The following is a 115343-nucleotide window of genomic DNA, read 5'->3' on the forward strand; positions in this document are numbered from 1 at the left end:
CCTGCTGGGGGCACTCGCGCCGGCCGAGTCGGCGACGCTGCGGGCCCTGCTCCAGCGCGTCGCCTGCTCGGCTCAGGCGGTCGACCCGCTGCGCGACCTGTGCGAGGCGGTCGAGCAGGTGCGACCCGACGCCGTCACCTCTCCCCCGAGCCGGTCCGGGGCAGCGCGCGAGCCGGGCCGGCGGGGATCCGCCACCCGGGCCCGCCGCCGCGGCACCGACTGATCCGTCGGCGACCTGCCGGCCACCGCCGAACGCGGCGCGGGTCCGCCGGCACCGCCCGACCGTCGTGCGTCGAGACGTGCCGGCGGACCCGCCGTGCCGCTGTCGTGCCGCGTCAGCGCACGTGCACGAACACCGGGTTCGAGTAGAACCACAGGTCGTCCCACGGGCTCTCCAGCCCGTCGGCGAGCGGCTCGGCCTCGTCGGTGCTGGTGCCGCGCACCCGCGCGTAGGTGTCGGCCTCGACGTTGCGCAGGGTGTGCCGGATGACGTAGTCCGCACCCTGCCGGCGCCAGTCGCGTGGGCCGAAACGGGCCACCACCTTGGTGGTGGGGTTGGTGTCGGCGTCCGGGTTGGTGCTCGGCCCGGTGATCTGGCCGACGATCAGGTCGACCCGACGGACCTCGGGGCGGTCACCGTTGGCGTTCTCGCCGTTCAGCGGACGGAACGTGATCTCGATCTCGACATCGGAGCGGTTGCGGCGGCTGAGCGTGATGGTCTCGCCCACCTCGGCGGTCCGGCCCTGGGAGCTGGCGGTGACGTCGAGGCTGCGGATCAGGTCGCCGGTGGTGACCCAGATCCGGCCGTTGCGCAGACCGTCCATGATGTCGCCGTAGTCCTGGCGGGCGTGCACGTAGGTCTTGCTGTACTCGCCCGGCCAGAAGTCCGAGCCGCCCCGCGTCCAGTGCACGTGCGAGTCCGACGTCGCGGTGATCCACCAGCGCCGGCCCTCGCCGAGCAGCGAGTCCCACAGCCCGCCGACCCGGGCGGTCATCTGGTCGAAACCGCCGTAGGTGGGGTGGTTGCCGTACCCGCCGCGCTTGCCGCCGTTGAGCGGACCCGCCTGGTGGCCGGGCGCGCCCTCGAAGCCGACGTAGACGTCCGGCGCGGCGTTGTTGCCGTTGCGGAACTCCCGCGGGGTGTCCTGGCCGTAGACGCCGAGGCCGGGGGCCGAGCGGGACGTGTGGTGGGCGATCACCAGCGGCTTGTGCGGCATCCCCCGGGCGACCTTGAGGAACTCCACCATCCTGGCCTCGGTGTCGCGGGCCGGGTCGGTGGGGAACGCGTCGTACTTGGCGAACCGGCTCTCCAGCTCGAAGAGCTGCTTCGCCTCGTCGTCGTGACGAGGGATCATCAGCGTGTGGTGGTCCAGCGCCGGCGTGTCGAACTCCATGCCCCAGAACTGGAGCACCTCAGGGACCAGCTTGCGCGAGCGCAGCAGGTCGGGGTACGCCTGCTCGATGTTCACCTTCGAGTGGGTCGGTCCACCGTGGTCGGTGCACATCGCCCAGCTCAGGCCGAAGTTCTTTGCCATGATGGCGTTGGTGACGATCGGGTAGACCGCGTCCGCGCCCTTGTGGAAGACCGGCGGGTTCTTCGTGGTGTCGAACTCGCCGCTGTACTCGGAGTGGACGTGGTGGTCACCGGCGCGCCACGACCGGGCCTTCGAGTCACCCCGGTCGCTCCGGTCGTCGCCGGGCCGTCGCTCCTCGTCAGCCCAGGCCGCGCCGCCGCCCACCAGCGGGCTGGCCGCGGCCAGTGTCGCGCCGACGCCCGCGTACTTGACCAGCTTGCGCCGCGACAGCTGCGCGTGCTCGACCTCTTCGGGTTGCTTGTCCCTCACGTGAGAGCCTCTCCTCGATCAAGCCAATGCTCTTTCGATCAAGAAGCCTTGAAGAGGGTCGTGAACGGCGGCTGTACGCGACGCGGGTCCACGATGAACACCCTGCCCGGACCCGCGCCGAACGCTCGGACGTCACCCGCTGGACGCCCGGCCGGTCACCCCCGGACAGCGCGGCGTGCCCGCCCGGTCACGGCACCTGCCTGGCGTCCCGCGTGCTCCGGCCGGCCGACGGGTCGGCCGGCGCGGTGACCACCCGTGGCGCGACGTCGACCGCGGGCAGCCCGGCCCGGCCGACGAGCGGGAGGACCAGCTCGCTACGACCCAGGTCGACCCGGACGCTGGCGTCCCGGTCGTCGGTCTCGGTGAACTCCGGGTCGCTCTGGCCGAGCACCAACCCGAGCACGTGGCCGGCCGGCAGCACCGCGTCGTACGCGTTCAGCGGCACGGTCACCGTGTACCAGCGGTCCGGCCGCAGTGGGGTGCTGAAGCGCAGCGAGCGGTGGTGGGCGGCGTCGAGCCAGCCCCGGGTCAGCACCGCGTGGTCGGAGACCTCGGTGATCTCCTCGGTGTCCCGGTAGCAGGCGTCGTCGGCGGCCGTGGAGGCTCCCCAGCAGGACTCGGTGCCCAGCGTCCGCACCCCCTCCGAGCTGTCGTACCGGATCCGCTCGGCTGTGCCGTAGTCGACCAGCCTCGCGGTCAGCTCGGTGGTCGGCCGATCCACCCGGACCCGTAGCCGCACGGTGGGGCTGCCGGAGATCCGCACCGGCGCGGCGAGCGCGCCGGAGAGGAAGACCAACCGGCCGGCGGTCGCGGTACCCGGCTCGGCGACCAGCTCCGCCTCGGTCAGCGACTCGTCGACGTACGCCTGCTCGCGGCCGGGCCGCGCGCCGCGCCCGCCAAGGGTGCCGGTCACGCCGTCCCCCGCGCCCAGGGCGACCCGGACCGACCGGGTGCCCGGCGCCGGCCAGTCCCGCTGCGTCGTCCACGTTCCGGGGGCGGTCTCCAGGTCGACCCGCGGCTCCTCCATGACCCCGTTGCGCAGCCCCTGCAACCAGTAGTCGAACCAGCGGTGCAGCGAGTCCACCCACTCGGCCCGCCGGACGTCGAACGGGTCCTCGTGGCCGGCCTGGTAGAGCCAGAGCTTGCGGGGCACGCCCTGCTCGGCCAACTCCTGCCACCAGCGGGCGAACTGGCTGGTCGTGACGTTCAGGTCGTTGACGCCGTGGGCCACGAACACGCTGGCCCGGACCCGGCCGGCGTCCGGCCGGTAGTCACGTTGCGCCCAGAAGCCGTTGTAGTCGCCGGTCTCCTCGGCGCTGTCGGCGCGCAGCCGGGCCAGCACCTCGGCGCAGGCCCCGTCGGTGCGACCGTTGACGTACGAGTGCAGGTACCCGGGGTAGTCGGCGGATCGCAGCACCCCCTGGTAGCGCATGTAGTCGTACCAGCTGGAGATCGCGGAGATCGGCACGATGGTCGCCAGCCCCGGCACGCCGGTCGCCGCGACGCCGTTGGCGACCGAGCCGTCCCACGACTTGCCGATCATGCCGACCCGCCCGCTGCTCCAGGCCGCGCTCACCGGTCGGCCGTCGGCGGTGTAGGCGCGGGCCCGCCCGTTGAGCCAGTCCACCACCGCCTTGGCGCTGCCCACCTCGGCCGGGCCGCCGACGTCCTCGCAGCCCGTCGAGCGGGCGGTGCCGGCCAGGTCCACGGCGGCGAACGCGTAGCCGCGCGGGACGAAATAGTTGTCGTAGAACAGCGGCGCCTTGGCGATCACGCCGGCCGCGTCGTACGTCTTGCGCTCGCTCTCGTTGCCCCGGCCGCAGCAGAGGTAGTAGGGCGAGGCGTCCATGATGACCGGCACCCGGACTCCCGCGGCGGCGGCCTCTCGGGGCCGCACCAGGTCCACCGCCACCCGGTCCCGTACGCCGTCGCCGTCGCTGTCCGCCCGGGTCTCCACCCAGACGCTCTCCCGGATCGCGTCGGCGTAGGAGTACGCGGGCACCGTCTGGTCGCCGACGACGTGCGGCGGAGTCGGGCGGTGCCACGCGGGCGCGGCGGGAGTGCCGGGCACCGGCGCGGCGGCCAGCGGGGTGGTGGGCAGTGCCGCGACCAGTAGCCCGGTCAGAACGGCGGCGACCCGGGCACGGGTGCGGGCGGGCGACAGTGCGGGCGACATCGGTGTCCTCCCCGGGGTGCGACGCGTGGATGACATTCCATCGCATCGATGTCCCTCTTGCCTAGTGTTCGCGCCGATCCGGTCGCACCGACCTCGCGGACGGGGTTGCCGATCGATACCCGTCTTCGTAATGTTCCCTTCGACCGGCCGTCCTCCCTCCATCGTCGAAGGGACCGCCATGACGCGACGACGCACGCTCTGCCTGGCCCTCGTCACGGCGCTGCTCACCGGCGTCGCCCAGGTGCCCACCGCCGTCGGGGCGGTCCCACCCCGCCCCGACGACGAGTACCGCCCGGTCCGTGGCCCGTCGGCCCCCGCCGAGTTCCGCTACCTGCAGAAGACCGTGCCCGGCGTGGCGCTGCCCCGGCACGCCTACGACACCGCCGCCCGGGCCGCCGCCCGGCTGCCGGCCGTCGGCGGGACGTGGAAGGCGGTCGGCCCGACGAACATCGGTGGACGCATCACCTCGCTGGCGCTGGACCCACTGCGTGCCGACACGGTCTACGCCGCGGCGGCCAGCGGCGGGGTGTGGGTCAGCCGGGACGCCGGCCAGCGCTTCGAGCCGGCCTGGCCGGACGGCTGGACGCAGGCGATGGGCGCGGTGGCCACCGGCCCGGACGGCACGCTCTACGCCGGCACGGGCGAGGTCAACCCGGGCGGCGGCAGCATCACCTACGAGGGCACCGGCCTGTACGCCTCCCGCGACGGCGGACGCAGCTGGCGCTTCCTGGGCCTACGCGACTCGGGCGCGATCGGCGGCATCACCGTCGACCCGCGCGACCCGAAGCGCATCTTCGTGGCCGCGGCCGGTTCGCTCTACAACGGCGGCGGCGACCGGGGCGTCTACCGCTCCACCGACGGCGGCGTGACCTGGGCTCGGACGTTGGCGGGGGCCAACGAGTTCACCGGGGCGACCGAGGTGCTGCTCGACCCCCGTGATCCCGACCGGCTCCACGCCGTGCTCTGGGACCACCGCCGAGTGCCGGATCTGCGCACCTACGGCGGTGTGGGCTCCGGGGTGTACCGCTCCACCGACGGCGGCGCGAGCTGGCAGCGGTTGGCTGGCGGGCTGCCGGCGGCCGGGCCGGACGTCGGCCGGATCGGCCTCGGCCAGTCCGCCTCCGACCCGGACCGGCTCTACGCGATCGTCAACTCGACCGCGGGGCCGTTCGCCGGCTTCTACGCCAGCACCGACGGCGGCGACGCCTGGACCCGTCTGCCGGACACCCCGGACCTGACCGCCTCCCAGTCCACCTTCGGCTGGTGGTTCGGCAAGGTCTGGGTGGACCCGGACGAGCCGTCGCACGTGCACGTCGCCGGGGTGCCGCTGCTGACCACCAGGGACGGCGGGCAGAGCTGGACGGCGGACTCCACCTCCACGCACGTCGACCACCACGCGATGATCTGGGACCGGCGGTATCCGCAGCGGGTCTACCTCGGCAACGACGGGGGCACGTACCGCTCCGACTCCGACGGCGACGGCGGCTGGGTGAAGGCCACCCACGAGCCGTACACCCAGTTCTACAGCGTGGCGACCACTCCCCAGGATCCCGACCGGATCTCCGGCGGCACCCAGGACAACGGCTCGCTGCGGTCGTGGGGCGGGTCGGCGTTCAACGAGTACCTGGGCGGGGACGGTGAGGAGAACCAGATCAACCCACGGGACAGGGAGAACGTCTACGCCTGCTACCAGTACGGCAACTGCTTCTGGTCGGTCGACGGTGGCGACACGATGACCTACTTCGGCAATCGGGTCACCGGTGCCCGCCGCAACTGGTTCACGCCGGTGGTCTTCGACCCGCGCGACCCCTCGGTGATGTACTACGGCGCCAACGTGCTCAACCGCTCCACCGACGGCGGCCGGACCTGGACAGCCATCAGCGGCGACCTGACCGGTGGCCCGGGCCGCGACCCGATCTACACCAACTACGGCACGATCACCACGGTCGCCCCGGCCGGCGACGGTCGGACGATCTACGTGGGCACCGACGACGGCCGGGTCTGGGTGACCCGGGACCTGGGCGCCTCGTGGACCCTGCTGCTCTCCGGGCAGCCGTGGGTCACCCGGGTCGTGGTCGATCCGGCACGCGCCGGCCGGGTGTACGTGACGCTGTCCGCGTACCGGTCGGGCTCGGACCGGCCGTACGTGCTGGGCTCTCTGGACGGCGGGCGGCACTTCGCCGACCTGAGTGGCACGCTGCCCCGGGCGCCGGTCAACGATCTGGTGATCGGCCGGGGGCTCACCCTCTACGTCGCCACCGACCAGGGCGTCTTCGTGAGTCCGACCGGCGGGGCGATCTGGCTGCGGCAGGGCCGGGGACTACCGATGGTCCCGGTCGACGACATCGAGTACGACGCGACACACCAGCGCCTGGTGGCCGGCACCTTCGGCCGCGGCATCTACCAGGTCCGGGTCGGCTGACCGCGCACCGTCTCCGCCGGAGCGAACGGCGACCGGCGGGGCGGGGGGTCGTCAGATCCGGGCGCGGGGCAGCCAGCCGAGGAAGCGGAGCCGGGCACCGGGCAGCGGCAGCGTGGGCAGGTCCTGGGCGGCGGCGACGAGACAGGAGCCGAGGTACACCGCGAGGGCGGCGCGCGCCCCGCCGAACTCGGCGAGGAGTTGACTCTGCTTGGTCGCGCAGGGCCAGTCTCGGCCGCATCCGGTGCAGGTCCAGCTCGGCGGGTTGGGCAGGTGCTCCGGCAGCCTCGGGCGGTACCGGCCCACGACGCTGTTGTCCGCGCGTACGTCGCGCCGTCGGGGCACCGGGCGGTCGTTGCGGCGCCCGGGCTGGCGGGCTGCGGGCAGGTAGCGCCGGACGGTGCCGAGGAGCGCGCCGACGCGGATCAGGGCGTCCGGCCCCACCTGATGGGTCAGCAGTGCCGTCAGCAGGTGGTGCCCCAGCAGGTCCAGGGAGTCGCGGTTCAGGCCCAGGTCACGGCAGAGGTCGACGAAGCGGGGTGTCGTGAGCGGCACCCGGTCGTCGAGCGCCCGGCGCAGCACCTCGCGCAGCGTGTCGCCGAGGTTCCGCACCGCGTCCGCCTCGCCGAGCGCCAGACCGCCCTCACCCGCCACCCGCGCCAACGTCTCGGCGACGGCCAGCCGAACGACACGATCGGATTCGGTACTGTCCAACGGTCTCCCCCTACGTGGCCAGTCGCCGACGGGCGTGCGGCGTCCCGGAAACCGTGACCAGGATTCCGCCCGTGCAACGTGCACGGCTAGGCCAGCAGGCGCAGGATCGCCGGGTGCGTTATCCGGAAAGCGAATTCCACCAACTGACACATTGGAGGATTGGCGAGCGATCCGCAGACGGATTATCGTGTGGTCAAATTCCCATCAATGTCTATTGCCTTGGTGGATTCGCTAACCAGCTCGGGTCCACATTGTCTCCACCGGTCGCCGGACGGCGCGGGTGGACACCGGCACCGCCGCACCCCGGCAGGCAGCATGCCGGGACACCGCCGTCGCGCACAGGCACGTCCCGACCTCGCCGCCGGCCCCGGTCCACCTCCCGGCGGCACCATCCCCGGACGGAGACACAGCGGATGACGTCACCAGTGCAGACCCGAGGGTTCGACAGCTGCGATCCGTCAGCCATCCACGCCTTCCTGGCCGAGACGTACGGCACGGACCTGCGCATCCGCGCTGGGGACGACGGATACCGGCTCGTCCACCGGAGCGTCGACGCGGGGCCGTTCGCCCTCGCGACCATCGGTCAGACGGCTTCCCTCGACATCGGGGTGGGCGAGATCGACGGGCTGGTCATCTGCCGTGCCCGCACCGCCCGCGTCGACCGCACCTGTGACGGCGCGACCCATCAGCTCGCTCCCGGCGAGGTCTTCCTCGCCACCAGGCCCGGGCTGCCGTTCGCCGTGGGCTGGCATCCGGGCGAGGTGGAGGTCTGCGTGCTGGATCTCGCGGTGCTGGCGCAGGTCGCCACCGCCGCGCCCGCCCGACGACCCGGTCGGATCCGGTTCACCGACATCGCGCCCGCCACCGCGGCCCTCGCCCGGCAGTGGCGCACCACGACCACCTATGTCCGCGACGTCGTCCTGACCAACCCGATCGCCAGCACACAACCGCTGGTGATCGGCAACGCCGCGCGGATGCTGGCCGCGTCGGCGCTCACCGTCTTTCCGAACACCGCCGTCACCGATCCGACCATCGAGGACCGACGCGACGCGACCACCGCCACGCTGCGCCGGGCGATCGCCTTCATGGACGAGCACGCGGACCTGGACATCACCGCGGCCGACATCGCCGACGCGGCCGCCGTCTCGCTGCGGGCGGTGCAACTCGCCTTCCGCCGCCACCTCAACACCACCCCGATGGCGTACCTGCGTCGGGTCCGGCTCGATCGGGCCCACCACGACCTGCTGCTGGCCGACCCTCGCCGGGACACCGTCTCGGCGATCGCCAGCCGGTGGGGATTCGCCAGCCACAGCAGATTCACCGCCTGGTACCACGCCAGCTACGGGGTGCCGCCGCGCGAGACGCTCAGCGCCTGACCGGGTCAACGCCCGCGCGTCCAGGCCGGCGTTCAAGGTGAGCCCAAGGTCCGCTCACGGTCGACCCGGCACGGTGTTCCCAACGCCGAAGCTGCCGGCGCCGGCCCCGGAGGCCGGCCCGCGACGACGGCACCGTCACCGTCGCCACACCGGCGACACGGACCTGGGAGGCTCCATGAAGGTACGAACCGTCCTGCTGCCCGCCGCGGCCGTCGCGGCCACATTCGTCATGGCGACCCCGGCGAGCGCCGCTCCGGCGTACGAGACGAACTACGCCGTGCGCGGCACGCCCCCGTCCTCGGGCCTGTCGTGCAGGCCGGTCAGCGGTGTGCTGCAGGCCTGCTTCGAGGCCTACGGCGACAAGTGGTGGCTGCGGCGGGACAGCAGCGCCTACAGCGGGGTGGGCATCGAGTGGGAGAACTACCGCAACGGCTCGCTGTACCGCAACGGCGAGTGCGTCAGCTACCTGCCGGTCGGCACGTGGGGGGTCTGCAACAAGGACTACTACGAGGACAGCACCCTCTCCTGGGCGCCGTTCGCGGTCTAGCGGGCGGCCCTCGGCCGGACGTCACCGCGCGAGTCGGCTGACGCGCTGCCGGTGCCCGGACGGACATGCCGTCCGGGCACCGGCGCTACGGTGACCCGCCGAGCCGGTCGAGGTCGGCCCGCACCTGCTCGGCATCGGGGTGGCCGAGCTGCTTCAGCAGGGTCAGGGCCGCCTCCAGGCAGCCCCGGGCCGCATCGGGATCACCGGTCGCCTGCCGCGTCTCAGCCAGGTGGCGCAGGATGTCCGCCTCGTTGAACCCGTCGTGGAACCCGCGGACCAGCTCCAGCGCCCGTTCGTAGCATCGGACCGCCTGCGCGTACTCCCCGAGGTGGTGGTGCGCGAAGCCGAGACTGTCCCAGGCGCCGGCCTCCGCGTGCGCGTCACCGATCTTCTGGTGGACCGCCACGGCCTCGGCGCAGAAGGCCAACGCCTGCCGGTGCTCGCCGAGCAGCACGTGCAGCCAGCCGAGGTTGTTCAGCGCCAGCGCCTGCCCCGGCCGATGGTCGAGATGCTGGTAGAGCTTCAGGGCCTGCTGGTTGAAGTCGAGTGCCTCGGCCCAGTTGCCCCGCTGATGGCAGATCCACCCCAGCCCACGCGCGATGTCCGCCTGCCGACCCTCGTCACCCAGCTCACCGAAGAGCGCGAGCGCCCGCCGCTGGTTGTCGTACGCCTCGTCGAGCAGTCCCAACTGGGTGTCGGCCAGGCCCAGGCTGCGGTAGGCGTGTGCCTGCCGCAGAGGGTCCTGGAGCCGCCGCGCGGCGTCCAGGGCGAGGCGCTGGGTCTGCGCCCAGTCCCGCCAGTGACCCTGGTAGTCGAGGAACGTCTCCAGGGTCCACGCGAGGTGCCAGGTGTGCCGGTCGAGCCCCTGCGCGGTGGTGTGCTCCAGGGCGGCGAGCAGCATCGGGTGTTCGCGTGCGAACCAGGCCAGCGCCTCGGGCTGGCCGGAGAACTCCGCCACCGACTCGTCGGTCGGCGCCGGCCACTCGGCCACCGGCTCCCGCTGGGGGTCGAGCACGCGCGCCGCCCGCTGCGCGGTGTGCAGGTAGTGCTCGACCAGCCGGAGCAGGGCGGCGGCCAGCAGCTCGGGCGGCTGGTCGCGGTGCGCCCGGTCGGCTGCGTACAGGCGCACCAGGTCGTGGAGCCGGTAGCGCTCCGGCCGGTGCTGCTGGACCAGATGGTGGTCCTGCAACGTCTGCATCAGCAGCCGGGTCCGGGTCGGCGGGAGGCCCGCCAGCCGTGCCGCGGCCGCGAGCCCGATCTCCGGCCCGGGCGCGAGCCCCAGCAGCAGGAACAGGCGGCTCGGCGCGGCGGCGAGGCGGTGGTGGGAGGTGGCGAAGACCGCACGGAGGTCGGCGGTCAGGTCGCCCGCGTTGAGCGCGTCCAGCCGGGTGGCCTCCTCGCGCAGCTCCTCGGTCACCGCGTCGAGCGGCAGGCCCGGCTGCATCACCGCCCGCGCGGCGACGATGCTCAACGCCAGCGGCAGCCCGCCGCAGCGCCGCACGATCTCCCGGAGGCTGGCCGCCTCGGCGTCCGCCCGCTGCCGGCTGAGCAGCCGGGCCAGCAGGTCGTGGGCCTCGTCGCCGTCGAGGACGTCCAACGCGACCCACCGCGCGCCGTAGGTGGTGATCAGCCCGCCGAGCCGCACCCGGCTGGTGATCAGCACGACGCAGCCGGGGCCACCCGGCAGCAGCGGCACCACCTGCTCCAGGCCGTGCGCGTTGTCGAGCAGGATCAGCATCCTCCGGCCGGCGACCAGGCTGCGGTAGAGCGCGGCGCGGGCGTCCAGGTCCGCCGGTACGGACGCCGCCGGCACCCGCAACCCGTCGAGGAAGCCCCGCAGGGCGACCTCGGGGGTCATCGGGCCGGCCGGATCGAAGCCGCGCAGGTTCACGTACAGCTGGCCGTCCGGGAAGCTGGCGAGGTTGTCGTGGGCCCAGCGCAGCGCGAGGGAGGTCTTGCCGACGCCGCCGGGCCCGCCCACCGCGCACATCGCCACCGCCTGCTCGCCGTCGTCGCGGACGGACAGCAGCCGGGTCAGCTCCGCCAGCTCGCGGGCGCGGCCGGCGAAGTGGGGCGGCGGCGCGGGCAGTTGACGCGGCACGGTCGCCTCGCCGACCACGACCGGCCCGGCCGGGTCCCGCAGCTCGGTGTCGCCCTTGAGGACGTCCGTGTGCAACCGTTGCAGCTCCGGCGTGGGGTCGACTCCGAGCGAGTCGGCGAGACGACGCCGTAACCGGTCGTACTGGTCGAGCGCCTCCGCCTGCAGGCCGGAGCGGCTCAGCGCGAGCATCAGCTGACCGACGAGTCGCTCGTCGAGGGGGTGCTCCTCGACGCACGCCATCAGGTACGGCGCCAGCGTGGCGTGCTGACCGTGGCGCAGGGCCAGGTCGGTGCGGTCCCGGTCGACGGCGATCCGGTCGCGCTGCAACGCGTCCCGCAGGCCGTTCGCCCAGGGCGTGTCCAACGGCGTGAGCGGCTCGCCGCGCCAGAGGTTCAGTGACTCCTCGAAGATCCGTAGCGCCTGCGCGGCGTCCGGTGTCGTCCGGGCCAGCCCCGCCAGTCGGTGGAACCGGTGCAGGTCCACCGAGTCGGGGTCGGCGGCGAGCAGATATCCACCGGACTGGCGGACGATCTGGGTGTCGTCGGCGGTCGTGAGGCAGGTGCGCAGCCGGGAGAGGTAGCTGTAGAGCGTGGCATGGGCGCCCGACGGCGCATGCTCGCCCCACACCCGGTCGATGAGCTGCCCGACCTGCACGACCTGGTTGACGTCGACGAGCAGCGCGGCCAGGACGCAGCGCTGACGGACGTGACCGAGGTTGAGCGGTTGGCCGTCCACCTGCGCCTGGAGATCACCGAGTAGGCCGAATTCCGTGGGCATCCACACCGTTCCTTCACCCGGGCATCACGCCGGGAAGCCGCGCCAGCACAAGCATTCAAGCCTGTCCAAGGATTGTCCAAGATTGGCGGGCTACGCGGCCGCCCATTCCACGGCTCGGGAAGCGAAGCGGGGGCGTGGTGTGGTCCGGGCGCCGCCTCGGAGGTCAGGAGGCGCGCGGCAGCGCGAGCCATTCCTGCCAGGTGATGTCGCGGCCCAGAAAGCGGGGCTGCTGAAATGGCCAGTCGGCGGCGATCCACTGTGGCACCAGCGCGTCGAGTGCGCGCTCCGCCTCGCCGCCGACCAGGTCGTCCACCACCCACCAGGAGATCTCGCCGTCGGACCCGATGCGCTCGGGCGGGTCGATGTAGACGCAGCCGAGGATCGCCGTCTCGTCCTCGTCGAGCAGCGCGTAGTTGAACGACTGGTGCGCGGCGATCTCCTTCTCGTGCCGCAGCAGGTCGATGCGGTCTTCTTCGAAGGTCATCGCCTCCCGGGGCCACGCCCAGGCCGGCCCGAAGATCTCCCACAGGCGCTCCCGGGAGCCCATCACGGCGGGGTGGTCGAGCGCGGTGTCCGCCTCCCGGATCGGCCGCAGGTGAAGCGCGGTGGTGGGCACGGGCACGTGGACAGGGTGGACGAATCCGTCAGGCAGCCAGCTCATGGGGGCTGAGGCTACAACCGGTCGGCGCGCGATGATCTTCGCGCGCTGGTGCCGCGGCGGAGGATCCCCATGCCGGTGGCGCTAGCCCCGGTCACGCTCGTGGGCGTCGCGCGCGGTCTGCAGCTCGGGCACCGAGGCCTCCAGCAGGTCGGCGAGGCCGCGAAGCTGCTCGGCGACCCGGGCGCCGAGGGGGGTGAGTGAGTATTCGACGCGCGGCGGGATCGCCGTGAGGACCTCGCGGGTGAGCATGCCGTCACGCTCGAGGGTCTGCAGGGTCTGGGAGAGCATCCGCTCGCTGACCCCGTCGATGCGGCGGCGCAGCGCGTTGAACCGGTACCGACCCTCGCCGAGCGCCAGCAGTGCCAGCGAGGCCCACTTCGAGGTGACGTCCTCGAAGGCCGCGCGGGAGGTGCAGCCCCGCGCGAAGACATCGCTGACGAGTTCCTGGGTAGGCCCTGCCGGGTCCCGGGCCGCCATGTCGCTCACCTCACCAGCCTACCTCACAGTTACGTACTAGCATGTGCTGTAGATTAGTAAGTGCTTACCAATTCGCGTCACCCCATCGGAGGTCGCCATGCCCACCTATGCCGTCACCGGCGCCACCGGCCGCCTCGGCCGCCTGGTGATCGAGCAGTTGCTCGACACCGGCGTACCCGCCGCCGAGATCGTCGCCATCGTCCGCACCCCCGAGAAGGCCGCCGACCTCGCCGCGCGCGGCGCCGAGATCCGCCAGGCAAACTACGACGACCCGTCCACGCTGCCCGGCGCCGTGGCCGGCGTACGCCGCCTGCTGCTCATCTCCGGTGACACCCCCGGCCAGCGGGTGGCCCAGCACACCGCGGTCATCGACGCGGCCAAGCTGGCCGGGGTCGAGCGCCTGATCTACACCAGCATCCTGAAGGCCGACGCCACCACCAACCCGCTGGCGCCGGAGCACAAGGCCACCGAGGAGGTCCTCGCCAGCTCGGGCCTGCCGTACACCGTGCTGCGGAACAGCTGGTACACCGAGAACTACACCGACCAGCTCCCGCAGTACCTGCAGACCGGCACGATCCTCGGCGCCACCGGCGGCAGCAAGGTCTCCGCCGCGACCCGGGCCGACTACGCGGCGGCCGCCGCCGCGGCGCTGACCCGCGAGGAGGACGGCAACACCGTCTACGAGCTGGGCGGCACCGCCTTCACCTTCGACGAGCTGGCGGCGGCCGTCACCGAGGTCACCGGCACCACCGTCGTCCACCAGGACCTGTCGGCCGCCGACCTGGCATCGGCCCTGGAGAACATCGGCCTCGACGCCGGCACCGCCGGGTTCGTCGCCGCGCTCGACCACTCGATCGCCATCGGGGAGCTGACGACCGACAGCGACGACCTCAGCCGGCTGATCGGCCGGGCGAGCACCCCGCTGCACGACGCGATCCGGGCCGCACGGGCCTGACCGCCGGCTGAGCCGCCCGGCAGTCGGGGCGGGCGACGGGTGTCCGTACCCGCCGCCCGCCCGGCGCGTTCCGCCCACAACCGCCGAAAGGCCCGGACGAACCCCACGGCGGGCTCCCCGACCTCGCGGCCGCCACCCGACCCTGGACCACCCGACACCGAGCCGGTGGTCAGCCGGCATCCGAGGGCTCGGCGAGGAGCAGACCGGTCAGCAGGCCACGCAGGGTCCGCTCGAACAGGTCCGTCCGGGGCGCGGGTGCCGAGGGCTGACTGAACGCCGCGACCAGGTGCGGGTACGGCGCGAGGTCGACGCCGGCGAAGGTGACCGACCCCGCCGCGGCCTCGCTGCGCGCGAAGAGGCTCACCACTCCGGTCACCATCGCGATCGCCTCGAACTTCGCGGTGACGGCGCAGCCGACGGGTTCCAGGATCCGAAGGCAGTTGTCGAACCAGGCCAGGCTCTCCGGGCCGATGCCGGACGGCCGGTGGATCACGTCGATCAGCCACGGATGGCGCCGGTGCAGGGCCAACTGCCGGCGCGCCAGCACCAGCATCGTGTCCAGCCAGCCGCCCTCCGCCTCCGGGTACGGCCGCAACTCCCCCACCACGCGGTCGGTCATCAGGTCCAGGAGGTCGTCGCGGGACGACAGGTACCGGTAGAGGGACCCGGCGCCGGTGCCCAGCGCGGTGGCGACGCCCCGCATCGACACCGCCGCGAGTCCTTCCGCGTCCGCCAGGGCGATGGCGGTCGCGACGATGGCGTCGCGGCTGTGCGCCGGGGCGGGACCGCGGCTGCCGCGCTCCGGCCTGGTCCAGATCGGCTGCCGGTCGGAGCCGTCGTCGCCGGATCTCGTGGGTGCGTCGGTCACCGATCTACTGTAAACTGCAAACGACGTTCGCAGTTTATGACGAGAGGTGGGCCGACGGATGGAGCGGATCACGGCACCAGACGGCGCGAGCATCGTGCTGCACTCCACGGGCACCGGCCCGGGCGTCGTCGTGGTGCACGGCGGCGGGGTCACCATCGACGTCTACCGACGGCTGGCCGCGGCGCTCGCCGACCGGTTCACCGTGCACCTGTACAACCGGCGGGGGCGGGCGGACGCCCCGCCCAGGTCGCTTCCCTACACCTTCGAGCAGGACATCGACGACCTCGCCGTGGTGCTGGAGCACACCGGGTCCGGCAACGTCATCGGCCACAGCGCCGGTGGCTTCATCGCGCTCCGGGCCGCGCTCCGGCTGCCGATCCACCGCCTCGCCCTCTACGACGCCGCGATCAGCGTCGACGGCGGCTTCCCCGCCGCGTGGCTCGACCCCGCGCAGGAGGCGGTACGGTCCGGCGACATCGCCCGGGGCCTCGCCATCACGGCCGCCGGCATCAACCCGCAGATGGCAGCGGCGAAACTCCCGTTCGGCGTACGGCTGGCCATCGTCCGCGCGTTCATGCGGACGCCGATCGGGCGGGTGATGGCCGACCTGCTGCCGATGACCCTCGACGAGTCCGCCCTGATCCGGGCGCACGACGGCCCCGCCAGCCAGTGGGCGGGGGTCACGGCCGAGGTGCTGCTGGCCTGCGGCGCCGACGGTCCGCCCTACTACGTCGACCTCGACGAGGCACTGGCCGGCGCGATGCCCCGAGCCCGGACGCTGGTGATTCCCCGCAGCGGTCACGACGCCATCAACCGCGCCCACCCGAGGCTCGTCGACCCGCTCGCCTCGTTCTTCACGGCCCCGGTCAGGCCGGAACGGACCAGCCACCCCTGACGCGCCAGGCGGTCGCCCCGCCCGCGGCCCGGCGACGATCCGCCGCGGGTCGGGCGCTTGGTTAGGGTGATGGGCATGCCCGCACGCCGCCCGCACCGCCGCGACGACGGCCCGAGGTGGGTCCGCGTGGCGGCCTCGGCGCCCACCACCGAGCCGGGCGACTGGTGAGTCGCGTACGGGTGCCCGCCCAGCGAGGCGAGCCCGCCGCGCCCACGCACGACCGGTCCAGGCTGGTCCACGCCTGCGGCCGGCTCGCCCGGTCGCGCCCCTTCGAGGTCGGCATCGTCGTCGTCATCCTCGCCAACGGGGTGGTCCTCGGCCTGGAGACGTACCAGGGCTTGAACGCGGCAGCCGCGCTGCACGGGCTGGAGCTGTTCTTCCGCGCCGTCTTCGTCGTCGAGATCGGCATCCGTCTGGCCGCCTACGGCCGCCGCCCACAGGACTTCTTCCGGCACGGCTGGAACGTCTTCGACTTCGCCGTCATCGCGGCGATCTTCATTCCGGGCCTGCACGGCGATCCCGCGCTCCTGCGCGTGGTGCGGGTCGCGCGGATGATCAGGTTGGTCCGCTTCTCGCCGGGCCTTCGCACCATCGTCTCCGCCCTGTGGCGCAGCCTGCCGGGCGTGGGTGGCTTCCTCGCCCTGGCCGTGGTGACCCTCTACGTGTACGGCATGGCCGGCTGGCTGATCTTCGGCAGCAGGTATCCGGAGGAGTACGGCGACATCGGCCGGTCCCTGCTGACGTTGTTCGTGCTGCTGTCCCTGGAGACGCTGCCGGACCTCATCCAGCAGGGCATGACGATCTCGCCATGGACGCTGCTCTACTACGTCAGCTACGTGGTCATCGCCGTCAACCTGCTGCTCAACATCCTCATCGCGGTGATCGTCAACTCGATGGAGGAGGCACGGCGGTTGGAGATGACCGAACGCCTGGCCCCCGGGTACGACGAGGACGGCGACGGCGTACCGGACGAGGTGGATCGCATCGCGATCAGCCAACGGCTCGACGACCTGCGCGCGGTGATCGCCGAGCTGGAGCGGGAGCTGCGGATCGACCGGGACGACGGGCACGGCCGGCCGCACCGCGAGGACGCTCGCGCCGGACGGTGAGCGAGCCTCCCCGGTGCCGGATCCGCATGTCGGTCACCCGACGCTCTCGCCTCGCGACGGTCAGCTGAGCTAGCCTCGACCCGCAGGTGCGGCCGTTGCTCGATCTCGAAGGGCTGACGTCCTGGGAGGACGGCCGCACGGTGGGCTACGACGCGCTCGCCAGGGCGGTCGACGCGAGCGGGTTCTACGCCGCCGACGGGCGGGTGACGGCCTCGGACTATCGGCCGTGAGCACGGCACCGGCCGCCGACGCCGAGATCCACCTCGGCGGTCTGGGCTTCGGTCGGGGCGCACACCTGCTGCTGCAACGCGCGCTGGCCGGGTTGCCGCCCGGCGGCCGACTGGCGGTCTCGGGCCGGGACCCGACCCTGCCCGTGCACCTGCCGGCCTGGTGCCGCCGTCGTGGCCACCGGGTCGAATGGCCGGACGCGGTCGACCGGAGCGAGCTGGTCGCGGTGGTCGTCCGCGGCGCGGCGGACGACGACCGGTGGTTCGGCGCGGAGCGGGCCGGCCTCGCCCTGCCCTCGGCGCTCAGCAGGCGCCCGCCGCCACGGTGGGGCCTCGGCGCCCGGGGCGCGCTGCTGGAAGCCGGCGGCCCCGAGGCGCGGTTCGACCTGGACGACCGCGATCTGGTGTGGGCCGACGTCGCACCCAAGCTGTACGCGCAGGCGGCGGCGCGGCAGTGGGACCCGGAGACCGCGGTGCCGTGGGACGACCCGTTCGCGCTGCCGGCCGACGTCGAGGCGGCGGTGGTACAGGTGATGACCTACCTTGTCGAGAACGAGCAGGCCGCACTCGTCGTGCCGGCACGATTCGCCGGGCGGATACACCCGCATTTCCGCGAGGTGATGCAGCTCCTCGCGGTGCAGATGGCCGACGAGGCCCGGCACATGGAGGTGTTCAGCCGGCGGGCGCTGCTCCGGGGCGCCGAGCTGGGCACGTCGTCGGCCGGGGGTCGGCAGTCGCTCTTCACGCTCATCGCCGAGTCGGACTTCGCGTTGGCCTCGTTCCTGCTCTCCGTACTCGGTGAGGGCAGTTTCGTCGACCTGCTCGCGTTCCTGGAGCAGAACGCCCCGGACCCGGTGACCCGTCGGATCTGCTGGTTGGCGATGCAGGACGAGCGCCGGCACGTGGTGTTCGGCATGGCACACCTCGAGCACCAGGCGACCGTGGACCCGCTGCTGCGGGACCGGCTCCGCTCGGCCATCCACCGCCGGCACGACGCGCTCGTCGACACCGCGGGCCTCAACGCGGACGTCTTCGACGCGCTGGTGGTGCTCGCGGCCGGTGGCTGGCACCCCGATGACGTGTCGGCCGGTTTCGAGCGGGTGCGGGACCTGGAGCACGCGATGGATCAGGGCCGGCAGCGCCGGCTGGTACGGCTCGGCTTCCCGCCCGACGAGGCGGCCGCGCTCTCCGCTCTGCACACCCGCAACTTCATGTAGACCCGTTCGTCGGGACCAGGTCGCTGGTGACGGTCGTCCGCAGTACGGTCGAACGGTCATGACCGAAGACTTCAGCTCGACCCGTGCGGAGTTGCTCCGCCTGCGCGACCAGGCCCGGGCCCAGGTCGCAGCACTGGACAGCGATCTGCGGAGCGTCTTCGAGGCGTCCCGGTCGTCCAACGCCGATGACGAACACGACCCCGAGGGCAGCACGATCGCGTTCGAACGGGCACAGCTCGCCGCGGTCCTCGACGCGACGCGCCGACGCCTCGCCGACCTCGACGTCGCGTTGCAACGGGTCGAGGCCGGCACCTACGGGGTGTGCGAACGGTGCTCGCGGCCGATCCCCGCCGAGCGACTGGCCGCCCGCCCCTCCGCACGCACGTGTGTCGGCTGCGCCCGCGGTTGAACGACGCGCACGCAAGAAGGTGTGGACCGCCGGCCCTCCCCCTGCGACGATACTTGCGCTGCTGGTGCAAATAGTTCGTCTACCGAGGTGGAGGATCGATGCACACGTCCCGACGGAGGCTGCTCTCCCTGCTGACCGGTGCGGCGCTCGCCGCCGGCCTGTCCGTCGCCGCCGTTCCGGGCGCCGCCGAGGCCACCACCGCCCCACCGTCGTACCGTCCGGTGGTCTTCGTGCACGGCAGCGCCGGGTCGGCGTCGCAGTTCCAGACCCAGGCCAAGCGCCTCGCCAGCAACGGCTACCCGCTCGACACCATCGAGGCGCACGAGTACGACTCGCCGAACATCGCCACGATCCTGCCGCAGGTGTACGCCGGGCTGGACGCCCGGATCTCCCGGCTGCTGGCGGCGACCGGCGCGGACCGGGTCGACCTGCTCGCGCACTCGCTAGGCACCTTCGTCGTCCAGGGCTACCTCACCAGTTCGCCCGCGCGTGCCGCCCGGGTCGCGCATTACGTCAACCTGGACGGCCGCACCGCGGCGTCGCCGCCGGGCGGCGTGCCCACCCTCGCGATCTGGGGCGAGGGCGACCCGGCCCGGGCCATCACGGGCGCGCGCAACGTCCACCTCCCGAACCAGTCCCACACGCAGACCGTGTCGTCGCCGGAGTCGTTCGGCGAGATCTTCCGGTTCCTCCAGGGTCGGGCGCCTCGCACGACGGGCATCGTGCCCCAACTCTTCGGCACCGCCCGGGTCTCCGGCCGCGCGGTGCTCTTCCCGAGCAACGCCGGGGTCACCGACGCGACGCTGGAGGTCTACCCGGTCAATTCCCTGACCGGCCACCGGCTGTCGACCCGGCCGGCGCATCGGGTGCCGCTCGGCGGCGACGGCTCGTTCGGGCCGTTCCCGGTGCTCGCCACCGCCCGGTACGAGTTCGCGATCGTGCGCTCCGCAGCGGCGACGCACCACTTCTACTTCCAGCCGTTCCTGCGTTCCGACTCGTTCGTACGCCTGGCGACGAGCAGGCCCGGCGAGGGCCTCGGCGCGCTGGTCGACACCAGTGACCGGCACACGGCGCTGACCATCCAGCGCCAGAAGGAGTGGTGGGGTGACCAGGGCGACGCCGGCGACCGCCTCCGGGTCAACGGGCGCGACATCCTCAACCCGGCTAACACGCCGCGCGTCAAGCGGACCATCGCCGTGTTCGCGTTCGACGACGGCAGTGACGGCGTCACCGACCTGACCGCTCCGCTGCCGGAGTTCTTCAGCCAGACCTTCATCACCGGCATGGACGTGTTCATCCCGGCCGCGCCGGCACACCTCGGCCTCGTGCGGATCACCGTGGATCAGCGCGGCGGCGGGTACGACGTGGTCAACGTGCCCAACTGGAGGTCCAGCGCCCATCGCGTGACGGTGAACGTCGACGACTTCTGAGCGCGGCCGGCGAACGCGGCGTCACTGCCTCGCCGCCTCCCTTGACCAGCCACGGCGTCAGGGTCGGGGCGACGATGGTGTCGATGCCGACCACCAGCATGGCCAGACCGGTCTGCAGCGCCGTGGGCATCGATGTCCGGAGGCGATCGACGCCGTCGAGCGGGGAGGCGACGGCCGGTGCCGCCGTCGCCTCCCTGACTGTCCTAGAAGTCGTCGTCGAAGGCGACGGTGCCGGCGACCCCGACCTGGTACGCCGACACCCGCCGCTCGAAGAAGTTGGACAGCTCCTGCACGTCCTGCAACTCCATGAACGCGAACGGGTTGGCCGACCCGTAGTGCGGTGCGATCCCGAGCTGGGCGAGACGCCGGTCGGCGACGTGCTGGAGGTACTCCCGCATGTCCGCGAGGGTCAGGCCGGGCACGCCGTGGCCGAGCAGGTCCTCGGCGAACTGCACCTCACACTCGACGGCCTCGGTGAGCATCTGGCGAACCTGCCCGGCGAGGTCGTCGTCGAACAGGTCGGGTTCCTCGCCGCGCACCGTGTCGACGACGTCGAACGCGAAGGCCATGTGCATCGACTCGTCGCGGAACACCCAGTTGGTGCCGGAGGCGAGGCCGTGCAGCAGGCCGCGGGAGCGCAGGAAGTAGACGTACGCGAACGCGCCGTAGAAGAACAACCCTTCGATGCAGGCGGCGAAGCAGATCAGGTTGAGCAGGAACATCCGCCGGTCCTCGCGGGACCGCAGCTCGCGGAGGTTGTTCAGGGAGTCGATCCAGCGGAAGCAGAAGTCGGCCTTGCGGCGGATCGAGGGGATGTTCTCGATGGCCGCGAAGGCGGCGAACCGCTCGGTCTCGTCGGGCACGTACGTGTCGAGCAGGTTGAGATAGAACTGGACGTGCACCGCCTCCTCGAACAGCTGCCGGGACAGGTAGAGGCGGCCCTCGGGGCTGTTGACGTGCTGGTAGAGGTTGAGCACGAGGTTGTTGGCGACGATGGTGTCGCCGGTGGCGAAGAACGCCACCAGGCGGCTCACCAGGTGCCGCTCGGCGGGCGAGAGCTTGTCGAGGTCGGCCAGGTCGGCGTGCAGGTCGACCTCCTCGACGGTCCACGTGTTGCGGATGGCGTCGCGGAACCGGTCGAAGAAGTGCGGGTAGCGCATCGGGCGGAGGGTGAGGTCCATCCCGGGGTCGAGCAGCATGTGCGTGGTCCTCGTGTCGGTGGTGGTGTCGGCGGCGGTCACTGGCAGGCCTCGCACGACTCGGGGTTCTCCAGCGAGCAGGCCAGCGCCTCGGCACCGGTCGCCACGGGCGCGGCGAGGGCGACGGGCGCGACGGTGGCCTGCTGGATTCGGGTGGCGGGACGGGACCGCAGGTAGTAGGTGGTCTTCAGCCCGGCCTTCCAGGCGTACAGGTACATCGAGGAGAGCTTGCCGATGGTCGGCGAGGCCAGGAACAGGTTCAGCGACTGCGACTGGTCGATGAACGGCGCGCGGGCGGCGGCCAGGTCGATGAGCGCCCGCTGCGGCAGCTCCCACGCGGTGCGGAACAGCTCGCGGACGGCGGCCGGCAGCTCCGCGATGTCCTGCACCGACCCCTCGGCCCGCTTGATCGACGACCGGACCCGGTCGGTCCACAGGCCGCGGGCCTTCAGCTCGCGTACCAGAGCGGTGTTGACCTGGAGGAACTCCCCGGACAGCGTCTCGCGCTTGAACAGGTTGGACACCTGCGGCTCGACGCACTCGTAACACCCGGCGATGGAGGCGATGGTGGCGGTCGGGGCGACCGCCACCAGCAGCGAGTTGCGCAGCCCGTGGGCCCGCACCCGCTCCCGCAGGGCCGCCCACCGCTCGGTCTGCGTGCCCTCCACGCCCCACAGGTCGGGCTGGAGCTGCCCCCGCGCCGCCCGGGTCTCGCCGTACGCCGGATGCGCGCCGACGTGCCGCGCCAGGTCGGCGGAGGTCTCCAGGGCGGTCAGGTACAACTCCTCGCTGACCCGGGTGGACAGCTCCCGCGCGGCCGGCGAGTCGAACGGCAGCCGCAGCGCGAAGAACACGTCCTGCAGGCCCATCAGCCCGAGCCCGACCGGCCGCCAGCGCGGGTTGCTCGCCGCCGCCTGCGCGGTCGGGTAGTAGTTGATGTCGATGACCCGGTCGAGGAACGTGACGGCGGTCCGCACGGTGGCGCGCAGCCGCTGCCAGTCGATGCCGCCGTCGGTGAGGTGGGCGGCGAGGTTCACCGAGCCGAGGTTGCACACCGCCGTCTCGGCGTCGCCGGACACCTCGATGATCTCGGTGCAGAGGTTGGACAGGTGCACCACGTTGCCCGGTTCGGCGGTCTGGTTGCACAGCCGGTTGGCGGCATCCTTGAAGGTCATCCAGCCGTTGCCGGTCTGGGCCAGGGTGCGCATCATCTTCCCGTACAGCTCCCGCGCCGGCACCTGCCGCACGTAGCGGCCCTGCGCCTCGGCCGCCCGGTACGCGGCGTCGAACTCGTCGCCCCACAGGTCGGGCAGCTCCGGCACCTCGTTCGGGTCGAACAGCGACCACACGTCGTCGGCCTCGACCCGGCGCATGAACTCGTCCGGGATCCAGTTGGCCAGGTTCAGGTTGTGGGTGCGCCGGGCGTCCTCGCCGGTGTTGTCCCGCAGTTGCAGGAACTCCTCGACGTCCGGGTGCCACGGCTCCAGGTAGACGCAGGCCGCGCCCTTGCGCCGGCCACCCTGGTTGACCGCGGCGACGCTCGCGTCGAGCGTGCGCAGCCACGGCACGATGCCGTTGGACTGCCCGTTGGTGCCGCGGATGAGCGCGCCCCGCGACCGGACCCGGGAGTACGCGATGCCGATGCCGCCGGCGAACTTGGACAGGTTGGCGACCTGGGCGTAGCGCTGGTAGATCGAGTCCAGCTCGTCGCGCGGGGAGTCGACCAGGTAGCAGGAGGACATCTGGGTGTGCCGGGTGCCGGAGTTGAACAGCGTCGGCGAGCTGGGCAGGTAGGCCAGGCTGGACATCAGCCGGTAGAAGTCGACCGCCTCCTCCGGCGTACGCGACAGGCCGCAGGCCACCCGCAGCAGCCAGTACTGCGGCGTCTCCAGCACCAGCCGGCTGGTCGGGTGGCGCAGCAGGTACCGGTCGTACACCGTGCGCAGGCCGAAGTACTCGAACCGCCGGTCGCCGTCCGGGTCGACGGCGTCGTCGAGCGTCCGGGCGTGTGCGGCGACGAAGGCCGCGGTGTCGTCCCCGATCAGCCCCTCGGCGTGACCGGTCCGGATCGCCGCGCTGAACGAGGTGATGCCCTGCCGGCGGACCTCCTTGTCGACGTAGCCGGCCAGCAGCCGTGCGGCCAGGCGCGAGTACTGCGGCTCCTCACCGATCATCTCGGCGGCGGTCTGAATGGACAGCCGGTCCAGCTCCGCCGTGGTCGCGCCGTCGTAGAGGCCGCTGATCGTCCGGGTCGCCACCCGCAGCGGGTCGACGTCGGTCAGGTCGTCGGTCCACCGCTCGACCGCACGGACGATCTTGTTGACGTCGACCGGTTCGCTGGCGCCGTCGCGCTTGCGGACGTGCATCTGCGTCCGCCGCCGGCCCGGCAGGGCGGTGTCGCCGTCGGTCGGGACCACCTGGGTGACTGTCACCACTCACTCCTCGCGAGTTCGAGACCTGATGGCCCTTGGACGCGAGGAGACAGACACCGGCGGACGCCACGCCGGGCGTGGGTCAGGTGGCGTCGGCCGTCCCACGCGGCGTCGGACCGCCGCGCACCCGGGTGCGGGTGCACGGCGCGCTGGCAGGTCTTCGGACTTGCGGGCACGACCGGGCTCGCCGGTCTCCTACTGGCCGTCGCTTCCCAGGCCGTGGTCGGCCCAGTGCTGATGACGGCGGTCGTTCCCACTCACCGCTGCGGGGCAGTCCCGGATTCCCACCGGATTCCCTCTTGCCTCGACCACTGTGGATGAGCGGTCGAACCAGCTGCGATCAACACCATATATAGGGGCGGCACCGTTTGTCACACCCCACATGTCGGGGCCGGGCGTGTCGCGGTCAGACCGGTGACGGTCGTCACGAGCCGGCATCGATGGATGTGCGACCACCCGCGCGCGCTCACGACAGGGCGTAGACCCGGCGCGCGGTGCCCGCGAGCACCGCGTCCCGCTCGGTGGCGGTGCAGCCGGCGAGCAGCTCGTCGGTGAGCGCGAGCACGTCGGCGTACCGGCCGGCGAGTTCACACACCGGCCAGTCCGAGCCGAACAGCACACGGTCGGCGCCGAACGCGGAGAGCACGTGTTCGGCGTACGGCCGGATGCGGGTGGCATCCCAGTCGCCGGCCGCCTCGGTGACCAGCCCGGACAGCTTGCACACGACGCCCTCGCACCGGGCCATGGCCGTGATCCAGGCCGCCCACGGTCCCCACTCCCCCGCCGCGATGCCCGGCTTACCCGCGTGGTCGACGACGAACCGGACGCCGTCGAGCCGCTGGGCCACGACCAGGGCGGCGGGCCGCTGCGGGGCACGCACGAGGATGTCGTACGCCAGCCCGCGCGCCCCGACCGCGGCGATCCCCCGCGTCACGTCGGCACGGCGTAGCCAGTCCGGGTCCGGCTCGTCCTGCGCCTGGTGGCGTACGCCGACGAGCGGGCCGGAACGCAGCCGGTCGGCCTCGTCGCCGGCATCGGGGCGGGTCAGGTCGAGCCAGCCGACGACCCCGGCGACGAATCCGCCGCTGTCCCGCGCGGTGGCGAGGAACTCCTCGGTCTCGTCCAGCGACGGCACGGTCTGCACCAGGACCGTCGCGGCGACCCGGCCGCCGGTCGCGGCACGCAGGTCGGCAACACCGTAGGGCCGGCGGATCGGAGCGAGGGCGTCGTCCGACAGCCACGGGTACGCCCGCGCGTCCGGATTCCACAGGTGGTGGTGGGCGTCCACGATCACAGCTGCACCAGCCCGGCGGCTTCGAGGTCACGCCAGAGCGCGTCCGGGACCGGCGTGCCGGCGAGGTCCACGTTGCGGGTGACCTGTGCGGCGGTCTGCGCGCCGACCACGAGGGAGGCGACGGCCGGATGTCGCGCGGTGAACGCCAGGGCGGCCTGCGGCAGCGCGACCCCGTGCGAACGGCACACCTCGGCGATCCGGCTGGCCCGTTCGTGCAGGGCCTCGGCGATCGGCCGGTAGTCGTACATCCGGCCCGGGTCGTCGGTGGCGAGCACCCCGCTGTTGAACACACCGGCGGCGAGCACGGACACACCCCGTTCCCGGCAGCGCGGCAGCAGACCACGCGCCGCCGACTGGTCCAGCAGCGTGTACCGCCCGGCGAGCAGCACGGTGTCGATGTCGGTCTCGGTGACGAAGCGCTCCAGCATCCGCCACTGGTTCATGCCGACGCCGATCGCGCCCACGACACCCTGGTCGCGCAGCTCGTGCAACGCCGGATACGCCTCCTCGACGGCCGGCCGCCAGTGCTCGTCCGGGTCGTGGATCAGCACGACGTCGACCCGGTCCAGGCGCAGGCGATCGAGGCTGGACTCCAGCGACCGGCGTACGCCGTCGGCGCTGAAGTCCCACCGTCGGGTGTGGTCGGCGGGCACGTCGAACCCGGCCGCCTCGTCGGTGAGCTGGGAGCCCGGCGCGGGGACGAGCAACCGGCCGACCTTCGTGCAGACGGTGAACTCGTCGCGGGGCCGGTCGGCCAGCGCGGCGCCGAGCCGCCGCTCCGACAACCCCAGCCCGTAGTGCGGGGACGTGTCGAAGAAGCGGATCCCGGCCCGCCACGCGGCGTCGACCGCACGGCGGGCCGTGTCGTCGTCCACGGCCTGGTACAGGTTGCCGATCCCGGCTGCGCCGAAGCCGAGAGCGGTCACCCGCACCGGCGACCGACCGAGTCGCTGGGACCTCATCGCTGCCTCAATCCTGCGCCTTGCCGCTGGTCAGCCGGGCGAGGACCAGCGCGACCAGGATCACGAGGCCGTTGACCGCCTGGATCTGGTCGGGTTTGACCTGGGCCAGCGTGAGCACGTTCTGGATCAGCCCGAGCAGCACGACACCGGTGAGCGCGCCGACGAGCGAACCCTTGCCGCCGTCGAGGCTGATCCCACCGATCACCGCCGCCGCGAACACCGTGAAGATCATTCCGTTGCCCTGGTTGGCGGCCACCGAGCCGAGCCGGGCCGACAGCATCAGCCCGGCCAGGGCGGCGAGCGCGCCGGCGACGATGAACGTCACCCAGATGACGCGCTCCACGCGGATGCCGGCTGCCCGTGCCGCGTCCGGGTTACCGCCGACCGCATAGATCGAGCGCCCGAACCGGGTGTAGCCGAGCACGACGATGCCCACGGCGAACGCCAGGACGACGATCCAGATCGACAACGGCACGGTGAGGATGCGCAGGCTGCCCAGGTTGTCGATGGTGGGGATCCGGTTGGCCAGGTTGGAGATGGTGGCGCCGCCGACGATCGCCAGTTGCAGGCCCCGCAGCGCGATGAGCATCGCCAGTGTCACGATGAACGCGGACAGCTTGAACCGTACGACCAGCAGCCCGTTGAACGCCCCGATCAGGGCGCCGAACGCCAGCGCCACCGGCAGGACCGTCCAGGTGGGCCACGGTGCGCCGAGCATCGAGGTCTGGCCGACCACCAGGAAGACCGCCACCGCGGGCGCGATGCCCACCACCGACTCCAGCGACAGGTCGAACTTTCCGACGATCAGCACCAGCGCCTCGGCCAGCACCACCAGTGCCAGCTCGGTCTGGTACTTCAGGACCGTGTCGACCAGGTAGGACTTGGTGAGGAAGACGTCCGGCTTGAGCGTGTAGCCGTAGATCAGCAGGGCGATGATCGGCGGGACCAGGGCGAGATCGCGCAACCGCGCGAGCCGCAGCCGGTTGCTGGGGCGACCGCTGGGTTGCGGCGGTCGCTGCGGCGCCTCCGGAGCGCCGACGGCCAGCGTCTCAGACATGCTTCTCACCGATCCCTTCGATCTCGGCCACGAGCGTGGCCTCGTCCCAGCCGCGCCCGTGCTCGGCGACGACGCGGCCGGCCACCATCACCACCACCCGGTCACACACCCGCAGGTCGTCCAGTTCGTCGGAGACCAGCAGGGCACCGCGGCCAGTCCGGGTCTCCGCGTCCACCACGCCCAGCAGGGACTCCTTCGACCGCACGTCCACCCCGACCGTGGGGTGCACCAGCACGAGGACCCGCGGATCGCGGGCCAGCGCGCGGGCCATCACGACCTTCTGCGCGTTGCCGCCGGACAGCTCACCGACCGGTTGATGCGGGCCGGCGGTGTGCACGTCGAGGTCAGCGATCGCCCTGCGGCCCTTGGCGTCGCGTCGCTTCGGCAGCACCACACCGGCCGGGCCGAGCCGGTCCGCGACGGTCATCGTGACGTTCTCCGCGACCGAGAGCCCGGGGACGAACCCGTCGGCGTTCCGATCCGCCGGCAGGTAGCCGATGCCGGCCCGCAGGGCGGCCGGAACGCTGGCCGGCTTCACCGTGAGGCCCGCGACCCGCACCTGGCCGGTACGCGGCCGCAGCCCCACCACCGCCTCGGCGAACTCCCGCTTGCCGCTCGCGGCGGACCCGGCCACCCCGACGATCTCGCCCTGCCGGATGGTGAGGTCGATCGGCTCGGTGACGTCGGGCACCCCGACCGCGTCGAGGGTGAGTGCCGGCTCGGCGTCGTCCGGCACCGGCGGTCGGTCCTGCCCGACCTGCACCAGCCCGTGCGCGTCACCGATCATCGCCTCCACGAGCCGGGCGTGGTCCAGCTCCGCCACCGGCGCCGTCACGATGTGCCGGGCGTCGCGGAACACCGTCACCCGCTGGCAGATCTCGTAGATCTCCGGAAGGTGGTGGGAGATGAACAGGAAGGTCACGCCCTGCTGCTGGAGGACGGTGAGGCGGTCGAAGAGCCGCGCGATGGCGCGGGCCTCCAGCTGTGCGGTCGGCTCGTCGAGGATCACGAACCGGGCGCCGTGCGACAGCGCGCCGGCGATCTCCACCAGCTGACGCTGCTCGACGGTCAGCTCCTTGGCCGGCGTGTCCGGGTCGACCGGCACCGACCACGACTCCAGCAGGTCGATGGCCGCCCGCCTCAGCCGGGACCGGGACAGCAGGCCGAACCGGCCCCGCGGCTGCCGGTCGAGGAAGAGGTTCTCCGCGACCGACAGCTCGCCGACCACGGACGGCTTCTGGTAGACGCAGGCGACCTGCTGGCGCCAGGCGACGCGGTCGCCCAGCGCCGGGGCCGGTCGGCCCGCGAAGCGGACCTCACCGGCGTCCGGTTTGAGCAGCCCGGTCAGGACACCGACCAGGGTGGACTTACCGGCGCCGTTGCGGCCGACGAGCGCGTGCGTCTCGCCGGGCAGCACGCTCAGCGTCCCGTCGGCGAGCGCCACGGTCGGGCCGAACCGCTTGGCGATTCCGATCGCCTCGACCACGGGTCTGGACTCGTCGTCGACCATCACACCGTCCCTCCGGATCCCGGCGTCGGGCCGCGCGGCGCCGGCCGTCCAGCAGGATGCCCGGCGCCGCGCGGTCCGCGCTACTTCTTGTTGCCCCAGAGGGCGGGGTCGTCGACGTTGTCCTTGGTGATCAGGGGCGCCGGAAGCTGGTCCTCGTAGCCGTTGGGCAGCTTGATGACGGTGCTGCCGTGGTCGGTCGGACCCTCCTTCGGCGTCACGCCCTCCATCGCCTGCTTGGCCCAGTACAGGCCGTACTGCGCGTAGGCGTCCGCCGGCTGCGAGACGGTCGCGTCGATCTCGCCCTTGCGGATCGCGTCCAGCTCCTGCGGGATGCCGTCGTTGGACACGATGAAGATGTGCTTCGGGTCCGTGGGCGCAACGAGCAGCTTGCGCTGCTTGAGCACCTGCAGGGTCGGGTCGAGGAACACCCCGCCGGCCTGCATGTAGACACCCTTGATGTCCGGGTCGGTCGACAGCCGGGTCTCCAGGGCGGCCTGGGCCTTGCTGCCCTCCCACTCGGTCGGCTCCTCGAACACCGTGATGCCCGGGAACTTCGTGGTCATGCACTCCTTGAACGCCTCGGACCGGTCCCGACCGTTGATCGACGACAGCGCGCCCTGGAACTCGATGACCTTGCCCTTGCCGCCGAGCTTCGCACCGAGGAACTCGCAGGCCTTGGTGCCGTACGCCCGGTTGTCGGCGCGGACGACCATGTAGACGCTGCCGTTGTCCGGCCGGGTGTCCACGCTCACCACGGGGATCTTCTTCTGCGCCAGCTCGTCGAGCTTCGGCCCGATCGCCCCGGTGTCCTGCGGGGCGATCACGAGTGCCTTGGCCCCCTGGGTGACCAGGCTGTCGACGTTGCTGATCAGCTTCTGGATGTCGTTCTGCGAGTTGGTCTGCGCGGTGAGTTCGACGCCGACCTCGCCGGCCTTCGGGGCGATGTAGCTGGCGTACGCGTTCCAGAAGTCGGAGTCCGCGCGCGGCAGGTCGACGCCCACCGCGCCGGTGCCTCCCCCGCCGGCGGCGGGCTCGTCGGAATCCTTGCTGCACGCCGCCGCGGACGCGACCAGCGCCGCGGCCATGGACAGCCCGAGCACCCGTCGGGCGGTCACACCGATCGTCATGGGTTTCCTCGATTCATTGGCAGGGAAGGGTTTTCGCGGTCCTCGGCCGCCGGGGCGGCCTGCCGGAGGCGGAGCCCGTGCATGCCGCCGTCGACGGCGAGCACGGTCCCGGTGGTGGACGCGGCCAGCGGGCTGGCCAGGTAGGCGATCGCGGTGGCGACCTCGGCGGCGGAGACCAGCCGGCCGATGGGTTGACGCGCGCGCAGGGCGGCCAGTTCGGCGTCCGGGTCCTCAGCCGCGGCGAGCAGCCGCCGGACCCACGGGGTGTCGACGGTGCCGGGGTTGACGCAGTTGACCCTGATGTTCTCGGCGACGTGGTCGGCGGCCATGGCGAGCGTCAGCGCCTGCACGGCGCCCTTCGTCGCGCTGTAGAGCGCCCGGTTGGGCAGGCCGGCGGTCGCCGCGATCGAGCAGGTGTTGACCACGGCGGCGTGGGCCGACGTCCGCAGGTACGGCAGGGCCGCCCGGGTGACGCGGACGATGCCCACCACGTTGACGTCGAGGACGCGGTGCCACTCGTCGTCGCTGTTCGCCTCGACGCCGCCCTGCGCGCCGGTGCCCGCGTTGTTGACCAGCACGTCGATCCCGCCGAGCTGCCGCCCGGCCGCGGCGACGGCCCGGGTCACCAGCTCCGCGTCGGTCACGTCGCAGGTGATGCCGTGCAGCGGGGCCGGCACGCCGGAGGGGTCCAGGTCGAGGCAGGCGACGGTGGCACCCCGCTCGGCAAGCAGCTGGGCGGTGGCGAGACCGATGCCGGAGCCACCCCCGGTGACCACGGCACGCAGGCCGGCGAACTCCGCGCTCATGCCGCGTCTCCTTCCGTCCAGACGGGACCGTGCGGGTAGGCGTAGTCGACCAGCGTCCGCGGTCGGAGGTCGGCGCTGAACCCGGCTGCGGTCGGGGCGACGTAGTTGCCGTTGCGGATGACGACCGGGTGGACGAAGTGCTCGTGCAGATGGTCGACGAACTCGATCACCCGGTTCTCCATCGAGCCGGACACCGCCAGGTAGTCGAACATCGACAGGTGCTGCACCAGCTCGCAGAGGCCGACCCCGCCGGCGTGCGGGCACACCGGCACGCCGAACTTCGCCGCCAGCAGCAGGATCGCCACGTTCTCGTTGACGCCGGCCACCCGCGCGGCGTCCAGTTGCAGGTAGGAGATCGCGTCGGTCTGCAGGAGCTGCTTGAAGACCACCCGGTTCTGGACGTGCTCGCCGGTGGCGACCTTCACGGGAGCGATCGCGCGGGCGATGGCGGCGTGGCCGAGCACGTCATCGGGGCTGGTGGGCTCCTCGACCCACCACGGGTCGAAACGGGCCAGCTCCCGGACCCAGGTGATCGCCTGGCCGACGTCCCACCGCTGGTTGGCGTCGACGGCGATGCGGACGTCCGGGCCCACCGCCGCCCGGGCGATGCCCATCCGCCGGACGTCGTCGGCGAGGTCCGCCCCGACCTTCAGCTTGAGCTGGGTGAAGCCGTCGGCGACGGCCTCCTTGCAGAGGCGCGCCAGCTTGGCGTCGTCGTACCCGAGCCAGCCCGGGGTGGTGGTGTAGCCGGGGTAGCCGTGCTCGAGCAGGTACGCCTCCCGCTCGGCCCGGCCGGGCTGCGCACGGCGGAGGATCTCCAGCGCCTCGGCGGGGGTGAGCGCGTCGGACAGGTAGCGGAAGTCGACCAGGTCGATGAGCTCTTCCGGGGTGGAGTCGGCGAGCAGCTTCCACAGTGGCTTGCCCGCGCGCTTGGCGCGCAGGTCCCACAGGGCGTTGACGACCGCGGAGATCGCCATGTGCATGACGCCCTTCTCCGGGCCGAGCCAGCGCAGCTGCGAGTCGTGCACCATCGCGCGCCAGACGCCCCCGAGGTCGCTCAGCGTGGCGTCGAGTGGGCGCCCGACGACGTACGGCTCCAGGGCGCGGATCGCCGTGGTCTGGATGTCGTTGCCGCGCCCGATGGTGAAGGCGAACCCGTGGCCCTCGTGCCCGTCCGGGTGATCGGTGCCGATGACGACGTACGCCGCCGAGTAGTCCGGGTCCGGGTTCATGGCGTCGGAGCCGTCCAGCTCCCGCGAGGTGGGGAACCGGATGTCGTGCGTCCGCAGGCCGGTGATCCGCGCGGTCATGCGGCCTGCCCCACCGTCTGGCGCTGCGCGCCGAGGCCGTCGATCTCGACCTCGATCACGTCGCCGGGCCGCAGGTAGGGCTTCGGGTCGGGCTGCCCGAGCGCCACGCCGGCCGGTGTGCCCGTGTTGATGACGTCGCCCGGTTCGAGCACCATGAACTGGCTGACGTACCGGACCAGCTCGGCGACGCCGAAGATCATGGTCTTGGTGGTGCCGTCCTGCCGGCGGGTGCCGTTGACGCTCAGGCGCAGGCCCAGCTGCTGCGGGTCGGGCACCTCGTCGGCGGTGACCAGCCAGGGGCCGAGCGGATTGAAGGTCTCGCAGGACTTGCCCTTGTCCCACTGGCCGCCGCGTTCGAGTTGGAACTCCCGTTCCGACAGGTCGTTGGACACGGCGTAGCCCGCCACGCAGGCCAGCGCCGCGGCGTCGTCCTCGAGGTAGCGCGCGGTGCGGCCGATGACGGCCGCGAGCTCGACCTCCCAGTCGGTCTTGACGCTGCCCCGCGGGATCAGCACCTGGTCGTCGGGCCCGACCATGGTGTTCGGCGCCTTCATGAACAGGATCGGTTCCGCCGGCGGCTGCGCACCCGTCTCCGCGGCGTGGTCGGAGTAGTTCAACCCGACGCACACGATCTTGCCCGGTCGGGCGATCGGCGCGCCGATCCGCGGCGACGGGTCGGCCACGAGGGGCAACTTCCCGGCCGCGAGCGCGGCGCGCGCCACCCCGATGCCGTCACCGGCGAGGAAATCCCCGTCGATCTCGGCCACCAGGCCGGAGAGGTCCACGAGCCGGCCCTGCGCGTCCAGCGCCGCTGGGCGTTCCTGGCCGGTCGGCCCCACTCGAAGCAGCTTCACTCCACAACCTCCGGCCAAACATCGGATCTGTTGCCTGGTTGTATAGTTGAGTTACGCGCGTGTTGCAATAGGACGCCGAGAAGTTGCTCGAATAGATCCGATGACAGCGCCGGGGTTTGGGTGTTCGGTGTGGGCACCGGGCAGACGGCGGTCCAGGTCGGAGCGTCGCGACGGCGTGGACCCGTACGGCAGCTCGCAGCGCGGCCGTACGCGGCACCGAGCCGGTCTGTCCAGTGTGCTGCGCGACGTGAGGGCGCGCGCGGTGCCGGCGCCGGTCAGGCCGGCGGCAGCGCCGACCCGGGACCGCCGAGCGCGTTGCGCAGCCACTGCTCGACGCCGGCGACGTGCACCGTCGCCCAGGCCCGGGCGGCCTCGGGCTGGCGCGCCTCGATCGCCTCGCAGATCGCCTCATGCTGCTCCCGCGTGCGCCGCACGGCACCTTCCTGGGTGAGCCCCCGCCAGATGCGCGCGCGGGTCGTCGGCCCGGAGAGGCTGTCGATCAGCGAGCACAGGACGTTGTTCCCGGACCCGGCGGCGATGTGGTTGTGGAACCGCAGGTCGTTGGCCACCAGCGCCTCGACCGTCGGCGACTCCCCCAGCTCCGCGAGGATCGCCCGCAGGCCGGCGATGTCCTCGTCACTCATCCGGATCGCGGCCAGCTCGGTCGCGGCGGGTTCGAGGACGCGGCGCACCTCCAGGAACTGCAGCACCGTGTCGTCCTGGTGAAAGTCGACAACGAACCCGATGGCGTCCAGGAGCAGGGCGGGTTCGAGGCTCGTGACGTACGTGCCGTCCCCCTGCCGCACATCCAGCACCCGGATCAGCGACAGCGCCTTGACCGCCTCGCGCAGGGAGTTGCGCGAGAGGCCCAGCCGCTCGGCGAGGTCCGCCTCCCTGGGCAGCCGGGAGCCCGGAAGCAGCTCGCCCTGAACGATCATGGCCTTGATCTTGTCGATCGCCTCGTCGGTTACCGGCACCTCGCCCCTCCCGGAGATCGGATGTTCCGGAGCCTACCCGCGGGTCGCGCCGGTCCGAAATCCAGCATCGTCCATAGGTCGGATGTCTCCCCGCCCACGTATCTTCGACCTCTCCGCTCCGCGCACTCGACGCTCTTCCAGGAGCAGGCGGGGCACCTCCACGACGCCGCATGGACCGAGCTTGATTCATCCCATCTATCGCGAGCGGGAGCGAGGTCGCGGTGTCACCGCCGTACCGGTAGCGGGGGCAGCGCGCGCCCAGATGGCGCTGGCCGCCGCCATCGGGATCGCGGTGCTGCGATCGTCGATCCAGCTGCAACCGCTGAGTTCGGCCACCGAGCAGGACCTGGTCGGCCCGCTGCGCGACCTGGTCGACGCGCTGCTGCCACGTCGGTGAGCCCGGCGGCGCCGCCCGTCGCCGCGCCCGGGCACGAAGCCGCGTGGGGCGGGCCGTGATCACGGCCCGCCCCACGCGTCACCGCTACCGGCGACTCACCTCGCGCCAGTCACGGTGAAGGGCAGAGCAACCCGCGTCGCCGATCTGGCACCGACCAGCGTGACGTCGGTCGGGCCGGCCTTCGCCGCCCCGGGGACGCTCACCGTCGCGCCGGCGATGACACCGTCGCCATTCGCGCGCACGGTGCTGACCGCGAGATCGTCACCGAAGCTGATCGTGACCGCCTCGTTGGGAGCGAATCCCGCGCCGTCGACCGTGATCGACGTACCGCGCGGGCCCGTCGTGGTCGTCAGCGCCGCCTGCGGGTCGTAGCTCGGCTTCTCCGGCTGCCCGGTCACCTGGACGGTGGCCGTCGCCGGCGTCCGCGAGGACGCGCCGGTGGCCGTGACGGCGTACCGGCCCGGCTCCGCGTCACCGGCCGTCGCCACGGAGGCGCGAACCGCTCCCGCCGCGGAGGCCGCGACCTTGACGGTCCGTGCCGGACTGGTGCCGAGAGTCACGGTCACCTGCTCGCCGGCCGCGAACCCGCTGCCGCTGATGGTGACCGCGTCACCGGTGGTCACGGTGGCGGACGCCGACACCGCGATGGCCGTCTGGGCTGCGCCCCGCGCGACGGTCACCGTGAAGGTCTCGGTGCTGCTCGACAGCGTGTCCCACGCGGTGACGTGCACCGTGTAGGTGCCCTCCTGCGCGTACGTGTGCCGTCCGCTCAGCGCACCGTCCGTTCCGATCGTGACGTCGTCCGGAACCGTGCCGTCGCCCCACTGCACCCGGGCGCGGTAGCCCGTCGTGCCGGGAACGCCGCCGCTCACCGAGCCGAGCGCCGCCGCGAGGACCTGACCGGCGTGGGCCGTCTGGTCGCTCGGGGCGGTGGTCGCCAACGCGGCGGCCGGCGTGCCGTCGTTCGCGATGGCGAACACGTGGATCCGGCCCGCCGAGCCGGGGTCGCCGGTCTGCGTCGGCAGGGTCACCGAGACGAGCGTCTTGCCGGCCGGGATCTGGTACGGCGCGGTGGCGAACAGGAACGGCTGGGCGCCGTCCCGGCTCGTGCCGCTCAACCGGTACGCGGCCTTGGCGACGACGACGTTGCCGTACGACGGGGTGCCGTTGGCGTTGCCGCCCAGCGTCCAGTCACTCATCTGGATCGGGATGCCGGCCGTGCTGCCGTCGCTGAACGTCGCCGTCCCGGTGGTGTTCTGGTTGCCCTGCGTACCGGCGCCGATGAACGAGATGCTCCGGGCGTCGGCCGGAAGGTTCAGAACGACCGTCCTGCCGTTGCCGCTGGCGTTGTCCGGCTGCCCTGCCGGGATCACCGGCAGCGTGAACTGCAGCGCCGTTCCGGGCACCTGGTGCCGCTGCCCCTGCGTCACGCCGGCTGCCGTCAGAGCGGCCCGCGAGTACGCCCACGACTTCGCGTCGCAGTTCGCCGCGAGGGTGCCCTCGTCACCGATGCAGAGCGTGTCGAACGCCGCGGTGAGGCCGGAGCTCGGCGCGTAGGCAACGTCGACGCCGACCGTGACCGAGCCCTGGCCGGTGCCGTCGGTCACCGTGACGCTCGCCTGGTGGTGACCCGGCGTGGCGTAGGTGTGCGAGCCGCTGACGCTGTAGACGGCCCGCGAGCTCAGCGTCAGGGTGCCCTCGGTGGCCGGCGAGCCGTCACCCCAGTCGATCGTGGCCTGGTACCCGCTGGCGGTGCCCCCGGTGACCGAGGCCAGCGGCACCGAGACCGGTACGCCGGACGTCGCGTGCACGCTGCCCGCGGCGGTCACCGCGACGTCGCCGCCACCGATCTCGAGGTCGCCTCCGGCGAGCAGCTCGACCTCGGCGAGGTGCGCCTGCGCGGCACCGACGGTCCCGGTCACGACGAGACGGAACTGGGCGAACCGTCCCGGCTTGTCGATGGTGAACGGACGGGTCTGGTTGCGCCACCGGAACACCTCGCCCTTGCGCGAGTCGAGGGTGCTCCAGGTGATGCCGTCGTTCGAGCCCTGCAAGCGCCAGTCGGTCGGATCGCCCACACCCGCCCCGGAGGTGAGGGTGTAGTGGCTCGGCTTCTGCTTGCCACCCCGTGCGACCCAGGTGACCTGCGGCGTCGCGGAGGTGAAGGTCAGCTGCGTGGTCGACGAGTCGTCGAACAGCTTCGCCGCGTCCTGCCCGCCCGTCGCGGTCGCGGTGCCGAGGCCCGGACCGGTGACGTCCTGCAACGGCTGCGGCGCCTTGTCGCCCCTGGTCAGTGACGGCGGCGCGTCGTTCCTGCCGGTGCCCCAGGACGACGGCTTGGCGCCCATCTGGAAGTCGATCGTGCCGCCCTTGGCGAGCGCGGACACGTCGACGGACAGCTCCCGCTGCTTCTTTCCGTTGACCTTGACGCCCTGCACGTACACGTTCGTCGTGCTGTTGTTCGGCGCGTTGACGACGATGTCGCCGCTGGTGCGGTGGACGGTCATCTTCGTGAACTGCGGCGAGCCGATGGCCCAGTGCGACGACCCGGCCTGCAACGGGTAGATGCCCAGCGAGCTGAGGATGTACCAGGACGACATCTCGCCGTTGTCCTCGTCGCCCAGGTAGCCCTGGCCGATCTCGCTGCCGACGTAGAGGCGCCGCAGGATCTCCCGCACGAGCTCCTGCGTCCGGGCCGGAACACCCGCGTAGTCGTACATGTAGGGGATGTGGTGCGACGGCTGGTTGCTCATGCCGAGCTGACCCATCCGCACCGCACGCGCCTCGAGCATCTCGTGGATCGTGCCGCCGTACCCGCCGGGCCGGTCGGCGTTCTCCGGAGTGGCGAAGAACTGGTCGAGCTTGTCGCGCAGCGCCTTCTGCCCGCCGTACAGGTTGGCCAGTCCCTGGCCGTCCTGCTGCGCGGTGAACGCGAAGTTCCACCCGTTGGTCTCGGTGTAGACGCCACCCCAGTCCAGCGGGTCACCGTCGAGGAAGTTGCCCGCCGCGTCCCGACCCTGGAAGAGCTTCGTCTCCGGGTCGAAGAGGTGGACGTAGTTGCGGGCGCGCTCCAGGAAGTACCGCGACTCCTCCCTGAGCCGCTGGCGCTCCGACTTCGGCGTGGCCGGGTCCTTGGCCAGGGCCGCGCCCATGTTGCCGATGCCGTAGTCGTTGATGAAGCCTTCCAGCGCCCACGACACCGACTCGCCGGTGGAGGTCGGGGTGTAGCCGAGGAACAGCGAGGTCTCGATGCCCTTGCGGCCGACCGCGCCGCGCCCGGACGCGACGGTGGCGTCCTTGACCGCCGCGTCGTACGCCGCGAGCGGGTCGGGCAGCTTGACCCCGGTGAGGTACGCCTGGGCCAGTGCCACGTTCGCGCTGGTGCCGGTCATCAGGTCGGCGTAGCCGGGGGACGACCAGCGGGCGATCCAGCCGCCGTCACGGTAGTGCTGGACGAACCCGTCCGAGATCCTGGCCGCGACGTCCGGGTACAGCAGCGCGTAGGCGGGCCACACGGTGCGGTAGGTGTCCCAGAATCCGTTGTTGACGTAGATCTGACCGTCGACGATCTTCGCGCCGGTGTGGGTGGCGGTCGACGTGCCGGTCGGCGCGGACACCGGGCTCGCGTACTGCCAGCGCGGCGCGGCGGCGGTGCCGGTGTTCTCCGACTGCGAGTTCGGGTAGAGGTTCAGCCGGTACAGGTTCGAGTACATCGTCACGAGCTGCGTCTCGGTCGCGCCCCGCACCTCGACGCGCCCGAGCCGGTCCTGCCAGGCCGCCGTGGCGTCGGCGTGGACCTGGTCGACGCTCTTCCCGGTGACCTCCAGGTCGAGGTTGCGCTGCGCCTGGTCGACCGAGAGGAACGAGGTCGCGATGCGCATCGTCACCTGGCGGTTCGCGGAGACGTCAAAGGTGGCGGACGTCGCGGAGGACGCCGTGGGAGCACGGTCGAAGGCGCCGGACACGAACATCCGGCTACGACCGGCGGAGAGGCCGCTTCCGTTGTCGACCCAGCCAGTGAACGTGCCGCCGGTGCCGATGGTGAACGTGCCGTTGTAGAAGACGAGGCTGCCGGTCGCCGGCCCGGACGGGAAGGTGAACCGCATGATCCCGGCGTGGTCGGTGGGCGCCATCTCGGCGGTCAGGCCGTTCTGCAACGCGACCCGGTAGAAGTCCGGCTGGGCCGTCTCGTCCTCGTGGCGGAAGGCGACCGCCCGGCTGGAGGGCGGCCCGGTGAGGGGCCCGCCGCCCGCCACCGGCATGACCGACATCTGGTTGCGGTCACCCATCCACGGGCTGGGCTCGTGCGAGATCGCGAGGCCCTGCAGCGTGGGCAGGTTGGCCGCGTTGTTGACCCGGTGGTACTGGTACTCCCACGAGTTGGACGTCGCGTCGGTCACCGGGGTGAAGAAGTTGAAGCCGTTCGGCACCGAGGTGATCGGCAGGTTGTTGCCGCGCGAGAACCCACCCGTCGAGTTGGTCCCGCGCCGGGTGTCGACGTAGTTGGTGAGCCGGGAACCGTCGATCGCCGCCGGCGAGGCCGTCACCGCCAGGTCGTCGAGCCAGCCCTGGAACCGGGTCTCCCCCGTCGCCCGCGGGTTGTCGTACGCGAGCAGGATGCGGTCGATCGTCTTGCCGCGCGCGATCGTGCCGATGTCGGCCTGCACCGCGTTCCACTGGTCGGCGTAGAGCACCTTCGACGCGCCCTGCCCGGCTGCGGTGAGTGCGTAGCCGTGCTGGTCGACGGGCGAGAGCCGGCTCAGGTAGCTGCCGTCGGTGAAGTGCAGGTCGAGCGCCGCGTAGGTGGACGGGTACCCGGCGTCCTGACCGGTGAACTCGGGGAAGATCTTGTAGGAGAGCCGGGTCTTCGGTCCGACCGGGATGTCGACGTCGAACAGCCTGTTCGTCGCGTACGAGCGGCCGGCGCCCTCGGCGCCGCCCGCGTACCGGAGCGAGGCCAGCCCGGTGAATCCGACCCCCGGCTTGGTGGTGTAGCCACCGGACGGACCGGCGCCGGTGACGCTGACCATCGGGGTGGCCGGCGGCTTGACGTCCGAGCCGTCGCTGATGTCCCAGCCGGCGAGCTGCACCAGCGAGTCACCGGAGTTGGCGGTGACGTTCAGCCGGTAGTAGCCGTAGGCGGTCGTGTTGGTGAAGCTGTACGCCTTCGTGGCGAACCGGCCACCGAAGGTCTGCCCGGTCTGCCGGTTCAGGTCGATCCACGTGCTGCCGTCGGTGGACCCCTGGAGGGTGAAGTCCCTGGGGTCGCGGGTCGGCGCGTCGTCGGCCGAGGTCAGCGCGTACCGCACCACGGCCGCCGGCTTCGTCAGCTGGTAGGTCACCCAGCCGGTCGGGTTGAACGCCAGCCACTTGGTGGCGGGGTTGCCGTCCGTGAGCTTCGCTGCGGTCTCGTTCGGCGCGTTCTCGGCGCTCGCGGTCACCGCACCGACCTGATCGAGCAGGCTGCCGGGCAGTCCCGTGCGGCTCGATCCGCTCAGGTTCGCCTGGACCGGCTTGCCACTCGCGTCGACCTCGACGGTGCTGGCGGAGGGTTGCGGGTCGGCGGACTCGAACGACGAGCTGAAGGTGCCGGGCGGCGCCGTGGTGGGCGCGGCGCTGGCCAGCGGTGCGCCGACGAGCAGGCCCACCGGCAGCAGGACCGCGGTTGTCGCGGCGATCAGTCGGGGGCTCAGGAAGCGCGCAATGGGGGGATGCGACATAGGGGCAGGGCCTTTCGCCTCGAACCGGGTCGAGTACGTCAAACGTCTGGGCAGGGTGGACCGTGGCTGCGGTCCATCGTGGTGGACTCCTTCGGAGCCGCCGCCTGACATCGTTGTCATGAGCGTTCACGACGACGAATCAGGCAGCGGTGGACTGGGGCTGATAGTTCCGGGTAGGTCACGACCATGTCAATGGGTTCATCAGAGCGAAACAGACCGCCACCGGGCGGGCCGGCGATGCCGGAGCGGTCGCGGTGACCGGCCCGACCTCCGCTCCGAAAACCATTTCGGCATCGCGCCGAGGGCTCGATGATCCACCACCCTCCACAGCTTCTCAGCCTTCCCCGGAGCCAGCGTGCGCACTACGCTTGCGGCAAGCACGAGGGCAGCAGGCACCCGCCAATCACCCTGAAATGTTTGCGAAAGGCTTTCGGTGGGCCGACGACGATCCCAGGCAGTGACGTTGAGCGACGTGGCCAATCGCGCCGGCACCTCCGTGGCCACGGCGTCCAAGGCACTCAACAGCCGCGCCGAGGTCGCCCCGGAGACCCGGGAACGGGTCCTGCGGGCCGCCGCCGAGTTGTCGTTCCAGCCCAACGTGCTCGCCCGCGGTCTGATCTCCGGGCGCACCCGCACGGTCGGGCTGCTCACCGACGAGCTCGGCGGACGGTTCGCCATACCCATCCTGCTCGGCGCCGAGAACGCACTCGGCAACGGGCAGATGTCCGTCCTGCTCTGCGACGCCCGTGGCGACGCGATCCGCCGGCAGCACTACATCCGTACCCTGCTCGCCCGCCAGGTCGACGGGTTCATCGTGGTCGGCGACAGCAACGACGTGCGCTCCTCGTTGACCCGGGACATCCCGGTCCCGGTGGTCTACGCCTACGCCGAGTCGACCGATCCGAACGACCTGTCGATCGTCGCGGACGACGAGGGTGGCGCCCGGCTCGCCGCCGACCACCTGGTGTCGCACGGCCGCCGCAGGATCGGGCATATCACCGGGCCGGACACCTACCGCTCGGCACGCGATCGCGCCACCGGGCTGCGGGCGGTGCTCGCCGAGGCGGGCCTCACCCCGGCCGGCGACCCGCTCTACGGCGAGTGGTCGCAGCGGTGGGGCCGGCACGCCACCCGGCTGCTGCTCGCCGCCCGACCGGACGTGGACGCGATCTTCTGCGGCAACGACCAGATCGCCGCCGGCGCCGCCGACACCCTGCGTGACCTCGGTCGGCGCATCCCGGACGACGTGGCGATCGTCGGCTACGACAACTGGGAGTTCTTCGCGGCCGACTGCCGACCGCCCCTGACCACCGTGGACCTCAACCTCGAACAACTCGGCGCGACCGCGGTCAACCACCTCTTGGCCGCGATGGACGGCAACCCCGGCACCGGTGTCATCCGGCAACCCGGCCGCCTGGTGGTCCGTGAGTCCACCGGCCCGGTCCTGCACCACTGAAGCCACCCGCGAGGCGGTGGCGCGGGGCTCAACCGACGGGCAGGGTCGACTCGCGCATCACGACGCGACCGGGAAACTCCTCCGAGCTGGGCGCGGCACCGTCGATGGCCGCGAAGAGCCGCTGGCCGGCCACCTCGCCGAGGTGCTTGAGGTTCATGTCGATGCTGGTCAGTCGCGGCCGGGAGTCCGCGGCGATGGCCTCCCAGTTGTCGAAGCCGATGACGGAGATGCTGCGCGGCACGTCGCGCCCCACGTCACGCAGCGTCTCCAGGACGCCACGGGCGATCTGGTCGCTGCCGCAGAAGATCGCGTCGACCTCGGGATGCTGCTCGACGACCATGTGCGCCGCGGCTCTGCCCCAGGACTCGTCCCACGACCCGAAGTAGGGCCGGTCGCCGACCATCCGCAGGCCGGCGGCGGCGAGCGCGGCGGCCGCACCCTCGGCACGGTCCCGCGCCGCCTGGAACCCGGCCTCCCCGGTGATGTGGGCGATGGTGCGCCGGCCGCACGCGAGCAGATGCTCGATGGCGAGCCGCCCACCACCCACGTTGTCGACCGTGATCGAGATGTCCGCCGGATTGGCGGAGGGCGCGTAGACGTACACGACCGGCACCGGGATGGTGCCGGCCAGCGGCGGGCGGGGGTCGGTGCGGGAACCCACGACGATCAGGCCGTCCACGCGCCGGGACAGCAGCGCCTGCACGTGGTGCTTCTCCCGGATCGCGTCGCCGCGCGCGTCGCAGAGGAAGACCGAGACCTGGCCCGCCCCCGACGCGTCCTCGGCGCCCATCAGGATGGGGATCGAGAAGCGCCCCTCCAGGTCGCTGGTCAGCAGGCCCACCGTCCCGGTCCGGCCGCTGAGCAGTCCGCGGGCCAGGGCGTTCGGGGCGAAGGACAGCAGCTCCGCGGCCTCCAGCACGCGGGTCCTCGTGGTCGTCTTCACCTCGCCGCGACCGTTGATGGCCTTGGACGCGGTGGCAACCGACACTCCGGCGAGCCGGGCGACATCGGTGAGCGTCGGCGGGCGGTAGGCGGGGACCTCGGGCTCGGTGGTCATGTGATGCTCCCTCTCAGCGACCGACACAGGTGCGCCGCGCGGCGGCGAGGCCGTCGCCGAGTGTCTTGTCGATCAGCCAGCGGAAGCACATCCTAAAACCTTTTCGGCTATGTTGCGGCGCGGTTGCGGTCCGGTAGCACGCGCGGATGCCCCTACCCGCGCCCGAACACTACACGGAGAGCCGGTGGCGCTGGCACGGGCAGGGATGCGCCATCCCGAAAACCTGTCGAAACCCACGACAGGCTGATCGTCGGTGGGCGGCAGGTGGCCGCCCCACCGCCAGCGGAACTGCCGTGGCCCGGTCGGTCCGACCGGGCCACGGCACGCCGTCCTGCGGACTGACAGCAGCCGGCAACGGCCTACGGAGCCAGCTCCCTGTTCGATCGCGCGGCGCCCGCCACGACGATCGACCTCTCCTCCCGGCTGAGGATTCCCGCCTGGACGAACGCCTGCGCGACGTGGTCGACGGTCGACACGAACTGGCCGTGGTTCTTGAAGGGTGCCTCGTCCCAGACGAGGTCGAGGAAGGTCGGGCCGTCACTGCCGGGCGACGGGACGCCCGCCACCGGTACGTCGTAGTTCGGCAGACCGTCGTTCCGCTTCCGGTTGGGCACACCGGTGTCGACCGACCCGAACACGATCGTCGGCTCGACCCGCCGGAAGTAGCTCGAGGCGGCCTGCGCGTCGCCGACGTAGTACGGCCGCAGGGTGAAGCCGTGCGTGGTGAAGAGCGGGTCACCGGCCTCGGTGGTGCCCGTCGGCGTGATCGCCGCCCGGGCGTAGTCGCCGTCGCGCTTCAGGTGGCGGTACAGGGAGAGTTCCCGGTAGTTGCCGGCACCCGGGTTCCCGAGGATCTGCATGAGCAGGGGCCCCCAGAAGATCGACTGCGTGTCGGGGCGGTCCAGTGCCCGCTCGATCCGGATGCTGAACGGCATCCGGATCTCGACGGTGTCGCCCGGCTTCCACGTCCGGCTCAGGGTCAGGTAACTGCCGGGCTTGGCGGTGGCCTTGTGGGCGACGCCGTTGATGGTGACGAGGAATCCCCTCTCCACCCAGCCCGGCACCCGCAGCTTGATGTCGAGCCGCCCGCTGCCGTCGACGGTCAGCCGGGTGCGGTCCTCCCGCGGGTAGTTCGTCTCCTGGGTGACGACGAAGCCCTTCTCCGCCCAGGTCAGCGTCGACGGCACGTACAGGTTGACCCAGAGCGTCCCGCCGTCGGCCGACCTGAAGTAGACCGTCTCCTGGTACTTGGTGTGGTTCTCCATGCCGGTCCCGCCGCAGCAGGTGCCGGTGTTGCCGTAGCTGCGCGTGGCCCCCGGGGTCAGCGGCTGGAAGTAGGTGACCTGCGGGTTGTTGACGTTCGTGTTGTCGGCACGCGACCCGAGGATCTGGTTGAGCAGGCCACGCTCGTAGTAGTCCAGGTACGCCGGGTCGTGCTCGTGGAGGAACAGGTTACGAGCCAGCTTGATCAGGTTGTAGGTGGTGCAGGTCTCCGCGCCGCCCTGGGCGATCGAGTTCGCGATGTTGCCCCGGTTCTGGAACAGCTCGGTGTTGTTGTTGGAGCCCGGGTAGTTGCCGCCCGTCCCACCGTTGGCGTAGGTGCGGTGCGGGACGACCATCCCGAAGAAGTTCTTGGCGGCCGTGAAGTACTCGGGATCGCCGCTGTGCTCGTAGACGCGCAGGTAGCCGACGAACTGCGGCACGTGCGAGTTGGCGTGCAACCGATCCGGACGGCGACGACCGGGACGGGTCTGCGGTGTCGTGACGAGGATGTCGCGGTTCTCGACGCAGGCGTCGAAGAGCGACTCCCGGTTGTCGAAGCGCTTGGCGGTGTCCAGGTGCCGCGCGTCGCCGGTGAGCGCGTAGATCTCGGGGAACACCTCGTTCGCTCCCCCGGTCTCGCCGGCGATGTAGAGGTCCCACATGTAGTTCAGGTTGTCCCGGGTGATCGGGCCGGTGTACGCGGGGTGGTTCTTGTCCCCGACGGTCAGCGCGAGGTGCGCCCACTCGGCCATCCGAACGACCACGTCGAGGGCCTTCCGGTTGTCGGTGTGGTGGTACGCGTCGAGCAGCCCACGCATGATCTTGTGCTGCGTGTACCAGGGTGCCCAGGTGTTGGTGCTCAGGTCACCGCCGTAGACGGCCCACCGTGGCGGGCCGAGTCGGAGCACCGCGTCCTCCGGGATCGCGCCCAGGTAGCCGGGATGGGTCGGGACCCAGAGGGCGCCCCCGCCGCTCTGGCTCGCCACGATGCCGCCGTCGCGGCCGTTGGGCGAGGCGTCCCTGATCGTGGAGCCGTCCTCCTCCTCGAACCGGTACCAGGCGATCGACCCGCCGCCGGTGCTCCCGGCCGCCGAGTCCAGCAGCGACCGGACCTCCTGCTGGCTCAGGGCCCGGTCGAAGATGTGGAACTCGTCGACGGTCGCGTCCAGGTACGCGTCGCCGTACTGCGACCGCCCGATCCACCGGTTCCCGGGGTTTCCGAGGTCGGCCGGGCTGAGGGTCATGGCCGTGTTCTGGCCGGCCTGTTGACCGTTCACGTACAGCGTGCCGGTGCGCTGGGTGAGGGTGACGGCGAGGTGCACCCACTGGTTGGTCGGCAGGGCAGCGGTGCCGTCGATCCGCTGCTCACCGCCGCTGCCGCCGACGGTGATCGCGAATCTCGGCACGTTGCCCGGGACACCGGCGCGCGGGGTCAGGAACATGTTGACCGTGGTGTTCTGACCGAAGTCGAACAGTCGGCTCCAGTTCTGGGTGGAGGCGAGATTCACCCAGGCGGCGATGGTGAAGTCGGCGAGCTGGCTGATCGCCTCCTGCGGAAGGGCCACGTGCTGTGCCCGGCTGGGGCCGTTCAGGCGCAGGCCGCTTCCGAAGCGACCCGGCACCCTGCCGATCTGCGGCTCCTCCGGTTCCTCTCCGGGGCCGCCCCCGCCCATCCGGGCGGTGATGGCGGCCTGGCAGGCCGCGAGCTCGTCGACCATCCAGTCGAGCTTGCTCTTGAAGATCGGTTCTCCATGGTCGGCGTAGCCCTGCGCCAGCGCCGTCATGAAGTGGCCGGCCCAGTGGCCGCTGAGCAGACCACCGTCCTCCCAGCCTCCGGGGACGGAGACGCCCGGCGGGTTCGGTCGGCCGGCCTGGTTGTTGAACAGCACGAGGAAGCGCCGCTCGTCGAGCTGCCGGAGGTAGCTCTTCATGCGGTCGCGTTTCTCCTGGAACAGACCGTCGCCCAGCGTCACGTCACGCAGCTGGAACGGCCGGACCGGGGCGGTGCCCCCGGGGCCGGGGTCGGCCGGGACCACGCCGGGTGGAGTCGGAACGGCTGACGCCTCGGTGGCTGCCTGGGCGGCGGTCGGGGGGAGCGCGCCCGCGGTGGCCACCGCGGTGACACCGACGGCGGACGCCTGAAGCACCTGACGTCGACTGACGGGCGTCTGGTCGGAGTGAACCATTGCGGATCGTCCTTTCACGCGGGGGGATCAGGAAGCCTGTGGGGCGCCGCCGGCGAGAGCCGATGTCCGGGCCTCCGCCCGACCCTCGTCCCGGGCGGCGGCGATCAGCTGCGCGAGCCGCCGGCGGCGCCGACGGAGGGTGCTCCGGATGGCGAGGGCCAGGACGGCGAGGACGGCGGCCAGGGCCAGTTGCGGCCACGGCAGCGCCCAGTTCGTGACGGTGGCGGTGGTGGGCTCGATCTGGGCGCCGGTGGCGTCACCGCCGAGGATGGCCGGGGTCAGGTCGACGCGGGCCTCGAGTCGTCCCACCGGCCAGACGCCGTCGAGGCGGGCCTCGACCTCGCGGCTGCCGCCGGGAAGTGTCTCCTCGACGTTCGTCGTGGTGCGCCGCGTGGCTAGGCCGAGCGGCCCGGTGATGGTTGTCCGGCCGGCGCCGGCCACCGCGACGTTGCCGTCGTTCGTCGTGGTGTACCTGAGGTGGACGGTGCCGGCCGAGAAGGGGTTCCACGAGCGCTCGTACCGGGCGGTGAGGCCGCTGATCGCCAGGGACGCGGTGACCGTGCCGCTGGCCCGCAGCATGACCCGGAATCCGACCCGGCTCTCGACGGCGACCGTGCCTCCCGCGCTCGTGACCGCCGCCGCGATGCCGGCCGGGTGGTCCCCCGGCGTGGCGTCAGGGGGCACCGTGATGGTGAACGGCACCACCTTCGTCTGGTGGGGTCCGACGCTGACGGTCTCCTGCACCCTGATCCAGGTGCCGCCGTCCGCCGACTGCTGGTTCGACGGGAGCATGTTGAAGCGGCCCTTGTCGGTGAGGTAGCCGTCGGCCGCTTTCAGCGCGAACACCACCGGGCCGTCGCTGAAGTTCCGCACGGCCAGGTGCTCGGTCACCATCTGACCGGGGTCGAGCGTGCGCTCGACCCACCGGCGGCCGTCCGGGCCCTGCTGGTTCGCCGGCTGGACCGCCCAGGTCAGCGTCGGAGTGGTCGGTTGCGCCGTCGCGGCGGCGGGTGCGATCGGCGCGGTGACGAACACCGCGGCCAGCACGGCGAGCAGTCGCAGCGGCGTCCGCGGCGAGGTCCGGATCATCGCGGGTCCTTCGACGGAGGGATGGGACGGTGGGGGCCGCGTCGCCGCGGCCCCCACCCGTGCGTCACTCGAACAGGGAGAGGGTCAACGTCGAGGTGTACGAGCCGGCGGCGACATCCGCCGGGGTGCGCAGGTACAGGTCGGCGTCTACCGAGTAGGCGTCGCCGGTGACCGCCTCGGAGTCGAACGTGGACACCAGCAGCTCCTGGTCGACCAGGCCCACGTTGTTGCCGGGCTGGGTCGGCTCGTCGAGGACGGTCACGACCTCCTCGCCCTCGGTGACCAGGCCGGTGTCGCCGCCGTCGATCAGACGCGGCTTCCAGCCGAGATGCCCGGCGCTGATCGGCGCCTGGCCGGCACCGCCGACGAAGTCGGTGGCGCTGCCCAGCACGGCCCAGGCGGCGTTGTCGGGCACCTCCTCCGGCGTACGGGTGTCGGTGACCGTCACCGTCGGCAGGCTGCCGACGAACTGACGGACCAGCAGGGTCGAGCCGTCCTCGGACAGCGCGACCGAGTTGCCGGCGATCGACATGGCGAGCACGCCGGGTTCGGTGATCTCCTCGATGTCGACCGTCACCCGCACGTCGGTGCTGTCGCCGGGCTCGGCCTGGGACGGCGCCTGCAACGCCACCGTCCCGACCAGCACCGCACCCGCGGCGCCGGCCGCGAGCAAGCGCCTACGGTTTCCTGTGTTCATGTGCTGCTCCATCGTCACTAGTGGTTACGGGGCCTGACGGGGGTCGCCGGCACAATCGGCGCCGGCGTGGTCTGCGGTGCGGACGGTCGTCACGTCCGTGCCGTTGCTGGGCCCGGTGGCCCGGACGGTCGCCGAGCCGGCCGGGATCGAGACCGCCCGGGTGGCGAACGACTGGTAGGCGTTCGCGCCGGGCGCGACGCCGGCGACGGAGCGCTGGCCGTACGCGGTCTCCAGGACGATGTCCACCGGCGCGTCGTGGTCGTTGCGCGCCTGCACGGCGACGTACGCCCTACCGCCGACACACCGCGCCTGCACACTGACCGTGACGGGCAACGCGGGTGGGACTCCCGGGTCGTCGGCGACCACCCGCCACTCGGTGACCGCGACGGCGGAGTAGGTGGTGCCGTTGCCGTTGGCCCGGATCGTCGCCCGCACCCGTGCCGTGGTGACCGGGTCGAAGGTGACGGTGTTGAACGCGGTGGTGCTGGTGCCGTACGCGGATGCGCCGGTCACGTCGCGCCAGGCCGAGGTCGCCTCGTCCCAGTACTGCAGCACCCACCCGTCGGGTTCGGCGACGCCGTCGCCGGTGCCGCGGTCGGAGTCCCGCCAGAACTTCAGTTCCGTGCCGGTGATGCGCACCGGTCGCGCCCAGTCGTACTGGACCCACTGGGTGGCCGGGCGGGTGCCGGACCAGGTGCCCCAGAGTTGCGCCTGGCTCGGGGTGGACGGGTCGGTGCCGTCGTTGAGGGCGGTGACGCTGTTCCAGCCCGCCGTGTAGGAGGCGGTCGGGGTCGCGATGGGCCCGATGTTGCCGGCGAGCGGCCCGGACAGGTCCGCCGGGATGGTGACCGTCTTCGCGGTCTCCAGGTTCCCCGCCAGGTCGAGCGCGCGGAACGACACGGTGTGCCGGTTCGAGTCGGGCGCCGCGACGGCGCCGTCGTAGGCGGTCCACGCTCCGGCGCCGATGGCGTACTCGATGCGGGCGACCCCGGAGGTCGCGTCGCTGGCGACCACCGTGACCGCCCGGGTGGCGCTGTCCACGGTGGCCGTGCTGGCCGGCGCGGTCGCGTCGATGCGTACCGGAAGGGTCGCGGGCGCCGAGACGTTGCCCGCGCGGTCGGTCGCGGTCGCCCGGACCGTGTGCTGGCCGTCTCCGGAGACGGTCACGTCGACGGACCGCACGGCGTTGGCGATGACCGGCTGGCCGTCGTCCACCCGCGACTCGATGGTCAGCCGACCGCCACCGTCGTCGACACCGGCGACGCGCACCCGCACCGCGGACCGGAACCACCCGGCGCCGCCGGCGCTGCCGCTGGGCGTGAGCGTCAGCGTGGGCGGGGTCTCGTCGCCGTCGGTGTCCTCCGGCGAGATGACCCTGACCTGCGCGGACACGCGACCGGCGGCGTAGCCGAGCACGCTGCCCCCGATCGTGAACGTCCCGGGCGTGACGACCTCCTCGGGCGTGACGGGGTCCCAGTAGACCGGCAGCCGCAGCGTCTCGGCGCCGAACGCCACGGGGAGGCTGTCGGGCAGTTCGGTCTCCCCCACCTCCACCGTCATCCCCGGTGCGGTGACGGACTCCGGCTGTGCGGCGAGGACCTTCCACTCCTCGACCGCCACCGCCGAGTAGGTGCTGCCGTTGGTGGACGCGTCGAAGACGGCCCGGACCTGGGTCGTGGTCACCGGGTCGAACGTGGTGTCCTGGAAGCCCTGTGTGCTGGTCGGGAAGCCACTGGGGTTCGGCACGTCGGCCCACTGACCGCTGTCGAGGTTCCAGTACTGGATGCGCCAGCGGGCGGGGGCGGCGACGCCCGTGCCGGTGCCCTGCGGCTGGTCGTTCCAGAAGTCGATCTGCGACCCGGTGATCCGCATCGGCTGGTCCCACGCGTACTGCACCCACTGCTGGGGCGGGTTGTTGCCCGTCCAGGTCCCCCACATGTCCGGTGGCAGCGGGTTCGACCGGACGATCTCGTCGTTGAGCGCCTTCACCCAGTACTGCGTGGGCACCGGCACGTTGGAGACGGTGACCGTCGCCTCCTGGGCGATGTTCGCCCGCGGGGTCCGGTCGGGCCCCTTGACCGGCGTCGGCGTCACCAGCTTCAGCCTCGGCGGGCTCTGCGTGTCGTCCCACTCGACCGGGTCGATCGCCACCGACCGGCGGAAGTGGCCGCCGCCAACGGCGTCAGCGGTGTGGTACGCGATGTACCACCTGCCGTCGAACTCCAGGATGCCCGGATGGCTCGTCGTCGAGGAGACCGGCCGGAGCATGGTGCCCCGGTAGGTCCACGGTCCCTCCGGCGACGACGCCGTCGCGTACGCGATGCAGGCGTGGTAGTTCGCCGGGGTGCACGGCGAGGTCGGGCCGGCGTTGTTCCCGGCGTACGCCATGTAGTAGGTGCCGTTGCGCTTGAAGGCCCAGGCCGCCTCGAAGAAGCCGGTCAGGCCGGTGACCGAGCGCTGGGTGGTGACCGGGGTCTTCATGTCCTGCTGGAGCTCGATCATCCGCAGCTGGCTGAACGAGCCCCACCAGAGGTACACCCGCTGGTTCGGCGCCGTGCCGTCGATGAGGATCGTCGGGTCGATGTTGTGGATGGTGTTGGGCGTCGGCACCCGCTGGGAGATGATCGGCCCGCCCGCATGGTCGGTCCACGGACCGGTCGGGCTGTCCGAGACGGCCACGCCGATCGCGAACTTGTCGGACGCCGGGCTGTTCCGTTCGTTGATCGGTACGTACCAGTAGTAGCGTCCGTCCACGCCCCGGACGACCTGGCCCGCGTACGCGCGCCCGGGCGTCGCCCAGGCGAAGACCTGCTCCGGGCGCATCAGCGACGGGTAGTGGGTCCACTCCCCAGCCTCGACGTCCGTGGTCCGGAACGCGCCCCACTCGTTCATGACGAAGTCGTTGGTGGACGGGCCGGCCTGGTCGTGGCCGGTGTAGATGTAGAGCTGGTCCTGACCGGTGTCGTTGCCCGCAGCGCCGGTCGGCACGACGACCGGCGCCGGATCGGCCGAGTAGTAGCTGCCGTCACCGAGGATCGGGTTGACGGTGTTGGTGAAGGTGTACGAGTCGGCGGCGTCAGCCGGGGCGGCTACCCCGACCAGGCCGGCGGCGACGAGCCCGGCGACCGCCGTCGCGGCGAGCGCCCTGTGGGCCCGGCGCGCCGGCCGGCGGGTTGGTGGGGCGGCGCCGCGCACCACTGTGGTGTTCACGGTGTCGATCTCCTCACTGTCGTCCGAAGGTGGTGGCGGCGCCGGTGCGGCGCCGCCACCACGAAGGGTCAGCCGCAGGCGAGCGCGCCGAACGGCGCCTCGAACGTGACCGTCACCGGCTGGCCGTCCACGCTGCCGGTGGCCTTCACCGTCGCGACCCCGGCCGGCACCGACTCGGCGCGGGTGGTGAACGCCTGGTACGCGGACTTGCCGGGGGCGACGCTGGACACCGTGCGCGACCCGTACCGCGTGATCAGCTCGATGGTGAGCGGCACGTCCTCGGCGTTGCGCGCGTTGACCGAGACGTAGGCGCGGGTGCCGACGCACTGCGTGCGCGCCTGTACCTCGACGTCCCACGTCGGGGTCTCCGGTGGGTCGCCCACGGTGAGGGTCAGCGTGGTCCGCGTGGCGCCGGCCTGGCTGACGTAGTCGGGCAGGATCAGGTTGCCGATGATGGTGTAGCGGCCGGGGGTGTCGACGACGTCCTCGTCGAACTCCCAGTCGACGCCGATGGCCTGGTTGTCCCGGGACCCGTCGTTGTAGGAGACCTCCACCTTGTCCGGCAGGTGGGGCAGCTCGCCCACGTCGACGGACCGTTCGAACGTCTCGGCGCCCTGGATCGAGATGCCTCCCGGCGCCGTTTCGGGCCGCACGTAGACGCGGGCCTCGGCGATGAGGCCGTACGCGTCGTTCGTGCCGTAGACCACGAACGGCTCGACGTTGGTCTCCGCGACCATCGCCGGCGTGATTTCCTGCCAGTTGAAGGCGACGCTGCCGCGGGCGCCGCTGGCGTAGACCGCGTCGAGCGTGCCCGGCAGGGTGGGCACGTCACCCACGGTGGTCCGGATGAGCACGGGCGAGCGCACCGAGTCGACGGTCTCGCCGTTGGCACGCCAGCGCAGCACACCGGTGCCCGCGCCGCTGCCCATGAGGCCCCAGATGCGGATGCGCAGGTAGCTGGTGGTGACCGGTTGGAAGTCGAAGTGGTTGTAGGTGTTGGTGGCGAGCCCGTTCGCGTACGTCGAGTCCCCGGCGAGGGTGACCGGCGTCCAGGTGGTGCCGTCCGCGGAGCTTTCGATCGCGTACGTGGTGCCGGTGGGCCGGCGGGTGCCGCCGTTGTCGTCGTACCAGTAGATGTCGGTCGACGACAGCCGCACCGGCGCGGTCCACCGGTACTGGATCCACGCCTCCCGCTGCGGGCTGGTGCCGTTCTGCGGTTGGCCCCAGTTGCCCCAACCGTTTCCGGCCCCCGGGTTCGAGCTGGTCGGGGTGGTGCTCTCCTTGACCCGCTGGTGGTTCTCCCACGACGCGGTACCGCTGGTGCTGATCGTCGCCGAGGAGCCGAACTCCGCGACCACGTCCCGCTTGGCGAGCGTCACCGCCACGGTCGCCTCGGACCGCTTCTCGCCGTCACCGGCGAAGAGCCGGAACACGTAGTCACCTTCGACCGTGCCGGTCACCCGGGTGGTCAGGGCCTTCGGGTCGGAGAAGATGACACCCGCTCCGGGCGGGGCCGAGACGGTCTCCCAGCCGAAGGTCAGTTCGCTGTCGTAGGGGATGCCGTCGTCGGACGCCGTGCCGACGAGCCGGGTGGACAGGTTGCCGTCCGCCGAGCCGTCGCGAGCGGCGGTGACCACGGGCGCCTGGTTGGACACCTCGGGGACGTCGCGCCCCGAGTCGAACACCTGGATCTCGGAGATCGCCGTGTAGAAGGTCGGGTTGTTCGTGAACGCGACGCGCAGCTTGTTGGAGGTGACGGTGTCGAACAGCGCCTCGTTGAACTTCGCCGACGGGACGGTCGGGTTCTTGAACTGGCCCGGTACCTCCTTCCAGCCGCCGTTGCCGTCGGGCACCTGCACCCACCAGCGTGCCGGTTCGCGATAACCACCGGCCTGGCGGTCGCTGACCGCGTACACCTTCACGTTGTCGAAGGATCTGGCCGACCCGAGGTCCAACTCGATGTAGCCGTTCTTGTCGGTGGTGCCGTAGTTGCCCCAGTACGGCTCGTTGGCGGTGACGCCGTCGGTCACGGCCGCGAGCGACACCGGCCGCTCGGTTTCCTTGATGGCGCCGGGTGTGTAGTTCATCGAGGTGGTGCTCCAGCCGGGCGTGTGGAACTGCCGCCATGGCGTCGGCCGCACGCCCTGCTGGGTGTACGACGAGCTGAGGTGGGCGCCCGCCGCCAGGTTCGGCGCGTCCTCGGTGAGGTCGATGCCGGCCGTCTTCAGGTACTCGACGACGCGGGTGTCCTCGATCGGGGTGTCGACCGCGCTGGGGAAGGTGGCCCCGGTCGTCGCGGTGAACGTGACGGTCAGGCCGTCCTCGGCCTGGACCTGGTTGGTACGCGGGTCGTAGGTGAGCTTGCCGAGCTTGTCGGTGCTGACCTTCTTCTCGCCGTTGAGGAACAGGCTGTAGCCGGCGCCCAGGCCGTAGTTGCTGCCGTCGGGGTCCCAGACGATGGTGACGTCCTGCCCGTGGTAGCGCAGGTTGTTGGCCATGAAGTGGTCGTAGCCGAACCTGATCGGCGACAGCTCGATCTTGTCGTCGGAGCGCGGCTGGAGACCGGCCATGTCCTCGACGAAGATGTAGTTCATGTTGCCGAGCATCACGTGGTTCGGGTTGTTGCGGTTGTAGGTCTTCGCGGTCGGGTTCCAGTTGGAGTAGTACTCCGCCTGGTTCGGGGCCCGCAGGTCCGCGTTCGGGTAGATGCTCCAGGCCATCCAGTCCAGCAGCCGCTTGGCGTACGCCGGGGTGATGTACTTCTGCTCGGGGTCGTAGTGGCGCAGGGCCGAGCGGACACCGCGGTACTGCACGGTGAAGTTGATGTTGGAGAAGTTGTTGGAGCCGCCGATCCCGTAGGCCGTCCGGTCGTACTGGTTGGCGGTGTAGAACGGGAAGATCGGGAAGTTGTCGCCGTAGGTCAGGAACCGGAACCCGTCGACGTAGTTCTGCCACTGGTCGAACGGGATGAGGTTCTCGGCGTAGACGTCGTACAGGTTCGACTCCCGGGCCGGGATCAGGTCGCGGGCCGCCGCGGGCAGCGGGTTGGGCCGGCCGTTGGCGGTGGCCGCGCTGGTGGCGCCGTGCGACGTGCCGGCGAGGAACATCCGCATGTCGGGGCTCCACAGCCGGTCGAGGATCGCCGCCCGGATGTCGTTGGCGCCGCCGGCCATCTCGTCGACCTTGCCCTGGTCGGCGCCGGCGATCTGGTAGAGCTGGCGGGCGGCGTCGAACGCGCCCCACACGTACGCCGACTCGGGGCGCTCGATGGTGCGCGCGCCGGGCGCGCCGGCGTTGGCCTTGGGGTAGCCGAAGGTGATGGCGTCGGCGTCGTTGCCCGGCATGTAGTTGGTGTCGTAGGCGATGAGGTTGTCGTCGTTGCCGTCGTAGTGCTCCAGCTGGCCGACGCCGTCGCCCTCGAAGTAGCGGGCGAACTTCGCGGCGATCTCCTTGCCGCCACCGTGCACGTTGTAGGCCTCGAGCCCTGCGGTGCCGAGGTACTGCGAGTAGTGGTTGTTCCAGCTCGTGTGCCCCGGGCTGTCCAGGAAGGCCGAGGAGCCGGACAGCTCGCCGATGTTGAGGACCTGGCCGTACGGCAGGTACGGCGTGCGCAGCCACTTGGTGTCCTGCAGGTGCATCGGCTGGGTCAGCGCGACGGCGTTCTGGTAGAGGTTCACCCCCTCGATCGTCGTGGGGTACTGGTAGACGTGACCGGGTGCGTTGGCGTCGAGCGTGTTGTACCGCTCGCCCCACCAGCGGTAGACGATGGCCTTCTTGAGCGCGGGGTCGGGCACGTCGATGTACGGCACGTCCTGCGCCCAGCGGCGGTTGAACGCGGTGATGCCGGTGCGCACGGCCGTGGCCGGGGGCATCGCGGCGTACTCCTGGTAGCTCTGCACCGTCTTGGGCAGCGTGGCCGAGGAGACGGCGCCGACCACCGACAGCGACACCGTGCCACCGGCCGGCACGGTGATCTCGCGGTCGAGGTTGGCTCCGGTACGGCTGAAGCCGGCACCGGTGAGGTCGACCCGGACCGAGTCCCACGCGGTGTCGACGAGCCCGTTGTTGGAGCCGCTGGTGATGGTGCGCGTGCCGGTCAGCGTGGCCGCGCCCGGCCCTGCCTGGGTGGCCAGCGGTGACGCGGCACGGACGGTGAGGGTGGCCGGCGCGTCGCCGGGGTTGCCGAAGTCGATGGCGGTGACGGCGACGTTGTCCTCGGTGATGAACTTGGTCTGGTCGGCGGTGACGCCGGTGGTGCCGATCGTGTACCGGGTCCTGGCGTGGCTCGGCGCGTTGAAGCGGTTGGCGTTGACCTCGGTGACGGTCTGCCCGGGCACCGTGACGGTGTACAGGTTGCCGAGGTTGTTGGGGCCACCGACGTACGCGCTGCCGGCGAAGCCCATGCTGGTGAAGTTGTTGTTGCTCGCGCCGCGCATGTAGAGAGAGCGGCCCCGGGTCATCAGCACCGCCGACCCGAGCGTTCCCTGGACGCCCAGCACGCGGTCGAGGTAGTAGTCGGTGCCGCCGGCGGCCAGATCCTTCTCGAAGATCGACTGGTGCATGTTCCCCGCGGTGAACGGCACACCGGGCTTGAGCTGGTTGGCGACGTCACCCATGTTGCTGTAGGCCGGGTCGCCGATCTCCATGGCATGGTTCTGCCCGTCGGTGTAGACGCCGACGTCGCCCTCGTTGCCCGGCAGGATCGGGCTCGCGGCGTGGGCCGGGGACGGTACGCCGACCGCCCCTCCCACCACCAGCGCGGCCAGGGCGGCCCAGAGGGGCACCCTCCTCACTCGTCTATGGATCATGTCGTTCCTCCTTGTCGTCGGTGCGGCTGAACGGGTGAGGCGGGTACGGGAGTTAGCGCTAACATCAGGGAGCCTCTCGGCCCGGGACATCTGGTCAGCGCGCTGTCGGGAGCCAGACGCGCATGGTCGAGGGCCCTCGGTTGGCCCAGTCGTGGTAAGCCACCAGCGCCACCTCGACGAGGTCCTCGCCGACCGTCGGCGCCGCCTCGACCGCGTCGGGCCGGTAGGGCCAGTCGTGGTCTCGCGGGTGGACGCGCCGGCAGTGCACGGTGACCCGGCCGTTCACGTGGCGGGGCGGTTGGCTGGTGTCGACGCGGAGTTCGTCGACCGTCTCGACGCCGGGCACGTCCACCGACTCCAGGGCGAGCACGAGGGGGCCGTGCTCCACCGCGACGCAGCCACGGACGGCGTCGATGCGCGCGTCCGGGTGGGTGAACCGGGGCGACATCGGCAGGGACAGGACGACCTCGTCGCCGCGGCGCCACGTCCGGCGCTCGGTGACGAAACCCGGGCCGACCGGCCGGGTGTCTCCCACGATGGTCAGCGTCGCACCCTCGGCGGCCCAGCCGGGCACCCGCACCGTCAGCGACCAGGGCTGGTCGTCGTCGGTCTCGATCCGTACCCGGATCTGCCCGCCGTGCGGGTAGTCGGTCGCCACGCTCACGCGGAGGTCACGCCCGTCGGCGAGCCGGTGCTCCACGGTCCCCGGCAGGTACTGGTGCAGCTGGAGACCCTCGTCGTCGGACGTCGCGACGTACGCCGTCAGACTGGCCAGGGTGCGGGCGACGTTCGTCGGGCAGCAGGAGACCTCGAACCAGGGCGCCCGCAGGGAGGCCGCCGCGCGCAGGCTGGGCCGGTCGGCGTCGGGGAGGGTGCCCAGCTCGCGGCGGTGCAGGGTGTTCGTGTAGAAGAAACTCCGCCCGTCGGCCGACGGCGAGGTCGACACCACGTTGAACAGCGTCCGCTCGATGAGGTCGGCGTAGCGGGGGTCGCCGTCGGCGAGCAGCAGCCGCCACGCGAGCATCACCGAGCCGACCCCGGCGCAGGTCTCCGAGTACGCCCGGTCGGGCGGCAGCACCCAGTCCTCACCGAACGCCTCGTCCTGGTGCCGGGAGCCCTGCCCGCCGGTGACGTAGGTGCGTCGGGCCACCCCGTTCGTCCACTGGTTGCGCACCGCGTCCAGCAGGCTGGTGTCCTTGAGGTCGACGGCGACGTCGGCGGCCCCGGCGGCGAGGTAGTTCGCCCGTACCGCGTGCCCCCGCAGGACCGTCGCCTCCCGCACCGGTAGCTCGTCCTGGAAGTACTCCCGGCCGTACTCCACATCGCTGAGCCGGCCGTGGCCGCGCCGGTCGACGAAGAGAGCGGCCTGGGTCAGGTAGCGGTCGTCACCGGTGAGCCGGGCGAACTCCACCAGCGCGGTCTCGATCTCCGGGTGCCCGCAGAGGCCGTCGACACCGTCCGGGCCGAACGTCTCGCACACGTTGTCGGCGGCACGGCGGGCGACCTCGAACAGTCCGTCGTCCGCGCCCGGACGCGTTCGGGCGCGGGCGACCGCCGCCTGGAGGAGATGACCGACGCAGTAGAGCTCGTGACCCCATTCGAGGTCGGACCAGCGGGGCGCCTGCCCGGGGCGACCGAACCTCGTGTTGAGGTAGCCGTCCGCCTCCTGCGCCGCGGCCACCCGCCGCACGACGGCACGGAACCTCGACTCGAGCTCCCCGTCGCCGGTCCGGCCGATCTCCCACGCCATCGCCTCGAGGAACTTGTAGATCTCCGAGTCGGAGAACTCACGTCCACGGCGGTCGCGTGCCAGGTCGCCCCGCACGGCGAGGTCGAAGTTGCCGATCCAGCCTTCCCGCTCGATCCAGTGCTCTATGTGCGGGAGAGTCGCGACGCCGTTGATCGATTGACGCTCGGCCCAGAATCCCCCCGTGATCCGGACCTGGTCCAGCCCGAGCGGCCGGAGCCGGCCACGGATCGGCAGGACAGGGGCGGCCGCAGGTACGGTGCCGCTCATGGTCATCCTTTCATCGCGCCGGACATGAAGCCGCGCACGTAGTGTCGTTGGAGCAGCAGGAACAGAACGATGCACGGAAGGGCGAGCACGACGACGCCCGCTTCGGTGGCCCCGTAGTCGACGACACCCTGGACCTGGCCCCGCAGATTGGACACAGCGAGCGGAAGGGTCATCCGCTCGGTGTCGTTGATGAGGATCAGCGGTGCCATGAAGTCGTTCCACGCGGTGAGGAACGCGAACAGCCCGACGGTGATGAGGCCCGGCTTCACCGCGGGCAGCAGCACCCGCCACAGCGCGCTGAACGTCGAGCAGCCGTCGACCATCGCGGCCTCGTCCAACTCGCGTGGCACCGCCTCGAAGGAGATGCGCATCAGGAAGGTGGAGAACGGCAGCTGGAACATCGTCAGCACCAGCGCCACGCCGACGAGCGAGTTCTCCAGCCCCACCTCGTTGAGCAGCACGTAGAGCGGGATCAGCAGCGTCGCGTACGGGACCATCAGGATGGCGAGCGTGACCAGGAACAGGATGTTCTTGCCGGGAAACCGGAACCGGGCGAACGCGTAGCCACCGAGGAGCGAGATCAGCAGCGTCAGCGCGACCGCGAGCAGGGCGACGAACGCAGTGTTCGCGAGGTAGCGCCAGATGCCGGCCTGATAGTTCGCCAGCGTCTCGTAGTTGCCGAAGCCCCAGCCGTCCACCTGGTTCGTGCCGGCCCGCGGGCCGACCGAGGCGACGGCCGTCCAGAGCAGCGGAGCCAGGAAGATCAGCCCGACCGCTCCGGAGAACACCCAGTACGGCGTGCGCAGCGCGATGCCGGCGATGGTGACGCCGTTGGGTCTGCCCCGGCGGGCGGGGCCCGGGACGGATGGCGGAGTCGCGCCGTCGGTGATGCGGGCACGGGATACGGCGACCATCGGTGTCAGCTCTCCTCGGACCGGAAGGCGCGCAGTTGCAGCGCGTTGATGAGGACCAGGGCCAGCAGCACGATGAGGGAGAGCGCCGCCGCCACACCGAGGTCGTTCTGACCTTGGAACGCCACCATGTAGATGAGCTGGACGACGGTGATGGTGCTGTTGTCCGGCCCGCCCTTCGTCAGGATGTAGAACTGCTCGAAGGCGAGCAGCGATCCCGTCACGCAGAGCACGGTCGTCAGCGCCAGGGTCGGACGCAGCAACGGCAGGGTGATCTTCCGGAAGGTCTGCCACCGGCTGGCGCCGTCCGCGCGGGCGGCCTCGTACACGTCCGCCGGTATGCCCTGGAGGCCGACCAGCATGAGCACCATGTAGAAGCCGGCGTAGCGCCACACGATGAGGAAGGTCGTCGAGATGAGCGCCGCGGTCGGTGAACCGAGGAAGGTGATGCCGAGCCGGTCCAGCACGGGCGCCAGGGGGCTCGCGTACGGCGAGTAGAGCACGTAGAACAGCAGGGACGCCGACGCCAGCCCGAGAGCACTGGGGATCAGGAACGACGCGCGGAGCAGGTTGTTCCACCGGCTCGACTCCTGCACGAGCAGGGCCAGCCCCAGGCCGAGCGCCAGGAGCAGCACGGTCGCCAGCACGGTGTACTTGACGGTGAACACCACCGAGTCGGTGAAGAACCGGTGGTTGACCGCCTTCACGAAGTTGTCGGGAGCGTTGATCCCCTGGTCGCCGGTGAGCAGCGGCCATCTCGACACCGACATCCGGATGACGAGCAGCAGCGGTACGGCGAACAGCGCCACGACGAACACCGCGGTCGGTGTCGCGTAGAGCCAGCCCAGCAGGGCCTGACGGCCGCGTGGCCGGGCACGGCCCCGCATCGCCGCACTGGGCGGGCGAGACGGTGCGGTGACTCTCATGGGAACCTCTCGATCGGTCGGCGGTCGGGCGGTGTGTCGGTCGGGTCCCGCCGGGGGCGTGTGCCGGGAAGCCGTCGTTCGGCACACGCCCCCGGTGGGCACCTACTGCTTGAGCACGGCGGTGATCTCGCCGTTGTCCTTCTGCAGGTCGCCGCTGCCGTTCAGAACCCGGTTGCGGACGAGGGTCAACCACGGGCTGTTCGGCGCGTTGAACGCCTGCTGGAAGTTCAGCGCGACGGGGGTGTCGCCCTTGCCGGCCGCCTCGTTGATGGTGACCAGCCGCGGGTCCTCGGCGGCGTACTTGTTGTTCGCGAGGTCGGCGCGGGACACCACGTCCTTGTTCTTCGCCAGCACCTCGACCTGGGCCTCCTCGGACATCATCCAGCTGAGGAAGTTCCAGGCCTGGGCCGCCTTCTTCGAGTCCTTCGAGACGCCGATGCCGTCGCCGCCGACGAAGGTGGAGCCACCACCGGTGGGGCCGGGGATCGGGGCCACGCCGACGTCGAACGGGGTCGAGGAGAGCAGCGTCGCCGGGTAGAGCATCAGACCGACCTTGCCCTCGGTGAACGGGGCGGTCCAGGTCGGGCCCGTCTCACCCGCCGAGGCGGGCAGCACGGCTCCGGACTTCCACAGGTCGTTCCAGGTGCTGTAGACCTTCTGGGCGGTGTCGTCGGCGAGCTTGGACTCGGTGCCGTCCTCGCTCAGCACCTCACCACCGCCGGCCCAGACGGAGGGGAACCAGGTGAAGACCAGGCAGCCGCCGCAGTTCAGACCGGTCGCCGTGCCGTAGACGCCGGCCTTCTTCGTCGCCTGGACCGCCTTGGCGGCGGCGGCGTACTCCTCCAGCGTCGCCGGGGCCTTCTCCGGGTCCAGCCCGGCCTCCCTGAACAACTGCTTGTTCCAGAACAGCATCGACAGGTCCAGCACGAAGGGCAGGACGTGCTTCTTGCCGTCCACCGTGCCGGCCGAGAGGTGCCCCTTGTTGATGGAGTCCTTGAAGCCGAGGCCGTCGATGTTCGAGCTGAGGTCCTGGAAGAGGCCCTGCTGCACCCAGTTCGGCACGTAGACGATGTCGGCGGCGAAGAGGTCCGGAAGGCCGTCCGAGCCCGCCGCCGCACCGACCTTCGCGACGTAGTCGTCGTTGGGGACGACGGTCAGCTTGACCTTGTTCTGGTGGCCGGCGTTGTACGCGTCGACGAGGAGCTTCGCCTGCTTCTCCAGCGGCGCGCGGGTCCACAGGGTGAGTTCGCTGCCGTCGTCGACGCCGTTGGGGCCGGCCTCGGCCGCACTGGTGCCGCCGTCGTCGCTGCCGCACGCTGCCATGCCCACGGTCAGCGCCGCCACGAGGACTCCTGCCAGCGAACGCAGAGCAGTGCGCCTGCCCAAGGTTCTTCTCATGGTTCCTCTCCTAGGTTTCATCGTTCGGAGGGAGCCGCTACGCGGGCCCCGCGAGCGAGGGTCAGTCCGGGTGCGTTGGTGTCGCTCGGCGGGCGGGAGCCGCTGCGCGTCCGGGCAGGTGCGGCGGATCGTGTCGGCAGCCGTGGGCAGCGAGGTCCACTGGCGACCGTCCGGCACGTCGCGAGATTGCCGCGTTCTCATCGCGCCCCCGCCTCCCGCCGGATCCGGCGCGGCTGGTGCAGCACGTCGTTACCGCCGCGACCGGGGTGGTGGATGTCACTTTCCGCCGCTAGCGTGGCGCACGAAAACGATTTCGGCAAGATGTCGGACGGGTAAAACCTGAACCCCACTCGCCGGGGCCCTTGCCGTCCTACATAGGCAGAGTGCGCACCTGACCTGGCGGTGACGCGCATGCCGTGTTCTTTGAAAAGCTTGCGAAAGGGTTTCGGTAGGCCGACGGTGCGTCCACGGTGCCCCGACGTCGGGCGGCTCCGCTTCAAGAGCGTTCGGGGCCGCGACCGCGGGACAGCACCGCCGTCGGCGACGCGCCGTCGGATGTCACCGACCGCCGGCGGCCAGCTCGGCGAGCATCCCCTCACAGCTGCGCACGACGACCTGCGCGCCGCGCCGTTGGGCCAGCGGGAGCAGCGGGTCCTCGGCACGGTCCCGCCACCGCCACTGCGCGTCGGCGGCGACCTCCCAGAGCCGCTGCACGGTCGCCTCGTGCTCGACGCCGAGTCGGGCGGCCAGCCCGACCCCGTCACCACCGATCAGCCGCTGCGCCTCGGTGGCCAGCTCGGCGTCGAAACCGAGCCGGCTGTTCCGCAGCGCCACCAGCAGACGGAGTTCCCGGAACTCGTGCGCGCCGGCGAGGATCTGCTCGACCGCGCCGACCAGCTCGTCGGCGCCCCGGACGGGCTCGGCTCGCAGCAGGGCCTCCACCGCGGCCAGCGCCGACCGAGCCTTGAGCGTGTCCCGGCGGTCGATGAAGCAACGGGTCATCGACTCGCGCAGCTCGGTGAGCCCGCTGCGCCGGATGAGCTCGGCGGACAGCTTCACCCGGCTGTCGAACCCGGTTCGCACCAGCGTCGTCGCGAGCCGGATCCCGAAGAGCCCGAACCGGTCCAGCAGCGCCGCGCGCACCTCGGGGTCCAGCCGTACCGGCAGCTCGCCGCGGAGGAAGCGGTCGGCGGAGAGCAGGTGCGCCTCCAGGTCCGCCCGGGGCACCCGGGCCAGCACCGCGAGCGCGGCGAAGTCCGACTCGCTGAGCACCCGGCCCGCCAGGCCGACCGCCCCGCTGCACGCCACCACGTTCACGCACACCGCGCTGACCCGCGGATCGCGGTAGTGACGTCGGGCCAACTGTCGGGCGGTGAGCAGCCCGTCGATCCGGCCGCCACCAGTCTCGTCCGCCCTGGACAGCACCATGATCACGTTCACCGGAGCGGCCTGCCCGACGGCACTCTCCCGGCCGGACTCCAGCACCCGCAGATCGCTGTCGCGGCCATCGCGGGTCAGGTACAACACCGCGTCCGCGTCCCGCAGCACCCGTTCCATCACCGGCACGCGACCCTGCTCGGCGCCGCCGGTGACCGCCGGGGTGTCGATCAGGGTCACCTGGCGCAGTGCCCGCGTCGGCCACCGCACCACGATGTCCCGCACCTCCCCCGCCCCCCAACCGAGGTCCACCCGCATCCCCGTGGCCGACTTGACCACCGCCAGCTCCTGCGGGGGCTGGCCGGCCGGGTAGGCGGTGGCGCGCGGCTGGGCGCCGTCCTCGTACCAAGTGAAGACGCCGTCGGCTCCCTCGACCGGCGCGACCTCCTCCCCCATCAGCGCGTTCAGCACCGTCGACTTGCCGGAACGCCAGGGGCCCGCGACCGCGATCCGCAGCGGTTGCTCCAACCGGGCCACCTGGTGCCGCAACTGCCCGACGGCCCGGGGATTGTCCTGGTAGAGCTCGATGGCCTGATGCAGCAACCCCCACGCGGCCTCGTCCAACCGCAGCCCGACGGTCACGCCCGAGGCTCCAGCAGCACCGGGGTGGAACGGGTGCCGCTCAGTTGCTGAGCCTGCTCGTAGAGCGCGGCCAACCGGGTCATCTTCAGCCGGATCTCGCGCTGCCGCTGGTCACGCAGCGCCGCATCGGTGTCGGCCTCCTGCTTCGCGCTGCGGAACGACTGGACGATGGCCTCCTGGAGTTCCTCGGTCAGCCCCGTGAAGTGGTCGCGCAGCATCCGCTGCACCTGCCGGGCGGCGTCCCGGCAGTCCCTGATCATCCGGACGAAGAAGTCGTCGACGTGCCGCTGGATCGCCGTCTTGACGGTCGCCTGCCGGCGGCGCAGCAACTGCTTGCTCTCGTCGCGGATGCTCTTGCCGCCGAAGAGCGCGCCGATGCCGACCGACACCGGATTGATCATCGGCATTCCGGCCAGCGTCGTCGCCAGACCGAACATCAGCATGCCGCCGTACGAGCCCTTCATGCCGGTGAACAGCTTCTGACCGGTGGTGAACCGGTCGATCCTCGGCCGCTCCAGCTCCGGCAGCCGGCCACCGAAGTCGTCCGGCATCGTCATCGACCAGGGCGGCAACACGTCGTAGCCGTACCGGGCGAAGTTGGCCGCCACCCGGCGGGCGATCCAGTCGCAGCGCTGGATCAGCCACTCGTGGTTCGCCTCCGCGGCCTCCACGAGGCTCCGCTCCAGCCAGTCCTGGAAGGTGTCCCACGCGACCAACGGGTCCGCCGTGTCGAACGCCTCGTCCACTGTGCGCAGGATCTGCCGGGTCCGGTCGCGCAGGTCGTACTCGATGTCCGAGAGCAGGTCGGCCATCTCGTCGTTGAGCGTGTTCTGCCATCGGGTCGAACAGCGGCGCAGCTCGTCCACCTCACGCTGGGCCGCGTGCAGCCGCGAGATCGGCCCGGACTGCTCCTCGGCCTCCTGGGTCGCCAGCTCGGCACGCAGCGGCGCGGCCAGCTGCTCCACCACCGTCCGGGCCACCCCCTGCACCGAGGCCCGGGCCAGCTGATCGGCCTTGCCGGACAGGTCCCGCTGCAACCGGGCGATCAGCGCGGGAAAGCCGGACTCGGCGTTGAGGCCACGATCGTTGGCCGCGGCTGCGCGCAACCGCAGCGCCGCCGAGACCGGGATCAGGGGCGCCGGGACGCCGGCGTCGGCCAGGTGCTGCCGGTTGCGCTCGGCGACCGTACGCCAATCCGCCACCAGATCGGTCTTGCTCTGCACCACGACCACGTTCGGATGCGAGCGCATGACGTGCAGCAGCATGTTCAGCTCGGTGACCGACAGCTCCCGCGTGGAGTCGGAGACCAGCAGGACGGTGTCCGCGCGGGTCGGCGAGGCGACCTGGGCGGCGCCCCCGATCGCGGCGACCTCGTCGGTGCCGGGAGTGTCCACCAGCACCAGTCCGGCGCCGAGCAGGGCGCGGGGCAGCCCGATCTCGACGTACGCCGGGCCACCACCCGGCCGACGCCCGATCGTGCCGGCCACCCCCGCCGCGACCTCGTTGAGCGCCACCGGGGACCGCTCGACGACTGTCGCGGGCGTGGCGCCGGCGGGCCGGCCCGGAACCGGAGCCGGGGCCTGGACCACGGCGGCGGACGCGACGTCGGCGTGCTGTACCACGGTCGGCAGGACGGTCGTGCGGCCGTCGCCGACCGGACAGGCCGGCGCGTTGATGATCGCGTTGATCAGCTGACTCTTGCCCTGGTTCGGCTCGCCGATGACCAGGACGCGAAGCTTCGGGTCCAGCAGTTGGGCACGCTTCTGCCGCACCGTCTGGAGCAGGTCGCCTCGTCCGTGTGCGTTGCACGTGCGGGCAATCTCATCCAGCACGTCCAACCAGATCCCCGCCATCACCGCACCAAGTGTGCGGATTTCGGCTCAATTATCAAGAGGGACCGGATGTGGAACCGGAGAGGGCCGGACCGCCCAGGGCGATCCGGCCTCCCGCTCCTACCGGGAACCCCCGTCAGAGCAGACCGCCGGTGATGCCCAGCAGTCCATTGTCGGACGAGGTGTCCCCGCCGTCGAGCAGGTCGCCGGTCACGCCATCGGTGAGGCCGCCGGTCACGTCACCGACCGTGCCGGTGACACCGGGCACGAGCCCGTCGACCTGGTGCGTAACGCCGCCCACCACGGACGGCACGTCGAGCGGCGGGACCACGCCACCGACGGCGCCGCCGTCGTGACCGAGGCCCAGCCCGCCCAGGGTGTCGTCGATACCGAGGGAGCCGACGACACCGCCCAGCTGACCCTCGGTGCCGGAGAGGACACCACCGGTGAGGTCGCCGCCCAGCAGATCGCCGCCGAGCAGACCCGGGTCGGTGCCGCCCACCAGGCCGGTCGTGTTACCCACCGTGCTGGTGACGTCACCGAGCACCGGGTCCACGATGCCGTCCACCGGCTCCACCACGTCGGCGTCGAGGGTGTGCGCCACGTCGGACACGCCCGTCAGGTCGGTGTCGAGGCCGTTCGGACCGACGCCCAGGCCGATCCCCGGCAGCACGGTGACGCCGGCGGCGACCGTCGCCGGGTCGACCGCGATGGCGCCCAGCACGCCGGCCTTGACGTCCAGGCCACTGGGAGCGCTGGTGATGCTGATCTGCTGCGCCACGCTCTGGAGCTGACCGACCACGTCGGTGGCGTCGGTCACCAGCGGGTCGAACCCGAGCTGCTCGACCGGCGCCAGCGGCGCGAGGCCCTGGCCCGGGGCGTAGTCGACCACCAGCGGGACGACGTCCTGCACGTCGGCGGCCGTGATGTCGGTGAGCCCCGCGGCGTTCAGCGCACCCTCCGGGTCCAGGTCGAAGGCCGACCGCGCGTCGGGGTTCGTCAGCAGGTCGAGCACGAAGTCGTGGAGGGTCTGGTTCGAGTCCATGTGCGGGTTCTCCTCGGATGTGGCATGGGCGACCGTCGTTCGTCGACAGTGACGTTATTGCCGGGGGGCCGACCCGGACATCGGGGCTCGGCCCGCATCCTGTCCCGCTGCATTAGGGTCTGCGCAGCCTCCTACGTTAGGGGGACTGGGGGAAACCGTCCCGCCCAGATTAGGGTCCCGACCAGGGAGCGATCTCTGGTACGAACGTAGGAGCCCGCGGGGTTCGCCGGGGGTGGGTCGCCGACGCGATCGCCACCGGCCGGCCAACTCACGGGGGGAGAAGAGACGGATGCCGTACGTCCTGGGGATAGACATCGGAAGCACCAACACCGCCGCCGCCGTCGCGCGGCGACATGGCACGACCTGGACGCGTCCCGAGGCGGTCCCCCTGCACGCCGGCTCGACCCTCGTACCGTCGGTGCTGCACCTGGCGGAGGACGGCTCGCTGCACGTCGGCGAGCCGACGACCGACGACGGCAGCCGCACCACCAGGGACTTCGTCCGCCGGATCGGCGACGACGTGCCCCTGCTGCTCGGCGGCGAGGCGTGCGCGCCGCAGACGCTGACCGCCGAGTTGGCGACGTGGGTGGTGGAGCGGGTGTACGCCTTCGAGGGCGGCCCGGCCGAGGCGATCGTGCTCAGCCACCCGGCGGGCTGGCGCCCGTACCGGCGGGACCTGCTGCACCGGGCGCTGTTCGATCTGGGCCTGCGCAACGTCACGCTGCTACCCCGCACGGTCACCGTGGCCGAGAGCCACGCGGCCCGCGGGTTCGCGGGCACCACCGCCGCCGTCTACGCGCTGGGTGGCAACAGCTTCGAGGCGGCGCTTGTGCGCCGCACCCCGCGCGGCACCTACGAGAGCTTCGGCGTCCCCCAGGGCCTCGACCCGATCGGCGGCACCGACTTCGACGAGGCGCTGGCCGGGCACGTCCGCACCGTGCTGGCCCGCGAGCTGGCCGCCACCGCACGCCGGGGCACCCAGGCCGCCCTGCGCGGGCTGCGTTCCGAGTGCGACCGGGTCAAGCGGGAGCTGACCGTCGACCTGGCCGCCGACGTGGTGCTGACCCTGCCGACCGGCCCGGCTCGGATACCGGTGACCCGGGCACAGTTCGAGGCCATGATCCGCCCGACGGTGCAGGCCACCGTCGACCTCCTGCTGCGCACCGTGCACAGCGCCGGCCTGGCACCGGAGCAGCTCGACGGCGTCCTGCTGGCCGGCGGCTCCGCGCGCATCCCGCTCGTCACCGAGCTGATCACCGCGGCCCTCCCGGTCCCCGTCGAGGTCGAGCCGGACTCTCAGCTCACCGCCGCCACCGGGGCGGCCATGGCCGCCTGCCAGGTGGTGTCCCCACGCCCCCGCCGGCCGGCCCCGGCACCCGAACCGGCGGCCGTCACCCCTGCCAGCCGGGCCACCGTCCCGGCGCCGCGCCGCCCCCACCACGACACCATCGTCCCGGGTGATCCGCCACCCCGCCCCCCGGTCCGGATCCTCCCACTCGAACTGCCGAAGGCGTCCCGCCTGGCGCTGACCAGAAGCCGGGGACGCGAAGGATGACCACAATGATCATGAATGACGTCGCCGAGTCCAGGTTGATCCTGGGCAAGGGGCCGACGGCCCTGCTGGAAGCCGTCGGGGAGCACCCGACCGGCCCGCTCACCGTTGGCGTGGCCGGGCCCGGCGGCCACGGCAAGACCGCGCTGCTCGCGGAACTGGCCCGGGTCCACCAGCAGGCCGGGATCGCGGTGCGCACGGGCGCCCCGGAGCCGGGCGACCCGGTCGACCCCGACGCCCTGGTGCTGGTCGACGACGCGCACCTGCTCGACGACGCGCGGCTCGGGGCGCTGCTGCGCCTGGTGGCCACCCGTCGGCACCGGCTGGTGGTCGCCTACCGCCCGTGGCCCCGTTCGGCGGCCCTCATGGAGCTGGCCGACGCCCTGCGACGGGACGGGCGGGCCCTGCTGCTCACCGCGTTCACGCGGGAGCAGACCGCGGCGTGCCTCGCCGCCGTGCCCGGGCTGGGCCGGCGCAGCGACCTGGTCGACTTCGTGCACACACAGACCGCCGGCGTCCCCCGGGACGTCGAGCGGTTGGCCCGCGGGCTGCGCGGGTTGGAGACCAGCATCGGCGTCCCGGTCGAGCCACCCCGGCCCGTCGTCCTGGAGTTCGGCCCGGACCTGGAGGCTCTGCCCGCCGACGTCCGACGACTGCTGCTCGCCGTCGCGGCGGGCGTACCGCTGCCAGTGAGCATGCTCGGCGCGCTCCTCGGCCGGGAGCCGGAGGCGGTGGACGAGCTGATCGCCACCACCAGGGCGGCCGGCCTGCTCGGCGCCGACGGCCGGCTCGCGCCGATCGTCCGACGGGCCGTCACCGCGCTCAGCCCGGCCACGGACCGCGCCGCCGTCTGGCGCCGGCTCACCGAGTTGCAGCTCGCGCGGGGCGGCGCGGTGCTGCCGCTGGTCCGGTCGCTGCTCGCCGTCGGCGTGCTCGGTGACTGTCCCGCCCCGACACTGGCAGCCGCCGCGGAGGAGGCGCTGGCCGACGAGCCGGCCTTCGCCGCCGAGTTGTTCGCCGCCGCCACGGCGGCCGGGTGGCCGGCCAGCGCACGGCAGGCGCTCGCCGCCGCGCTCGCCGGTAACCTAGACGGGGCCCTGCGACTCGCGGACCGCCTGCTGGCCGCCGCCCCCGCCGACCGTACGGAGGCCGCCATGGTGGCGGCGACCGCCCTGGCGCACCGGGGGCACGCCGGTCGCAGCGTGGAGCTGTACCGCTGGGCGGGGACCTCCTCGTCGGTCGCGTTCGCCACCGTCGGCGGGCTCGCCACCGGCGACCCGTCCGCCGCCACCGAGCCGGCGCCGGGCGACCCGGTGGGCGAACCGCCCACGCTGCACTCCAGCGCCGCCCGGCTGATGGCCGACGGTGTACGGGAGAGCGTCACCGGCACGCCGACCGCCGCCCTCTCCGCGCTCGTGCAGGCCGCCGCGCTGCTGGAGCCGGACGGGCGGGCCGCACTCCTGCCGGACAGTCCGGCCGCGCTGGCCGCCCTCACCGCCGTGCACTGCGGCGAGCTGGAGATCGCCGAACGCGTGCTGCACCGGGCCCTGGCGGCCGGTGTCGGCGGCCCGCTGATGGCCCGCCGTCACCGGCTGCTGCAGGCCTGGATCCTGATGATCCGGGGCCAGACGCTGGCCGCCGCCGACCACCTCGCCGCGGTGGTGGCCGACGGGCGCCCGCTGGAGTCACGCGACCAGCTCTTCGCCGCCGCGCTCCGGATGGGCGTCGGCCGGCGCAACAGCGACCTCGGCGCGCTCAAGCGCGGCTGGGGGCAGGCGCTGGAGGCGGTCGTTCGGCACCCTGTCGACCTATTCACGCTGCTGCCGCTGGGCGAGCTGGCCATCGCGGGCGCCCGGCTGGGTGACCTGGCCCGGCTGGAGCCGTACCTGCGGGAGGGCCACGCGCTGCTCGGCCGGCTCGGCGGGCCGGCACTGTGGAGCGTTCCGCTGCACTGGAGCGGGCTGCACGCCGCGATCCTGACCGACGAGCCGGTGGCCGCCGACGAACACGTCGCCGCGCTGCTCGCCGCGGCCGACCACAGCCGGTACGCCGCCGTCATCGCCGCCGCTGCCGAGAGCTGGGTGGAGGTGCTGCGGGGCGTGGTCGACCCGGTCCGGGTGGAGGCCACCGCCCGGGGGCTGCACGACACCGGGCTGTGCTGGGACGGCGCTCGCCTCGCCGGGCAGGCCGCGATCCGCACCTCGGACCGGCGGGCGATGACGACCCTGCTGGAGTGCGCCCGGGTCCTCCAGGGCCGGCCGGCCGGCGCCACCGGCGGGCAGCGGCCCGCCACCGGCGAGAGCGTCACCCAGGTCGCCGACGCCATCGCCGGCCCCACCCAGCAGGGGCTCAGTGACCGCGAGTACGAGGTGGCCGAGCTGGTGCTGGCCGGGCTGACCTATCGCGAGATCGGCGACCGGCTCTTCATCTCGGCCAAGACCGTGGAGCACCACGTGGCCCGGATGCGCAACCGGCTCAACTGCGCCAACCGTGCCGAGCTGCTGGCGCTGCTGCGCACCATGGTCGCCGACCGTGCCAGCAACGCGGCCGGCCAGCCGTGGCCGCAACGGTCGGCCCGATGAGGCGCCCGCGCGGCGGATGCCGGTGGACCGAGCGGAGCGGAACGTGACGCCACCCGAGGACCGGCGGATCCGGGTCCGGCTCGTGGCCCTGGCGGCCGTGCTGGTGACGCTCTGGTCGTACGCGGCCTACCTGAGCGTCCAGGACGCGGCGGACCTGCTCCGGGTACGGGCCCTGGCGGACACCCTGGGCCAGCCCATCGACCGGCTGATCCTGAGCCTGCAGACCGAGCGCCGGCTGACCGCCGAGACGATCGCCGGGGCTGACCGGCCGGCGACCGCGCTCGCCGGGGCACGTGCGGGGACCGACCGGGCCGCCGTCGAGGTCCGCGCGTTCACCGAGGGCCACGACCTGCGGCTGCTCACCGCCGGCGCGGTCCGCGACCGGGCCGACGAGCTGGGCCGGCGGCTGAACGGCCTGAGCACCGTCCGGTCCCAGGTGGACGCCGGCCGGCTCGACCGCGCCGAGGCGGTCGACGGGTACGACCAGCTCGTCGACGCCGCCTTCGCCGTGTACGGCCCGGAGTGGGGCGCGTACGAGAGCGCGCTCGCCGCCGACACCCGCGCGGTGATCGCGCTGGCCCGTGCCCGTGAGCTGCTGGCCCGGGAGGACACGCTGGTCAGCGCCGCCCTGGCCGGTGACCGGATCTCCTCCGACGAGCGGCGCCGCCTGGCCGACCTGGTCAGCAACCAGCGGTACGCGGGCGCCGAGGCGACCGCCGGGCTACCGGCCGACGGCCCGGGTGGCCACCAGCGGCTCGCGGCGGGCCCGCGGTTCGCGGACCTGCTCGCCCTGGAGGACGCGCTGCTGCGGACGGACGCCGCCAACCCGTTGAGCGGGATCACCGTCCCGGCCTGGCGGGCGGCGGCGGACTCGGCCCTCGGCGCGCTGCATGAGTTGGTGACCACGACCGCCCGCGGCAGTGTCGAACGGGCCACGCCGGGTGCCGCCATGATCGTCGCGCGCACCGGCGTTGTGGTGGGTCTCGGCCTCATCGCGGTGATCGCGGTCCTGCTGAGCTGGGCCGGCACCGTCCGCCGGCTGACCGGGCAGCTGGCCCGACCGGGCGCCGACCGTCACTGGCAGGAGCCACCGGCCGCTGCGGCGCTGGCCGCACCCGATGCCGAGCTGGCCGTCGAGACCCCGGTCCCGCCCCGGGACGACACGGCGGCGGTGCGTGCCACAGTGGACCTGTTCCTGCGGCTCACCCGACGCAACCAGGCCCTGCTACGCGACCAGCTCAACCTGCTGGACGGCATGCAGCGGCGGGAGCGGTCCGCCGAGGAGACCGACGAGCTGTTCCGGCTCGACCACCTCACCACCCGCGTCCGGCGCAACGTGGAAAAGCTGATCTCCCTCGCCGGCGCGACGCCGGCCCGCCGCTGGCGACGCCCGGTGCCGCTGCTCGACGTCGCACGCGGTGCGGTCGCCGAGGTGCCGGACTACCACCGGGTCCTGGTCGCGCCGCACTGGCCCTGGTCGCTCGCCGGCCCGGCCGTCACGGACGTCATCCACCTGCTGGCCGAGCTGATCGAGAACGCCCTCGCCGTCTCACCGGCGGAGACCACCGTGCGGGTCGCCGGTGAGCACCGGCCGCAGGGCTGCGCGGTCGTGGTCGTCAACGACGGTCCGGGCCTCGACCCGACCGCGCTGGCCGAGGCGAACCACCTGCTCGGCAACCCACCCCCGGACGGTCCGCCCGCCGGCCCCGCCGGGCTGTACACCGCCGCCGTGCTCGCCGCCCGCTGTGGCGCACGGGTCTCGCTGCGTCCCAGCCAGCGTGGCGGGACGGCAGCGATCGTGCTCCTTCCGGCGCGGCTGGTCACGGTCACCGGCGGCGGTGGACCGGGCACGCCGCCCCCCGACCCCGCGCACCGGCCGGCACGGCCCGTCGCCGACGGGCAGGGCCCGAGCGGCCCCGCCGGGCTGCCGGTCCGGATCCGCCAACCCGGTCCCCCGCGGCCCGAACCCGGCACCACCGGCCCCGACACCGTCGTGCTGCCGGTCGCGAGAGCAGCAAGGAGACATCGATGACGCATGCAGTGGTCACCGGAGACAGCCTGACCGGCGCCCTGGACCGCCTGGTCGACCGGGTGCGCGGCGCGGAGTTCGCAGTGGTGCTGTCTCCGGACGGGCTGCCGCTGGGCGGGTCCCGACATGTCGGGGCGAAGCTGGCCGAGCAGATCTCCGGCATCGTCGCCGGCCTGCTGGCGCTGGGGTTGGCCGCCACCCGGACCTGTGACGCGGGCGAGCTGCGCCAGATCGTGGTGCAGATGTCACGGGCGTTCCTGTTCGTCGCCACCATCCGCAACGGGACGATCCTCACCGTTCGGATCGGTGGCGACGACGCCGAGGTCGGGGACATGGCGTACGAGGTGGCGCTGTTCGTGGGGCAGGCCGAGCGGCATCTGCCCGTCACCCTGGAACCGGCCTCCGCGGCGAGGAGCGGGGACACTGGTGTACACCTCCGACACCGCTGACGAGGCGTGGTACGACGACGACGCCGGGCCGGTGGCCCGTCCGTACACGATGACCGGCGGGCGCACGGCATCCGATCGACGGTTCGACCTGATCTCACTGGTCGTCGCCCGGCGGGGGGTCACGCCCGCGGGGCCGCTCTTCCCCGAACAGGCGCGGATCGTCGACCTGTGTCACCATCCACTGTCGGTAGCTGAGGTCGGCGCCGAGTTGGACCTTCCCGTGGGGACCGTCCGGGTTCTCCTCGGTGACCTGCTCACGGCCGGGCTGATCGAGACGCACGAGCCGCCGACGCTGTCGGAGCTGCCGACCGCGGACCTGCTTGAGGCGATACTCGTCGGGCTTCGCGCGCTGTGACCGGACGGGTGGCACCCCCGCCCGGGGGAGCGCAGGCGCGTGTCCGGTGACGACATTGAAGGGGAGACAGGTAGTGCCGGCAACACCGCCCCAGCCACGGCGCACTGTGGTGATCATTCTGCTGGACCGGATCGTGGCCATCGCCGCAGCCGCACGGCGGGTGCTCACCGGCCGGGGCGACGTCTCGCGGGCCACCTGGGTCGCCGTCGTCGCGGCGCTCGGAGTGCTGATCGCGACGGCGGTCTCCGTCATCGGGGTGCTGCGCACGCCGGAGGATCTGGCGCCGGTGACCCTGGACCCGATGCCGTCCGTCGACCAGGTGGGCACGCCGGCGGTCGACACGCCCAGGGCGCAGGCGAGACCGGCGGCCACCAGCCCGACGAGGTCGGCGCCCCCGGAAGCCACGCCGGCTCCGCACACCCCCGAGCCGTCGACCAGCGCGCCCGCACCGACCCCCACCACGGCGTCGCCCACTCCGGCGGCCCTGCACGCCGAGTTCGCCATCGCGGAAAATTCCCTGCTCAGCTACGGCGCCGCCGTGACGATCAGCAATCCGGGGCAGGTGCCGGTGGGGCAGTGGAAGCTGGCCGTCACCCTGCCCAGGGAGTCGCTGCGGGTCAGCTCGGTGGAGGGGGCGCGGGCCAGCCAGGATGGTGCGGTCTGGACGTTCGTGCCCGACGGAAGCGCCGGGCAGGTGCCCGGCGCCGCTTCGGTCCGGGTGACGTTCCGGGTCAACGGCGCGCCGGTCAGTTCCGCACCCACGGCGTGCACCATCGACGAGGTCGCCTGCACCGGCCTGCCGGACTGACCGGCCTCCCCGTTGCGGCGGGGGCTCTCGCTGACCGGCTCTTCCGCCGGTCCTGCCCGGGGGTGGCGACCACGTCGACCGGTGGACGTGTGAGGATGCGGCGATGCGTGCAGTGATCGTCGACGAGTTTGGTGCCCGACCCGAGGTCCGCGATGTCCCGGACGCGGTGCCGCCGCCCGGGGGTGCGGTGATCCGCGTCGAGGCGACCGGCCTGTGCCGCAGCGACTGGCACGGTTGGCAGGGCCACGACCCGGACATCCGCCTGCCGCACGTCCCCGGTCACGAGTTCGCCGGCGTGGTCACGGCGGTCGGTGCCGGGGTGCGCGGCTGGCGGCCCGGCGATCGGGTCACCGCGCCGTTCGTCTGCGCCTGCGGGCGGTGCCCGACCTGCCTCGCCGGCGATCAGCAGGTCTGCGAGCGGCAGACGCAGCCCGGCTTCACCCACTGGGGCTCGTTCGCCGAGTACGTGGCGGTGCGGAACGCCGACGTCAACCTGGTCCGGCTCCCCGACGAGCTGGACTACCCGGCCGCGGCGGCGCTCGGCTGCCGCTTCGCCACGGCGTTCCGCGCCGTGGTCGCCCAGGGGCGCGTCGCCGCGGGCGAGTGGGTCGCGGTGCACGGTTGCGGCGGAGTGGGACTGTCCGCCGTGATGATCGCGGCGGCCTGCGGCGCACGGGTGGTGGCGATCGACGTGGCCCCCGGCGCACTCGATCTGGCCAGGAGCTGCGGGGCCACGGTCTGCCTGGACGGCAGCGCCCTGAGCGGGCCCGGCGCGGTGGCCGCCGCCGTTCGGGAGGCGACCGGTGGCGGCGCCCACCTGTCGCTCGACGCGTTGGGCAGTCACGCCACCTGCACCGCCTCGATCGAGAGCCTGCGGCGGCGCGGGCGGCACGTGCAGGTCGGGCTCCTCCCCGCCGCGCAGGGCCGGCCGGCCCTGCCGATGGATCTCGTGATCGCGTACGAGCTGGAGCTGCGGGGCAGTCACGGCATGGCCGCGCACGCCTATCCGGAGCTGCTCCGGCTGGTCACCGCCGGCGTACTGCGTCCCGCCGAGCTGGTCACCCGCACCATCGGCCTCACCGACGTGCCCCACGCGCTGGCCACGATGGACCGTCCCGCCCCCGGCGGGATGTGCCTCATCCAGCCGCACTGAACGGGGTCCGTCTAGGGCGACACGGGCGTCGCCGCGCTGATCCCGCCCTCGTTCCCGCTGCGATCCAGTGCCGACACGCAGTAGGTGAGCGGCCGGTCGGCGGGGGCTGCGCGGTCGACCCACCCCGTACCACGGGCGGTGCCGACGAGCCGGGCGGCGTCGCCGTCCACCCGGTAGACGGCGACGCTCGTGGCACCGTCGGCGCGCCAGGTCAGCGCCACCCCGCCGCCGTCCGCACGCCGTACCCCGGTGACCTCGGGCGCGGCCGGCGGCGCCGCCGGTAGCTGCGCCATCGTGGGCACCAGCGCCGGGCTGGCGTAGTGCGCCGCGCTGTACCGGCTGACGGCCCCGAGCTTGTCCGCGCGCACCTGCCTGGCGCTGAAGTGCACGCTGCCGCTCACCCCGTACCGGCGGTTGAGGGTGAGCTGGCGGTCCAGCTCGGCCGGGTCGCGCCAGGCGCCGCGCTCGCCCACCCGGTAGTCGGCCTGCCCGATGTAGAGCTGCACCCGGGTGCCCTGCACCGTGGCCGCCCACCACGGCAGGAGCTTGGCGTAGTCGGCCTTGTCGAACCCGATGTGCCAGTAGAGCTGCGGCACGACGTAGTCCAGCCACTGCTTCCGTACCCAGAGTCGGGTGTCGGCGTAGATGTCGTCGTAGCTCTGCAACCCGGCGGTCGCCGAGCCGGCGGCGTCGGTGCGCTTGTTGCGCCAGATGCCGAACGGGCTGATGCCGAACTTCACCCAGGGCTTGATGGCCTTGATCCGCTCACTCATCTCCCGGACCAGCGTGTTCACGTTGTCGCGACGCCAGGCGTCTTTGTCGGCGAACCCCCGGCCGTACCGGGCGAACGCCGCGCCGTCCGGGAAGTCCTGCCCGGCCTCCGGGTACGGGTAGAAGAAGTCGTCGAAGTGCACCCCGTCGACGTCGTACCGCTGGACCGCTTCCAGCATCGAGTCCTCGACGAAGGTGCGTGCCTCGGGGATTCCGGGGTTGAAGTAGAGACGGCTGCCGGGCCGGTCGGCGCTGGGATAGGTCACCACCCAGTCGGGGTGCCGCCGCAGCGGGTGCGTCGGAGCGAGCTGGTCCAGCTTCGGCCCCGGCCCGCCCACCGTGGCCGGCTGCCCGCCCCGGTACGGGTTGAACCAGGCGTGGAACTCCAGGTTGCGGGCGTGCGCCTCGGCGACCATGAACTCCATCGGGTCCCAGCCCGGGTCGCGGCCGTCGCGGTGTCCGGTCAGCCACTCCGACCACGGCGCGTAGCTGGACGGCCAGAGCGCGTCCCCGCTCGGCCGTACGTGCACGAAGACCGCGTTGTGGTTGCGCCGGACGGCGAGGTCCAGCCAGCCCCGGAACTCCGCGCGTACCGTCTCGGCCGGCAGCCCGCGACGGCTCGGCCAGTCGATGTTGTTCACGGTCGTGATCCACATGCCGCGCAGCTCGCGGGGCGCCCGGGCCGGCTGGCCGGCGCAGGTGGGGATGCCGCCGGCCGGGCCGGCCTCGGGTGCCGCGCTCGCGGCGGACGGCCGCGACGCTCGGCGGTCGCCGTCGACCCGGTCCCGCAGCGACCAGGCGCCGACCGCGACCGCCATGGCGAACGCGGCGATCACGGCGATGAGCATCCGGACGCGAGGGCGGCGGGCGACGGCAGCGGGTGCAGCGGCGGGGGGCATTGGCCCAGTCTGCCCAGTGCCGCCGCCCGGGTCGAACCGGTGGCCCGTTGCTTAACGGTCAGCTAAGGCTGGCCGCCTGCCGGGCCTCGACACCGCACGGCGTCGAGGCCCGGCCGCGCCTCAGCAGTACAGGTTGGCTCCGGCGGGCACGCCCAGGATGCCGACGAACTGCTGGTACCTGGTGACGCGGCTCTGCACCTGCGCGGGATTCCCGCCGTTGCACTCGATCGAGCCGTTGATGCTGCGGATGGTCTCGCCGAACCCGGCGCCGTTGACCATCGCGTTGTGGGGGGTCATCGAGCCCGGCCCGTTCTGGGTCATCCAGTACCAGATGGCGGTCTTCCAGGCGACCGCGGCGTCGTTCTGCACCAGCCACGGGTTGGTCAGCAGGGGCAGCCCGAGGGCGTTCCCGGCGGCGTTGTAGTTGAAGTTCCAGCTCAGCTGGATCGGCCCGCGACCGTAGTACGCGGCCTGCCCCGCCGGGCAGCCGTACGGCTGGCCGGGGTCGCAGTAGTGCGGGTAGTTCGCCGTGTTCTGCTCCACGACGTGGACGAGCCCGCCGGTCTCGTGGTGCACGTTCGCCAGGAAGGCGGCGGCCTCCTGGCGCTGGACGGTCGCGCTGCCGGTCCTGGTGAACGCCGAGTAGGCGCTGAGCGCGGCGACGAGCCCGGAGTACGTGTAGAAGGAGTTGCGGCTCGGGAACATCTGGTTGAACTGGGCCTCGCTGACCACGAAGCCGCCGGGGTTGGTGGGCGGGTTGGTGGGCGGTGTGCCGCTGCAGGTGTAGGGCTCCCAGTACCAGGTGCTGACGACGGGGTCGTAGCCCGGGTTGTCGTGCTCGGCGATGTAGTACAGGCCGTTGGTGTACCGCACAATGGCGCCGGTGGCGTACCAGGTGCCGGCGACCCAGTTCGGGTGGTTGCAGCTCCCCGTGGGCGGTGGCGTGGTGCCGCCTCCGCACGCGCCGAGGTCCTGCCAGACACCGGTGGTGCCCGGCGGCGCCTCGTTCTGGGTCCACCACTTGGCCTGGTAGTTGCGGCCGTTGTGGGAGACCTGGGCGCCTCCCGTGTAGACGGCCGAGGACTGCCACGACGCTGCACAGGCCGCGGCGGACGCGGCGGTCGCCGGGATGATTGCCACCAGTCCGCCGGCGACAACCAGTGCCACAAGCGCGACCAGGGCCCGCAGTCTCGACATGGGATCACTCCTTCCTGAGGTTGCGATGTGCCGACGACTCGGCAGTGCATCGACAGGAGTGACTGTATCATCTACTGTTCACAATCCTTACAGTTCTCGGCGTGAACCCTACGCGCGCACCGGAGGTCTGCTGCCGATCCTCGGTGGCCTGGGTAGCCTGGACCCCATGATCTTCATTACCGCCAAGTTCCGGGTTCTGGCCGAGCACGCTGACCGGTGGCCGCAGATCGCCGCCGAGTTCACCGAGGCGACCCGCGCCGAGCCGGGCTGCCTGTGGTTCGACTGGTCCCGCAGCCTCGACGACCCGGCCGAGTACGTGCTGGTCGAGGCGTTTCGCGACGACGAGGCGGGTGCGGCGCACGTGCAGTCCGCCCACTTCCGCAAGGCGCAGGAGGACCTGCCGCCCCACCTGGCCGAGACGCCGCGCATCGTGAACGCCACCGTGCCGCAGCAGGACTGGTCGCTGCTCGGCGAGATGGCCGTCCCCGAGGGTCGCTGACCACCGTCTGATGGACGTCACCGCAACCCGCTGGTGAACGCCCGCCCCGTCGGACCCGACGACGACGCCCTCCCGCCCGGGCTCACCCGCTACTGACCCGCGGTCGAGGCCGATGACGGCACGTGCGGGCGGCCCGGCCGTCGTCGGCCGGGCCGCCCGATCGGCGTACGGTCAGCCGCCGAGGCTCGCGGCAGCCGAGGCGATCGTCGAGGCGAAGTAGCTCACCTGCGTGTAGACGCCCGGGAAGTTGGGTCGGGCGCAGCCGTTGCCCCAACTGACGATCCCGACCTGGATCCAGGCGTTGTTGGCGTCGCGGCGGAACATCGGGCCGCCCGAGTCCCCCTGGCACGTGTCCACACCGCCGCTGGCGTAGCCGGCGCAGATCTCCTCGGCGGGGATGAGGTCGCCGCCGTAGTTGGAGTTGCAGGTGGAGTCACTGACGAACGGGACGGTCGCCTTGAGCAGGTAGCGCTGCTGCCCGCCACCCTCGCGGGCGGCTCCCCAGCCGGCGATGGTGAAGGTGCCGTTGTCGTACGCGGTCGTGTTGGCGATCTTCAGCGTGCTCAGCCCGGTGACCGGGGTGGCCAGCCGGATCAGGGCCCAGTCCTTGCCGCTGCCGTTGTAGCCGGGAGCCCGGTAGACGTAGTTCGACCGGACGGTGATCCGGCTGGACGACTGGAGGTCGACCACTCCGAGCGTCGCGGTGATGCTGGTGTTGGTGCCGGTGGCGCCCACGCAGTGCGCCGCGGTGAGCACCAGCCGCGAGCTGTACAGGGCCCCGCCGCACCCCATCGAGAGCCGGACCATGAAGGGGAACTCGCCCTGGGCGGCACGGGTGCCACCGACGACGTTCGGCGTCGGAGTGACGTCGGCCGCGGCCGCCGGCGCCGCGAGAGTGAGGCTGCCCGCGGTCACCGCGGCCAACGCGGTGGCCAGGAGGCCGGTGAGGGTACGCCAACGAGCCATGCATTCCTCCGCATCAGGACGGCGCGCCTCGTGAGCGCACCTGATTCACGAATGCGGTCATCATATTGAGATCAATAGATTAGGCGGGCCATACTCTCTGGGTCGTACCGCCAGCGCTATGGATCCGCGCGGAGCGGCCGACGGGCAGGTCAGAGCCGGTGGCGGACCCACACGTTCGGTTCGACGTAGACGCCGTGGTCGTGCTCGACGTCGCACCGGACCGGAACGAGCGCACCCGGCACGCGCACCGGCCCGGTGCGGTCGAACGGGAGACCGGTCCAGCGCCGCCACTCCTGCAACGTGCCGGGGATGGTCATCGACCGTGGCGCCACGGACTCGATCACGCCACCGGCACGCACGTGCGTACGCAGCCACGGGTCCGCCGGGAGGCCGTCCTCGCGGACACGGACGGCGTACCGGTCCATCGGCTCGTCCGGAACCGTGTGCTTGCCGCTGGGGCGTACCGGCGCGACCAGGGTGTCGAAGCCGAGCCTGCGGGTGTTCTCGCGCATGGCGTCGAGCATCCGGGCGGACAAGCCCCGGCCGCGGGCCTCGGGGCGGATGCAGATCTCCAACGCGGACACGGTGTTCGTCGGCGTGCCGGCCAGCCGGTTGATCGTCGCCCGCTGCACGACCCGGTCCCATCCGCCCGGCGGCAGCCGCTCCTCGGTCCAGGACAGCGGCACGCTGTAGGCCCGGGCCACCGCCTGTCCCGGCTCGGCGGGATCGATGGCGAGCAGGACGAACTCCGGGTACAGATCGTTGGCCACCGCGTAGTACAGCGAGGCCATCGGGTCCCAGTTCATGAACTCCGGCCAGGCGCCGTCGAAGTCGTCCAGCAGTGGCGCGAGGTCGGGCCGCTGCGCGACCGTCACAATCTCAAGATCCATCTGACGAACGATAGAGCACGGGTTCGACGACAGCAGCCGACTTTCCTCCTCGACCTGGCCAGGATCCCAGGCGTCGGCGGGACTCTCCGCTGCATGAACCGCGGCAGGTCCGCGTAGGTCTCGATGTGCAGGGAGCGGAAGCGCCCCCGCCCGGGCGCCGTCATCACTGCTGGTCACAACTGCCTCTCGATCGCCGTCACACCCCCCTACCTGTCCGGCCGGTCGGCATCTGTCACACCCGACATCGTGCTCTCCCGGCGGATCAGCTGGAACGGCGTCTGCACGGTCAGCGGTGCCGCGACCTCCGTACCCTCGATCCGGGCGACGAGGCGGCGCACCGCGAGACGAGCGATCGCCTCCTTGTCCGGCGCGATGGTGGTGAGGGTCGGGCTGCTGAACCGTCCCTCCTCGATGTCGTCGATGCCGATCACCGCCACGGTCTCCGGCACCCGGTGACCGGCCTCGGTCAACGCCCGCAGCGCGCCGACGGCGATCAGGTCGTTGTAGCCGAACACCGCGTCCGGGAGTTCGCCGAGGGTGAGCAGGTCCCGCATCGCCCTCCTGCCGTCCACCCGGCCGAACGCGTCGGTCGGGACGACCAGCTGCGGCCGGTACGGCAGGCCGGCCGCGGCCAGGGCCTCCCGGTAACCACGCATGCGCAGGTGCGCCGACTGCCGGTCGCCGCCGGAGGTGGCTCCGAGGAACGCGATCCGGCGACGACCGATGCTCACCAGGTGCTGGATCGCCGCACGGCTCGCGGCGACGTTGTCGATGGCGATGTGGTCGTGCGGCACGTCGTGGACGCCCTCGCCGATCAGCACCAGCGGGTTGTCCGCGGTCCGGGCCAGCACCTCTTCCCGGCCGATCCGCACGGGACTGAAGATCAGGCCGTCGATGATGTGCCGTCGCGAGCCGTCGAGGAGCAGCAGCTCCGCCTCCCGGTCCGCGGCCGTGTTCTCCATCACCAGCGTGTAGCCGAGCCCCGCCGCCTCCCTGATGGCGATCTCGGCGAGCTCGGCGAAGTAGGGATTGTTCAGTTCCGGGATGGCCAGGGCGATCAGGCCGGTACGTCCACGGCGGAGGTGGCGGGCGCTGAGGTTGGGGCTGTAGCCGAGTTCGTCGATCGCCTGCTGCACACGCTGACGCGTCCGCTCTCCCACCGGCCGGTACCCGTTGACCACGTTGGAGACCGTGGCGAGCGAGACGCCGGCGCGTTCGGCGATGTCCTTCAGACTGACGCCCATCCACCGGCCCTTCGCACCCGACTGACGAGCCGGACGGACATTGACGAACAAGGATTGACGGAGGTCCGCCGCGCCTCTATAACGTTATACAGGCGTTGATGGATGTCAATATTGCCGCCTCTGTTCGTCAGTGGAGTTCCCACCGGCATCCGTCGATGACGTCCGCCCCTCGTCAACTGACCACCCGATGCCCACCGCCAACGCGCTTCGGGCCAGCTGCACCGCCCGCGGCGACTCGTCCCCCGGAGACGGCATGACACGTCAGGTCCCCATCCGCCCCGCCCTGCCCCTACTGCTCGTCCTCGCCCTGGTCGCCGGCGTCCTCGCCACGCCAGCCCCGCGGGCACACGCCGCGCCGCCCGGGACGCCGCCACTGACGACCCCCTGGACCAGCCAGGCGCTGGTCGGCACACCACTGCCGGAGTACCCGCGACCACAGATGACCAGACCGGACTGGCTCAACCTCAACGGCGAGTGGCAGCTCCGCCAGTCCGCCACCGACGACGCCCCGCAGTTCAACACCAACCTGCCCGAGCGGGTCAACGTGCCGTTCCCGGTGGAGAGCGCACTCTCCAGCATCCACCGTGCCGCCAACGACAACCGCAACTACCTGTTCTACCGGCGCACCGTCACCGTCCCACCGAACTGGTCCGGCCGACGGACCCTGCTGCACTTCGGCGCGGTCGACTGGCAGAGCACCGTGTGGGTCAACGGCGTCCGGGTCGGTGCGCACACCGGCGGGTACGACGCCTTCACCTTCGATGTGACCCCGCAGCTCACCGCCGGGACGAACGAGATCGTCGTCAAGGTGTGGGACCCCACCGACACCCGCCAGAACGGCAGCCTGCCCGCCATCGGCAAGCAGACCAAGCAACCCGGCGGGATCTTCTACACCCCCAGCTCCGGCATCTGGCAGACGGTGTGGCTGGAGCCGGTGCCCACGGCCTCGATCAGCAGCGTCGACGTCTACCCGAACCTGAGCACCAACACCCTGCGGGTTCGGGTCTTCACGCGCGGCGACGTGAGCGGCCACAGCGTGCTCGCCGAGGCGTTGAACGGAAGCACCGTGGTCGGCTCGGCCACCGGCGGGTTCACCGACTTCAGCGTGCCGGTGCCCAACGCCCGCCGCTGGTCACCCGACGACCCGTTCCTCTACAACCTCCGGGTCACCCTGCGCAACGCCGGCGCCGCCACCGTCGACCGGACCACGCACTACTTCGGGATGCGCGAGATCACCACCGGCCTGGTGAACGGCGTGCTGCGCCCCAAGCTCAACGGACAGTTCGTGTTCCAGGTCGGCACCCTCGACCAGGGCTACTGGCCGGACGGGCTGTACACCGCGCCGACCGACGCCGCTCTCGCCTTCGACCTGCAGAAGCACAAGGATCTCGGGTTCAACATGGTGCGCAAGCACATCAAGGTCGAACCGCAGCGCTGGTTCTACCACGCCGACCGGCTCGGCCTGCTGGTCTGGCAGGACATCCCGTCGATGACCGCGCAGGACATCAACGCCACCGACGCCCAGCAGGCGCAGTTCGAGACGGAGGCGCGCGAGATCGTCGACGAGCACCGCAGCTCCCCCGCGGTCGTCGCGTACACGCCCTACAACGAGGGCTGGGGTGAGCGGGCCCTGGCCGACACCCGCCGGGTCGCCCAGAACATCAAGAACCAGGACCCCACCCGCCTGGTCAACCCGCACAGCGGTCACAACTGCTGCCAGTCCCTCGGCGACCCCGGCAACGGTGACATCGACGACTGGCACGCCTATCTCGGGCCGGACTCCCCCGTACCGTCGAGCAGCCGGATCGCCGTGCTCGGCGAGTTCGGCGGCCTGGGCCTGCACACACCGGGCCACGAGTACAGCCCGAACGGCAGCTTCTTCGCCTACGAATGGCAGGCCAACCCGACCGCCCTCACGGACCGGTACGTGGGGCTCGTGCAGGGCAGCCAGAACCTGATGCTCGGCAAGGGACTCAGCGCCTCGGTCTACACCGAGATCACCGACCTGGAGGGCGAGCTGAACGGCTTCCTCACCTACGACCGTCAGGTCGTCAAGATGGATCAGGCGCGCGTCCGCGCGGCCAACACCGCGTTGATCAACGCGTCGAGGACCATCGGCAGCTCGGCGCCCGTCGCCCTCCCGGTCAACACCCGGCGGTCGTTGCAGGTGACCACGCCCGGCCACACCAACCGGTACCTGCGGCACCGGGACAGCCTGGCCTACACCGAGGTGGTCGACGCCGCCAGCCCGAGCCTGCTCAAGAACGACGCGACGTACACCATCCGGGCCGGCCTGGCCGACGCCACCTGCTACTCGTTCGAGTCGGTCAACTTCCCCGGCCAGTACCTACGGCATCAGGACTCGCGGGTTCGCAACTCGCCGAACGACGGTTCCGCGCTCACTCGCGCCGACGCCACCTGGTGCGCCCGGGTGGGACTGACCGGCACGGGCGTGTCGCTGGAGTCGTACAACTTCCGGGGCAGGTACCTGCGGCACTACAACTCGGAGGTCTGGCTCAGCAACGGCGCGGGCGGCGACGCGTACAACACGCCAACGCTGTGGGCCGCCGACAGCACCTGGAACATCGCCTCCCCCTGGGCGCCCTGACCGGTCAGGCGGGCCGCGGCAGGTGGTCGCTGCCAGGGAACGACCGCGGGGGGTTCCGGCTCAAGCCGGGAACCCCCCGCGGTGGCGACCAGTTTCAGGGTGCGGGCGTCACGCGTGCAGCGATGCCCTGGAGCGGCGCAGGATCAGCCGAGCCGCCGTTCCGGTGACGATCAACGCCGCACCGGTGCCGAACAGCCACCAGAGACCCGACGCGTCACCGCCGGTGACGGGGAGGGTGGGTGTGACCGTCGGCGGCTGCGTCGGGTCGGCGGTGTGAACAGCGCGAACGCGCACCGCGAACACGTTTCTTCGAGGGGCACGGGTTTCGGTCAGCCAGCCGATCGTCACCCCGCCGGGACCGCCGACACATCCGGTGTTCCCCTCCGGGCCGCCCCAGAGACGACCCCGTGGCGCACCCGGGAATCCCGCACCGTCACCTGGCGTCACGGGTGTCGTTTCCCGGTCATGAGGGAAATGCGGGCACCTGTTGTTTCCACCGCCCATCATGGCCGGTCCGGTCGGGTTCGTTCTCGTTCCGTCGACCGCAGCGTCGCGGCCGACCATGGTGCTCGGCGCCGGCTCCGGAGTGCACCGATCCAGCCTGCTCAACTGGGCTGACTCCAGCAAGGACCGGGACGCAAGTTGCATCGGGCCGGGATATTCCCCTCCGTTGCACCACGCAATTACGGCGTCTTATAAATAGATGTCCACCAATCTTGACTTGTGCTTGCGCTCAGCGCACCGTGAAGAGTCAGAGGCAGATGCGCGCCATTATCGGCCCGACTGACGCGGTCCGTTGAATGGGGGGCGCTGCCGATCTGGCGCCGCGCGCATCAGGAGGCGTTCCATGCGGTTGAGTCCATTTTCCGGGGTCTATCTCACCGATCCGGCCAGTATGTGGCGGCGCATTCTCGACGATCCTGCCGGGGTGCACTACGCCGAGGATCTGGGCCTGTGGCTGATCAGCAGGCACGCGCACGTCCGGCACGCCCTGGCCGACGCCGCCACGTTCGGCAACGCCCTCACCCTCGCTCCGGTCTACGAGGTCTGCCCGGAGGCGATGAGCGTGATCATGCAGATCGACGCGCCGCCCACCACCGCGGCCGCGGATCCGCCCGTACACCCCCGCACCCGCCGGGCCCTGCGCGCGACCTTCGCGAACACTCCCGACCGGGTCGAGGCCGAGTACGGCCCGATCGTCCGCCGCCGGGTCGACCAACTGGTCGCCCGGCTGATCGCCCGCCAGGGCGGACAGGTCGATCTCATCCCGGAGTTCGCCACCGAGCTTCCCCTGCTGGTCGTCCTGGACATCCTCGGAGTGCCCGACGCCGACATCGGGCGGATCCGGAGTTGGGCGGACGGCCAGATCGCCCTCATCTGGGGGCAGCCGGACCCGGAGGAACAGGTACGCCTGGCGCGGGGGCTGTTGGAGTTCTGGCACTACTGCCGGGAGCTGGTCCGCCAGCGGCTCGACAGCGGGCAGGGCGGCGACGACTTCATCAGCCGGGCCCTGGCCTACCGCGACGACGATGACGCCGTGCTGTCGGTGAGCGAGGTGGCGAGCCTCGCCTTCAACCTCCTGGTCGCCGGCCACGAGACCACCGCGGGGCTGCTCGCCCACGCCCTCGACCAGGCGCTGTCCACCCCGCAGCGGTGGCGGGCTCTCGCCGCCGACCCGCAGTCCGTCCCCGCGTTCGTGGCCGAGACGCTCCGGTTCGCACCCGCCATCGACGGCTGGCTCCGGGTGACCCGCCGCGATGTCACCCTGGGGGAGGTCACCATCCCGGCGGGGGCACGCTGCCTGCTGTTGATCGGAGCCGCGAACCGGGACCCCGCGGTCTTCGCCCATCCGGATCGGTTCGACCCACACCGTTCCGATGGAAGAGATCACCTGTCCTTCGGCCACGGGCCGCACTTCTGCATTGGCGCGGCATTGGCGCGGCTAGAGGCCGGGATCGCACTCACGCGACTCGCGGCAGCCATTCCTGGCCTCCGGCTAACACCTGAGCAACATCGTTCATACAAGCCCAATGTTGCGTTTCGCGCGCATCACAAGCTGGCCGCAATAGTCGATATCATGGCACCGGTCGACGGCCCGGCGGTGCGGGAGGGGGCGAGTGCCGAGGCGCACGCCACCTGACCTGACCACGGTTGGTTCGCACACCAGGGCGGCTGACCTGCGGACTGATCCGCTGTCGGCCCACTGCCCCACGGCTGGCCGGGTCGGGCGTACCGCGCAGCCGGTCGCGCCGCGCTTGACGATCCATGCCGGTGAACGTCTTCACACCCATCACATCCTGGGTTAAGAATTGCCCCCTATGAATGTTCGACCTATCGGCTAATCTCGATCGGACGCCCGCCGCCGATTCGGTGGCGCCATGAAGGTGAGCGCATGGAACACACGTCCCCGTCGAGCGCGCCGCAGACCTCGGCCAGTACGCAGTTCCGGTGGGAACTGCGCAGCTGCCGGGTGCGACGGGGCCTGACGCAGCGGGCCCTCGCGGACCTGGTGCGGTTCAGCCGGGAGACGGTCGCGGCGGTGGAGTCAGGTCGCCGGTTCGGGAGTCACGAGTTCGCGGTCCGCTGCGACGACGTCCTCGACACCGGCGGCCGGCTGGCGACGCTGTGGCCGCGCGTCGCGGCCGAGCAGTTGGCGGCCGACGGTCGCCGCGGCCCCCGCCTGCCGGACCAGGTGCGGCTCGATCCGCCGGTGCCCCGCCAGCGTGGCCGGCGTGACGCGCGTGACCCGGGCGCCGTGGTGGACGCCATCGACGAGCTGCGCGAGCTGATCGGCCAGGTGCTCAACGGCCAGCCCGACCCGGACGACGGTGGGCGTCGGGCGACCGACCCCGACCAGCGCTGATCTCGTCGAACCCGACTCACCGCCGCCGCGCCGCCGACTGCTGACGCTGGGTACAGATGCTGGTACGGACAGTTTGTACCACGGTCAGGTCTGGTCTCCGGGCGCGCGTTCCGGCCGAATGGGACTTGCATTCCGCAACGTGCGGATAGACCGTCGTCGACGAGTCGTGGGAGTCAATCTTGGCGTCGAGCACGAGGTCCCACGCGGCCCGACCCTACCCGACCCGGCGACGCGGTTGGAAGATTGCCGGGCGGATGCGCCTCATCGTCGCGGCGCCACTGGTCGCCGTCATCGGCTTCGCCGGCCTCGCGCTGACCGAGAGCGCGCGCCAGACGACCCGCGCCAGCGAGCTGGAGGTGCTGGCGCGCCTCGGCGCGGAAGCCGGTGACCTGGCCTACCGGCTGCAACGCGAACGGATCGCCGCCGCCGACCTGCTCACCTACGCCGCCCCCGAGCAGCAGGACGCCTTCGGCCTCGAGATGGCCGCAACCGACGCCGCTGTCGCCCGCTACCGCGAGCAGCGCGACCGGGTGCCCACCGAGGCCGACGCCAACCGGGCCCTCCTGCGCCGCATCGACGCGGCCCTGGACGGCCTCGCCCCGCTGCGCACGCAGGTGCGCACGGCCGCGCACGCCTCGGTGTCGGCGATGACCTTCAGCTACCGCATCGCGATCGCCGACCTGATCAACTTCCGGGAGAACGTCTCGCACGGCGTGGTCAACGCCCAGCTCGCCGACGGCATCCGGGCCTCGGCGGCACTGTCGAAGACGGCGGAGGCGATCGGTCAGCAGCAGGTGGCCGTGCTCCGCGCGGTGGCGGCCGGCGAGCTGACCCCGGCGATGCAGCAAGACATCACCGCCGCCCGCACCAGCTACACCGAGTCCAGCCTGTCGTTCCTGGCCCTGGCCCCCTCCGACTGGAGCCTCTGGTGGGAACAGGCCGGTACGGGCAGGGAGGCGCTCGTCCTGCAACGGATGCAGGACGAGGTCTCCCGAGCCCAGCCGGGAACGCGACTGCGACTGGCGACCACCGACTGGGTGTCCACCACGCAGGACCGCGCCGCCCGCCTGTCCGACCTGCGGGGCCGGGTCGACGACGCGGTGCTCGAGGACGTCCGGGCCGCGCACACCGACCAGCGTCGCCGGGCCGTGGCCGAGGCGGTCGGCGTCCTCCTGGCACTGCTGCTGACCGCGCTGGTGACCTGGGCCGTCGCCCGGCAGATCACCCGGCGGTTGCGTCGCCTGCGCGACGCGGCCAACGCCGTCGCGTTCGAACAGCTCCCGGCCGTGGTGGCCCGGCTCCAGCAGCCCGGCAGCGCCGCCGTCGACCCCCACGAGCTGGCCCGCCAGCAGTCCAGCGCCGCCCTCGAACCGTCCAGTGAGGACGAGATCGGTGAGCTGGGCCAGGCGTTCAGCGCCGTGCACCGGGCGGCCGTGCGGACCGCCGCCGAACAGGCCGTCATGCGCGCCAACACCGCCGACATCTTCATCCACCTGAGCCGCCGTGAGCAGCGGCTGGTCGACGCCGTCCTGGCCCAGGTCGACCTGGTGGAGCGGGACGAGACCGACCCCGATCGGCTCCACCAGCTCTACACGCTGGACAACCTGGCGACCCGGATGGGCCGGATCAACGCCAGCCTGCTGGTGCTCGGCGGCGTCGGCGTGGGACGCGTACGCCAGCACGACGTCCCGCTGCAACAGGTGCTCCAGGCGGCCCTGTCCCAGATCGAGCACTACGCGCGGATCCGGCTCGGCATGGTCGACGGCGACGTCGCCGTCGCGGCCAGGTCCGTCGACGAGGTCGTGCACCTGCTCGCCGAACTCATGGACAACGCGACGACGTACTCGCCGCCCGGGAGCGAGGCGTGGGTGACCGGCCGGAGCCTCGGAGACCGGGTCATCGTCCAGATCAGCGACGAGGGCGTGGGGCTGTCCCCGCAACGGCTGCAACAGCTCAACGAACTGCTGGCCCGCCCGCCGGCCATCGACGTCGCCGCCGTACGGGCGATGGGGCTCGTCGTCGTCGGCCAGCTCGCGGCGCGGCTGGGAGCGAGCGTCCAACTGCGACGCGGCCCCCGACGCGGCACCCTCGCCGAGGCGACGCTGCCCGCGGCGATGATCCGGTCTCTGCCACCGGAGGAGTACGTGCTGGCGCCCGGCCGGCTGTCGCGGCGGGCAGCCCGTACGAGCAACCCTCCACCGCCGTACCAGCCTCGCCCGCAGCCCACCGCGGGGCGACCCCCGGCCGAGCGGACCCTGCCGGCGGCGCCGGTGTTCCGCCCGGCCCCGGCGCCCGCGGACCGGGGTGAGGCGCCCACCGAGGAGCTGCTCATCTTCGAACAGGTCAACCACTGGTTCCACACCGATGTCGTGAACGGTCAGGCAGCCCAGGAGTGGTCCAGTCCGGCCGACGACGCCTGGCGTACCGCTGCCCAGGCGCACACCCCCGAAGTCGCCACGACGACCACGTCCGGCCTGCCCAAACGGCAGCCGCAGCGGCATCTCGTGCCCGGCGGCGTCACCGTGCCCCAGCAGCAGCAACGGTCCGAGTACCGCGACCCGGCCCAGGTGGCCACGGCGATGGCCGCGTACGCGCGCGGGGTGGCGACCCGGCGACGCACCCCGATCAACCTCGGCAAGACATGACGCGACAGGAGAGCACGTGAGCGACCAACAGGATCTCGGCTGGCTGCTGGACAACTTCGCCGCGCGCGCGACCGAGGTCAGCCACGCCATCGCCATCTCCAGCGACGGTCTGATGGTGGCCGCCACCCGCGACCTGCCGCCGGACCGCGCCGACCAGCTCGCCGCGACGGGCAGCGGGTTGGTCAGCCTGCTGCGGGGCGCGGCGGCCTTCTTCGACGCCGGCGCGGTGATCTCCAACGTCACACAGCTCGAAGGCGGGTTCATGTTCTCGATGGCCTTCAACGACGGCGCCTCGCTGCTGGTGCTCGCCGCGCCGGAGTGTGACGTCGGCAAGGTCTCCTACGAGATGACCGAACTGGCCAACCGCATCGGGGACGCCCTGACCCCCGCGGCCCGAGCGGCACTCGCCCGCAGCCGCTGACGACCCCCGGCGCCCCCACGCCGGAGACCCCTCCCTTCCCCTGGAGAAACAAATGTCTCTCACCACCCCTCGGCGCAGCCGTGCCCTCACCGCCTCGTTGCTCGCGCTCGTGCTGACCCTCGGCACGGCCTGCGGCGACGACGGGCCCGGCAGGAGCGCCAGCGGCTCGATAAAGATCGGCCTGCTCGCGTCGCTGTCCGGGACGTACCAGGCCGTCGGTACGGAGATCCGCGACGGCTTCCAGCTCTACCTCGACACCCACGACGGCAAGCTCGGCGGCCGACAGGTCGACCTCGTCGTCGCGGACGAGGGCAACGGCGCCCAGACCGCGGTGCCGGCGGCGACCAAACTGCTCAAGCAGGACCGCGTGGCCGCGCTCACCGGTATCGTCGGCGGCGGCTCGGTCGCCGGGGTCACGCCGCTGCTCAACGAGACCAAGGTGCCGCTCGTCGGTTCCAACGGCCGGCCGGAGCTCAAGGACGTCTCCCGGGTCTGGCACACGTCGTACCTCTCCGACGAGCCCGGAGCGGCGATCGCCCAGCACGTCCGCGACAACGTGAAGGGCTCGGTGTACGCGATCGGCCCGGACTACCAGGGCGGGTGGGACGAGCTGCGCGGCTTCACCGACGCGTTCGCCAAGGCCGGCGGGAAGCTGGCCAACCCGGACGGCAAGACCACCTTCACCCCGTTCCCGGCCACGACCAACTTCACCCCGTACTTCGCCCGGATCAAGGCCTCGGGCGCGGCGGCCGTCTACACCTTCTACGCCGGCAGTGCCGCCGTCGACTTCGTCAAGCAGTACGCGCAGTCCGAGATCAAGGACATCCCGCTGTACGCGGCCGGGTTCCTCACCGAGGGCGGGGTGCTCAACGCGCAGGGCGAGGCCGCCCGGGACATCTACTCGGTGCTCAACTACTCGCCCGACCTCGACAACGCCGAGAACCGTGCCTTCGTGGCGGCGTGGAAGGCGAAGCACGACGGCTCCCCGACGACGTACGCGCTCGCCTCCTACGACGCGGCGGCCGTGCTGGACCGGGCCATCGGGGCCGCCGGAAGCGACCCGACGCCGGAGGCCATCAACAAGGCCATCGGTCAGCTCGGCCAGATCGCCAGCCCGCGCGGCACCTGGCAGTTCTCCACCACCACGCACTCCCCGGTGCAGAAGTGGTACCTGCGGCAGGTCCGGCAGGATGGTCGGGCGCTGTCCAACACCGTCGTGGGTGACCTCGCGACCGTCGGACGGTGATCGCGGTGGCGGCCGGCACGAACCGGATCGACCCGTACCTGATACCGGCGCTGGACGGGGTCGCCTACGGGCTGCTCGTCTTCGTGGCGGCGTCGGGTCTGGTCTTCTGTTTCGGCGTCGCCAACATCCTCAACCTGGCGCACGGCACGCTCTACGCGATCGGCGGGTACACGGCCGCCGCCCTGCTCGACGGCGGCTGGGCGAGTCTGGCGTTGGCGCTGGCGGTCGGCGTGCTGGCCGCCGCCGCGGCGGGTGTGCTGCTGGCCGGCCTGCTCACACCCGTCGCCACCGGCAACCACCTCACCCAGGCACTGCTGACCTTCGGCGTGGCGCTGGCCGGCGGCAGTCTGCTCGTCGCCGGCTTCGGACCCGACGACCCGCAGGTCCGGGTGCCCGCAGCCCTGGACGGGTCGGTGGTCGTCGCCGGCCACCGCTACGCCGCGTACCGGTTGGTGTTCATCGTCGTCGCCGCGGTGATCGCCGCCGGGCTCTACCTCGCGGTGCGGCGGACCCGGGCCGGGATGCTGGTGCGGGCGGCCGTCGACGACGCGGAGATGGTCGCCTGCATGGGCGTGAGTCCCGCCCGGATCCGGGCCGGTGTGCTCGCGGCCGCCGGCGCATTGGCGGGTGCGGCCGGGGTTCTGGGCGCGCCCATCATCGGCCCGGGCGCGGACACCGCCGACACCGTGCTGCTGCTGTCCCTGGTGGTCGTGGTCCTCGGTGGCCTCGGATCGATGGCGGGCACCCTGCTCGCCGCACTGGTGATCGGTGAGATCCAGACCCTCGGCGTGGCTCTGCTGCCGTCGGCCGCACCGTTCCTGCTGTTCGCCGCCATGGCGGCCGTCCTCGCCGTGCGGGCGCGTGGCCTCGCCACCAACCGGAGGGCGACATGAGGGACGAGGTGATCCGCCGGGGACGCGGTGCCGTCGCGGCGCTCGTCCTGGCCGGCCTGGTCGTGGCGCCCTGGGTGGTCGACGACTACACCGCGGCGATCCTCGCCCGGACGCTGGCGCTGGGCCTGGTCGGGGTGAGCGTGGCTCTGCTCACCGGCGTCGCCGGCATGCCCACCCTCGGCCAGACCGCCCCGTACGCGGCCGGCGCGTACGCCAGCGCCGTGCTCGGCAGCCAGATCTCCGACGTCGGCGTCGTGCAGGTCGCCGTCGCGGCAGGTGCCGGGGCGGTGCTGGCCGCGCTGACCGTGCCCCTCGTCGTCCCCGCCCGCGGGGTGATCGTCCTGATGATCACCCTGGCCATCGGGGAACTCGCCGTGACCGTCCTCGGCCGTTGGCGGTCGGTGACCGGTGGCACGGACGGGTTGGCCGGTATCTCCCCCGTCCGTCCGTTCTGGGGTCTGCCGGTCCTCACCAGCGACCAGGCGCGCTACCTGTACACGCTCGTCGTCGCGGCCACGCTCGTCGGCGCGGTGCTCCTGCTGCTGCGTACCCGGTTCGGGCTGCTGCTGCGTGCCGGCCGGGACGACGAGACGCGGCTGCGGGCCAGTGGGCACCGGGTGCCGCTGCACCTGTCCGGCGCGCACATCGTCGCCGGGGCGATCGCCGGTGCCGCCGGCTCCCTGCTGGTCGTCGCCCAGCAGTACATCTCGCCCGCCGACTTCGGCTTCGACACCTCGGCCCTGCTGCTGCTCGGCGTCGTCATCGGTGGTACGGCCTCGGTCGGTGGCGCCCTGGTGGGCGCGGTGCTCGTCATCGCCGTGCGGGACTGGTTGTTCGGGGTGCTGCCCGGCCACGCGCCGCTGGTGCTGGGCGCGCTGTTCGTGGTGACGGTCTACCTGCTGCCCACCGGCGTCAACCGGGCCCGGGGCCCACGCGGTGGGTCGCGGCCGCCGGCCGCCGCGCCGAGCCGACCGGACGCCCCGCCCGCCCGTGACCACGCCACGGTACCGGAGTTGCGCGCATGAACTGCCTGCTCAGCGCCCAGGAGGTCAGCGTGCGGTACGGCTCGCTCGCCGCGCTCGCCGGCGTCGACCTGTCCATTCACGACGGTCAACGGCACGCACTCATCGGGCCCAACGGCGCCGGCAAGACGACCCTGCTCAACGTGATCGGCGGGTCGACGAGGCCGCACCGGGGCACGGTGACGTTCAACGGACGGGACGTCAGCCGACTCGGGCCGGCGGCGCGGGCCCGCCGGGGCATCAACCGGATCCACCAACGGCCCGCGGTCTTTCCGACGCTCACCGCCACGGAGAACGTCGTGGTTGCCGCGCTGCCCCGGGTCATCCGGCCGCACCGGTGGCGGCCCGGCGGAGGTCGTCGCGCGGCCCACCACCGGGCCGGCCCGCTGCTGGAGCAGATGGGCCTGACCGACGTCGCGGCGGTGCCCGCCGGCCACCTCGCACACGGCGAACGACGCCAGTTGGAGATCGCCATGGCTCTTGCCGGCCGCCCCCGCCTGCTGCTGCTCGACGAACCGGCGGCGGGGCTGTCCGCCACCGAGGTCGGCCGGCTGATCGAGCTGCTCAGGGCGCTGCCCAGGGCGGTCGCCGTGCTGCTGGTCGAACATCGACTGGACCTGGTGTACGCCCTCTCCGACACGGTCACCGTGCTGCGCGACGGCCAGACGTTGGCCGCCGGGACGCCGGACGAGATCCGTACCTCGCCGCTGGTGCGGCAGGCCTACGCCGACGGGGTGGCCTGATGCTGTGCGTGGAGCGCCTCTGCGCCGGCTACGCCGGGGGCATCGTGCTGCACGAGGTGAGCCTGCGGGTGCCTCCGGGCAGCATCCAGGCCGTGGTGGGTCGCAACGGCGCGGGCAAGAGCACGCTCGTGCACACGATCGCCGGCCTGGTGCGAGCCTCCAGCGGTCGCATCGAGATCGGCGGGGTGCACGTGGCCGGGCGGCAACCCCATCGCATCGCCCAGTCCGGGGTCGGTCTCGTCCCGCAGGGCCGGCGGGTCTTCTCCCGGTTGACCGTGGCCGAGCATCTTGTCCTGGCGGCCGCGCCGTGGCGTGCCGCGACCCCCGGCGGCGAGGGTTGGACGGTGGCCCGGGTCCTCGAGCTGCTGCCGAGGCTGGCGGTGCGGCTGCGTCACCGCGGCTGCGAGCTGTCCGGCGGCGAGCAGCAGATGCTGGCGATCGCCCGTGCGCTGCTCGGTCAACCCCGGGTGCTGCTGCTCGACGAACCGTGTGAGGGGCTCGCCCCCGACCTGGCGGCGCGGGTCCGTGAGCTCATCGGTGGCCTGGCCGCCGACGGGCTGACCGTGCTGCTCGTGGAGCAGCAGCTCCAGCACGCGATCGAGATCGCCGACCGGGTGGCGGTGCTGGAGTACGGCCAGGTGGTCTACGACCGACCGACGGCCGAGGCCCGTACCGACCCGGCCCCACTGGCGGCGATGTTGAGCGTCGCCGCCGTCCCGCCGCCTCCAGCGAACCGACCGACCCCCCGGCTCTGGGCCGACACCCCGTAGGTCACCCGACCCCTCTCGGAGAGGTAGACACCGATGGCAACCGCGACCACCGATGGTGCGTACACCTTTGACAACGGCGCACCGGACGCCGTCCCGCAGATGCAGGCGCTGGAGTCCTTCCTGGATCCGATCACGATGCGCCGCCTGGGCCGCCCGGTCCTGCGCCTGGGGGCGAGGTGCTGGGAGGTCGGGGCCGGCGGTGGCTCGATGGCCCGGCGGATCGCCCGGGCGGTCGGCGAGGACGGCAACGTGCTGGCCACCGACATCGACCCCACGCATCTCGTGTCCGAGGGCAACCTGCACGCACGCCGCCACGACGTCCGCACCGAACCGCCGCCCGGGGACGCGTTCGACCTGATCCACGCCCGGCTGGTGCTGCTGCACCTGCCCGATCGGCGCCGGGTCCTGCGCACGCTCGCCGGCGCCCTGGCCCCCGGCGGGTGGCTGGTGGTCGAGGAGTTCGACTGCACCGCGCCACTGCGGGTGCTGACCGCGCCGACCGACGACGCGGCGAAACTGTTCGCGCAGGTGATGGACGCCATGATGGGCGTCCTGCAGGATCACGGCGCCGACCTGGGGTGGGCGCAGGACGTGCACACCGAGATGGCCCTCGCCGGTCTGACCGACCTGGACACCATCACCCACTCGCAGAGCTGGGTCGGCGGTTCGACCGGAACGTCGCTCTACGAGACGAACTCCCGCCAGCTGGAGCCGGACCTGCTCGCGGCGGGACTGTCACCCCACCAGCTGAGCGCCTTCCGGCGGCTGGTCCGCGACCCCGCGTTCGCCGTCATGTCGTACCACTTCGTCTCCACGCGGGGCCGCCTGCCGGGCTGACCGGCAGATGGACCACGCGCGGAGAACGGTCGCGCCGTGCCGTACCTCTCCCGCCGCAGCACGCCCCCCGCTGAGCCGGACAGCTCTACGCAGGCGCCGACCGAACCGGCCGGGCTCCCCGCCAGGGAGCCCGGCCGGCCGCGTGTCGGCAGGTCAGTGGTGGCGGCCCTCCCCCACCCGGTACGTGCGCAGGTTCGGGTCCGCCTTGATCTGCGACTCCGTGTACTTGACGGTGTCCCAGCCTTTGCCGGAGTAGAGCGCGGTCTGGTCGGCGTACCAGGGGGAGTTCGGGTTGGTCGACTGGGAGTAGGTCAGGATCTGCCGCCCGGACGGCCCGTGCGGGCCCAACTCGACGGCCATCACGAACGACGACCCGTGCACCACCTTCGGGTAGCCGACGCCGGGCACCCGGTTGTTGACGATCATGTTGAAGATGCCGGCCTCGGCGCGCCCGCCGTGGATCGGGATGCGCTGGTCGCCACGCGGTTCGGTCTGCACGTCGCCGAGGCGGGCGTCGAGCGGGATGCCGGCGAGGCGCTGCACGGCGTCGGCGAGCGCGGTACGCACGCCCGGGTTGGCGGTGTCGAGCCGGCGCGGCGTGCGCACCGGGTCGGTGGCGGCGAAGGCGTCGGCGAAGCGCAGCCCGTTGGCCAGCACGAACTCGGTGAACAGGTGCGCGCCGCGGCTGTCCAGGTCGGCGTGCAGGTCCCAGCGGGCCAGTGCGGCGCAGGCGGCGCGCAGGTCGACGGTGGCGCCGTTCGAGGCGGTGCCGGTGGGTTGGGCGGTGCAGAGCGCCACCAGGTCGTCGCGGACCAGCTCACCGCCGTACACCCGGTTGCCGAAGACGGTCCGCCACAGCCGGTCGGCGGTGAACCCGCGCCCCGGCAGCCCGTCGGTGCCGGCGAGACGCTGCTGGACCTGGTCGAGGCCGAGACGGGTACGCAGGCTGCGCGGGGTGCGTTCGTCGCCGAGGATCCGCGCGTAGCCCTCCAGCGGGGCCTGCGGGTTGGCCAGCCAGTAACTGTCGTTGGAGTTGGTGACGTAGTCGGCGCGGAAGCGGACCGGCAGGTTCGCCGGGCCGAGGATGCCGGGCACGGCGGCGTCCGGGTCGGCGCCGAGCGCGCAGGCCGACCGGGAGCCGTCCAGGACGGCCTGGCCGCTGCTGGCGTACAGCGGCTGGAACGGCGCCGGGATGCAGGCGGCGGCGAGGGCGTCGGTCACCCGGGGCACCACCGAGTGGTCGGCGTAGAGCGCCTCACCGCGGGCGTCGGCGGCGATCACGTTGACCCAGGGCAGGAACTGGTAGCGGTCGAGCACCCGCTTCAGGTCGCGGACCGTCTCGGCGCGGCCCATCTGCAGCCAGCCGTCGAAGGCCCGGTTGTTGGTGGCGTTGATGTCGGTGATGGCGTACGCGGTGCCGGCGGTCCAGTCGAAGGTGCCGGGCACGACCACGACCGGCCCGAAGTGGGTGTCGTGGAAGGTCCGGCTGACCGGCACGGTGCCGCCGTTCGGGCCGGGCACCTGGACGGTGACCGTGCGGGTGGTCATCCTCCGCGGCCGACCGTCCACGTAGTACGAGGTGGGGTCACCGGGGACCAGCGCGAGGCGGTGCCAGACGAACCGGCGCGCCGTGGAGACGGTGTGGCTCCACGCGAGGGTGCGGTTGTGCCCGATCTCGACGATCGGGTCGCCGATGAGCGCGGCGCCCTCGACGTCGTAGCGGCCGGGCACCCTGAGGTGCATCCGGTAGAAGCGTTCCGCGCCGTCCCACGGGAAGTGCGGGTTGGCGAGCACCATGCCGCCCCGGTTGGCGGTCGCCTCCTCACCCAGCCCGTACGCGTTGCTGCCGACGCCGGCGGGTGCGCCGTCGCGGGACGCGAGCACGGCCGCCGCGCCGGGAGCGTCCTGGGCGGCGGCCGGGCCGGTGGCGGTGGGTGGCGCCGCGGCGACGATGCCGTCGAGCAGCGCCCGTGAGCCGGCCCGGACCATGCTGGACCAGGTGGTGCGCCAGACGTCCAGCTCGGTCAGGGGGCGTACCCACGGCTTGGCCCGGCAGGCCGGGTCGGTGAGCTTCGCGGCGCCGGTGCGGCGCAGGTAGGAGTTGTAGCCGGCGACGAAGCCGCGGATCTGGTCGCGGACGTCGTCGGACGGCGAGTGCACGCCGTCGCGGCGGCCGTCGAGCAGCCGCTCCACCGCCCGGTCGTCGATGGCCTTGCGGAAGAACAGGTCGCTGCGCACGTTCGCGTCGGTGGGGCCGGTCGCGCCGAAGTAGCGGGAGCGCTCGCCGTTGACCGTCACCACCTTCTCGGCGATGACGCACAGGTTGTCCTCCGCCTGCGCGTACCCGACCCCGAAGCCGAGGTTGGCGTAGCTCGTGGCGGTGATGTGCGGGACGCCGTAGGACGCGCGGCGGATCTCGGCCGAGTAGCCCCGGTCGCGCTGGTGCGCGCCGGCCGGGGGCACGCTCAGGCCCGCCACGATCAGGCCCAGGACCACCCCCGCCGCGCCGAAGCGTGTTGATCTTGTCACCGCGTCCTCCCCCCGTCGTCCCCCGGACGCCGCTGCCCGAGGGACATTCACGTTGATCGGCATTCTCGTCGCTGTCGTGCCGTCCCGTACACCCCCGCCACCGCCTCGGCGACGTGTCGGCACCGGTGTCGGTGACGTGTCAGGGCCGTGTCAGGCGACCCGCGCAGGCTGTACGACATGACAGCTGACCTGGTGATCGAGGCCGAGGGCCTCGTGAAGAACTTCGGGCAGACGAGGGCGCTCCAGGGCGTGGACCTCGCCGTGCCCCGGGGGACGGTGCTCGGGGTGCTCGGCCCCAACGGCGCCGGCAAGACCACCGCCGTGCGCATCCTCTCCACGCTCCTGACCCCGGACGGTGGCACCGCCCGGATCAGTGGCTTCGACGTGGTCCGCGACGCCGAGCGGGTCCGGCAGACCATCGGCCTCACCGGCCAGTACGCCTCGGTCGACGAGGACCTGACCGGCCGGCAGAACCTGGAACTGTTCGGCACGCTGCTGGAACTGGGGCGTGCCGGCTCCCGTCGCCGGGCCGTCGAACTGCTCGAGTGGTTCGACCTGACGGCCGCCGCCGACCGGCAGGCCAAGACCTACTCCGGCGGCATGCGCAGGCGGCTGGACCTGGCCGCCAGCCTGGTCGGCTCGCCGGACGTGATCTTCCTGGACGAGCCGACGACGGGGCTCGACCCGGCCAAGCGCGAGGACATGTGGGACGTGGTCCGATCGCTGGTCACGAACGGCTCGACCGTCCTGCTCACCACGCAGTACCTGGAAGAGGCCGACGCGCTCGCGGACGCCATCACGGTGATCGACCACGGCCGGGTCATCGCGTACGACACACCCGAGGGGCTCAAGCGGGTGGTCGGCGGGCAGACACTCGAGGTCCGGCCGTCCGATCCCGCCCACCTGCGCCGGGTCGCGGCGATCCTGTCCGAGGTCGGCTCGGGCGCGCAGGCCGACGAGATCCGCAAGGGCGTCCTCGCGGTGCCGGTCACCGACGACGAGGCCCTCACCGAGAGCGTCGCGCGGCTCGCCGCCGCCGGCATCGCGGTCACGGAACTCTCCCTGCACCTGCCGAGCCTCGACGAGGTGTTCTTCACCCTCACCGGGCGGACGGCATCCGAGGACGACACCACCAACCTGAAGGAGGTCGCGGCATGAGCACGCTGGTCGACGCACCACCCACGAAGAGCCCGGTGCTCTCGACGGCCGTTCCGCACCCGCGACCGTTCCGGCTCGTCCGACATTCCCTGGCGCTCGCCAAACGCAGCCTCATCAAGACCTGGCGTACGCCCGAGGCCCTGATCGACGTCACGCTGCAACCGGTGCTGTTCCTCATCATCTTCGTGTACATCTTCGGCGGCGCGGTCGCCGGCTCCACCCACGACTACCTGCAGTTCCTGCTGCCCGGCATCCTGGCGCAGACCATCGCCACCGGTGCCATCGCGATCGGCGTCAACCTGAACACCGACATCGCGAAGGGGATCTTCGACCGGTTCCGGTCCCTGCCGGTCCCTCGCTCCGCGCCCCTGGTCGGCGCCGTCCTGGGCGACGTGGTCCGGTACGTGATCGTCACGGTCTCGACCCTGGCGATCGGCTACCTGCTCGGTTTCCGGATCGACTCCGACCCGCTCCGGGCGATCGCCGGCTGCCTGCTCGCGGTGCTGTTCGCGCTCTGCCTGAGCTGGCTGCCGGTCTTCGTGGCGATGAAGGTGCGTACGCCGGGCGCGGTGCAGGGCCTGATGTTCGCGTTGATCATGCCGTTGAGCTTCGCGTCCAACGTGTTCGTCAGCGCCGACACCCTGCCGGGCTGGATGCAGGCGTTCGTGGACGTCAACCCGATGACCCACCTGGTGGCGGCGGTGCGCGGGTTGTTCCTCGGCACACCGGTCGGCTCGCACGTGTGGTGGACGCTCGCCTGGTGCGCCGGCTTCGTGGCGCTGTTCATGCCGCTGGCGCTGCGCGCGTACCGCAAGAAGATCTGAGCTAGGCCAGCAGGTCGTCCATCAGCTCGCGGATCCGGGCGACGGTGGCGGCGACCGGCCGCTCACGCCAGGCGGCCAGCAACGGCTCACGCTGCTCCTCGTCCCCGAGGGCGGCGATGAGCCGTTCGCCGCTCCCGGGTGGGAAGAGGGCACCGATGTTGGTGCCGATCCGCATCCCGAGCACGGACAGCTCCCGAGCGGTCGCCACGTCGCTGCGGTGCGCCGCGAGTTCGGCGCCGCCGAGTGCCCACGCGCCGATCACCGGCAGGTCCTTCGAGGACAGCGCGTCGTCCCGGGCGAGCGTCAGCAACGTGGCCGCGCGGGCGTCGGCGTCCTCCGGCGAGGTCGGCCGCGCCTGCTCCACCCGCAGGTAGAGGACCGACACCGCGACCCGGAGCACGACGCGCGGCTGTGGCGGTGGCCCGACCCAGCCGGCCAGGGTCCGGACCACCCGGTCGGCGTGGGCGAGCGCCTCGTCGTACCGCTCGCGCTGCCAGGCGAGGTGGGCCAGCCCGAGGCGCGCCTGCGCGGTGTCCACCTCCTCGGCCTGACCGGGTGCCGCCGTCTCGCCCAACCGCCGCTCCGCTTCGGCGTCGCCGGTCAGGGCGAGTTGCACGTCCAGCAGCACCCGGATCGACCGGGCGTCCTGGGCGGCGCCGATCAGGTCCATGTGGCGGACGCTGCGTGCCAGCCACTCGGCCGAGCGGGCATCCCCGCGCAGGCTGAAGAACTGCCCGGCACCTCCCGCCGCCATCGCCATCCCCCAGTGGTCACCGGCCACCTCGAAGCGCCGGTACGCCTGCTCGGCGTCGGCGATCGACGCCTCGGGCATGCCGCCGTTCTCGCGTACCGCCGCGCGGGCGAAGAGGCCCAGCCCCTGCACGTACGGGTCCGGGTGCGCGATCATCTCGCCGGCGGCCTTCATGCTCTCCTCCGGGTCGGACGCGTCGAAGCCCGGCAACGCCGACGCGAGCGCGGTCAGCCGGGGCGACACCTCGTCGGGTCGCTCGGCGAGGACCGTCCGGAGGGCCCGCCGGGCGAGGGCGGCGAGCCGCAGCTCGCCGCCGATGCCGGCGTTGACGCCGATCACCAGGCAGGTCCAGGCGAGCCGGTCGGCGTCGGGCAGTGGCTGGCCGGCGGCCCGTCCGCGCAGGATCGCCGAGCGTCGCCGTTTGTCGGGGTCCTCGACGTGCAACAGGCCGCGGGCCCACCCGACGACCTCCAGGTGCAGGCCGCGCACCGTCCAGACGTGCAGCAGGGCGGTCGCGACGTCGATCGCGGCCGGCTCGTCGTCGTGCCTGTGCGCCCAGCGCAGGCCGGCGACCAGGTTGTCCTGCTCGGCGACGCACTGGGCGAACGCCTCGACCTGTCCGGGGCCGACGAACCGGGCGGCGAGCGCGGCGGCCTTCTCCCGGGCCCATCCGACCAGACCGGCCATGGCGGCGTCCCGGCCACCGGCCGTGTCGAGGCGGGCCTCGCCGTACTCCCGGACGGTTTCGAGCATCCGGTATCGGGGCGGGTCGTCGCCCTCGACAAGGGTCAGCAGGGACTGTTCGACGAGCGTCGCCAGGCCCCGTCGTACGTCCGGCGTCCGTGCGACCGCGGCGGCGAGGTCCGCGGTGAACGGCCCGGGGATGACGGCGATCCGCTGGAGCAGCTCGCGGTCGTCGGGCGCGAGCAGTTCCCGGCTCCAGTCCACCATCGCCCACAGGCTCGCGTGCCGCTCGGGCAGGCCACGCAGCGCGTCGTCGAGCAACGCGAACCGGTCGGTCAGCCCGGCGAGCACGTCGTCGATCGGCATGTGCCGCAGTCGCGCGGCGGCCAACTCGAGCGCCAGCGGCAGGTTGTCGAGGCGGTGGCACAGCGCCAGCGCCCGGGCGGTGTCCCAGGTCGGCACGGCGCCACCGGCCCGCGCCCGGGCCTCGACCAGCCCGAGCGCGTCGGCGTCGGGCAACGCGGTCAGCCGGTGGACCAGCTCGCCGGCCAGGCCCAGCGGCGCTCGGCTCGTCGCGAGCACCGCGACCTCCGGCGACGCCACCGCGATCAGGTCCGCGACGACGGTGGCCACGGCGTCGAGCACATGCTCGCAGTTGTCCAGCACGACCAGCCCGTCGAGGTCCGGCGCCACGGCACGCAACCGTTCCTCGGGGCTGAGGACCCGCCGTTCGAGGCCCAGGTTGCCGCCGGTCGCCGCGGTGTCCGCTCCGCCGAGCGCCGCGAGCACGGTGGGCAGCACCTCGTCGGGCGAGCGCAGGCCGGCGAGTTCGATCACGCGGACCGGCCGCCCGGACGCCGTCGCGCGCCGCGCCACCTCGGCGGCGAGCCGGGTCTTGCCCGCGCCGCCGGTCGCCACGATCGTCACCAGGGGCGTCTCGGCGAGCGCCCGACCCACGGTCTCCACGTCACGCTCCCGACCGACGAGGGCCGTCAACGGCCGGCGCCACGCGGCGGGCAGGGCGATCCCCGCCGGTGGCCGGGGCGGCGCCACGACGGCCGGCGTGGTGAGCTCGCCGCGCAGCAGCGCCAGATGGACCTGGGTGATCACCGGCGACGGGTCGGTGCCGTACCGGTCGGCCAGGTCGGCGCGTAGTCGCTCGACCACCTCCAGCGCGTCCGCGTCCCGGCCCTGAGCGGCGAGCACCCGGACGAGCAGGGCGGCCGACGGCTCGTCCGGCGGCGTACGCGCGACGAGCCGGCGCAGGTCGGCCTCGTCGAACGGCCCCGCACCGGCCAGTGCCGCCTGCGCCCGCAGCGCGGCGACGTCCGCGAACAGTCGCGTCTCCTCGGCGGTGACCAGCTCCGGGACCTCGGGGAACAGGGCACGGGCCTGGTCGGCGAAGTCGCGGGCGGACGGCACGTCACCGGTCCGGAGCACGGCTCGCCCCCGCTCGACGAGCGCCCGCGCGTCGAGCGCGTCGACGGAGATCTCCTCGGCGGGTAGGCGGTATCCCCCGGGCACCGCGGTCACGAGCAGCCCGAGACGGCGTACCCGGGACACGAGCGCCTGGACCGCGCCGGTCGCGTCGTCGGGCGGCGTGCCGTCCCACACGGCGTCCACGAGCAGGGCGGTGGAGACCGCTCGACCGCGCGCGTCGACGAGCGCGCGGACCACCGCCGCCAGCCGCTCCCCCCGGACCGGCCGGCCGTCGACGGCGAGCGGGCCGAGGATCGTGATCTGCACGGACCCAGCATCCCCCACCCGCGCATCGGGCTGCCGGCAACCCGCTCCCGACCGGGCGGGCTCGGACTATCCGTGGTCGTGGACGTCCGCCGGGACAGCGGCCGACCGGCCCCGGAGCAGGCCGAGCCGGAGCGCCCGGAGCAGGGTGCCGGGCCGGCTCAGCGTGGACGGATGGTCGAGCATGGTGGTGACCCGGTTCAGTCGGGCGCTGAGCACCGGATCGGTGAGCGAGGTCCGGAAGAGCAGGTCACCGAACCACTTGGTGACCTTGTAGCCGGGTGGGTACGGCCCGTCGACGTGGGGCAGCTCGATGTCGGCCGAGGTGGAGATCTGCCAGGCGGCATCCACGATCACCCGCACCTGGTCGAAGTACGCCCGCGCCGGCTCGTCCACCTTCGGGTCGGACCGGAGGTACGCGGACAGGCAGGAGGCGTGCAGCGTCGCGGAGGTCATGCCCTGGCCGTACACCGGGTTGAAGGACGCGACCGCGTCGCCGGCGGCGACCAGTCCGGCGGGCAGGCGGTCGAGCTTGTGGAAGTCCCGCCGTCGGCTGTCCGCCTGGTGGTACGTGACCACCCCGCCGATCATCTCGCCGTGTTCGGCGATGTCGCCGAACATGTGCGGATAGTGCTCGCGGCAGCGGGCGGTGAAGTCGGCGACGTCGCGGCTGGGCCGGTCCTGGTCGTAGCCGGCGATCAGCATGATCCAGCGGCCACCCTCCACCGTGTTGATCCCACCGATCCGGGCGGACCGGCCTTTGCCGGCCATGGTGTGGTAGACGACCACCCAGGTGTCGCTGACGTTCGCGTCCTGCTTGTACAGCGCGGTCGCGTAGTTCAACTTGATCGGCATCCGCTGCATCGGCGGGCGTGGCCACCCGTTGTCGGCCAGCCAGTCGCTGAGCCGGCTGGACCGCCCCATCGCGTCGACGACGAGGTCCGCCGGTTCGACGACCGGCTCGGTGCCGCCGTCGGGCACGTACCGGGCAGCGGTGACGCGCTGGTCGGCGAAGACGAGGCCGTCCGCCCGGCCGTACGCCAGGCGGATGTTGTCGATCGCGAGGGTCCGCCGCCGGACCAGCGCCTCCAGAAACGGGCGCGTGGTGATCAGCGCCGGCCCGGTGCCGGTTGCTGCCGGCGGCAGCCCCAGTTCGCCGTTCACGAAGATCTTCGCCGTGCCCTGGTCGCTCGGTGGCGGTGGGGCGCCGAGCGCGAGCGCCTCGTCGACGATGCCGGGAAACCAGCGTTCCAACTGGACCTGGCCGGAGGGCAGCAGCGCGTGCACCTGACTGCCCTGCGGTACGCCGGGCCGGGGGCCGTCATCCACATCGGACGAATCCCGCTCGATGATGAGCACGTCGTCGGCGTGGTCGCTCAACACGCGAGCCGCCATGAGTCCGGCGATGCTGCCACCCAGCACCACCGCCCGGCGCATGACCACCCTGGTCTCGGCCGGCCGCCGCGCTGTCGCTATCTCCGAGAAGAGCCGGGACGGGGACGGGGGCATACGGTCGCTCCTCGATTGGTCGGGAACCTCGGCATCCACGACCGTAGCTACCCAGATCCGCCGCCGGCAGGGTCAGCGGACCCGGATTCTGGTGGCACTCATCGATCTACCCCGGGCATCGGCTCCTGAGCAGGCCGAGTTCCACTCGTCGGCGGCGGCCTGGCGGGCGGTGGCCTTCATGGGCTACTGGCGACTCGGCCGCGCCGACCCGGCCTGAGTCGTCACCTGGTCCGGCGCGGTCCGCCAGCCCGCGCGGCGGGACGCGCGCGGGATGCGTCGGAGGCCGTGGAGTGCGTACAGTTCCTGGTCGGACTTGGGTGGCCGGCTGGATCCGGCGTGGGAAACGGGACGAGACACAGACGCATGACGGTGGACAACGTTACGGAAAACGGTCAGCAGGGGATTGACCGGAGCCGGCTGGAGACCTGTCTCAGCGTCTTCGAGGCGTTGGAGGCCCTGCCTCCCGATCACCCCGACGTGGTGCGGGTGCAGCGGGCCACCGCGAGGCTCTACAAGGTGATCAAGCAGCGGCGCCGCGAGGAGCGGCGCGACGCCATCGCGGCGGCCGACCGCGCGGTGACGGCCGCCACCGCCACCGGCGCCCCCGGCCGGATCGACGACGAGACGCAGGGCATCCCGCTCGCCTCTCCCACCGAGGGCACCACCGCCGGCGTCCTGCACAATCCGCGTGGCTGCTACGTCTGCAAGCAGCGCTACCGCGAGGTGGACGCCTTCTACCACCAGCTCTGCCCGTCCTGCGCCGCGCTCAACCGGGAGCGCCGGGACGCCCGCACCGACCTGACCGGCCGGCGCGCACTGCTCACCGGCGGTCGCGCGAAGATCGGCATGTACATCGCGCTGCGGCTGCTGCGCGACGGCGCGCACACCACCGTGACGACGCGGTTCCCGCACGACGCGGTCCGCAGGTTCGCGGCGATGCCGGACAGCGGGGACTGGCTGCACCGCCTGCGGATCGTCGGGATCGACCTGCGCGACCCCGCTCAGGTCATCGCCCTCGCCGACTCGGTCGCCGCCCAGGGGCCACTCGACATTCTGATCAACAACGCGGCGCAGACCGTGCGCCGCTCGCCCGGGGCGTACTCGCAGCTCGTCGCTGCGGAGGCCGCGGCCCTGCCGGATGGTCCGCTGCCGGAGCTGATCACGTTCGCCAAGCCCGGCGGGCAGGGCACTCCGGCGGGCAGTCTGACCGCCGGGCCGCAGTCGACGGCACTCACCCCGCACGCGCTGACCGCGCTGGCGCTGACCAGCGGCTCCGCCTCGCCGGAACGGATCGCGGCGTCCACGGCCATCGACGCCGGCGGCCTGGTGCCCGACCTCGACTCGGTGAACAGCTGGGTCCAGCGGGTGCAGGAGGTGGACCCGGTCGAGCTGCTCGAAGTGCAGCTGTGCAACGTGACCGCACCGTTCGTGCTGGTCAGCCGGCTGCGTCCGGTGATGGCCGCGGCGAAGGCCCGCCGCAAGTACGTGGTGAACGTGTCGGCGATGGAGGGCCAGTTCGGCCGGGGGTACAAGGGGCCGGGGCACCCGCACACCAACATGGCCAAGGCCGCGCTGAACATGCTGACCCGCACCAGCGCCCAGGAGATGTTGACCGACGGCATCCTGATGACCAGCGTCGACACCGGCTGGATCACCGACGAGCGGCCCCACCCGACGAAGATGCGGCTGGCGGACGAGGGCTTCCACGCCCCGCTGGACCTGGTCGACGGTGCCGCGCGGGTGTACGACCCGATCGTCCGCGGCGAACAGGGCGAGGACGTGTACGGCTGCTTCCTGAAGGACTACGCCCCCTGCGCCTGGTGATCACCGTCGGACGCGGCGGTTCCGCTCCGCCGCGCCGCCACCTCGAACCCCCGACCAGCGGGTTTGCGACAATCAACGGGTACGCCCCCGCGGCCGGAACCAGGCGACCTCCGCGGTCGACCACGCTCGGGGGCGGCCCGCCACCCGATGAGGAGAAGCTACGCATGCCATCTGACCAGGACCCGTGGCCCACGCTGGACGAGCTGCTGCGCGAGGAGAGCGAGCTGGAGCTCGCGGGCCTGTCGGAGACGGACGCGTACGAGTTGGGGATGCGCGCCGTCGCCGCCGCGAGCGAGCAGCGGCTTCCGATCGCGGTGGGTGTGTGGCGGGCCGGGCGCCAGCTGTTCCACTGCGGCCTGCCCGGTTCGACGGCGGACAACGACGCGTGGCTGCGCCGCAAGGGGCGCGTGGTGATGCGGTTCGAGCACTCGTCGCTGTACATGGCCCGGCTCTGCCAGGACAAGCAGGTGACGCTGGCGGAGCGGTTCGGCCTGCCGGCCTCGAAGTACGCGGCCGCCGGGGGCGCGTACCCGCTGCGCGTCCGGGGCACCGGCGTGGTCGGCTGGGTCGGCGTGTCCGGGCTTCCGCAGCTGGACGACCACCGCTTCGTCGTCGACATCCTGCGCAAGACCCCGCGCTAGCCGAGCGGGGCGTGTCGCGTGCCGCCCTCGCACACATCTGGGCCCGGCGTTCTCAGCGCGAGACCGCCGGGCCGGTGTCTCCTGGGAGCGCCTCGGGCGCAGCGGTCAGCGGGCCCGCCGGTTGGCGCGCAGGGCACCCAGGATCACGCGGGGTGTGGCGAGCGAGAGCGGATGCTCCCGCATGGAGACGACCTGATTGAACCGTCGCGCGGTCGCCACGTCCGTGACGGTGGCCGTGATGATCTGTCGGCTGGCCCAACTGGAGACCCGGTAGCCACGCGGGTAGGGACCGCCGACGTGCGGCAACGCGAGGTCGGCGGAGGTCGACGTCGACCAGGCGGCGTCGACCACGACCTTCTGCAGGTCGAGGTACCGGCGCGCGGGCACGCTCAGATCCGGGCCCGACCGCAGGTACACCGACAGGCAGGCGGCGTGCAGCGCCGCCGCCGTCATCCCCTGCCCGTACACCGGGTTGAACGACGCGACGGCGTCACCGACGCTGACCAGCCCCGCCGGGAAGCGCTTCAGCGCGTGGAAGTCCCGCCGGCGACTGTCGGAGTGGTGGTAGGTCTGGACGTCGCCCAGCATCTCGTTCGAGGCCATCTCGCCGAACTCCGGTGGGAACTGCTCCCGCAGCCGGCGGACGAAGTCCTCCGGCGTCCTTCCCGGGCGGTTGTCCCCGTAACCGGCCATCATGGCCATCCACCGGCCATCCTCGATGGCGAAGAACGCGGCGCCGGCCACGTCCATCGACATCCTGGGCGTGTGCAGGGCCAGCACGACCGTCGACTCCGGGTCTGTCTCGGGGCGCCGGAACAGGGCGGTCGCGTAGTTCAGATGCACGGTCATCCGCCGCGTGTCGGGGCGGTCCCAACCGGCCTGCTCCAGCCAGTCGGAGAGTCTGCTCGACCGGCCCATGGCGTCCACCACGAGGTCACCGCTCTCGACCCCGGGAACCCCGTCGACGTCGCAGCGGACACCGGTGGCCACGGCGCCGTCGAACACCAGGCCCGTGGCGCGGGCGGTGACCGTCTTGACGTTCGGCAGTCGCAGCACCTGCTGTCGGATCAGGCCCTCCAGGAGGGGGCGGCTGCCCGCCAGGCTGTCGGCGTCGTCGGGGACGACCACCTTGAGGCGGCCGTCGAGGTAGTTCCGCCTCGCCGGCGGCGGAGCCTCGATCGCTCCCTGGGCCAGCGCCTGTTCGCGGAATCCCGGGAACAGGCGCTCGAACTGGAGGAAGCCGCCGGGCAGCAGCGCGTGCAGCTGCGTCCCCTGTGGCACGCCGGGCCGCCCGCCCGTCACCTCCAGGTCGTCCCGGTCGATGATGACGACACTCTCCGCGTAGTCGGACAACACCCGGGCGGCCAGCAGTCCGGCGATGCTGCCGCCGACCACGACGGCCTTGCCCATGACCGGGGACGCGTGGTCGGGAGGCAGCACAGCGTTGATCGCGGCGAAGACCCGAGCCGGGGAGAGGGACATCGTGCTCTCCAAGGGGTACGAGGTGTGGCGCCCTCCCCCGGTCTGCCAGCGACCGTGCGCGGGACCGGCGGCGGAAGGGCCGTTCGACATGACGCCCGACGATCGTTGCACAGGCGCCGGTCGTTGCCCGGACAGGTTTGTCGCGCGGAGTCTGTCGTGAATCAGCTCTTTGGCTGGTCCTGGGCGCGGAGGCGTTCGAGCCCGTCCAGGAGCAGGTTCAGGGTGAACTCGAATTCGAGCTGGCTGTCACACCAGCCGAGCGTCGGATCGGTGCCGTCGTGCATCTCGGTCGCCACCATGGCCGTCAGATGCGGCAGGGCCTCAGCCATGGCGGTCGCATCGGCTTCGGCCACGTCCGCCTCCATGCTCGCGCCCGCCGCCGGGCTGAAGATCTCCTGCGCGAACCCGAGCGGCAGGCTGCCGAACGCGTGCAACGCGCGGTGCGCGAGGTGGTGCGAGAACCCGGCCCGGAGGAGGGTCCCCACGATCTGGTCGTAGTACGTGTACAGGCCGACGGGGATGGCACGGCGCGAGCCCAACAGCGCGGGCATCCACGGGTGACGCAGCATGGCCTGGCGCGCCGCGAGGAACTGCCCGCGCAGCCGCGTACGCCAGTCTCCGCCGTCACCGTTCGCGAAGAGGCGGCCGACCACCGCGTCGATCTCCGCGATCACGGTCTCCACGACACCGTCGAGGAGTGCTTCCTTGGCGGGCAGGTGGTGGTAGAGCGACATGGCCTCGACGCCGAGGGCACCGGCGAGGCGGCGCATCGTCAGGGCCTGGATTCCCTCGGCATCGGCCAGAGCGACCGCCGCTGCCAGTACGCGCTCACGGCTGAGCGGCTCCCGAGACGCCTTTGCTGCCACCTGCCCCCCAACTCTTGCCAGCACCTTACATCGTATGGTTGCCTTACGTTGTAAGGCAGCTGGTCGGACGCAAACCCTTCACGATCCGGTACGGCCTCCCAAGGAGCCCACGATGCCCGCGCTGACTCGTACCGCCCGCACAACCGGAATGCTCTACCTCGGCCTCGCCATCACCGCCGCACTCGGCTTCCTGCTCATCCGGCCGCGCCTCTTCACGGCCGACGACCCCGGCGCGACGCTCGACAATCTGATCCAGCACCACACACTCGCCCGGGCCGGCATCGCCTTCGAACTGCTCATCGTCGTCACCCAGGCCCTCGCCGCCATCTGGTTCCACCGGCTGTTCCGCACCGCGGACGCGCGAGCCGCCAGCGCCATCGCCGCGTTCGGCCTCATCAACGCGATCGTGGTCCTCGTCAGCGCGGCCCTGCTCGCCACGGCGCTCGACATCGCGCTCGACCCTGTCGGCGACGCGGCAGCCACCGTCCAGCTCCTCTACCTGACCAGCGAAAACCTGTGGGGCGTCGGAGGGCTGTTCTTCGGCCTGTGGCTCATCCCCATGGGCGGCTGCGTGCTCCGCTCGAACTGGATGCCCCGCCCGCTCGGCTACGTCCTGGTCGGCGGCGGCATCGGATACCTGCTCAGCACATTCATCGGATACCTCGTCCCTGATGCTCACGCGGTCGCCGACGCTCTCGTTCTACCGGCGACGGTCGGCGAGTTCTGGATGATCGGCTACCTGCTGACGCGCGGCGTCCGCGCCCACGCGCTCGACCAGGCACCGTCCGACCGGCAGCCGCAGGCCGCGCCACAGACCATCTCGTAGCATCTCAGGAGCACCGCCAGCAGCGGGCCGACCGGAGCCTCACACCGCGGCGGGGGGTGACAACGCCATCTTCTGCCAGTTGCGAAACACGAAGCGGTGCACCGATTTCAACCCGACCCAGAGCGCCGGCTCCAACGCGACGCGCCCGAACCCGCGCACCGTCACCGTCGTCGTCCGGGTGACCCGTGTGCCGGCGTCCACCGGCGCCAACTCGAACAGATCTCCGAGATGGTCGACGAAACGATGGAAGTAGAGATCCGTCGACTCCATGTGGAACGCCAGCCGGATCGGTGGCTCCCAGACGGTGATCCGCTGCCGCACCACACCCTGCTCCGAGACGCACTGCCGGGCCGCCCCCACCTCACCAGGGCCATCGGGCAGCCGGCACGTGGTCGGCCGGGGCGTACCGAGGTAGAACACCGGGCACCGGGGCTGCAGCTCCAGGCGTGAGTCGCAGAGCGCCGGCCACAACGTCTCGGGCGAGTGGGGCATCACCCAACGCGTACGCACCATCATGCCCCTCACCGTAGGCTCGGCGTCGCCGCCGGCGCGTGCCCGCCCAGACGTTGCACCGCCACGGCGTCGCGGGGACGATCAGCGGTGGTGGCGGACGCGTTCCCAGGTGGTCGGCGGTTCCATCGCGGCCCCGGTGCGCAACGCCGTGGCGACCGGCTCACCGGCGCCGGCCGTGACGGTGAGCGTGCCGTGTTGGGTGTCGGCCGCGATCCGCGACGACACGGCGGGGATCGCAGCCTCGAGCTGCACCTTCAGGCCGGGCCAGCCGACGACCTCGACCTTCTCGGCGGCGTTGATGGTGCTGCCGGCGCCCAGCGGGCCGCGCACGGTGGCGACCTGCTCGCCGGTCTCGACCAGCGTGTGGACGGCCAGCGCGGCCGCCGTCGAACGCAGCAACGACCGGGTCACCGCGAACACCCGGTCCAGTTGGACGGGGGTGTTGGCGCCGGGCTGGCCGAACACGGCGCCGACGATGCTGAGCTTCCGGCCGCCCACGGTGACCACGGCCGCGAAGACGAGGCAGCCGCCGGCCTCGTCCGTGGAGCCGGTCTTGATGCCCACCACCCCGTCGCGACCGACCAGCTCGTTGTAGTTCCGCACCGTGCCGGCCACCGGGATGGTCGCTCGCTTCTGCCGGACGATCTCCGCGAACGCCGGCAACTCCATCGCCCTGCTCGCCAGAATCACCTGGTCCCGGGCCGTGCTCACGGTGTCCGGGTCGAGGCCGGACGGGTCGGTGTAGTGGGTGTCGGACATGCCGAGGTCGTCGGCGACGACGTTCATCTTCTCGACGAAGGCGGCCACACTGCCGGAATCCCAGGCGGCGAGGATGCGCGCCATGTTGTTGGCCGAGGGCAGGAGCACCGCCTGGAGCGCCTGCCGTTCGGTGATCACCTCCCCGGCCCGTACCTCGACGAGCGACTCGCCGCGTGCCCTCTCCGCCGGGTACGCGGCCGCCTGCTCGGCGCTGACCGTGAGCGTCGGCCCCTGCTCGCCGGCGCCGAGCGGATGCTCGGTGAGGATGACGTAGGCGGTCATCACCTTCGTCACGCTCGCGATCGGCAGCGGCTTCGACCCGCCGAAGGCGCCGAGCGTCCCGAGCCCGTCAACCGAGATCATCGCCTGGCCCGAGCGCGGCCAGGGCAGTCGCGGCGCCGTACCGGGGATGGACATCGACGTGGGCAGGGTCAGCTCGACCGTCGGGGCGGGCAGCGGGTCGCGCAGCGGCGCGACGGCGTACAGGCCGCCGCCGAGGAGCAGCAGCACGGCCAGCAGACCACTCAGCGCCCACGGCAGGCGACGCCGGCCGCTGCGGACCGGCGGCGCTGGTGGCAGCACGCTGAATTCCCTGGTCGGCGATTTCATCGGACCACCCATCGTGTCCCCTCCCCCGTGACGGAACCCGGACGTTAACAGTCCTGGTCGGCCCGGGAGTGCCCGTCGCCTCCCCGGCTGCGGGACAGTGTCGGGCCCCGCACGTAAGCGGACGGTAGGGGTGTCGGGCCGGGGAACGGGCCCCGGCCTCAGCGGGCGGTGCCGCCCGGCCGACCCGGGCCGGTCCCGGAGCGCCGGTGGCCGACGCGGGGAGCCCGCACCACCGGGGAGTTGCCGGATCCCGGGCGGAAACTGCGCGCCGCGCTGGCCACCGTCTCGTCGGGATCACGCCCGAGAGCCTGCCGGATGTGGGCCGGGACGACCTCGGACTTCGCCAGCGCCAGCCGGACCTGCACCGCGCGGTCGTCGACCAGGCGTGCCAGGTCCGCCTCGTCCAGCTCGACCGCGCGGACCAGCGCGGCACGGACGTCGACCACCGGGTCCTGGGCGAGCACGCTGCGCTGCGCGGCGGTGGTCCGCGGGTTGCGCGCGAGCCCCTTGCGTACGCGGGCGGTCCGGTCGGCCATCAGTGCGGTGATCACGTCGGAGTCGTCAGTGTGGGTGGCGAGTCGTTCCCGTACCTCGGGTGAGACGTCGTCGATCAGCCTGGCGGCCAGATCGGGCTCCAACCCGCGTGTCTCCGCGAGGAGACCCCGAAGCTCCTTGTCGGGTGCCTCGGCCATCGCCTGGCGTACCGACTCGTCGCAGGCCGGGTTGCCGGCGACCGCCCAGCGGACCCACCGGTCGGCGTCCTTGACGAGACGCAGGAGATTGCCGACCGAGGTCGAGGGGTTCCTGGCCACGGTCTCCCGGACCTGCCGGTCAGGGTCCCGGGTCAGCGGGCGCAGGGCCTGCGCGGGCGCGTCGGCCCGGGCGGCGACCGCCTTTCGGACCGCCGCCGACGGGTCGGACGCCAGCTCGATGAGGGTCATCTGTGGCGTTGCGGGGTCCTGTGCGAGGGCGAGCTGCGCGTCCGCGCTGCCACCGGTCGCAGGGTGGTTGGTGGTGCCTGATCCGCTGTGACGGTCGGGCCCGCCGACGTCCTGCTGCTTCCCCATGGGCGCAATCATGTCACGGGTCGACCGGGGCAGCCCGAGCCTGACCAGCCCGTTGGCGAGGGAGCCCCCTCCGCTCCGGCCGGCGCGCCCTTGATCATCGCGCGCTGCCGCCGGCCGAGGAGAGCCGCCGGCGGCGCCGGACCGCGACGACCACCGCCAGCACGACACCGACCAGCACCCCGAGGGGCACCAGGACGGAGGCGGCCAGCACCGCCAGTGCCGTCGAACGCGCGCCGTGGAAGTGCGGAGGATCACCGATCGCAAGAGACATGGTCCCGTCCCCGCCTGGGATCGTGCAGGTCACCGTGTACGTGCCGGTCGGCCCGGCGGCCATCTTCAGCACCGCGCGCCAGCGCTCGCCGTCCGCCTCCAGGGTGAGATCGTCGAAAAGCATCGAGACCGTGTGCCACTCGTCGATTTCTCGGGCGTCCGCCGGTGAGGGTTCGCAGCGCACGTCCGGGACGTCCGGGCCGCTGCTCCTGGCCCACACCATTCTCTCGGCCTCGGACAGGTGCACTGTGACCGGCTGCCCCGGCGTGACGCGCTGCCCGAGGTCACCCCCGAACGGCACCAGGAACACCACCGCGGCGGCGGCCAGCACACCGCCGGCGGCGACCAGCGCCGCGACGACGTACCAGGTTCGGCGGGGCCGGCGTCGGTCGGCAGCAACGGCGGCCGGAGCAGGATTCATGACGGCATGATCGCCGGTTGCCGATGGTCGCGCCATCCCGTTCGCTGCCGAATTTCGGCGGTGGCCGTTGCCCGCCGGAAGGCCGGTGCCGTTTCCCCGGTCCACCGACGACGGACCCGGCCTGGTCGCGTACCGGGCCGGGTCCGTCGTCGGTCAGCCGGCCAGGGTGAACTTCTCCCAGGGCCCGATCGCCGCACGGTTGGCGATCAGCGGCGCGGCCCCGGCGTTCTCGGCGGTCACGATCTGGTTGTTGGCCAGGGCACGCAGGCTGACACTCCCGTCGGAGTTGGTGATCAGCTGGAAGGTCTCCCACGGGCCGATCGCGGCACGATTCGCGATCAGTGGCGCCGCGCCCGCGTTGTCCGCGCAGACGTACAGGCCGTTGACGCGCGAGCGCAGGGCGATGTTGCCGTTGCCGGCGTCGACCCGGTCGAACTGCTCCGCCAGCCCGACGCTGGCCGCCTTCGCGATCAGTGGCGCGGCGCCGCCGTTGTCGGCCGTCACGTACTGGTTGTTGACCAGCGCCCGCAGGCTGGCCGCCCCGCCGCCGCCCGAGCCGGTGGTGAAGGTGAAGGAGTCGACGTCGAACAGGTTCCCGGCCCCGCCCTTGAACACCAGGTACAGCGTGGTCGTCGTGGCGGGCGCGTTGCTGATGGCGCCGGAGACGGTGGTGAAGGTCTCCCAACTGCCGGTCACCGGCACCGCGACGGTGCCCAGCAGGGTGCCGGTGGCGGAACCGGCACGCACCTCGATGGTGCCGCCGGCGCCGGCCGAGGAGACCCGGGCGGCGAACCGGGTGGCGTTCGCCAGGTGGTACGGCTGGTACGAGATCCAGTCGTTGTTCTCGATGAAGCCGGCGGTCCGGCCACCCTCGGCGCTGGCGTGGTCGGCGAGCTGGACGCCGGACTGGGCGCCGAAGTGCTCGCCCTGCCGGTGCTTCGGTTGCAGGGTCTTGATGCTGTGGGTGGTGAGCCCGCCGTTGTCGGTGTAGGACGCGTCGAAGACGCCGTAGATGTTCGCCGCCGTGTCGTGCTCACCGTCGACCGGGACGGTGATGGTGCCGCTGCACCCGGTCTTCGAGGTGATCTGGTGGGCGTGGCTGTCGTGGCCCAGCGCGTAGGTGACGGTCACCCGCGCACAGTTGATCGTGCCGTCCTGTGGGTCGCTCACGGTGACCTGGAACGGCACGGTGTCTCCGAAACTGAAGAGCTGCCCGTTGGTCGGCAGGGTGAGCGACACCGTCGGAGCGGTGTTGCCCACGGTGATGACCAGGCTCGCCGTGCCGGACAGGCCGGTCGGGTCGGTGACCCGCAGGGTGGGGGTGTACGTGCCGTTCGTGGTGTACGTCTTGGTCGGGTTGGCCGCCGTCGAGGTCGTCCCGTCGCCGAAGGTCCACAGGTAGCTCAGCGCACCGCCCTCCGGGTCGGAGCTGCCGGCCGAGGAGAAGGTGACGGTCAGCGGGTTCGTCCCCGAGGTGGGGTTCGCCGAGACGACCGCGACGGGGCTGCGGTTGCCGCCGCCGATGTACTCGACCCGGTAGAGCGCCTGGTTGTTCGCCCCGGTGCCGTAGTCCAGCACGTAGAGCGCGCCGTCCGGCCCGAAGGCCATGTCCATCACCTGGGTACCGGTCCACGGGAAGTCGGAGATCTCCCCGCGCGAGCCGT

86 protein-coding genes and 1 riboswitch (2 of these 87 running past the window's edge) are annotated in these 115343 nt (G+C 72.1%); of the genes, 38 read left to right on the forward strand and 48 right to left on the reverse strand.

Translation table 11 applies throughout. The annotated features are described in order from the left end of the window. Nucleotides 1-223: the final stretch of a MarR family winged helix-turn-helix transcriptional regulator gene (locus AB0K07_RS21795; RefSeq protein ID WP_363757247.1), read on the forward strand. It extends 374 nt beyond the left edge of the window; only the last 223 of its 597 coding nucleotides appear in the window; the start codon falls outside the window, past its left edge; the stop codon is at nucleotides 221-223. A 112-nt stretch (nucleotides 224-335) separates the two neighbouring features. Here the strand turns inward: AB0K07_RS21795 and AB0K07_RS21800 are convergent, their stop codons facing one another. Both AB0K07_RS21800 and AB0K07_RS21805 read right to left on the reverse strand, forming a co-directional pair. Further along, nucleotides 336-1844, reverse strand: coding sequence for a phosphoesterase (locus tag AB0K07_RS21800; RefSeq protein WP_363757248.1), 1509 nt, complete (start codon nucleotides 1842-1844; stop codon nucleotides 336-338). A gap of 187 nt (nucleotides 1845-2031) precedes the next feature. Next, on the reverse strand, nucleotides 2032-4020 hold the full coding sequence (locus AB0K07_RS21805) for a Xaa-Pro dipeptidyl-peptidase (protein WP_363757249.1): 1989 nt from the start codon (nucleotides 4018-4020) through the stop codon (nucleotides 2032-2034). A 178-nt stretch (nucleotides 4021-4198) separates the two neighbouring features. On the opposite strand from AB0K07_RS21805, the gene AB0K07_RS21810 reads away from it, so the two are divergent. Further along, a complete protein-coding gene (locus AB0K07_RS21810) occupies nucleotides 4199-6442 on the forward strand; it encodes a glycosyl hydrolase (RefSeq protein WP_363757250.1) in 2244 nt (747 codons plus the stop codon). Between the two features lie 51 nt (nucleotides 6443-6493). On the opposite strand, the gene AB0K07_RS21815 is transcribed toward AB0K07_RS21810, so the two are convergent. Continuing rightward, on the reverse strand, nucleotides 6494-7153 hold the full coding sequence (locus tag AB0K07_RS21815) for a hypothetical protein (RefSeq protein WP_363757251.1): 660 nt from the start codon (nucleotides 7151-7153) through the stop codon (nucleotides 6494-6496). 413 nt (nucleotides 7154-7566) lie between these two features. Between AB0K07_RS21815 and AB0K07_RS21820 the strand changes: the two genes are divergently transcribed. Then, a complete protein-coding gene (locus AB0K07_RS21820; protein WP_363757252.1) occupies nucleotides 7567-8529 on the forward strand; it encodes a helix-turn-helix transcriptional regulator in 963 nt (320 codons plus the stop codon). 175 nt (nucleotides 8530-8704) lie between these two features. Further along, on the forward strand, nucleotides 8705-9076 hold the full coding sequence (locus AB0K07_RS21825) for a hypothetical protein (RefSeq protein ID WP_363757253.1): 372 nt from the start codon (nucleotides 8705-8707) through the stop codon (nucleotides 9074-9076). An 85-nt stretch (nucleotides 9077-9161) separates the two neighbouring features. On the opposite strand, the gene AB0K07_RS21830 is transcribed toward AB0K07_RS21825, so the two are convergent. From AB0K07_RS21830 to AB0K07_RS21840, 3 genes are all read right to left on the reverse strand, one after another. Continuing rightward, a complete protein-coding gene (locus tag AB0K07_RS21830) occupies nucleotides 9162-11954 on the reverse strand; it encodes a BTAD domain-containing putative transcriptional regulator (protein ID WP_363757254.1) in 2793 nt (930 codons plus the stop codon). Nucleotides 11955-12117: 163 nt separating this feature from the next. After that, complete coding sequence (locus tag AB0K07_RS21835; RefSeq protein WP_363757255.1) at nucleotides 12118-12615, reverse strand: GNAT family N-acetyltransferase; 498 nt, start codon at nucleotides 12613-12615, stop codon at nucleotides 12118-12120. An 81-nt stretch (nucleotides 12616-12696) separates the two neighbouring features. Beyond that, nucleotides 12697-13092, reverse strand: coding sequence for a helix-turn-helix domain-containing protein (locus AB0K07_RS21840; RefSeq protein WP_363757465.1), 396 nt, complete (start codon nucleotides 13090-13092; stop codon nucleotides 12697-12699). Between the two features lie 97 nt (nucleotides 13093-13189). On the opposite strand from AB0K07_RS21840, the gene AB0K07_RS21845 reads away from it, so the two are divergent. Beyond that, nucleotides 13190-14047 (forward strand): SDR family oxidoreductase, encoded by an 858-nt coding sequence (locus tag AB0K07_RS21845; protein WP_363757256.1) that lies wholly within the window; start codon nucleotides 13190-13192, stop codon nucleotides 14045-14047. A gap of 169 nt (nucleotides 14048-14216) precedes the next feature. On the opposite strand, the gene AB0K07_RS21850 is transcribed toward AB0K07_RS21845, so the two are convergent. Beyond that, nucleotides 14217-14915: a TetR/AcrR family transcriptional regulator gene (locus tag AB0K07_RS21850; RefSeq protein ID WP_363757257.1), complete on the reverse strand. Its 699-nt coding sequence runs from the start codon at nucleotides 14913-14915 to the stop codon at nucleotides 14217-14219. A gap of 58 nt (nucleotides 14916-14973) precedes the next feature. Here AB0K07_RS21850 and AB0K07_RS21855 point away from each other — a divergent pair, with 58 nt between their 5' ends. From AB0K07_RS21855 to AB0K07_RS21880, 6 genes are all read left to right on the forward strand, one after another. Further along, nucleotides 14974-15810, forward strand: coding sequence for an alpha/beta fold hydrolase (locus AB0K07_RS21855; protein ID WP_363757258.1), 837 nt, complete (start codon nucleotides 14974-14976; stop codon nucleotides 15808-15810). Nucleotides 15811-15989: 179 nt separating this feature from the next. Then, nucleotides 15990-16919 carry an ion transporter gene (locus tag AB0K07_RS21860; RefSeq protein ID WP_363757259.1) on the forward strand — a complete coding sequence of 310 codons (930 nt, stop codon included), beginning with the start codon at nucleotides 15990-15992 and terminating at the stop codon, nucleotides 16917-16919. Between the two features lie 95 nt (nucleotides 16920-17014). Beyond that, nucleotides 17015-17149: a hypothetical protein gene (locus AB0K07_RS21865; RefSeq protein ID WP_363757260.1), complete on the forward strand. Its 135-nt coding sequence runs from the start codon at nucleotides 17015-17017 to the stop codon at nucleotides 17147-17149. Then, complete coding sequence (locus AB0K07_RS21870; RefSeq protein WP_363757261.1) at nucleotides 17146-18363, forward strand: ferritin-like domain-containing protein; 1218 nt, start codon at nucleotides 17146-17148, stop codon at nucleotides 18361-18363. Before AB0K07_RS21865 ends, AB0K07_RS21870 begins: the two co-directional genes overlap by 4 nt. Before the next feature lie 58 nt (nucleotides 18364-18421). Then, nucleotides 18422-18772: a TraR/DksA C4-type zinc finger protein gene (locus AB0K07_RS21875; protein WP_363757262.1), complete on the forward strand. Its 351-nt coding sequence runs from the start codon at nucleotides 18422-18424 to the stop codon at nucleotides 18770-18772. 98 nt (nucleotides 18773-18870) lie between these two features. Then, nucleotides 18871-20202 carry an alpha/beta hydrolase gene (locus AB0K07_RS21880; protein ID WP_363757263.1) on the forward strand — a complete coding sequence of 444 codons (1332 nt, stop codon included), beginning with the start codon at nucleotides 18871-18873 and terminating at the stop codon, nucleotides 20200-20202. Nucleotides 20203-20405: 203 nt separating this feature from the next. Here the strand turns inward: AB0K07_RS21880 and AB0K07_RS21885 are convergent, their stop codons facing one another. The 11 genes from AB0K07_RS21885 to AB0K07_RS21935 form a co-directional block, all read right to left on the reverse strand. Beyond that, on the reverse strand, nucleotides 20406-21401 hold the full coding sequence (locus AB0K07_RS21885; protein WP_363757466.1) for a ribonucleotide-diphosphate reductase subunit beta: 996 nt from the start codon (nucleotides 21399-21401) through the stop codon (nucleotides 20406-20408). 38 nt (nucleotides 21402-21439) lie between these two features. Beyond that, nucleotides 21440-23818: a ribonucleoside-diphosphate reductase subunit alpha gene (locus AB0K07_RS21890; RefSeq protein WP_363757467.1), complete on the reverse strand. Its 2379-nt coding sequence runs from the start codon at nucleotides 23816-23818 to the stop codon at nucleotides 21440-21442. A 148-nt stretch (nucleotides 23819-23966) separates the two neighbouring features. Beyond that, a riboswitch (cobalamin riboswitch) is annotated at nucleotides 23967-24183 on the reverse strand. Between the two features lie 116 nt (nucleotides 24184-24299). Next, nucleotides 24300-25127, reverse strand: coding sequence for an amidohydrolase family protein (locus AB0K07_RS21895; RefSeq protein WP_363757264.1), 828 nt, complete (start codon nucleotides 25125-25127; stop codon nucleotides 24300-24302). Beyond that, the gene (locus AB0K07_RS21900) at nucleotides 25124-26089 is read right to left on the reverse strand and encodes an aldo/keto reductase (protein WP_363757265.1); all 966 of its coding nucleotides are present in this window, start codon (nucleotides 26087-26089) and stop codon (nucleotides 25124-25126) included. Before AB0K07_RS21900 ends, AB0K07_RS21895 begins: the two co-directional genes overlap by 4 nt. A gap of 7 nt (nucleotides 26090-26096) precedes the next feature. Further along, nucleotides 26097-27146, reverse strand: coding sequence for an ABC transporter permease (locus AB0K07_RS21905; protein WP_363757266.1), 1050 nt, complete (start codon nucleotides 27144-27146; stop codon nucleotides 26097-26099). Then, nucleotides 27139-28656, reverse strand: a complete 1518-nt coding sequence (locus AB0K07_RS21910) for a sugar ABC transporter ATP-binding protein (protein ID WP_363757267.1) — start codon at nucleotides 28654-28656, stop codon at nucleotides 27139-27141. Before AB0K07_RS21910 ends, AB0K07_RS21905 begins: the two co-directional genes overlap by 8 nt. Nucleotides 28657-28736: 80 nt before the next feature. Then, on the reverse strand, nucleotides 28737-29783 hold the full coding sequence (locus tag AB0K07_RS21915; protein WP_363757268.1) for a sugar ABC transporter substrate-binding protein: 1047 nt from the start codon (nucleotides 29781-29783) through the stop codon (nucleotides 28737-28739). Further along, nucleotides 29780-30589, reverse strand: a complete 810-nt coding sequence (locus AB0K07_RS21920; protein WP_363757269.1) for an SDR family oxidoreductase — start codon at nucleotides 30587-30589, stop codon at nucleotides 29780-29782. The genes AB0K07_RS21915 and AB0K07_RS21920 overlap by 4 nt, the downstream gene beginning before the upstream one ends. Next, nucleotides 30586-31899, reverse strand: coding sequence for an L-fuconate dehydratase (locus tag AB0K07_RS21925; RefSeq protein WP_363757270.1), 1314 nt, complete (start codon nucleotides 31897-31899; stop codon nucleotides 30586-30588). Before AB0K07_RS21925 ends, AB0K07_RS21920 begins: the two co-directional genes overlap by 4 nt. Continuing rightward, entirely contained in the window at nucleotides 31896-32753 is an 858-nt protein-coding gene (locus AB0K07_RS21930; RefSeq protein ID WP_363757271.1) for a fumarylacetoacetate hydrolase family protein, read from the reverse strand. Before AB0K07_RS21930 ends, AB0K07_RS21925 begins: the two co-directional genes overlap by 4 nt. A 275-nt stretch (nucleotides 32754-33028) precedes the next feature. Beyond that, nucleotides 33029-33730: a FadR/GntR family transcriptional regulator gene (locus AB0K07_RS21935; protein ID WP_363757272.1), complete on the reverse strand. Its 702-nt coding sequence runs from the start codon at nucleotides 33728-33730 to the stop codon at nucleotides 33029-33031. A gap of 181 nt (nucleotides 33731-33911) precedes the next feature. Here AB0K07_RS21935 and AB0K07_RS21940 point away from each other — a divergent pair, with 181 nt between their 5' ends. Then, nucleotides 33912-34127: a hypothetical protein gene (locus tag AB0K07_RS21940; RefSeq protein WP_363757273.1), complete on the forward strand. Its 216-nt coding sequence runs from the start codon at nucleotides 33912-33914 to the stop codon at nucleotides 34125-34127. A 95-nt stretch (nucleotides 34128-34222) separates the two neighbouring features. Here the strand turns inward: AB0K07_RS21940 and AB0K07_RS21945 are convergent, their stop codons facing one another. Then, a complete protein-coding gene (locus AB0K07_RS21945) occupies nucleotides 34223-39847 on the reverse strand; it encodes a GH92 family glycosyl hydrolase (protein WP_363757274.1) in 5625 nt (1874 codons plus the stop codon). Nucleotides 39848-40280: 433 nt separating this feature from the next. Between AB0K07_RS21945 and AB0K07_RS21950 the strand changes: the two genes are divergently transcribed. Next, on the forward strand, nucleotides 40281-41303 hold the full coding sequence (locus tag AB0K07_RS21950) for a LacI family DNA-binding transcriptional regulator (protein ID WP_363757275.1): 1023 nt from the start codon (nucleotides 40281-40283) through the stop codon (nucleotides 41301-41303). A 28-nt stretch (nucleotides 41304-41331) separates the two neighbouring features. Here AB0K07_RS21950 and AB0K07_RS21955 read toward each other — a convergent pair whose 3' ends face one another. The 13 genes from AB0K07_RS21955 to AB0K07_RS22015 form a co-directional block, all read right to left on the reverse strand. Then, nucleotides 41332-42360 (reverse strand): LacI family DNA-binding transcriptional regulator, encoded by a 1029-nt coding sequence (locus tag AB0K07_RS21955; RefSeq protein WP_363757276.1) that lies wholly within the window; start codon nucleotides 42358-42360, stop codon nucleotides 41332-41334. A gap of 359 nt (nucleotides 42361-42719) precedes the next feature. After that, a complete protein-coding gene (locus AB0K07_RS21960) occupies nucleotides 42720-45809 on the reverse strand; it encodes a beta-L-arabinofuranosidase domain-containing protein (RefSeq protein ID WP_363757277.1) in 3090 nt (1029 codons plus the stop codon). Nucleotides 45810-45836: 27 nt separating this feature from the next. After that, complete coding sequence (locus AB0K07_RS21965) at nucleotides 45837-46898, reverse strand: hypothetical protein (protein ID WP_363757278.1); 1062 nt, start codon at nucleotides 46896-46898, stop codon at nucleotides 45837-45839. A gap of 64 nt (nucleotides 46899-46962) precedes the next feature. After that, entirely contained in the window at nucleotides 46963-47595 is a 633-nt protein-coding gene (locus AB0K07_RS21970) for a hypothetical protein (protein WP_363757279.1), read from the reverse strand. Between the two features lie 24 nt (nucleotides 47596-47619). After that, a complete protein-coding gene (locus tag AB0K07_RS21975; protein ID WP_363757468.1) occupies nucleotides 47620-50814 on the reverse strand; it encodes a family 43 glycosylhydrolase in 3195 nt (1064 codons plus the stop codon). A gap of 59 nt (nucleotides 50815-50873) precedes the next feature. Beyond that, nucleotides 50874-55598 (reverse strand): Ig-like domain-containing protein, encoded by a 4725-nt coding sequence (locus tag AB0K07_RS21980; protein ID WP_363757280.1) that lies wholly within the window; start codon nucleotides 55596-55598, stop codon nucleotides 50874-50876. A gap of 109 nt (nucleotides 55599-55707) precedes the next feature. Next, entirely contained in the window at nucleotides 55708-57630 is a 1923-nt protein-coding gene (locus tag AB0K07_RS21985) for a beta-L-arabinofuranosidase domain-containing protein (protein WP_363757281.1), read from the reverse strand. 2 nt (nucleotides 57631-57632) lie between these two features. Next, nucleotides 57633-58544 (reverse strand): carbohydrate ABC transporter permease, encoded by a 912-nt coding sequence (locus tag AB0K07_RS21990; RefSeq protein WP_363757282.1) that lies wholly within the window; start codon nucleotides 58542-58544, stop codon nucleotides 57633-57635. Nucleotides 58545-58549: 5 nt separating this feature from the next. Then, entirely contained in the window at nucleotides 58550-59428 is an 879-nt protein-coding gene (locus AB0K07_RS21995; protein WP_363757283.1) for a sugar ABC transporter permease, read from the reverse strand. 141 nt (nucleotides 59429-59569) lie between these two features. After that, nucleotides 59570-60811: a sugar ABC transporter substrate-binding protein gene (locus AB0K07_RS22000; protein ID WP_363757284.1), complete on the reverse strand. Its 1242-nt coding sequence runs from the start codon at nucleotides 60809-60811 to the stop codon at nucleotides 59570-59572. Between the two features lie 612 nt (nucleotides 60812-61423). Then, nucleotides 61424-62884, reverse strand: a complete 1461-nt coding sequence (locus tag AB0K07_RS22005) for a GTP-binding protein (RefSeq protein ID WP_363757285.1) — start codon at nucleotides 62882-62884, stop codon at nucleotides 61424-61426. After that, nucleotides 62881-64737, reverse strand: coding sequence for a dynamin family protein (locus AB0K07_RS22010; protein ID WP_363757470.1), 1857 nt, complete (start codon nucleotides 64735-64737; stop codon nucleotides 62881-62883). Before AB0K07_RS22010 ends, AB0K07_RS22005 begins: the two co-directional genes overlap by 4 nt. Before the next feature lie 115 nt (nucleotides 64738-64852). Next, complete coding sequence (locus tag AB0K07_RS22015) at nucleotides 64853-65761, reverse strand: IniB N-terminal domain-containing protein (protein ID WP_363757286.1); 909 nt, start codon at nucleotides 65759-65761, stop codon at nucleotides 64853-64855. 289 nt (nucleotides 65762-66050) lie between these two features. Here AB0K07_RS22015 and AB0K07_RS22020 point away from each other — a divergent pair, with 289 nt between their 5' ends. From AB0K07_RS22020 to AB0K07_RS22050, 7 genes are all read left to right on the forward strand, one after another. Then, nucleotides 66051-67316, forward strand: coding sequence for an Hsp70 family protein (locus AB0K07_RS22020; protein WP_363757287.1), 1266 nt, complete (start codon nucleotides 66051-66053; stop codon nucleotides 67314-67316). Nucleotides 67317-67321: 5 nt separating this feature from the next. Further along, complete coding sequence (locus tag AB0K07_RS22025) at nucleotides 67322-69895, forward strand: LuxR C-terminal-related transcriptional regulator (RefSeq protein WP_363757289.1); 2574 nt, start codon at nucleotides 67322-67324, stop codon at nucleotides 69893-69895. Between the two features lie 43 nt (nucleotides 69896-69938). Then, a complete protein-coding gene (locus tag AB0K07_RS22030) occupies nucleotides 69939-71927 on the forward strand; it encodes a nitrate- and nitrite sensing domain-containing protein (protein WP_363757290.1) in 1989 nt (662 codons plus the stop codon). After that, nucleotides 71924-72373, forward strand: a complete 450-nt coding sequence (locus AB0K07_RS22035) for a roadblock/LC7 domain-containing protein (RefSeq protein ID WP_363757291.1) — start codon at nucleotides 71924-71926, stop codon at nucleotides 72371-72373. Before AB0K07_RS22030 ends, AB0K07_RS22035 begins: the two co-directional genes overlap by 4 nt. Next, nucleotides 72351-72728 carry a DUF742 domain-containing protein gene (locus AB0K07_RS22040; protein ID WP_363757292.1) on the forward strand — a complete coding sequence of 126 codons (378 nt, stop codon included), beginning with the start codon at nucleotides 72351-72353 and terminating at the stop codon, nucleotides 72726-72728. The genes AB0K07_RS22035 and AB0K07_RS22040 overlap by 23 nt, the downstream gene beginning before the upstream one ends. A 109-nt stretch (nucleotides 72729-72837) precedes the next feature. Next, nucleotides 72838-73536 (forward strand): cellulose binding domain-containing protein, encoded by a 699-nt coding sequence (locus AB0K07_RS22045; RefSeq protein WP_363757293.1) that lies wholly within the window; start codon nucleotides 72838-72840, stop codon nucleotides 73534-73536. Between the two features lie 103 nt (nucleotides 73537-73639). Further along, on the forward strand, nucleotides 73640-74689 hold the full coding sequence (locus AB0K07_RS22050) for a zinc-dependent alcohol dehydrogenase family protein (protein WP_363757294.1): 1050 nt from the start codon (nucleotides 73640-73642) through the stop codon (nucleotides 74687-74689). 11 nt (nucleotides 74690-74700) lie between these two features. Here the strand turns inward: AB0K07_RS22050 and AB0K07_RS22055 are convergent, their stop codons facing one another. Together AB0K07_RS22055 and AB0K07_RS22060 are read right to left on the reverse strand one after the other, a co-directional pair. Next, the gene (locus AB0K07_RS22055; RefSeq protein WP_363757295.1) at nucleotides 74701-76359 is read right to left on the reverse strand and encodes a family 10 glycosylhydrolase; all 1659 of its coding nucleotides are present in this window, start codon (nucleotides 76357-76359) and stop codon (nucleotides 74701-74703) included. A gap of 120 nt (nucleotides 76360-76479) precedes the next feature. Beyond that, entirely contained in the window at nucleotides 76480-77556 is a 1077-nt protein-coding gene (locus tag AB0K07_RS22060) for a glycoside hydrolase family 19 protein (RefSeq protein WP_363757296.1), read from the reverse strand. 166 nt (nucleotides 77557-77722) lie between these two features. Between AB0K07_RS22060 and AB0K07_RS22065 the strand changes: the two genes are divergently transcribed. After that, complete coding sequence (locus AB0K07_RS22065; RefSeq protein ID WP_363757297.1) at nucleotides 77723-78055, forward strand: putative quinol monooxygenase; 333 nt, start codon at nucleotides 77723-77725, stop codon at nucleotides 78053-78055. Between the two features lie 171 nt (nucleotides 78056-78226). Here AB0K07_RS22065 and AB0K07_RS22070 read toward each other — a convergent pair whose 3' ends face one another. From AB0K07_RS22070 to AB0K07_RS22080, 3 genes are all read right to left on the reverse strand, one after another. Continuing rightward, complete coding sequence (locus tag AB0K07_RS22070) at nucleotides 78227-79021, reverse strand: serine protease (RefSeq protein WP_363757298.1); 795 nt, start codon at nucleotides 79019-79021, stop codon at nucleotides 78227-78229. 149 nt (nucleotides 79022-79170) lie between these two features. Next, nucleotides 79171-79911: a GNAT family N-acetyltransferase gene (locus AB0K07_RS22075; RefSeq protein ID WP_363757299.1), complete on the reverse strand. Its 741-nt coding sequence runs from the start codon at nucleotides 79909-79911 to the stop codon at nucleotides 79171-79173. 206 nt (nucleotides 79912-80117) lie between these two features. After that, entirely contained in the window at nucleotides 80118-81155 is a 1038-nt protein-coding gene (locus AB0K07_RS22080; RefSeq protein ID WP_363757300.1) for a LacI family DNA-binding transcriptional regulator, read from the reverse strand. Between the two features lie 253 nt (nucleotides 81156-81408). Between AB0K07_RS22080 and AB0K07_RS22085 the strand changes: the two genes are divergently transcribed. Continuing rightward, a complete protein-coding gene (locus AB0K07_RS22085) occupies nucleotides 81409-83763 on the forward strand; it encodes an AbfB domain-containing protein (protein ID WP_363757301.1) in 2355 nt (784 codons plus the stop codon). Nucleotides 83764-83871: 108 nt separating this feature from the next. Here AB0K07_RS22085 and AB0K07_RS22090 read toward each other — a convergent pair whose 3' ends face one another. Further along, nucleotides 83872-84111: a hypothetical protein gene (locus AB0K07_RS22090; RefSeq protein ID WP_363757302.1), complete on the reverse strand. Its 240-nt coding sequence runs from the start codon at nucleotides 84109-84111 to the stop codon at nucleotides 83872-83874. A gap of 499 nt (nucleotides 84112-84610) precedes the next feature. On the opposite strand from AB0K07_RS22090, the gene AB0K07_RS22095 reads away from it, so the two are divergent. The 10 genes from AB0K07_RS22095 (at nucleotide 84611) to AB0K07_RS22140 (ending at nucleotide 95203) form a co-directional block, all read left to right on the forward strand. Further along, nucleotides 84611-85903: a cytochrome P450 gene (locus AB0K07_RS22095; protein ID WP_363757303.1), complete on the forward strand. Its 1293-nt coding sequence runs from the start codon at nucleotides 84611-84613 to the stop codon at nucleotides 85901-85903. Nucleotides 85904-86155: 252 nt separating this feature from the next. Beyond that, nucleotides 86156-86626, forward strand: a complete 471-nt coding sequence (locus AB0K07_RS22100) for a helix-turn-helix transcriptional regulator (RefSeq protein ID WP_363757304.1) — start codon at nucleotides 86156-86158, stop codon at nucleotides 86624-86626. A gap of 254 nt (nucleotides 86627-86880) precedes the next feature. Continuing rightward, a complete protein-coding gene (locus AB0K07_RS22105) occupies nucleotides 86881-89271 on the forward strand; it encodes a nitrate- and nitrite sensing domain-containing protein (protein WP_363757305.1) in 2391 nt (796 codons plus the stop codon). A 16-nt stretch (nucleotides 89272-89287) separates the two neighbouring features. Continuing rightward, nucleotides 89288-89692 carry a roadblock/LC7 domain-containing protein gene (locus AB0K07_RS22110; RefSeq protein ID WP_089021419.1) on the forward strand — a complete coding sequence of 135 codons (405 nt, stop codon included), beginning with the start codon at nucleotides 89288-89290 and terminating at the stop codon, nucleotides 89690-89692. Nucleotides 89693-89744: 52 nt separating this feature from the next. Further along, complete coding sequence (locus AB0K07_RS22115) at nucleotides 89745-90938, forward strand: ABC transporter substrate-binding protein (RefSeq protein ID WP_363757306.1); 1194 nt, start codon at nucleotides 89745-89747, stop codon at nucleotides 90936-90938. Next, nucleotides 90935-91831 (forward strand): branched-chain amino acid ABC transporter permease, encoded by an 897-nt coding sequence (locus tag AB0K07_RS22120; RefSeq protein WP_363757307.1) that lies wholly within the window; start codon nucleotides 90935-90937, stop codon nucleotides 91829-91831. The genes AB0K07_RS22115 and AB0K07_RS22120 overlap by 4 nt, the downstream gene beginning before the upstream one ends. Next, nucleotides 91828-92856 carry a branched-chain amino acid ABC transporter permease gene (locus AB0K07_RS22125; protein WP_363757308.1) on the forward strand — a complete coding sequence of 343 codons (1029 nt, stop codon included), beginning with the start codon at nucleotides 91828-91830 and terminating at the stop codon, nucleotides 92854-92856. Before AB0K07_RS22120 ends, AB0K07_RS22125 begins: the two co-directional genes overlap by 4 nt. Beyond that, on the forward strand, nucleotides 92853-93596 hold the full coding sequence (locus AB0K07_RS22130; protein ID WP_363757309.1) for an ABC transporter ATP-binding protein: 744 nt from the start codon (nucleotides 92853-92855) through the stop codon (nucleotides 93594-93596). Before AB0K07_RS22125 ends, AB0K07_RS22130 begins: the two co-directional genes overlap by 4 nt. Continuing rightward, the gene (locus AB0K07_RS22135) at nucleotides 93596-94366 is read left to right on the forward strand and encodes an ABC transporter ATP-binding protein (RefSeq protein WP_363757310.1); all 771 of its coding nucleotides are present in this window, start codon (nucleotides 93596-93598) and stop codon (nucleotides 94364-94366) included. The genes AB0K07_RS22130 and AB0K07_RS22135 overlap by 1 nt, the downstream gene beginning before the upstream one ends. A gap of 33 nt (nucleotides 94367-94399) precedes the next feature. Beyond that, entirely contained in the window at nucleotides 94400-95203 is an 804-nt protein-coding gene (locus AB0K07_RS22140; protein WP_363757311.1) for a class I SAM-dependent methyltransferase, read from the forward strand. A gap of 153 nt (nucleotides 95204-95356) precedes the next feature. Here the strand turns inward: AB0K07_RS22140 and AB0K07_RS22145 are convergent, their stop codons facing one another. Further along, nucleotides 95357-97732 (reverse strand): acylase, encoded by a 2376-nt coding sequence (locus AB0K07_RS22145; RefSeq protein ID WP_363757312.1) that lies wholly within the window; start codon nucleotides 97730-97732, stop codon nucleotides 95357-95359. Between the two features lie 177 nt (nucleotides 97733-97909). Between AB0K07_RS22145 and AB0K07_RS22150 the strand changes: the two genes are divergently transcribed. Both AB0K07_RS22150 and AB0K07_RS22155 read left to right on the forward strand, forming a co-directional pair. Beyond that, nucleotides 97910-98890 carry an ATP-binding cassette domain-containing protein gene (locus AB0K07_RS22150; RefSeq protein ID WP_363757313.1) on the forward strand — a complete coding sequence of 327 codons (981 nt, stop codon included), beginning with the start codon at nucleotides 97910-97912 and terminating at the stop codon, nucleotides 98888-98890. Beyond that, nucleotides 98887-99714, forward strand: coding sequence for an ABC transporter permease (locus tag AB0K07_RS22155; protein ID WP_363757314.1), 828 nt, complete (start codon nucleotides 98887-98889; stop codon nucleotides 99712-99714). Before AB0K07_RS22150 ends, AB0K07_RS22155 begins: the two co-directional genes overlap by 4 nt. A 1-nt stretch (nucleotide 99715) precedes the next feature. Here AB0K07_RS22155 and AB0K07_RS22160 read toward each other — a convergent pair whose 3' ends face one another. Both AB0K07_RS22160 and AB0K07_RS22165 read right to left on the reverse strand, forming a co-directional pair. Beyond that, a complete protein-coding gene (locus AB0K07_RS22160; RefSeq protein ID WP_363757315.1) occupies nucleotides 99716-102895 on the reverse strand; it encodes a BTAD domain-containing putative transcriptional regulator in 3180 nt (1059 codons plus the stop codon). Nucleotides 102896-102961: 66 nt separating this feature from the next. Continuing rightward, complete coding sequence (locus AB0K07_RS22165; RefSeq protein ID WP_363757316.1) at nucleotides 102962-104401, reverse strand: FAD-dependent oxidoreductase; 1440 nt, start codon at nucleotides 104399-104401, stop codon at nucleotides 102962-102964. A 91-nt stretch (nucleotides 104402-104492) separates the two neighbouring features. Here AB0K07_RS22165 and AB0K07_RS22170 point away from each other — a divergent pair, with 91 nt between their 5' ends. From AB0K07_RS22170 to AB0K07_RS22180, 3 genes are all read left to right on the forward strand, one after another. Then, nucleotides 104493-104618, forward strand: a complete 126-nt coding sequence (locus AB0K07_RS22170) for a hypothetical protein (RefSeq protein ID WP_363757317.1) — start codon at nucleotides 104493-104495, stop codon at nucleotides 104616-104618. Between the two features lie 146 nt (nucleotides 104619-104764). Then, nucleotides 104765-106225 carry an SDR family NAD(P)-dependent oxidoreductase gene (locus AB0K07_RS22175; RefSeq protein WP_363757318.1) on the forward strand — a complete coding sequence of 487 codons (1461 nt, stop codon included), beginning with the start codon at nucleotides 104765-104767 and terminating at the stop codon, nucleotides 106223-106225. Nucleotides 106226-106389: 164 nt separating this feature from the next. Continuing rightward, entirely contained in the window at nucleotides 106390-106866 is a 477-nt protein-coding gene (locus AB0K07_RS22180; protein WP_363757319.1) for a heme-degrading domain-containing protein, read from the forward strand. Nucleotides 106867-106971: 105 nt separating this feature from the next. Here the strand turns inward: AB0K07_RS22180 and AB0K07_RS22185 are convergent, their stop codons facing one another. Both AB0K07_RS22185 and AB0K07_RS22190 read right to left on the reverse strand, forming a co-directional pair. Beyond that, complete coding sequence (locus tag AB0K07_RS22185; RefSeq protein ID WP_363757320.1) at nucleotides 106972-108348, reverse strand: FAD-dependent oxidoreductase; 1377 nt, start codon at nucleotides 108346-108348, stop codon at nucleotides 106972-106974. A gap of 161 nt (nucleotides 108349-108509) precedes the next feature. Continuing rightward, on the reverse strand, nucleotides 108510-109214 hold the full coding sequence (locus AB0K07_RS22190) for a TetR/AcrR family transcriptional regulator C-terminal domain-containing protein (RefSeq protein WP_363757321.1): 705 nt from the start codon (nucleotides 109212-109214) through the stop codon (nucleotides 108510-108512). Nucleotides 109215-109326: 112 nt separating this feature from the next. Between AB0K07_RS22190 and AB0K07_RS22195 the strand changes: the two genes are divergently transcribed. After that, nucleotides 109327-110040 carry a DUF4386 domain-containing protein gene (locus tag AB0K07_RS22195; RefSeq protein WP_363757322.1) on the forward strand — a complete coding sequence of 238 codons (714 nt, stop codon included), beginning with the start codon at nucleotides 109327-109329 and terminating at the stop codon, nucleotides 110038-110040. Between the two features lie 39 nt (nucleotides 110041-110079). Here AB0K07_RS22195 and AB0K07_RS22200 read toward each other — a convergent pair whose 3' ends face one another. From AB0K07_RS22200 to AB0K07_RS22220, 5 genes are all read right to left on the reverse strand, one after another. Next, nucleotides 110080-110556 (reverse strand): SRPBCC family protein, encoded by a 477-nt coding sequence (locus tag AB0K07_RS22200; RefSeq protein ID WP_363757323.1) that lies wholly within the window; start codon nucleotides 110554-110556, stop codon nucleotides 110080-110082. Between the two features lie 78 nt (nucleotides 110557-110634). Further along, complete coding sequence (locus tag AB0K07_RS22205) at nucleotides 110635-111921, reverse strand: D-alanyl-D-alanine carboxypeptidase (RefSeq protein WP_363757324.1); 1287 nt, start codon at nucleotides 111919-111921, stop codon at nucleotides 110635-110637. A gap of 158 nt (nucleotides 111922-112079) precedes the next feature. Beyond that, on the reverse strand, nucleotides 112080-112988 hold the full coding sequence (locus tag AB0K07_RS22210; protein ID WP_363757325.1) for a hypothetical protein: 909 nt from the start codon (nucleotides 112986-112988) through the stop codon (nucleotides 112080-112082). A gap of 94 nt (nucleotides 112989-113082) precedes the next feature. Then, entirely contained in the window at nucleotides 113083-113679 is a 597-nt protein-coding gene (locus AB0K07_RS22215) for a hypothetical protein (RefSeq protein WP_363757326.1), read from the reverse strand. 153 nt (nucleotides 113680-113832) lie between these two features. Then, nucleotides 113833-115343, reverse strand: the 3' portion of a protein-coding gene (locus AB0K07_RS22220) for a PQQ-dependent sugar dehydrogenase (RefSeq protein ID WP_363757327.1). 1312 nt of this gene lie beyond the right edge of the window; the window shows 1511 of its 2823 coding nt (coding positions 1313-2823); the start codon falls outside the window, past its right edge — the gene reads right to left on this strand; the stop codon is at nucleotides 113833-113835.

The organism is Micromonospora sp. NPDC049301 (assembly GCF_040678715.1).
Classification (GTDB): Bacteria; Actinomycetota; Actinomycetes; order Mycobacteriales; family Micromonosporaceae; genus Micromonospora.

What these genes read in the sequence shown, in the direction of transcription:
- AB0K07_RS21805 (WP_363757249.1), bottom strand. Translation starts at nt 4,020, where the DNA reads ATGTCGCCCGCACTGTCGCCCGCCCGCACCCGTGCCCGGGTCGCCGCC.
- AB0K07_RS21810 (WP_363757250.1), top strand. Translation starts at nt 4,199, where the DNA reads ATGACGCGACGACGCACGCTCTGCCTGGCCCTCGTCACGGCGCTGCTC.
- AB0K07_RS21820 (WP_363757252.1), top strand. Translation starts at nt 7,567, where the DNA reads ATGACGTCACCAGTGCAGACCCGAGGGTTCGACAGCTGCGATCCGTCA.
- AB0K07_RS21825 (WP_363757253.1), top strand. Translation starts at nt 8,705, where the DNA reads ATGAAGGTACGAACCGTCCTGCTGCCCGCCGCGGCCGTCGCGGCCACA.
- AB0K07_RS21830 (WP_363757254.1), bottom strand. Translation starts at nt 11,954, where the DNA reads ATGCCCACGGAATTCGGCCTACTCGGTGATCTCCAGGCGCAGGTGGAC.
- AB0K07_RS21835 (WP_363757255.1), bottom strand. Translation starts at nt 12,615, where the DNA reads ATGAGCTGGCTGCCTGACGGATTCGTCCACCCTGTCCACGTGCCCGTG.
- AB0K07_RS21840 (WP_363757465.1), bottom strand. Translation starts at nt 13,092, where the DNA reads ATGGCGGCCCGGGACCCGGCAGGGCCTACCCAGGAACTCGTCAGCGAT.
- AB0K07_RS21845 (WP_363757256.1), top strand. Translation starts at nt 13,190, where the DNA reads ATGCCCACCTATGCCGTCACCGGCGCCACCGGCCGCCTCGGCCGCCTG.
- AB0K07_RS21855 (WP_363757258.1), top strand. Translation starts at nt 14,974, where the DNA reads ATGGAGCGGATCACGGCACCAGACGGCGCGAGCATCGTGCTGCACTCC.
- AB0K07_RS21875 (WP_363757262.1), top strand. Translation starts at nt 18,422, where the DNA reads ATGACCGAAGACTTCAGCTCGACCCGTGCGGAGTTGCTCCGCCTGCGC.
- AB0K07_RS21880 (WP_363757263.1), top strand. Translation starts at nt 18,871, where the DNA reads ATGCACACGTCCCGACGGAGGCTGCTCTCCCTGCTGACCGGTGCGGCG.
- AB0K07_RS21885 (WP_363757466.1), bottom strand. Translation starts at nt 21,401, where the DNA reads ATGCTGCTCGACCCCGGGATGGACCTCACCCTCCGCCCGATGCGCTAC.
- AB0K07_RS21900 (WP_363757265.1), bottom strand. Translation starts at nt 26,089, where the DNA reads ATGAGGTCCCAGCGACTCGGTCGGTCGCCGGTGCGGGTGACCGCTCTC.
- AB0K07_RS21905 (WP_363757266.1), bottom strand. Translation starts at nt 27,146, where the DNA reads ATGTCTGAGACGCTGGCCGTCGGCGCTCCGGAGGCGCCGCAGCGACCG.
- AB0K07_RS21910 (WP_363757267.1), bottom strand. Translation starts at nt 28,656, where the DNA reads ATGGTCGACGACGAGTCCAGACCCGTGGTCGAGGCGATCGGAATCGCC.
- AB0K07_RS21915 (WP_363757268.1), bottom strand. Translation starts at nt 29,783, where the DNA reads ATGACGATCGGTGTGACCGCCCGACGGGTGCTCGGGCTGTCCATGGCC.
- AB0K07_RS21920 (WP_363757269.1), bottom strand. Translation starts at nt 30,589, where the DNA reads ATGAGCGCGGAGTTCGCCGGCCTGCGTGCCGTGGTCACCGGGGGTGGC.
- AB0K07_RS21925 (WP_363757270.1), bottom strand. Translation starts at nt 31,899, where the DNA reads ATGACCGCGCGGATCACCGGCCTGCGGACGCACGACATCCGGTTCCCC.
- AB0K07_RS21945 (WP_363757274.1), bottom strand. Translation starts at nt 39,847, where the DNA reads ATGTCGCATCCCCCCATTGCGCGCTTCCTGAGCCCCCGACTGATCGCC.
- AB0K07_RS21955 (WP_363757276.1), bottom strand. Translation starts at nt 42,360, where the DNA reads ATGACCACCGAGCCCGAGGTCCCCGCCTACCGCCCGCCGACGCTCACC.
- AB0K07_RS21960 (WP_363757277.1), bottom strand. Translation starts at nt 45,809, where the DNA reads ATGGTTCACTCCGACCAGACGCCCGTCAGTCGACGTCAGGTGCTTCAG.
- AB0K07_RS21965 (WP_363757278.1), bottom strand. Translation starts at nt 46,898, where the DNA reads ATGATCCGGACCTCGCCGCGGACGCCGCTGCGACTGCTCGCCGTGCTG.
- AB0K07_RS21970 (WP_363757279.1), bottom strand. Translation starts at nt 47,595, where the DNA reads ATGAACACAGGAAACCGTAGGCGCTTGCTCGCGGCCGGCGCCGCGGGT.
- AB0K07_RS21985 (WP_363757281.1), bottom strand. Translation starts at nt 57,630, where the DNA reads ATGAGCGGCACCGTACCTGCGGCCGCCCCTGTCCTGCCGATCCGTGGC.
- AB0K07_RS21990 (WP_363757282.1), bottom strand. Translation starts at nt 58,544, where the DNA reads ATGGTCGCCGTATCCCGTGCCCGCATCACCGACGGCGCGACTCCGCCA.
- AB0K07_RS21995 (WP_363757283.1), bottom strand. Translation starts at nt 59,428, where the DNA reads ATGCGGGGCCGTGCCCGGCCACGCGGCCGTCAGGCCCTGCTGGGCTGG.
- AB0K07_RS22010 (WP_363757470.1), bottom strand. Translation starts at nt 64,737, where the DNA reads ATGGCGGGGATCTGGTTGGACGTGCTGGATGAGATTGCCCGCACGTGC.
- AB0K07_RS22015 (WP_363757286.1), bottom strand. Translation starts at nt 65,761, where the DNA reads ATGGACTCGAACCAGACCCTCCACGACTTCGTGCTCGACCTGCTGACG.
- AB0K07_RS22020 (WP_363757287.1), top strand. Translation starts at nt 66,051, where the DNA reads ATGCCGTACGTCCTGGGGATAGACATCGGAAGCACCAACACCGCCGCC.
- AB0K07_RS22025 (WP_363757289.1), top strand. Translation starts at nt 67,322, where the DNA reads ATGATCATGAATGACGTCGCCGAGTCCAGGTTGATCCTGGGCAAGGGG.
- AB0K07_RS22035 (WP_363757291.1), top strand. Translation starts at nt 71,924, where the DNA reads ATGACGCATGCAGTGGTCACCGGAGACAGCCTGACCGGCGCCCTGGAC.
- AB0K07_RS22050 (WP_363757294.1), top strand. Translation starts at nt 73,640, where the DNA reads ATGCGTGCAGTGATCGTCGACGAGTTTGGTGCCCGACCCGAGGTCCGC.
- AB0K07_RS22055 (WP_363757295.1), bottom strand. Translation starts at nt 76,359, where the DNA reads ATGCCCCCCGCCGCTGCACCCGCTGCCGTCGCCCGCCGCCCTCGCGTC.
- AB0K07_RS22060 (WP_363757296.1), bottom strand. Translation starts at nt 77,556, where the DNA reads ATGTCGAGACTGCGGGCCCTGGTCGCGCTTGTGGCACTGGTTGTCGCC.
- AB0K07_RS22065 (WP_363757297.1), top strand. Translation starts at nt 77,723, where the DNA reads ATGATCTTCATTACCGCCAAGTTCCGGGTTCTGGCCGAGCACGCTGAC.
- AB0K07_RS22070 (WP_363757298.1), bottom strand. Translation starts at nt 79,021, where the DNA reads ATGGCTCGTTGGCGTACCCTCACCGGCCTCCTGGCCACCGCGTTGGCC.
- AB0K07_RS22075 (WP_363757299.1), bottom strand. Translation starts at nt 79,911, where the DNA reads ATGGATCTTGAGATTGTGACGGTCGCGCAGCGGCCCGACCTCGCGCCA.
- AB0K07_RS22080 (WP_363757300.1), bottom strand. Translation starts at nt 81,155, where the DNA reads ATGGGCGTCAGTCTGAAGGACATCGCCGAACGCGCCGGCGTCTCGCTC.
- AB0K07_RS22085 (WP_363757301.1), top strand. Translation starts at nt 81,409, where the DNA reads ATGACACGTCAGGTCCCCATCCGCCCCGCCCTGCCCCTACTGCTCGTC.
- AB0K07_RS22095 (WP_363757303.1), top strand. Translation starts at nt 84,611, where the DNA reads ATGCGGTTGAGTCCATTTTCCGGGGTCTATCTCACCGATCCGGCCAGT.
- AB0K07_RS22100 (WP_363757304.1), top strand. Translation starts at nt 86,156, where the DNA reads ATGGAACACACGTCCCCGTCGAGCGCGCCGCAGACCTCGGCCAGTACG.
- AB0K07_RS22105 (WP_363757305.1), top strand. Translation starts at nt 86,881, where the DNA reads ATGCGCCTCATCGTCGCGGCGCCACTGGTCGCCGTCATCGGCTTCGCC.
- AB0K07_RS22115 (WP_363757306.1), top strand. Translation starts at nt 89,745, where the DNA reads ATGTCTCTCACCACCCCTCGGCGCAGCCGTGCCCTCACCGCCTCGTTG.
- AB0K07_RS22125 (WP_363757308.1), top strand. Translation starts at nt 91,828, where the DNA reads ATGAGGGACGAGGTGATCCGCCGGGGACGCGGTGCCGTCGCGGCGCTC.
- AB0K07_RS22130 (WP_363757309.1), top strand. Translation starts at nt 92,853, where the DNA reads ATGAACTGCCTGCTCAGCGCCCAGGAGGTCAGCGTGCGGTACGGCTCG.
- AB0K07_RS22135 (WP_363757310.1), top strand. Translation starts at nt 93,596, where the DNA reads ATGCTGTGCGTGGAGCGCCTCTGCGCCGGCTACGCCGGGGGCATCGTG.
- AB0K07_RS22140 (WP_363757311.1), top strand. Translation starts at nt 94,400, where the DNA reads ATGGCAACCGCGACCACCGATGGTGCGTACACCTTTGACAACGGCGCA.
- AB0K07_RS22150 (WP_363757313.1), top strand. Translation starts at nt 97,910, where the DNA reads ATGACAGCTGACCTGGTGATCGAGGCCGAGGGCCTCGTGAAGAACTTC.
- AB0K07_RS22155 (WP_363757314.1), top strand. Translation starts at nt 98,887, where the DNA reads ATGAGCACGCTGGTCGACGCACCACCCACGAAGAGCCCGGTGCTCTCG.
- AB0K07_RS22165 (WP_363757316.1), bottom strand. Translation starts at nt 104,401, where the DNA reads ATGCCCCCGTCCCCGTCCCGGCTCTTCTCGGAGATAGCGACAGCGCGG.
- AB0K07_RS22175 (WP_363757318.1), top strand. Translation starts at nt 104,765, where the DNA reads ATGACGGTGGACAACGTTACGGAAAACGGTCAGCAGGGGATTGACCGG.
- AB0K07_RS22180 (WP_363757319.1), top strand. Translation starts at nt 106,390, where the DNA reads ATGCCATCTGACCAGGACCCGTGGCCCACGCTGGACGAGCTGCTGCGC.
- AB0K07_RS22185 (WP_363757320.1), bottom strand. Translation starts at nt 108,348, where the DNA reads ATGTCCCTCTCCCCGGCTCGGGTCTTCGCCGCGATCAACGCTGTGCTG.
- AB0K07_RS22195 (WP_363757322.1), top strand. Translation starts at nt 109,327, where the DNA reads ATGCCCGCGCTGACTCGTACCGCCCGCACAACCGGAATGCTCTACCTC.
- AB0K07_RS22200 (WP_363757323.1), bottom strand. Translation starts at nt 110,556, where the DNA reads ATGATGGTGCGTACGCGTTGGGTGATGCCCCACTCGCCCGAGACGTTG.
- AB0K07_RS22205 (WP_363757324.1), bottom strand. Translation starts at nt 111,921, where the DNA reads ATGAAATCGCCGACCAGGGAATTCAGCGTGCTGCCACCAGCGCCGCCG.
- AB0K07_RS22210 (WP_363757325.1), bottom strand. Translation starts at nt 112,988, where the DNA reads ATGGGGAAGCAGCAGGACGTCGGCGGGCCCGACCGTCACAGCGGATCA.
- AB0K07_RS22215 (WP_363757326.1), bottom strand. Translation starts at nt 113,679, where the DNA reads ATGAATCCTGCTCCGGCCGCCGTTGCTGCCGACCGACGCCGGCCCCGC.